Origin of the sequence: Flammeovirga aprica JL-4, from assembly GCF_012844305.1 — a bacterium.
GTDB lineage: Bacteria > Bacteroidota > Bacteroidia > Cytophagales > Flammeovirgaceae > Flammeovirga > Flammeovirga aprica.
Window position 1 is genome coordinate 1 of the sequence record NZ_JABANE010000008.1, and the last position, 115,343, is coordinate 115,343.

Below are 115,343 nucleotides of genomic sequence, written 5' to 3' on the forward strand. Positions count from 1 at the left end.
ATGAAGATTTTATTAAATTTAAATTATCGCTGACTTACTTTTTGTCTAATTTAATGTCGGTGAGTAGTTACCCTGGTTTAATTTTAGAGTTGTATGACACTAAAAATATTCATTCTTTTAAAATGACCAGCATTGATTATGATATTTCATTTGAATTGGTAGACAAGTGGATCAATAACGCTGAAAAATTTGGAGTAAAGACACCAAAGAAAATAGTAAAGGAAATAAAAAGAACTAGAAAGTTAGTAGAAGCAGGATATGATGTGGAGGACGATCAATTAATGAGATTTATTGGTCAATCAAAAGCGCCATATCCCTTGATAGAAGATTTTACACTAGAAAAAAGAAAAGAACTTTTACTAAAGTTTTCTATCTACGACAATCTCCTTTTCAAATTTTACGATCCTCAGAAAGACATTTAAAAGCTATCAAAACATAATAATTAACTTCTATGAAAACAATAAGCATAATAGTTTGGCTTTTAGTGTTACCTCTTTCTTTATTTGCTAAAGAGATTCAAAGAGAGAAATCAAAAATCAAATGTACCTACCGTCATACAACTAAGCCCTTTATTGGCGATACCTTAAAAGTAACAGAGGAGTTTGTTTTGATTTCGAGTGATAAAGTTTCCATGTATTTAAGTGCAAAGGCATTTAACATTTCTCAAAAAGCTAATGAATTGTTCTCTCAAAAGACATCGGAATTATTTATTTCTAGTTTCCAGAGCGGTGGACGGATTTTAAATCAAATGCCCAAAACCAAAATTAATAATTATAAGGTCTATAAATTCTCTGATTCAAGAAAGGTAATTACTCTAACCTCCGATTTTATAACTCCTTTTCAGCTAGAAGAGAGTATGGACGATTTTGATTGGATAATTACCAATGAGATGAAAGAGATTTTAGGGTATCAATGTATAAAAGCGACCTTAGGTTTTGGTGTTTATCATTTGGAAGTGTGGTTTGCTCCCGAAATTCCTATCTCAGATGGTCCTTTTGTATTTTGTGGTTTGCCGGGGTTGATACTAAAAATACAAGACACAGAAAAAAGACATTCTTTTGAATTGTTGACTATTGAAAAGGATGGAGATATTGAATTTACTATTGCTCACCCAGAAGATGTATTTAAGGGAAAAATTACAAAGGGCTGAGTAAGCTTCTTGTCAAAAAAAGGAAACTATTAGAAATGGGGCGTGATTTAAGAGGAGATTTTTTTTTTCAAAAAGATAGTGAACTTCCTTTTTTGGAAGATCAGTCCCCTGAAAATATCAAACAAATGAAGATCAAATATTCTCTTTACGATAATCTTCTTTTTAGATTTTACGAGCCAAAGGCGAAGATCTAAGTACTTGGACAATCTTTAATTTTTTTCACTTCATCTTTTTTTTATTCTCGATAGATAACGAACTAATTCGATTTATGAAAAACTATTGTACTTTACTTTTACTCTTTCTTTCCTTTCAAACTATTGCTCAAACGTCTTTAAAAGGGAAAGTAACAAACACCGAAGGTGAAGTAATCAATGGTGCCTCAGTGATTGCTTATCCTATCAATGAAGAGCGAATTCTAGGGTTTAACATCACTGATTCGAAGGGAAATTACATGATCACTTTAAAAGAAAAAAGGGATAGTGTGAGGATCACTGTGAGGTCACTTGGGTATGAAATTACGACTCAAAAAGTGGCTGTAGAAGAAGGAACGTTTGATTTTAAAATGAAGCATTCGGATCAATACCTCAAAGAATTACAGGTGAAAACAAAGCCTATTACAGAGGAGGGTGATACTTTAAATTATACTGTGGCTACTTTTTCCAAAGAGGGGGATGAATCTATAGAAGATGTTTTAAAACGATTGCCAGGAGTTGAGGTCAGTGAGGATGGTAAAATTCAGTATCAGGGAAAAGCCATCAATAAACTTTATGTGGAAGGGAAGGATTTGATGGGCTCTCAATATGCTGTTACGACCAAGAACCTTCCCAAAGGAGCGGTGGCCTCAGTAGAAATTTTGAAAAATCATCAGCCGGTAAAAATGTTGAAAGATGTGGTCAACTCTGTAGATCCTGCCATTAATATTGTATTGAAAGAAGGTGTGAATGTAACTGGAAGTGTAGAAATGGGAGGTGGAGTTCCGTATAGATGGCTGGCAAAAGCGACACCTATGGTTTTCAATAAAAAGCATCAGACTGTCAATGTATTTTCTTCTACTAATAGTGGCAGGGATGAATTGAGTGTTTTCAACGGCATTAATCTTTTTGATTATTTGGAGTTTGGATTGATTGAGAGTCAGCATTCTTTTTTACTTGGGAAACAGCCTTTAGAAAGTACACTTTTTGAAAAATCAGAATATAATGATCATCAAACGCATTCCGTCACGACCAACTATATTACAGGTTTCTGGAAAGGAGATATGAAGGTAAATATTGATGCTTATTTTGATGAACGAAAACAAGGTTTAGCATCCAATACGTTGTTTTTTTCTGGAAATGATACAATTGATATCCATAACCTTCAGCAGTCTACTTTTCATAAAAAGTACTTGAAGACCAAACTAACTTATGAGCATAATGACAAGAAAAATTACTTCAAAAACACTTTTCATTTTAAAGTGCTGCAGGATGATGAGAGCAGTGAAATCTATCAAAATGAAGTTTTAATTCCACAGCAATCCCACCGAACTTTTTATAGTATAGGTGACAAGTTAAGTAAGATTCAAAAAATCGGGAAAGCGTATTACAAACTCAATGCTTATTTTGAATATACAAATACGCCAGAGCAGTTGAGTTTTACAGGTGGTCCTTTGACCAATTTATCTTTTTTAGAAGCATCTCAAAAAGTACAGCAGGAAATTTCTCAAAATCATCTGAAGGCACATTTGGGAACTAATATTATCAGGAAATGGAAAAAAGTGACGTTCAACTCCAAACTTGGGGTGAATTACGAATGGAAATCGATGACTTCAGATCTTCCCACTATTCAAGAAACAACAGATGTTCAGTATCAGAATGATCTACAATATCATTCATTTATCCCTAAAATTACTCCTACAATTGAATTCCGACATAAGAAATTGTACCTCTCAGCAAGTCCAAAACTTTCTTTCCAATACCGGAAACTTTTAGATGATATACAGCAGAAGGAAGACCAAATTACGGCATTGGTTTTTGAGCCATCCGCTTTTTTAATGTACAATATAGAGGGAGTGAAATATCAAGGTAATTATTCCTACAACACAAATTTTATGGAGTTGCCCCAAATGTACAGCGGTTTGATTATTCATAATTACAGTGAAATCAAGCAACAGGATTTACCTATTTTAAAGACAGAAATACACCAATTTAGAAATGACCTTTCGTATGAGTTACCTGTCGCGTCTTTGAATTTTTATGCAAGTTATGAAATCAAAAGTAGCAACAAGGACTGGATTACTAAATACGAGATTAATGAGGAGGGAGTAACTTTGTTGCAGACAGATTATTTTGAAAACAATCATGGCCTCAGTCAGCAACTCAAGGGGAATTTCGACTGGTTTCTGCTTGCACTTCGGTCCACATTCAAGGGGAGTGTAGCAATAGGACAAAATGAAGAAAATATAATTTTGAATGATCAAGTCAATAGAAACAGAAACGAGTATTTACAATGGGAAGCGATGCTGGATTTTCCTATTATAAAAGGTTTGGTCGTTTCTGCTTTTTATACGGATTATCATTCAAAAAACACCTATCAGGAGATGAATCAGGTTGATTGGTCTCAAAGCACAATGGGAGCAAATGTGCAGTTTTCATATAAAAAGCATCTGCTGAAATGGAATAATAAATGGATTGATCACACCTTTGTTGATGACGATTTTCTCTATATGGATTTTTCTTACCGTTATCAATTTAATAAGAAAACAAGCCTCTCATTTGTTGCCCAAAACCTCTTGGATTATCAGTTTTATACACAAACGGATATGAATGCTTTTCAAAGTAATCAGTCCTATTTTTATCTCAGACCAAGACAGTTGATGATGCAAGTGAAATTCAAGTTCTAATTAAACTTCAGATTGCTCTAAATCTACTTTTCTACCCTCATGTTTCTTATACTGTTCTATCAAATCATTCAGTTCGTCCATAGAAACAGCCAAATAAGAAATATCTAGCCTTTCTTCATACCCTTGTGCAAATAAGTGAAGCATAGGGACAACTTTGCCATTTTTTCCATTACTGAATCGTGTTTCTTCCACAGAGATGCGTTTGATGTTTTTCCACAAGTGAAATCTATTTTTCCTGATTTGAATACCCTGCTCGTTGATTCTTAATTTGATGGAAGTGTCTAGAATATGCCATAAAGCTCTGATCAAATAGATAGCGGAAAGGAGAGCAATTATTGGTGTCAGATTTTTTACATAATCACTGATACTATCAAATTCTTTAGAGATACCTAAGTAAAGGAAAATGATAAACAGGACTACAGGAATAGTAAAAGCTAAAGTAGATTTTTCAAGGATTATACCTTTGTCGTTGTAAAAAATCGTTTCTTCAAAAGTAGTATTACTTTCCTGATCACTCAGCTTTCCTTCTTTGGCCTGAGCATAATACTTTTTGATGATTTCTTTTTCCTTCTTGCTTGCATACAGAAAGTTGCTATTGTAAGCATGGACAATTTTAGCATCAGTGGCTAACCGAAGTAATTCCCCTTTGTCATTTTCATTTTTGAAAGCCCATAAAAACCACTTGAGTTTGTGCAGGGGATAAATTACGAAAGCATAAAGGCTTATAAGCAATACGATGCTAGCTACAAAACCGTAAGGCCCTTTTAAAACAGAGGTATAGCTTAATTGTAGGAGGATGATGGCAAATGTAGACAGGATCATACCTGTAAGGATGAATCTATGCTGTCTTTTCCATTTTTTGATTTTGTCAATAGGCTGCATTTTTATAAGTAGTAGTTTAAATAAGCACAAATTCAAAATTATCTAATATTCTATTTATTGTTTTATGATTACTTCCTTGAAAAAACTTTTAGTTGAGCCACTATTAATACGTTTTTTAGCGTCGTATTCACAAAAAATAAATTAGAATTAACTATGATTTATTTTTGACTTAGTACTTGTGTGATAATTTTTTATAGTCTTAGTATTCATACCTAATATAAGCTAAAAGAATGAATATTACCTTATTAGGATGTAATTATTTTACTTTAAAATAGAAAAATATCAAGATTGAACTGTTGTTCCATTTACTGTAATAATAGAATGTGGAAGAAGAGTTTGCAGTTCAAAATCTTGTTGAAATAAAGTACAAGTTTATTGGGAACTATCATTTATAATTCATGAAAGTGAGCTACGCAATACATTATTTTATCAGAGTAATTGATAGCAAATACTACATTTTTTCGTTCGAGTGTTAAAAGCATTTCGTTTAAAAGGTAAATAAATGTAAATAATTATACTTTGTGTGTTTTTAAGTATTGATAATCAGTTTGATGTGAATTTATTTAAATGATATTTTCCTCGGCTATAAAATTTTAATGGTTTTTATTTCTAAAAAACTTCCACGTAAATTGAGGCATAGCTATGAACATTATTCAGATAAATACCAGCGAATTATAGGGTTAAATTAAAACTAAATCTATCTGTATTTTAAATAGAATAATAAATAAAAGAGAACCGGCGATCTATTCTTCACTAAAATGTCAACCTCATTTTAGTAAACAACAAAAATTAACTTGAAATGAAATACAACTCTCTTCTAAGACTATTTGCATTACTAATCTTTTGTGGTGCAAGCGAGTTTTCGTACGCTCGATCTTTTATAATCGGAGCTATAAACAAACACAATCCTAGTTCTCCAATGGAGGGTATACTTTGTGATACAGAACATCGGGCATTTCAGGGAAATATTCCCAATTTACCCGGAGTAGTGGAAGCTGAAAATTACAATGAAGGATGCCCTGGAATTCCTTTTTTTGATACAAATGCCATTAATGAAGGAGGCGTCTATAGAAATGATGCCGTAGATATTGAAGAATGTTCAGAAGGTGGATATAATCTAGGCTGGACGCAAAGTAGTGAATGGCTAAATTATCAAGTCAACGTCCAAAATACAGGGAATCACGACTTTAGTTTTAGAGTAGCCGCAATGAATGCTGGTGGACAATTTCACCTTGAACTGAACGGTCAAAACATCACTGGAAATATTGATATTCCATCAACGGGTGCTTGGCAGAATTGGGTAGATGTAGCAGTGTCAGGTGTTCAATTAACCGCAGGGATTCAACATTTAAAATTAGTAATTACAGGAGGAGGTTTTAATCTCAATAATTTCTCAGCGGTATATGCTCCAATAGTTTCCGCACCAGAAATTACACAGATTGTAGCAACCCCAAGTTCACCTTTGATCAATGAAACAATTGAAATTCAAGCGACAATTACTGATGATGGAACGGTCACAACTGCTGAAATAAATTGGGGGTATTCTTCTGATAATCTATTAAACATCGTTCAATTATCATCTAATAATTCAAACAGTTATACGGGTACGATTCCAGCTCAAATAGAGGAAGGGATAATTTACTATCAGATTACAGCGACTGACAACTCAGGTTTAATAGCCACAAGTCCTGTCAACAGTGTAACCGTTCAATCAGTAAATGAAAACCAACCGACTTTAGTTTGGTCTGATGAGTTTAATTACACCGGTTTGCCTGATCCATCAAAATGGGGGTATGACACAGGAAATGGTGGTTTTGGTAATAATGAACTTCAAAACTATACGGCTTCAAGATTAGAAAATGCTAGAGTGGAAAACGGAAGTTTAATTATTGAAGCGAGAAGAGACTGGCATGAAGGTATTGAATATTCTTCTGCAAGAATGGTAACAAGAAATAAGGGAGATTGGTTGTACGGAAGAATTGAAGTCAAAGCAAAATTACCTGGAGCGGGTAGAGGAACATGGCCGGCCATTTGGATGCTTCCTACGGATTGGGAATATGGCGGATGGCCGAATAGTGGTGAAATTGATATTATGGAAAATGTGGGTTATGATCCTAATGTAGTTCATGGAACAGTGCATACTGAGGCTTATAATCATATTTTAGGAACTCAATTGGCAGGGAAAGTAGAAAAATCAAACTATCATTCAGAGTTTCATATTTATGCAGTGAATTGGTATGAAGATAAGATTGATTTCTTTATTGATGACGAACTATATTTTACACATCATAAACACGGAGGAAGTGCTGAGTGGCCGTTTGATAAAAGATTTCACCTTATCTTAAATATTGCAGTTGGAGGTAATTGGGGCGGAGCTCAAGGCGTTGACTCAAGTATATGGCCAAAACAAATGGAAGTTGACTACGTTCGCGTTTATGGTCAACCTGCAACTCCTGATCCGGAAACCGTAGATTTGCCGGGTACAATTGAAGCTGAAAATTATGCTCAATCATCAGGTGTGCAAACTGAAACATGCGAGGAAGGAGGTTTGAATGTGGGACATATCGATGCAGGAGATTGGTTTAAATACAATGTCAATGTAACGCAAAGTGGTTTGTATACTGTGGAGTACAGAGTTGCGAGCAATGAAGCTGATGGAGCATTCAATTTAGAGCAAGATAAAGGTAATACAATCTTAGGTACTTTAAATGTTCCCAATACCGGAGGGTGGCAAAATTGGCAGACAATATCACATGAAGTCACTTTAAATAGTGGAGAACAGCAGTTGGCAATTGGAGTACCTTCTGGTGGGTTCAATATGAACTGGATTCGTTTTACACCAAAAGGTACACCTCCTGTTGAAGTTGATCCTATTCAAATTGAAGCTGAAAGTTATAAACTGATGGAAGGAATTCAAGTAGAAGCTTGTAGTGAAGGAGGCCAAAATATTGGCTGGACCACAAAAGACGATTGGTTAGTTTATGATGCAGATATCCCTGCGGGGAATTATACTTTGGAGTATAGAATAGCATCACAAAATGGAGGAGGTGAGCTTCAGATTGAAAAAGCTGGAGGCGGTAATAGTTTTGGAACAATTATGATCCCTTCTACATCGGGGTGGCAAAATTGGCGAACGGTTTCACATGATATTCAGATTACTGAAAACTTAAATGAAATTGCCATCAATATCAGAAATGGTGGATTTAATTTGAATTGGTTCTCTTTAACTCCAAAAATAGTCAATAATGGAAGACAAAAAACGTTAGCCCAATCCTTACAGATTTATCCGAACCCAGCTCATAATGTACTTAATATTAAAGGGGTGGGAGAGGTTGTCGATTTTCAGCTTTTTGGAATAGATGGAAGGAGTTATAATCTGAAACCTCAAAATGCTCAATTAGATATTTCTACTTTAAATCAGGGGATTTACTTTATGAAGATCACAGATCATTCAAATAGTATTCATTCTATTAAGTTTATCAAAGAGTAGAATTAAGAAAAAAAGAAAGGCATTCCTAAAAAAGGAATGCCTTGGAAGTTTATATGGTAACCTTGAATTGGTAAAATTAATATGTGCTCTTGATTGCAGCAACTTCATTAATACGTTGCTGGGCAATGTCGATTGCTACCTCTTGAGCATTTTTGCCCGTAGCTTCCGATTGCTCGAATACTTTTAAAGTCTGATCGTATACAAACTCACATTTGTTCCAAGACCATTCTTTAGAAGTTTTGATCACTTCAGCATACACGTTGATCACGCCACCTGAGTTGATCAAGAAATCCGGTGCATAAAGAATACCTTTTTGTTTGGCCAAATCACCGTGGATTTTTTCGTTAGCCAATTGATTGTTCGCACAACCTGCAATGATCGAACATTTCAAACGTTCCAATGTCTCATCATTGACAGTAGCACCCAATGCACAAGGAGAATAAATATCTACATCAAGGTCATAGATTTCATCTAATGCAACCCCTTTGATACCATACTTATTCACTACATCTTTCACACGGTCCTCATAGAAGTCAGATACATAAATTTCGCATCCTTCTTTTACAAGGTGTTGGATAATGTACTCTCCAACGTGTCCTGCTCCTTGGATAGAAACTTTCTTTCCAGCAAGGCTGTCAGAACCAAATTGTTTTTTAGCAGCTGCTTTCATACCCATATAAGTAGTATAAGCAGTAAAAGGAGAAGGATCACCTAAACCGCCACGCGTCTCAGGCATACCACTTACATAAGAAGTTTCTGCTGCAATATGCTCCATATCGCCGGCATTCATTCCCACGTCCTCTGCAGTAATATATTTTCCATTAAGGTTTTTCAAGAAACGGCCATAAGCTCTCAACATCGCTTCTGACTTGTGTTTTCTTGCATCACCAATGATTACGGCTTTACCTCCACCAAGATTTAGTCCAGCAATAGAATTTTTGAACGTCATACCTCTTGATAAACGTAAGGCATCATTCGTAGCTTGCGCTTCATTCTCGTACATCCACATTCTAGTACCACCTAGGGCAGGGCCTAAAACTGTATTGTGAATAGCAATAATAGCTTTCAAGCCAGTTGATTTCTCATGGCAATAAACTACCTGCTCATGTCCCATGCTAGAGACCTCTTCAAATATTGAGATATCTTCCATTACTATACTTTGTTGTTGCTTTGATTAATTCTTGATAAATAGCACTTCACATTTCGTGAAATAGTGCTTGGAAATTTAAATGTGATGGCAATTTACATTTTCAAAATAGTATTGCAAGTCGCATTAAAGCAAAGTAAATTATTAGAGTTTGCAAAATATTATACTTATAATTTGAATTTTTTCAATTTATATGAATTATTATAGAATAAATCCATTTATTTTTTAGAATAATCTATTGAATTTTAAATTCTCTCTTTTTTTTAGAAAAAAAGGCTTTAATTACGATTTCTAATGAATTGAATTATCATAATGAGATTAAAACTTCTGCACATTTGATGAATTAATAGGAAGTAATCTCAAAAAAATTAAAACATTCAATGCATTTTTGTATTTCAATAGAGTGGTTACCTTATCTTTATTGGATTAATAAGAATTCAACTCGAACGTAAGACATAAAGATTGCAATGATGGCGGAAACACATTGCAAACAATAACTCATTTATCAGTGGAAAAAGAACAAAAAACAGGACAAATATTTGATGGAAAGGTGTTGTCAAGGATGATGAAATTCTTGAATCCTTACATGAAATATTTTATTCTACTCGTTTTCTTAACAATATCGTTGGGTGTTTTGGCACCTACCAGACCCTACTTAATACAGTACACAATAGATAATTTTATTGTAGTCAATGATATGCCGGGGTTGCATCAGATGGTTGTTATACTCATCGCGGTACAGTTATTACAGGCGTTAGTACAGTTTTGTCATACCTATTTATCAGGCTGGCTAGGACAGCATGTAGTCAAAGATATGCGTGTGCAGTTGTATGATCACATTCTGAAATTGAAGCTGAAGTTTTATGATAACACACCTATCGGGCGCCTTGTTACGAGAGCGGTGTCAGACATTGAGACTTTATCAGAAGTATTCACAAATGGAGTGGCGGCAATGTTGGGAGATATCCTTCAGCTGTTCTTTATTTTTGTGGTGATGCTTTACACTGACTGGCGCTTAACACTCATTAGTTTATCAGTTTTGCCACTTCTTCTTTTCTCAACTTACGTTTTCAAAGAGAAAATAAAAGTCGCTTTTGGTGATGTTAGAAATGCAGTTTCCAACCTGAATACCTTCGTACAAGAGCATATTACAGGTATGAATGTAGTGCAGCTTTTCACTGCTGAAAAAAGAGAACAGGAAGAGTTCAAAAAGATCAACAAAGAACATAGAGATGCCAATATCAGTACGGTATTGTATTATTCTATTTACTATCCGGTGGCGGAAGTAATTGCCGCATCAGGTACAGGTTTATTGGTATGGTGGGGAGCTCATAGTGTATTAGACGGACATGCTACGATCGGTACTTTGATTGCCTTCATCATGTATATCAACCTTTTCTTCAGACCAATCCGTATGATTGCCGATAGATTCAATACACTGCAGATGGGTATTGTTTCTTCAGATAGAATCTTAAAGCTGTTGGATGACAAGAGCATGATTTCAAATGAAGGCACTTATACAACAGATCATATTGATGGTGATATTGAATTCAAAAACGTATGGTTTGCTTATAAAAATGAGGATTATGTGCTGAAAGACATTTCCTTTAAAGTAAATAATGGGCAAACAGTAGCCTTAGTCGGAGCCACAGGAGCAGGTAAATCTTCTATCATTAATTTGATTTCCCGTTTCTATGAAATCAATAAAGGAAGCATTTGCGTGAATAAACGTGATGTGAAATCATATGATCTTTACAACTTAAGAAAACACATTGGGGTTGTATTGCAAGACGTTTTCTTGTTCTCGAATTCAATCAGAGAAAATATAACATTAGGTGATACATCTATTACGGATGAGCAAATTCTCAAAGCAGCTGAGCTTGTTGGAGCAAAATCATTTATCGATAAATTGCCAGGAGGATTGGATTATGAAGTAATGGAAAGAGGAGCTACGCTTTCTGTAGGCCAACGTCAGTTGTTGTCTTTTGTAAGAACAATGGTGTACGATCCGAAGATTATCATTTTGGATGAAGCCACATCTTCAGTGGATTCAGAAACTGAGGTACTGATTCAAGATGCCATCAAATCCATGATGAAAGGAAGAACAAGTATTGCCATCGCTCATAGATTAGCCACAATACGAAATGCGGATAACATAATTGTATTGGATAAAGGTGAAATCAAAGAGAGTGGAAGTCATGAGGAGTTATTAAAAATGAAAGGTTTCTACTCTAGATTATATGAAATGCAATATAAAGAAGTAGAGGAGCTTTAGTTTTTATTACTCAAATAATACATTAAATATTAAGAAAGGCATAGTAAAGTTCAATTATCTATGCCTTTTTTCATGAGCTATTATTAAATTTGATACTGATAAAAACTAACATTCATAGACCAAAAGACTGATGAGTAATATATTTCTAATTATATTCTTTGGATTGCACTTTACTAATGGGGTAAAAAAAAATAAATCAGTTAATGCTAAAAAATATTTTTACACAGTTATTATAAGTACTGTTTTAATTGTAAACAAAACATTAGCGAATCCGTTTTCTATTTCTGATAATCTTGAGTTATATCTTATTACTATAAATCCAGGAAATAATATTGATGAAGCATGGGGGCATAGTGCAATTTATATCAAGGATATAGATTATAAATATGATTACGTTTTTGAATATGTATCAATAGAAACAAATAATTTTGTTTCAAATATAAAAACGCTCTTTGGGACTGATATATATAAACTGAGACTTACTTCTCATCACATATTTTTAAAAGAGGAGAATGACAGATGTATAACATATCAGGTAATAGATTTACCTTCTCAACAAATTCAAGTCCTATTTAATACTTTAATCTCTGAACTTGTATCAAAGCAAGAGTATAACTATAGTATTGCATATGTAAATTGTAGTACGCTATTGTATAATTATTTAACAGAATATTCATTACCTGATGTTGACAATTTAACAATAAGAGATAAATTGAGATATAGTTCTAATCTTTCAATACTGGAAGAGATGTTTTTTATTGATATAATGTTATCGTCAGCATCAGATAAATATTTAGAAAGCAATTTAGTATTCACACCAATTTATTTATTAAACAGTTTTTCTGAAAAAAAAAGTATTACATCAAGAAAAATAGAATTTAAATATTTATTTCTTTATTTGATAGCCGTTTAAGCCATAAATAGTTCTCGACTTTATATTTATATATTTCTATCCTTTACAGGAATAATAGGAAGTTTATTATTTATACTATTATTCAGTAAAGACCCAATGTTAAATGAGAACTATAATCTCTTATGGTTAAATCCATTAAATATTATTGTATGTGTTATTTGTAATTATAAAAAGGTGACCAATTACTTTATAATGCATAACTCATGTCATTTTATTTTAATTGTATATGCTATAATTAGCAACCATATTAACTATTCTTATTTATTTTTTACTATTTCTGTAATATCTATTAATTGGTTAATATTATATGACCAGATCTATAAAAATAAATCAACTATTTCAAAGCAAATTAAATAATCAAAGCAAATGAAACTTAGAAACTTCAAACTATTTTTTTTCGTCATAACTCTTTTCTTGGTAGTATCGTGTACTGAAAGAGAAAACCGAGTGAATAATTTTATTCCAGATAATCAGGTTATGGAATTTGATGAAAGTGGTTATAATCCTTATCTTCCAGAAAAGATGTAATTAGCATTTGATTCACTTAAATCAAAACTTTATCAAACTTATCCAAATGCCAGAGTTTCGACAGAAACAATTGATTTGGATTTTTCTCCAAATAATAAGTATGTGCGTTTTTTACCTTCAGATAGTTTACAGTATGATACTTTAGTGTCTTATGAAAACCTTGCTCTTTTTGATTATCCATTGGATTTGCCAATTAAGCAAGAAGGTACTTTTGATCCAGAGCCAGTTAATGAAGAAGGCTTCCATTGGTTATATGGTGTAGTTCCTATTGATTTTGAATTACCTCCTGTAGATCATGAGATTATCGGAGAAGTATTTCTTCCAGAATATCCAAAAAATAATCCAAATGAAGAGTTCTCTTCAGAGAGAGTATTATCTGACTCTTCAGAATATTATGGTATGATGATGGGTGTCGAGCTTTATTCGATGTATTTAGCAGGTCATTTAAGTGAAGAAGAAGCTAATGAATTTATTAATTTACTTGAAGGTGAATCTACTTCAAGTTCGAGGAAAGAACAATCAGTGTATGAGCAATTCTTTGAATCATTAAAGTCTGTACGAAATACTCTAGGCAGTATTTTTGTAACACCCGTTTATGCAAAAAAGGCAAATCCATTGAATTGGTGTTGGGGATGCATTTTTAGTAAAGGTTGGACTCCTAATGGAAGAGTTCAATTTCGATATAACAATGGTAATAATACAAGAACTGTTCCCGTTAAAGGTTTAAAAGTAGTTATTCATAGAGGTTTAAAATCTATTGTCGCTTACACTAATGAGAATGGTGATTTCTCTTCATATAGTAGATTTGCATCAAAAGTTACATACACAACTCATTTTAGAAATAGAAATCCTTCTTTTTGGGGATCAAGGTATTTTAGATTAGTTAAAGGAGGATTATTATTTACTCATAAGCATGATATGCTCTCTAGTACTCGAAGTGATAATATAATTCATACTTATGATCTTACTGACAATAATTTTAGAGTGAGTAATATTGATGAAATGGCAGCTGCTATATTTGTTTCAGCATATGAATTTTATCATGGTAATAGATTAGGTTTTCAAAAACCAAGAAATAATATGAGGATTAGAATTCATGATGAAAGTGGGAGAGGTACACATAATACAGGCCGATATTGGTTTTTAGCAAATCAGATAAAAATGTATATGAAACAAAATGATGGAAATCATAGAACTGCAGAGTCAATTATTAGTACTACATATCATGAGTTAGGTCATGCTAGTCATTATGCGTTAGATGGTCGTTGTTTTTGGAGTGATAATGCTTTTTGTAACGATAGAAGTGATTTACAAGATGAAATACTCAAAGAAAGCTGGGCCTTACTTATTGAACATCATTTGACTAGGCAATGGTTTCCGAATTTCAATGGAGATATTTCTCAAAATTTAACTTTTACTCAAATGAATAATTCATTTAATGTAGTAGGTGGTAGAGAAGGGAAATATACTTCTTTATTTTTTGACCTTGTTGATACAAATGATCAAAGTAACAATAATACGACACCTGATGTTCCTATAGATAGAGTGAATGGTTATACTATACCGCAAATGCAAAATGCATTAAGGAGTATTTCAACTTTACAAGGTTTAAGAGATAATTTATTTAATTTTTACTCTAACCCTTCCGAAGGAAATCTTCAAGATTTAATAGATTCTTATAATAATAACCTAGTACCAATAGACTAATGAAATTACTTTCAATAAGTATTCTAATGATTCTACTTTTTAATAAATGTAAAAGTGAATGTGATCATTGTAACGAAGGAACAGGAAGTATTTCCCAATATCAAATTGTCAATGGGATTGATAGTGAGTTGATTGTGGAGATTTATGGTCAAAGTTTAAAGACTTCTATTGAGTTAGAACCTAATGATACTTCTGATTTTTGGGTAAGAATTGCTTATCCAGCTGAGTTGGAATCAACCTTTTTTAGTTTAGATCGAAACAATAATGGTCAAAGTTTTCCTTATGATAGTGACTCTATTGCTATTTTGTTAAATGGTGAAGTTCAAAGGAAATATATTCAAAATATAAAGGATCAGGACCTTAACTGGGAAACATCTATTTACAATGAATTTTCAGCGTATGAGAGTATAAAAATAGAACCATCTTCTGAAAATGTGTACAGTTATTATTATATCATTGATTCAGCAAAATTAGGGTTATCTGATTAATCTAAAATGAAGCCTTAATTATTAAAGAATAAATATTCTATTAACATACGATATTGAAATTACATATTTTGAAAAATAAAAGATAGTTAATTCTAATAGCCCTTATTCTATTTTTAGAGTAAGGGCTATTTTTACATATACCTTATTCTTATCAAATAAGAAAATCTGACACTGATAAAATATTAGAATCTATGCTCGGTATAAAGAGAATGCATAGATAAGATATATTTACTTGCTTTTTGAAAAAAACACTGAAACACAAAGGGTTCTATTCTCGTTTATATGAAATGCAGTAGAAAGAAGTTGAAGAACTTTAATTGATATTTGAATATAGTTATCGTATCTTTGCAAAGTATACGTAACAAACAAAATAAATACGATCATGGAATTGATTTCAGTTTTATTATTCGGTATGCCAGGTGGTTTCGAGTGGGTAATCATCGGTTTGGTTATTCTGTTACTTTTTGGTGCTAAAAAGATCCCTGAGTTAGCTCGCGGTATTGGTGGTGGTATCAGAGAGTTCAAAGAAGCTAAGAACCAAATCTCAGATGAGATTGAAAAAGGCATTAAAGAAGAAGACAAGAAGGAAGAAAAATAACCAATTGTCATATATCTTGATATATTTTTAATGAAATCTATTTTTCGTTAAATATTTCGTAATAACCGAGAGAAGTTTATCTTTGTCATTAGAAAGGATAAACTTCTCTTTTTTTGTGAAGTTTTTCAGGGTAAACTAAAAGCTTTGGTGTATTCAAAAGCGATCTAATAAAACGAACACAAGCTTATGTATAAAGCATTTGATGATATAAAGAAAGCACTCAGCGAAGGAAAAACGACTTGTGTGGCTTTGGTAGAAGATTATTTAGCAAGAATTGAAGAGAAGAAACACCTTAACGTTTGGAATGAGGTGTATAATGAAGAAGCGCTTCAACAGGCGGCTAAAGTAGATCAGAAAATCAAAGACGGGAATGCAGGAAGATTGGCAGGTATGGTAGTTGGTCTGAAAGACGTAATTGCTTATAAAGATCACGGTCTTCAAGCCTCTTCTAATATGCTGGATGGTTACGTTTCTCCTTTTTCTGCAACTGCAACTGAGCGATTATTAGCAGAAGACGCTGTCATCATCGGTAGACAAAGCTGTGATGAGTTTGCAATGGGATCATCAAATGAAAACTCGGCGTTCGGTCCTGTAAAGAACAACATTGACGAAACAAGAGTACCGGGTGGATCTTCGGGAGCATCCGCTGTGGCCGTTTCTGATGATCACTGTTTGGTTTCTTTAGGGTCAGATACGGGTGGTTCAGTTCGTCAGCCTGCAGCATTTACAGGTACAGTTGGTTTAAAACCCACTTACTCACGTATTTCAAGATGGGGGCTTATTGCTTATGCTTCTTCTTTTGATACGATTGGTGTAATCGCTAACAATGTTCCTGATGCTTCATTGGTGTTAGAAATCATTGCAGGTGAAGACGATCAAGATGCTACGGTTTCACAAGAGCCTGTACCTTCATACAGCACTTCGGTAGAAGAAAAACCGACGAAGAAATTAAAAATTGCTTACATCAAAGAAACGGTAGAAAGTGAGCATTTAAATAAAGATATTTCTGAAAAAACTTTTGCGAAAATTGAAAAATTAAGAGCAGAAGGTCATGAAGTTGAAGCAATCGAATTTCCATTATTAGACTACCTTCTTCCAACGTATTATATCCTGACTACAGCCGAAGCAAGCACAAACTTAGAGCGTTTTGATGGCGTTCGTTACGGTTATAGAACAGAGGATAAAGTGGACCTGGAAGGTTTATATAAAAAATCACGCTCAGAAGGGTTCGGTGATGAGGTGAAGAGAAGAATCATGTTGGGTACGTTTGTGCTTTCTGCAAGTTACTATGATGCTTATTTCTCAAAAGCTCAAAAAGTAAGACGCTTGATCAAGGAAACAACGGAGAAAATCCTTTCAGAGTATGACTTTATCTTAATGCCAACAACATCCGCTCCATCATTTGAAATTGGCAAATACGGTGAAAACAACCTATTGGAATTGTATTTAGGAGATTTATATACAGTTCACGCCTCATTGGCAGGGTTGCCGGCGATTTCAATTCCAAATGGAGAAGATAAAGACGGTTTAACAATTGGTTTACAGGTAATGGCCAATCGTTTTGAAGAAGAAAAAATGCTTCAGTTCTCGCATTATTTGCAAGAGCTTTAATCAATAGAAAGTTACTTCGGTGACTAAATAAAAATCCAAACATGCTTTATTGAAAAGTGTGTTTGGATTTTTTTTATCAATACTTTAGTACGAAAAGTAATACCAAACTTGTGAATAAATGTAACATGTAAATGCTTCTTTATTTTCTTGTAGAGTAGATGTTTACTTGTAGGACGCCCCAAATGGCATTGAATGGAAAAGCGTTAAGAATTTTGTGTAATAAGCCGTTAAAAAATCTTCGTTTGTTTGAGCATTTCAAAACGCTGTAGTTTTGATCGAGTTTTGAAGATTTTAGGCTTATGGAATAAAATTTAGCTTTTGCGTTCACAGCCTAGATTTTTTTGCTTCGTTTTTTCATCAATGGAAAAAATGAAGAAGAGAGTAGCTTGAAATGATAAAGATGGGGTTATGAGACATTCTATTTTATAATTGGTATAAAACTCTTAATAGATTATTCTTTTGCCCCCTAATAGATTATATTTGTTCATCAGAAAATAGGGAAGATTCGTTTTAGTAACCTAGATAGTAAGTGAAGCTTATAATCATCTCATTTCATTATTAAATCCTAATACTTACGTAACAAAGTGATGCTTTTAAGACGCATTTTTAAATATACATTTGCATTCATATTTTCTTTATCATTTACAATTGCATCTGCACAAGATGAGGGCAATGTGTTGCCTACTTGGAAGGATAGTTTGTATACAGTGGCACTCCCTGAAGGATACTTGATGCCCTCTGATACATTAGAAATTGTGGAAGCAGCACCTTATGCACCATGGTTTGAAAACTTTGATGAATTTGATACTACTGAAGCCATTTTAGTGGATATCTCTGATCAAACTTATGACTATGTACCCAATGTTTCAGACAGTTTGGTGAGGGAGCGATTGAGTGAAATGCAAATGGAAATTCCTCTGACGTATCATGATAGAGTAAGGCTTTTTATTGATTATTTTTCTGTAAGGAGAAGAGATTATACACTTTCGATTATTCAGAGAAAGCAAATGTACTTCCCCATGTTCGAGCGTATTTTTGAAGAAGAAGGCGTTCCAACGGAATTAAAATATTTGGCGGTAATTGAATCCGCGTTAAAGCCGGTTGCATTATCTAGAGTAGGAGCAAAAGGACTTTGGCAGTTCATGCCTCGTACGGGTAGAGCTTATGGATTGAAACAGACTTATCAGATTGATGATAGAATGGATCCGGAAAAAGCGACAAGAGCAGCTGCAAAATATCTTAAATTCTTATACAATTATCATGGTGACTGGGAATTGGCAATTGCCGCTTATAACTGTGGTCCTGGTAATATTAGAAAAGCACAAAGAAGATCTGGAAAGAAGAAATTCTGGGATATTTATAGAAAACTGCCAAGAGAAACAAGATCGTATTTACCACAATACGTAGCAATGGCTTATGTATTGACTTACGCAGAAGAGCATAACTTGATTCAGGATTTACCGATGTACGAGATTCCTGCGGAAGATATTTTTGTCAGTCAGTCTATCGATCTGGGGAAATTGGCTGATGAATTGAACGTCTGCCGTGAAGATCTTCAGTTAATGAATGCATCTTTACGTTTTGGCTTCGCTCCAAATTATGTAAAGAACTTCAGAATCAGAATTCCAGAAGCTCGTTTTGAGTATTACTTAGAAAATCAAGAAGAGATTTTAGCCAATGTAAAATATACAGGTGAAGGAGCGAATATAGGTGATGGGTATTACTATCATTATGTAAGAAGAGGAGAATCGTTAGGGTTAATTGCGAGCCGTCATAGAGTGAAAACTTCAAATTTAAGAGCTTGGAATAACATAAGGGGAAATACGATTTACCCTGGGCAAAAACTAAAAATTTATGGTAATGCTTACAGTCCTGGTCCTTCGAAAAAATCTACATCATCCGCTAAAAAAACAACTACTTCTACACCAAAGAAAACAAGTGGAGCGAGTATTTATCATACTGTAAGGAGTGGTGAGACGTTGGGTGTGATTGCCAAAAAATATAGAGTATATGTAGCAGATATTCAAAAACTGAATAATCTGAAGGGAACAAGAATTAATGTAGGCCAGAAGTTATTAATCAAGCAAGGCAAATACGAAGCACCAGAAGCGTCAGCTCCATCTACAACTGCAGTAACCAAAACCGCTTCAAAGCCTGCTGTGACTTCATCGAATGGCACATTAGTTTATCACACAGTAAGAAGTGGTGAGACTTTGGGAGGTATTGCAGAAAAATACAATACTTCAGCATCAAAGTTAAGATCATGGAACGGCATGAGAGGTTCTACAATTTATAAAGGACAAAAGCTGAAGGTGTATACAACATCATCGACCACAACTTCCAACTCAACCGTAAAAAATACTTCTTCCTCAAAAAGCAACAATGGCTACGGTCCATCTGCTAATACAAGATACCATACTGTAAAAAGTGGTGACAGCCTTACTGAAATTGCAAAAAGTTACAGGGTTTACGTAAAAGATATCAAGAGGGTGAATAACATGTCAGGTTCGTCTATTAATGTAGGACAAAGATTGACGATTCCTCCATCGCCGGCCAGCGTTTTGAATGAAGGTAAAACAACCCAGACAACCTCATCTTCAGAAAGTGGTTATTACACTGTGAAAAATGGCGATACCTTATGGCAAATTGCACAGGATAATGGGGTTAGCGTATCAGAAATCAAGCGCTTAAACAACATGAAAAGCAACAAATTGAAGGTAGGACAGCGCTTAAAAATAAAATCTTAGGTAACATTAAATGGTCATTTGATCTTTTACTGTTAAATTGCGCATTCAAATTAGAAATACATTAGAAATGGCAGATATAAAAACAAACCTTATTGAAGAGTTGCAGTGGAGAGGAATGCTGCACGACATGATGCCAGGTACAGAAGATCAATTGAACAAAGAAATGACAACTGCTTACGTTGGTTTTGATCCGACAGCAGATTCATTGCATATTGGTCACATGGTATCTGTAATGTTATTAAGACATTTACAGAAAGCCGGTCACAAGCCGTTGGCGATTGTAGGTGGAGCAACAGGTATGATTGGCGACCCTTCATTTAAAGATGCTGAAAGATCACTTTTGGATGACGAAACGATCCAGAAGAACATCAATGGAATGAAAGCACAATTGGAAAAGTTCTTGGACTTTGATTGTGGTGAAAACTCAGCAGAGATCTTAAATAACTATGATTGGTTTAAGGATTTCAGTTTCATCGATTTCGCTCGTGAAGCAGGAAAGCACCTTACAGTAAATTATATGATGGCAAAAGATTCTGTAAAGAAGCGTTTGGCTTCAGGTACAGGTATCTCTTTTACTGAATTTACTTACCAATTATTACAAGGTTGGGATTTCTACCATTTATACAAAACAAAGAACTGTAAACTACAATTTGGTGGTTCAGATCAGTGGGGTAATATTGTGACGGGTACGGAACTAGTTCGTCGTAAGGCACAAGGTACTGCATATGCGGCAACTTGTCCTTTGATCACAAAAGCTGACGGTACTAAATTCGGTAAGACGGAAAGCGGTGCAGTTTGGTTAGATCCTGAGAAAACTTCTCCTTACCAATTCTACCAATTCTGGTTGAACGTAGCAGATGATGATGCGAAAAAGTACATCAAAATCTTTACATTCATCGGAAAAGAAGAAATTGATCAATTAATCGCTGATCATGATGAGGCACCTCATACACGTATTCTTCAGAAGCGTTTGGCAGAAGAAGTAACGCGTGCAGTGCACGGTCAAGACGAATTAGATACAGCAATTGCAGCTTCTAATATCTTATTCGGAAAGAACGTAACGGATCAGTTGAAATCTTTAGACGAACGTACTTTATTACAAGTATTCGAAGGCGTAATGCAGTCAGAGGTTTCTAAAGCGGATTTAGAGGGAATGGCTGAAATGGCTGATTTAGTATCAACTGGTACTGATAACCAATTATTCTCTTCTAAAGGTGAAGCAAAAAGAATGATTAAAGGTGGAGGTATTTCTATCAACAAAGCGAAACTACAAGGAAGTGAACTTCCAAAAGACGTAGAGTTGCTTCAAGGAAAATACATTTTAGCACAAAAAGGAAAGAAAAACTACTGCTTGATTAAAGTGGTTTAATTGATTTCCTTTAGATATAAAAAATACCCTTTCACTTAAAAAGCGGAAGGGTATTTTCATTTTAAAAACTAACTATTTTTATGACTAGCGCATTGCACTAATTAGGTTGTTGCTTTCTTCCAAGTAGAAATTAAAATATTCTACTCTAGGCGAATCCGTAATGATAGATGCCTTATACAGTGATAATTTTGCTTCATATAAGTCATTTGCTCTATAAGAAGCTACAGCTAAGTTATAGTACTGTAGTCCGGCAATATCTTTAATGCTTAACGTCTCCGTTAAATTCATTCCGTACCTGCTGTATAAAAGAGAAGTTTCTAATCTCTTCTCATATCCTTTGATACGTTTCTCAATATTTTGTTCTCCAATCACATAGCCATAAATATCTGTAGATTCAATTAGCGTTTTTCCTAAACGAGGGTCTTCTACGATAAGATAAACATGACTGTTGTTTTGATGGATTGAATATTCATAACCTAATTCTTGAAAAATATGTGCATACAATAAAGTAGCACTGAGACAATCATATTTCCCTTTCTCTAAAAGGTCTGAAAATGTGCTACATTCCTTGTAGCCTTTCAAGAATTTTTGGCGTGTTTTTGTAAATATTTTTTTGGTGATTGATTGGTTGTTTTTCTGCTCAAGGGCTTTCCATTTATTCACCCAGTTGTTCACTTCACTTTTTAAAGCGTTGAACTCCTCTCCAGAAATATTTTCCTGTGGTGAAAAATAAAGATAAAATGGATCTTTTTCCCATGCCTGCTCTGAATGATTTAAGGCATAATATTCAAGCATGGAATGTGATTGATGTTTTGATAATGTTAGGCTTTCCTCTTGAGCATATACGTTTACTGTCACCGAAACGATGATAGTAAATAGTAGGTGATATATGCTTTTGATGAATTTCATGGATTAGTAACATTTTTTTGTTACTACAATATACGTAATCTTGTAATATTAAGTTAACATTGAGTTCACATTAAGGGGTTTTCATGTAATATTTTATTAATATATCAAGAAAATGCAATTCAAAGAGTGGAAATTCTGCTTTTTGGGTAAAAGTTGGAGATAAAAAAGAGGAATGATTTTGAGTCATTCCTCGTTCAAATATTACTATTTTGATAAAATATTACATTGTGTTAGAGATGTTCCAAACATGCTCTTATCAATGGATTTAGAAGTCATAAAGTCTTTGACCAATATTCCATCTTACTGCCGCACTTAAGTAATTTTCGTTTTGAGTATACTTTGCGTCATCACTTGAAGTATTTCTAAATACACCTCTTAAATCGACAAAGATATTGTGGAAAGGAGAATAAGTAAGGGTTGCATCCACATACATAGTTCTTACTTTAGTACCTTGAAGTAATTTTACATCAAAAGCATCAGGAGCACCCGGAGCAGTATTGTAATCCAAAAAGATATTTGATCCATGATTAATTATATTTCCATCACCATCTACTTCGTTCATACCTTGCTCTCTATACATCCCTTTAATTACTGCTGAAATTTTAGGGAAGAAATGAGGTCTATATCTGATAATACCAATAAGTTCATAGAAGTTGGCTCCATTAGGGTGTGTCAACTCTTGGTAATAATGAGCGGTATTGGTATAAAGGTGTCCATTTCCATTCAATAAGGACGTTGAACCTGTAGTATTTTTATGAGAGTAAGTATAAGGATCAACGACATTGACTTCACCTTGAAGGTCTAGGTTTGATAATCCAAATGCATCAATGTATTTAGCCCCTAACTGATAAGCGAATTTATTACCATAGAATCCTTTTCCAAAGTTAGCTACACTCATATCATCAACTACCAATTGACCATATAATTGCACTTTGTTCCATAGGTTCCACTTCAAATCCATCCCCAATTGAATATTATCAACATCTCCTAAACCATGTTCCAATGAACGGTAGAAAATAATTGGATTCATATATGAAATATCAAAAGAGTTATTACCGATAGAATCTGCTCTACTGAAAATTACCTGTTCGAAAAGACCAATATTCAAGTTTTTTGTGATGTTCCATCCTAAGTGGTGCATTGCCATATACTTTTTAGGTAGTGAAGCACCAGAAGGATTGACATTGCTAGCGTTCATCTGAGCAAAAGTATTTGTATACTCTAAATGCCAAACTCTAGTATTCAATTTCAGATAAGTGTAATCATTGGCAAAATCTGATAAAATCAATGAACGGTAGCCATTACCTACAAAGTTTCTACCACGACCAAATTCAGTACCGATATAATCTTTTAATAATTGGAAAGTGATATATCCTTGAGCATTAAAATAGTCTCCAACATCTCCTTCACTTTTACTCCATTGCTGACCAGGGAAAGTACCATTATGCGATGCAGAATATTGCTGACCATAAAAAGGTAAACGTTCTTGATTGTCGGATGCTTGAAGGTAAAAACCAACTTTATTGGCAATTGAACCTCTAATTACCACACCTCTTTGGTTTACATAAGGACGGGAAGCATTAAGATTATCATCTCCTGCACTAACCAATAAAACAGGGTTGACATGCACATCAAAATCATTTTGATGGACGTTAAGTAAATCAATTTTACTTCTGTATAAATATTTTATGAAGGGCTTTTTTACGTCAGCAATAGTAGAGTCTGACATATGTTCCCAGTTGTCTAGTGCTAGATAGGCTAAATTATACTTATCAGCTTCAGATAACGTACCGTTGTATGTAGAATCAAAACCTTCAACAAAAGAAGCAATTTCTTGTCTGTTATATGGTTTTATCGCTGAGAAAATCTTTCCGAAATTCTTCTGTTTGATTTCATACCTATCGATAAGATGATAGTACTCGGGATCGTATGGAACATTAGAAGATTGAGCAAATACCTGTAGAGATTCTAGAAATAAGATGAAAAAAAACAGGTAGCTTAATGTAGTTTTTTTATTCATTGTAATGGAACTTGATGACCAATTTACGCTTCGTAAAAATAGATAAAAAATGTTAACAAATAAGGTTCGTTTATAATTTAATACTCCTTATATATGCTTTTTATTAACAAGATGAATGAAATTCATAAAGTATGCCAATAAATTAGTTCAAGTTCCAAAGGTTTTCTTTTGTAAACTAAATCATATGAAGTTGCTGAAAATAATTTATTATAAGAATTAAGCATGATGATTTTCCTGCGAAATAACTTCCACATCATCTACCTGTTTTTTGATAAAGTGTCTGATCGAAATAAAATATCTCAAGCCTCTTGCTTTAATTTTTTGCTGAAAATGAAGTCGGTTATAGTTTCTAAATTCTTTTTCATTATAAAAACCTGATTTTGAAAGGTAAAATTTATTAGGTGTTTCTTCCCATTTAGGAATAGTAAACAGATTATTCTGAATTGCCCTTTCAATATTCATAAAGGCAAAGCTTTTACGGTTGAAGTAATTGAAGATTCTACCTTGATTGAAAGAAATAATATTGTCCGCAGAAAGTTCCAGTTCCATATTTTCAAGGGCGATTTCCTCTTCACTTTCGGCAGTTATACTTCTATAAAAAGTCATATCACTATTGATACCTGATAAGGTAAATTGAACAGGATTGTTTTTAGTTAGCTGATGAATAAATTTATAGAGATTACCATATAGAAAATTTACGTTTCCAATACTCCAATATGTTCTTGTAGATGTAAACCATTCTAGGTCCTTCTTAATATAGTCTTCAAAGTCTTTTGGTTTTTCAATTGTATTGATTTCTATGTGAGGCAGGAATTGGTAGTGAGTAAGATTTAAATTGCTTAAAATTAGGATGTCAATATTTCTTTGGTAGGATAACTGATTCAAAAATAAATCAAAGTAAACAGGAATTGTGTCAAACAATGGAACAATAAGAGCCACTTTAGTCGTTTTCATAGTGTTTTATGTAGTAAATGTGTGAATAGCAGTGAAGTATGCCTTCTATGGTTGTATTATAAAATACGCATTAATTGTAACTTTAGTTATATGAAAAGAGATGTTTGAGGTTATTGTCAAATGCATTTCTTGATAAAATGCAAAAAGCCTTCACTCATTATGAGCAAAGGCTTTTCTAAGGAATGAAGGTGTCTGTATCTAACAAACATCTTCCATTTATAAAAAAGATTATTTCTTTCTTCTGATCATACCTGCTGCAACAGTGTTGTTTGTTGCTTCATCTACAAGAATCAATGAACCAGTAATTCTGTTGGATTTATAAGGGTCCCAAAGAATTGGCTTTGTCGTTCTAAGTTGTACTCTAGCGATATCATTCATGTGTAAAGATTTATCCCCTTCAATACGGCTTAAGGTATTGATGTTCATCTTGTACTTGATATCCTTGATCATACATCTTGCCTCATTGGTAGTATGTCTTAAGATATATTTTGCTCTCGGTCTTGGAGGTTGATCATCCATCCAGCAAAGCATCACATCTAAATCTTGTGTTTGCTCTGGCTGATTGTTTGGACGAACCAACATATCACCTCTTGAAATATCAATATCATCTTCTAAAGTGATGGTTACAGATTGAGGAGGGAAAGCCTCTTCTACCTCTTCCATTCCGTTGAAGATGTTCTTTACTTTTGAAGTGAAACCTGAAGGTAAAGCTACAATATCATCACCTTTTCTGAATACACCTGAGCTGATACGGCCTGCGTAACCTCTGAAATCATGGAATTTGTCAGAGTGAGGACGGATAATAGTTTGAACCGCAAAACGAGGATCAATGTAGTTATTATCACTGCTGATGTAGATGTTTTCTAAAGTATGCAATAAAGTTTCACCGCTATACCAAGGCGTTTGTTCCGATCTGTTTACAACGTTATCACCTTTCAATGCTGAAATTGGCACAAAACGAATATCCTTAAGGTTTAGTTTTGCCGCAAACTCTTTAAACTCTTCTTGAATTTTTTCAAAGATAGCCTCATCATAGTCCACAAGGTCCATTTTGTTCACACAAACAATCATGTGAGGAATTTGAAGAAGAGAAGCAATGATAGCGTGACGGTGTGTTTGCTCTACTAATCCTTTACGAGCATCAATCAAAATTAATGCAAGGTTGGCAGTAGAAGCACCCGTTACCATATTTCTTGTGTATTGAATATGACCAGGAGTATCAGCAATGATAAACTTACGCTTTGGTGTTGCAAAATACCTGTAAGCAACATCAATTGTAATGCCTTGCTCTCTTTCAGCTCTCAAACCATCCGTCAATAAAGAAAGGTCAACATGCTCTAAACCTTTTCTTTTAGATGTTTCAGAAACCTGATCTAATTGATCTTCAAAAATTGATTTTGAATCATATAATAAACGTCCAATTAACGTACTTTTTCCGTCATCAACTGAACCTGCTGTTGTAAATCTTAATATTTCCACTTTGATGTTTTGGCTTAATGTTTAGAAATAACCTTCTTTTTTACGGTCTTCCATTGAAGTTTCAGAACGCTTATCATCTGAACGGTTACCACGCTCAGTTTGACGCATAGCGGAAACTTCATCTACTACTTTCTCAATCGTGTCAGCGTCTGACTCAATACCACCCGTAATAGTGATGTCACCTAATGTTCTAAAGCGGATTTTTTTCTTCTCCACTTTTTCACCGTCACGTAATACGATGTGTTCTGACATTGGTAACCAAGTGTTATCTCTCCAAATTACATCTCTTTCATGAGCTAGGTATAAAGAAGGAATTTCAATATTCTCTCTCATGATATATTGCCAAACATCAAACTCTGTCCAGTTGGAAATAGGGAACGCTCTGAAGTGTTCACCTGGGTTGTATTTTCCATTGAATAAGTTCCATAATTCAGGACGTTGGTGTTTTGGATCCCATTGACCAAATTCATCACGATGAGAGAAGAAACGTTCTTTTGCTCTTGCTTTTTCTTCGTCACGACGACCACCACCAATTGCTACATCAAAGTTTTCGTCTTCGATTGTATCTAATAAAGCTGTAATCTGTAATTTATTTCTACTTGCGTTAGCACCAGTTTCTTCCATTACTCTACCGTCATCGATAGCGTCCTGTACAGAACCTACTGCTAAACGAACTCCTAAGTCTTCGATTAAGTCATCACGGAACTTGATCGTTTCAGGGAAGTTGTGCCCAGTATCAACGTGTAAAAAAGTAAAAGGAATTTTAGCAGGATAAAATGCTTTCTTTGCTAAGTGAGCAACAGTAATAGAGTCTTTACCGCCTGAAAAAAGCAATGCTGGATTTTGAAACTGCGAAAACACTTCACGTAATACGTAAATTGCTTCAGCTTCTAACTCATCCAAGTGTGAAAGTTGATAATTACTCATCGGATCTATGTATGTAATATATTTGTATCAAAGTTATAAAGATATAATGCAAGCAACAGTATATCTACGCACAAGCCCCAAAGATAAAATGTTATTATTTGGAAATGAAAAAATCAGGGTAAAAAGATGTTATAATGCACATAACCTTAGACTTTTATTGTAATACCAAGAATTTGTGCGATTTCACTTCTCTGTTGGTTCAGTAAGGAAAGTAACTGAAATGCTTCCATCAATTTTTCATCATTCGCCTCTTTTTCTGCTGTTAATAAACTCCCATTACATTGTTCTATTAAATCACCGATATAAGTGAGTTTGTAATGTAAAAGCGTAGAGTAGGCGAGCTTACCTATATTTTCATCCTTTTTAGGAATAACGATTCTATGCCTTTTGAACCACTCCTCACTAGGCGTTTTCTCATTTTCTACTTTTAGGATTTGTTGCAGTCTTTTTCTGTCCATGTCACTGCTGTATTTTTCAGTGAAGTAATGGAAAGAAGGAATTTCACCCATAGCCGTTTCATTTTTATAATCGACTAAGATTTGCTGGCAAAATTCATTTTCAAGCATCATTTCTCCTAATTCATCAAAGAGATATTCATAAATGTACCCTACATTTTCATCTACATATTCTGCTCCGAACAACACTAGAATTCTCACAAACTCTTCTTCATGAATACCAAGTTTTGCAAGTCTTTTTTCAGGAGTAGAAGTGGGTTGTGGTTCCTTTTCAACAGGAATTGGCTCACCTAGAGGAGGAAGTCCATTGATTTCTTCTATTGGAGGAGGGGCGTCATGAAAATTGGGATCATCTGTATAAAATTCTGGGGGGGGAGGAGGCAAATCATTTGGTGGAGCACTTACAAAACCACTGCCTACAGAACCTCCACTTGGATTTTCATAAGATCTTCTAGCTCTATTTTTTTCTTTCTCAATTCTCTCAATTTCTCTCTGCTTTAATGCATTGAGTTCCTTGATCAAACCGTCAATAGAAATATCAAAAACAGAAGCACACTCTTTGATAAAGATTTCTTGTTGAATAGTATCAGGAATTTTCACGATACTCTTCAACACCTCTCTTACTTTTTCTGCTTTATTTAGAGGGTCATTTTTGGCCTCTTCATTATATAATTTTGCTGCAAAAAGAATAAAATCAGTTTCTTCATCCTTTAAAAACTGAGCAAACTTATCACTACCTAATTTTGAACAATAGCTATCAGGATCTTCTCCTTCAGGCAGACGAACTACACGTACATTCAGGCCTTGTTCCAAAAGCATATCCACACCTCTAATCGCCGCTTTAAGTCCAGCTGCGTCACCATCAAAAAGTGCAGTAACGTTATTTGTAAAACGTTTGATCTGTTTGATCTGCCCTTCTGTTAACGCCGTACCAGAAGAAGCTACTACGTTTTCAATACCTGATTGATGTAGAGAAATCACATCTGTATACCCTTCTACTAGGTAACATCTGTCTTTGACTCTCAGTGCATCTTTAGCATAGTAAATACCATATAAAGCATCACTTTTATGGTAAATTTCTGTTTCAGGAGAGTTGAGGTATTTTGGTTTGCCGTCTTTTTTCAAGGTACGGGCACCAAAAGCGATTACCCTTCCCGAAAGGTCATGAATAGGAAACATGACTCTGCCTCTGAAACGGTCGTATTTTTTTCCTTTATCATTAGCAGAACGGAGACCGGCCAGTTCAAGGGCTTCTTCAGTATAGCCTTTTTCTAAGGCACTTTTTTCTAAAGCGTCCCAAGAATCTAAACTATACCCAAGATCAAACTTATTGATAGTATCTCCTGTAAAACCTCTATTTTTGAAATAGCCAAGACCTAAAGATTTTCCTTCATCAGAAGTTTGCATGACACGCATGTAAAACTCTTTTGCATAGTTCATAGTCAGGAAAATACTCTCCCTTCTTTTATGTTTTTCTTCTTCCTCGGGCGATCTCTTTTTCTCCTCTATTTTGATCCCATATTTGTTGGCAAGGTATTTTAAGGCTTCAACATAATTCAGCCCTTCTTTTTCTTGCACAAACTTAATAGCATCACCAGAAGCACCGCATGAAAAACATTTGTACAAGTTCATGCTAGGAGTCACGTACATAGAAGGCGTATTGTCAACGTGGAAAGGGCATAACCCAATCCAAGATTTACCCTTTTTCTTTAGGGTGACAAAGTCTTCCACAACCTCAACAATGTCTAAGGTTCTTTTTATTTCATCTACGGTTTCCTGAGGGATCATATATTTTGACTACTTTTCGATTAAAAAAAGTATTTTAGTATTTACTATTAAACCACAAAGTTAAGAGTTTAAGTTAACTTCGCTATCCATAATGAAGAGAAGATGATTGAACAGACAAAAGCATTAACATTAAGTAGCGTAAGATTTCAAGAATCTTCCCTTATTGTCCATATCTATACAGAGCGGTTTGGACGGAGGGATTATATTATCAAAGGAGCATTTAGTAAAAAAAGTAATAAGGCTTCTTTTTATCAGCCATTGAATCTTCTGGAATTGCAGGTGTACGAACAGCCGAATAAAAACCTTCAGATGATCAAAGAGGTGAGGGTAGATTATCCGTTATTGTCTTTCAGAATCCAACCGAAAAAGAGTATGATTCTTACTTTTCTGACTGAATTTTTAGAGAAAGTATTAAAGGATGATGAAATCGGAAACCCAGAACTTTTTCAGTTTCTAACTGAAAGTTTATTGAGCTTAGATGCCATGAATGAAAATTTTAATTGCTTTACGCTTCAGTTTATGATCAGAATGAGTCACTTCTTAGGAATAGGGATTCATGATGGAAAAATGCTTTTGGAAGAGACGGAAGTTACGGCACATGTGGATCCTGCATTAGTTCAAGTTATTGATCAGTTGATAGAAAAAGATTACCATGAAGCTCCTTCTTTTAATTTGCACACCCGACGAATAGTAATGGATAAGATTTTATCTTTTTATGAGCTTCAAATTCAGAGTTTTGGGAAAATGAAGACGTTGGAGGTATTAAGAAATGTTGGCAATCCCTTTAAAAAGCATTAACTAAAAGGAGCTGATTGTCATGGAGGTAACAACGTATTAATAACTAATAAAAAAAATATTAATACTATGAAAAAGCCCACAATCAAAGCCATCATTACTTTTGTAGTAATCAGCTTATCTACATTATCAATCAATGCATCGACATTAGACAAAGGAAAAAATGTTTATGTATTGGATAATGCACCAACAATGACTGAGGTGCCAAGTATGATTCAAAAATTGGAAGTGAATACGAATGTAAAATTCAGACTTTCATATTCAGATGACAATAAAGCAATTTATACTGCCGAGAAAACAGTAATTATAACTGAAAATAATGCAGAGGGAGTAGAAGTGAAAGTATTGTGCGGTTCTAAAAAGCCAAATAAAGAATACAAAAAAGTGGTGAACGCATTGCAGAATAATCCGGCATTAAGTACACCAATGGAAAATATAAAATAGAGCGAATAGCTCATAAAAAAAAGCACTTGTCAATTAATTTTGGCAAGTGCTTTTTTCGTTTTCATATCAAAAATATTAAACTACTTTGACATGAATCTTTTTATTTTCAATTAAAGGATTTCCATCAGCATCATTCTGATTGCTCATTAAGATTTCAATGGTATAATCACCTTTTTCAACTAACTGAGAGTTGATGATCTTTTTTAGATTAAGTATAACTGATTTTTTATGATCAATAGGAAAATATAAACCAATAAGACTGATATTCTCAGAAGTTTCACCGTCAAACGCGGCTCTTACTACTTTGTCATTACACTTTATATCTAAAACCTTAAGATAATCGTCACTTTGTACTCTAAGGTAAAGATTATCAAATTCTCCCTGAGCACCAATAACGGTCTCAGACAAGTTGATATTGACTCCTTGAAGCCTAGGTCGTGCCGCAATATCAACATAAGCGACATCATTTATAGAATTCTCAATCGGGTCTTGAAATTGACCAAGATCAGGATTCATAAATATGGAATTGTATGATAGAATTCCTGTAATAAAAGTAGTGGCAAGAAATGTTATTGACTTCATGTTCATTGAGAGTTAGAAGAAAACAAAATTTAATAGTTCTTGTATTGAAGCACTTGTGGATGCTTATCAGATCATTTGTGTTTTGAGTACAATTCGTAATAAAAGAATCAATTGTACTTTTTGTTGTTATTTAGTTGACCTGATATTTTTCAAAACGTGAAATATGATTTTGCAGCTGATCTTCTAACCTTCTTTTAAACTACTTTCACTAAATATATGTTATCCTTGGTTTTGTTTATTATTTTTTGAGAAATGAACTGCCCCAAAGTCCTGAAAATGTGAAGATACCATTCAATAATAATAGCTCGTAACCAAACTTGTAGCCATTGAATAATGCAACTGAATTGGCTTGTAGGAAATAACAGATCACAGGTGATATAATACAAATAAGCATGACAAATCTTGGCTTCTTTTCTCCTTTCATTAAAATTGCAAAAGCGAATAAACCTAATAGGGGTCCATAAGTGTATGAGGCCAATTTTAAGATGGTATCTAAAGCGTTTGTATTATTAATACTATTAAAAAGTACGACTAACAAGAATAGGATAAAGGCAAACGTTATATGTGTTATCTTTCTGATTTTAGATTTTTCTTCATCACTTTTTTCTGATTTTTCTATCTGTAAAAAGTCAATACAAAAACTTGTAGTCAGTGATGTGATGGCTGAATCGGCACTTGAAAAAGCAGCTGCAGTTACGCCTAATAAAAAGATGCAAGCTCCGAAAAGTCCTAATTTCTGCTGTGCTATAATAGGAAATAACTGATCCGATTTTTTAGGTAATTCTAGTGATAAGAAATCGGCATATTGATAGATGAAAACACCTAAAACTAAAAACAGGGCAATAGTGCCAAACAAGATAACACTAAAAAGTACCATGTTTTTCTGAGCAGCTTTTAGCGTTTTGATCGTTAGGTTTTTTTGCATCATATCCTGATCCAGCCCAGTCATTACAATCACAATAAATGCACCTGTGATAAACTGTTTCCAGAAGTAATTTGGTGCTTTTACATCCCAGAAAAACGCCTGTGTATAATTGGTTTCTTCTACTGCTTTTTGGTAGATATCAGGCAATGACATATTCATTTGATCTGCAATTAAATACAGCGTTAGAATTCCCGCTCCAATCATAAAAGTAGTTTGAAGAGTATCCGTCCATACTACTGTTTTAATACCGCCTTTTAGAGTGTAGAGTGTGATAATTAGTAGAAGGATAAAGGCATTGACGGTATATGGAATACCAAGAGGGCTATAAATAAAAGTTTGCAGTACAGTGGCCATAATAAATAGTTTACCTGCAGCTTGAAGTCCTCTTGATAGAATAAAGAAGGATGCACCTGTTTTGTAAGCGCCTGTACCTAAACGTTTGTCTAAAAAGCCATAGATAGAAATGAGATTGTTTTTATAGTAAATGGGCATTAGAATGTAAGCCACACCAATATAACCTAAAATATAACCCAAACTCATTTGCAGATAACTGAAAGAAGCTCCTTTGACCATGCCAGGCAGTGAAATAAATGTGATCCCTGACAAAGTAGTACCAATCATACCGTACATCACAGCGTACCATGGAGAGTTTTTATTTCCGTTGAAAAACGATAATGCCGAACTGTTTTTGCTGGTCCAATAGGAGATAGCAAACAGTAACAATATATAGGAAACAAAAATCAATAAACTCTGATTGGCTGAAATGCTCATATTAAAAAATGGATTGGCTTGTAATAAATGGCAGGCAAGGCATGCGTTTTAGATGTATGACTTCCTTTTTAAAAATTATCTCGAATGCGAAATAAGAAAAAATTATCAAAAAAAATAGCCTTTGCAATTCAATTGATTACAAAGGCTATTGTTATGATAAAGATTTACCGTGATTTAGAAGTTATGAGCTGCAGCATCAAAAGAAGCTAGTGTATAATAAGGTAACACAAGTTTTTCTCCTTTGCGGAATTGAGGAAGCTCTAGAGTTCTTTTTTCTTTACCGCCTTTGATATTTGTCAACTCAATATCTATTGTTTTTTGTCCTTCTTTCAGAGGTACTCTTGTATATAAAATATCTTTAGGAAGTGACTGCCAAGAGCGTGTGTCTGCAGATTCTGTAGCTGAACCCAAAATACTTAAAGCCGTACCCCACCCTTCATTTTCTTGTGAAACTCTTGCCGCAACACTTTGTTTTAAAGCTACACGCAATAACGTTTTACTAAATTCTAATAGCATTCTCTCCTCCAGTACTTTAAAAGAAATAGCATTGATATCTTGTGCAAATGAGAACGCATACTGACTACTTCCATCAGAAAGTGTTGCTTTAGTATAGAAACTCTTTCTTTCTACGTATTTAGGGAAAACAGCACGGATCCAGGTCACTGAAAGCTGATCATTTCCCGCATAATAAGGGAAGCTCAAACCATACTCTTTGTTTACGAATGTCACCCATCCATTGCTACCTTCAATAATGGCAAAATTAAGGCCCCATTCTGCTTTTACAGGCGACATACCATTGTTCCAAAGCAAAACAAGAGAAGCATAATCATCCTCTTTTTGTAATTCAATACCGAATTCAGAAGCATATTTTTTAGCATCATCCCACAGGCCTGTTTCTTGAGCAGTTCTTACAATATCATATTTCAATTGCTCTGGAACTTTCATTTTAAACAAGCGTGCATAATCGTTCTGATAAATTTCCAATGCATTTCTATAAGCAATAAACGCATTGTTCGGGTCTTTATTCGCTTCATAAATAATACCCATCATGACATGAATAAAAGCATCTCTTTTGTATTTCTTTTCAGAAGAGTACTTTTCACTGAGCCTGTTGAGTGCAAGGTTCATACGTTTACATTCAACAATGGCTTCATTGTATTTTTTTAATTCTAAATAGTTGAGCGCTTTGAAATAGTTTACCATCAACTTCTCATGATCTTCCCCTCCATAAGTTGAAAGGTTAGGATTGAGGAGTAATGCACCTCCTTCTTCCAGCACACTTTTTTTATGATCTTCAATGAAAATATCAGCTTTCTGGAACATTTGATTACTGTGATCAAACTTTTCCTGAAGTGAAGCCACCATTCCAGAGTTTACGTAATACAAGAATTCTAGTCTTCCAGTTGCCATTTTATCACTGGCTTCCATCATCACTGCCGCTTGATCATAATTGCCTTCTGCTAGTGCTTTGTTGAATTCATACGTTTTTTCGTAAAAAGTAGGAGCACAAGCATAAACAATAAAAACGAGTACAGTACAGAGGTATATTCGGTAATTCATACTTGAGAGTGAATTGAATATTATAGAGTAAGATGCGTAATTAATAAGCTAGTTTAAAACCTAGCATTGGGATTTATTTTTCACTTAAACTTTCGAACAATTAAAATTCAAAACTTACGATTTTAATTGTACAATAGTTGATATGCACTTTTTAAAGTGAGGCAATAAAATAAAAGAACCTCCCTAATGCATATTTATTAGGGAGGTAAATGAGTGCTACATCAAATTAGTTCTTGATGTATTTTTTGATTTCTTTGTCACCGATCCATACTTTTTCAGTGGATTCAAGGTCTGCCAATTCAAGGTTTACTTTGTAGTTTACTACTTTTTCTTTACCTAATTCATCAACAGTAGAATTGATCGTACCGAACATGATGAAGTCAGCACCTAATTCTTGAGCGATTTTCTTTTGAGTTTCCTCAGAAGCATTTGCTTGTTGAGATTGTTGTTCAGCACGGATTTGCTCACGGAACTGATCATTCTCAACCACTCTTACTTTACCAGAGTTAATGAATTCTCTTTCGATATCTTTGATGAAAGTTTCAGCTTCGATATGCTCATGAGATTTGTTGATTACTCCACCAACAATAACTACTGGCTTTTTGTTATTTGCATTTTCAAAGTTAGGCAACCAAGGACGGCTCATAACATCTGAAATCATATCTTTAGAAACTTGTCTAGAGTCTGTATCATTCCAACGTCCACTAATGTCAATAGTTTGGTTAGGATCAACACGAGTTACTGATCTTGAACATGCTCCAGCAAAAAGTAAAGAAAAGATTGCAATAGCGAATGTAAAATTTCTCGATAATTTCATTTTGAATTAATTGATATTATTATTTTTTGATAAGATTTCTATGTTATTGAAGGACAAACTTTCCTTTTGGTTTGTCGAGTTTTTTCAGTACAATTTTCGTCTCTGAGATACTTACTATTTTAAAACGCGAGGATGCAGTATCACTTGAGCCGTCACCTTTACCATGAGTAAGAAGCAATTCTTTTTTACTTCCCATAATCCATTTTCCCGCAAGGTACTCGTTTGTATTGTTTTTAAAACCGAACTTCTTGTCTATAGAGAAATGAAGGGTGTTTCCTTCATCTAAAGCATAAGTTTCTTGTTTACTTAGTTTTTCTCTTTTTACGTCAGTAATAGTCCAGTCTTTACTAATTAGGATTGATTTTCTTTTCTCTAGGTCTTGCGCCATTGATTCAGTGGACAATAGCATCATAAATCCAAGTGATAGCGAAAACAGACCTATGATCTTTTTAATTGTATTCATAATAATTATTGTGTGGTTATTATCAAGTTCTATCGAAAACGTTCTATGTCTTTGAATGGTTTCAATAGAAACATTAATTAACGTTTAAGGTTTATCTTTTTGAGTTTTGGTACCTGATCAAAAAAAATGAGTATTTATTCAGTATTCTGCTTAGGTACTTTATTATTTACTACTTCAAGTTATTCAAGAATATTTTATTCTCCTAAATTATTAAGGTAAGCTGTTTTTATTTCATTGTATAAAGAAAAAACATCATCGACATCTTCATGCATATTTGTGGTATCGTTTGTTTTTAATTTCTGTTCGGAATGTTTCGCCTTTTCAGACAGTTTAATAATACCGAGAGTGGCTGCAGTGCCTTTGAATGTGTGCATGATAGATTTTATATCATCGATTGAATTTTTACTTTTTGCTTCTACTAATTCATGGATCAATGCGTCACCTTCCATAAAGAAGTCTTCAAATGACAAGTGAATGATTTCCATGCCACCGTATTTTGCCAACTCAGCAGTTACAGCATAATCTACAATTATATGGCCATGTTCATCCAAAACCTGATCAGTTCTTGGAGCCTCTTCTTGTTCCTCCTCTATTGTTTCTTCCGTTACATCTTCAAAAGCATCTTCTGAAACATTTTCAGATCCCTCAATATCTTTTGTTTCTTCTACTATTTTAGAAACCGTCTCAACCTTTTCTTCTTTTGTGGTATTGAATGAGCCTCTCATAATCTCTTCCACTTTGTTGAGCAAGTCAAAAGCTTTGATAGGTTTTGGTAGGAAATCATCCATACCTGCTTTCAAAAATTCATTTTGTTCCTCTACTAAAGTAAAGGCAGTCATTGCAATGATTGGTGTTTTGAAATCAGGGAATTGCTGATGAATACGCTGAGTGGTTTCCATACCATTCATTTTCGGCATTTGTATATCCATAAAAATAATATCATAAACATTGCCGCTCTGCAATAGTTCAAGAGCTTTGAAACCGCTGTTGGCTGCAGAGGTTTTACAGCCCGCTTTTTTCAGAATACTTTCAGCCACCATGATGTTGACACTATTATCATCCACCACCAGCACATTTGGTTGGATACTACTGATTTTCTGAGAGAATAGCTCCTTACTTTCCAGGTTGTTATTTGTTGGAGGCAGATGGTTGACTTCCTTCACCTCAATCGTAAACCAGAAAGTACTACCTACCTGTAATTCAGATTCAACTCCTATGTCTCCGTCCATCATATTACAGAGTTCTTGAGAAATAGATAAGCCAAGTCCGGTACCACCCTTTGTTCGTTTATAAGAATCCTCCACCTGACTGAATTGTTTGAATAGCTGTGCTTGTCCATTTTTGGAAATACCACATCCTGTATCAATCACATCAAACATCAGAGTGTAAACACCATTGAACTTCTGAACGCCATTTACATTGATGGTCACAGTGCCATCTTCAGTAAACTTAATGGCATTTGAAGTAAGGTTGGAGAGAATTTGCAGCAGTCGAGTCTCATCGGCGAGGATGACTTGTGGAACAGTATTTCCTACATGAGAACTTAACTGAGTATTTTTATTTTTAGCATTTTGATGGAACAATGCAATCAACTTTGATATCGTAACTCTTATATCGATAGGAAGTGGTCGAAGTTCCATTTTTCCAGCTTCAATTTTCGATAAATCAAGAATATCATTTAAGATATTGAGCAGGATTTCTGACGAACGCTTGATGGTGGATACATATTTTCTTTGTTCCTGACTTAGTGATGTTGTGCTTAATAAGTCTACCATACCGATTACACCGTTCATAGGAGTACGGATCTCATGTGACATATTAGAAAGGAACTGTCTTTTGACTTCCAGAGATTTTTCAGCAAGGTCTTTTGCTTCTCTCAACTCGTGCTCAGACTGCTTGATTGGTGTGATATCTCTTGCAAGACCTTCCACTCCAGAAGGCTTCATATCTTTTCCATAAATCAATCTGAAGTTGGAAAGGATATAGCGTACCTCACCTTTTTTATTTCTGACGATGCTTTCGTGGTTTTTTACAGCTCCTTTTATTGCAAGAATCTTCATCAACCTTGAAAGATCTGATTCAGAAATATAATATTCAGTAACGTGCTTATCAATAATTTCACTTTGCTCAACGCCCAGCATATCGGTTACTGAAGGTGATATTAAAGTGAAATTACCATTGAGATCAGTTCTGAAATAAACATCCTGCAGCGTTTCGAAAATATTACGGAATAGTTCCTCACTGTCCGCAATATGAATTTCCATTTTCTTACGCTGCGTAATGTTCTGCGTCACGCCGGCAATCTCCTGAATGATTTCACCGTCGCCACTTTGCATTCTTACGGGGTTCAAAGAAATGGAGTGCCATTGTTCTGTGCCGAGGAAAGTATCGAATTTATATTCAAAACTCATGGTCTCACCGTCGAAAACTCTCCTCAGGATATCTCCCCACTTGATTACAAATTTAGGAGCAAAAGGAATAATATTTTTCATCATCATTCCTGGCATCAGCTCTATATTGGAGTACTGCTTGATGTATTCTGCAAACTGCTGATTGTATCTTGTTACCATTCCAGACTTGTTGAAAGTCCAGATGGCCTGCTCTCCACTTTCAAAAATGGCTTCCAGCTGTGCTCTCTGCGCCCGCACTTTGAGCTGACTTTGGTCTCTGATAATTGCGGCAGCAAGAATACCAGTAGCTAAGTCAAAAAGATTAAGGTCAGGTTTGCTGAATGCTTTTCTATCTGAAAAAGATTGTACGACAATCATCCCCATTTTCTGATTATTGGAGATCAATGGCAGTCCCATCCAAATTTCAGGAACATTGACCAGTTTCAGATGATATTGTTTGGCCAATTTCTCAATCACCTCTTTGTACATGAACATTGGTCTGTTCAGAACATTCGCCATTGTAAGGGCAAACTCACTTGCAGGCACTTCTTCTTTTTCTGAAAGATCTGATGTTTTAGTACTATAAAAAGGAATATACATACCGTTGCCAGACAGTTTGAGGCGCAGCAATAGGAAACTGTCCATATCTACCACCAGCTTCATGGCCAGGTATACCTTCTCGTAAAGTTCTTGAATTTTGAGGTTTTCCTGAAGGAGTTTCGCAAACGTAATACTCACTTCCTGCTCCAGTTCCTTTCTCTTTTTGTCTGTAATATCAAAAAGGTGTAGTCGGTAACAGTCTTTGGAATCTGCCTTGTATGAAATATGACAATCCGTAATTCTCTTTTGAGATTCACTTTCTATTGTCAATTCCATTTTATGTTCATCCTGTGATTCTTCCGCCATTTTAAGGCCGATCAGCAACCTTGTGCGGTGAGAATGCGGAATCAGATTAATAAAAGTAGTCCTCTTGATTTGAGGATCGGTCATGTTGACCAGGTTTTTGAAAGGCTCACTCGCAAAACTGATATTTCCTTTTCGGTTAAAAACAACCACCATTTCTCTGGAAGAACTGAAAAGCTCTTTCATCAGAATGTTATTTTTTACCAATTCTTGTACATGAACGGTTTCTTTGGTAATGTTTTGTACGGAAAGATAGACATGGTTGATACCATCAAAACTTACTGGGGTACCCGCCGTTCTGACTTGCAATTCATAACCGTTTCTGTCTTTCAGCTTGCCTGTGAGGTTTTGAAGAAGCCCTTCAATAGAAAAGGTGTCTTCATAATAAAATATTTCAATGAATTCAGAATAATGTTTCCCAACGGCCTCCTCTGGGTAATAATCAGTAAGGTTCAACATTGCATCATTCCAGAATACAATATTTCCTACTTCATCAAGTCCAAAAGTAGGAGCATCAGTAGCTTGATAGGCATCTTCAAAAATTTTGAAATGACTATGTTCAGGTGTTGATACTTTGGGTTTTTGGTCTGAATTATTCATTTTTTAATTTGTCTCAGTTGAGGTCGCCTCATCATTGGCTTCTTTGGCAATATGTATAGTTTGAGTAGGGAAGGCAAACTCAATGCCCATACTTTCAGCGATACGCAAAATCTTTATCATAAGATACTCACGTCCCTGAAGTTCCTCGCTCCAATCTTTACATTCAAAGAAAATATACAACAATATTTCCAAAGCACTAGCACCAAAGTTGTTTAATCGTACCTCATAGAAGTCTTTTCTTGTGGTAGGATGGTCCTCAACTGCTTTTTTTACAGCTTTAATAAAAAGTTCTATCTGATCGATAGGAGTTCCATATGGTATAGTCAGATAGGTTTTAAATCTGCGGTATTGTCTCTTTCCTAAGTTATCAATATCACTGTCCGACATAGAACCGTTTGGAATGTTTACCAATGAATTGGCAAATGTTCTAATGCGAGTCGTTCTGAAACCAATTTCCTCAACAATACCTTCTTGACCTTTTACGACAATCCAGTCGCCTACTTCAAATGGCTTATCTGTAAAAAGCATTACTGAACCAATAAAGTTCTTTATAGTGTCTTGGGCAGCAAAAGCTAAGGCAACACCACCAAACGAAATACCTGTTACCAGATGTGTGATGTCAAAACCATATAAATATAAGGAGGCTAAAATGCCAAGTGCAAGAGCAACAATTCTAAAAATCACTTTAAAAATAGGTACCAGATTGGCATCGAGTGCTTCTGACCTATTCGAAAAGGTATTTATTCTTATGACCGCTAAGTCAGCAATATGGACAAATAAAATTGTCATATAAAAGCAAAAAACACCTTTTACAACGAGCGTGAGTACATAAGCAAAATTGCTAGGCAATAATAAAAATGGAATGATATAATACCATAGCAGCATCAAAAGTGTGATCGAGATTGGTCGTCTCAATTTCGGCAGTACTATTTTTGCAAACTTTTCCTGTTTGAGTCTCAGAAATACTCTTTGGAGTATCTGTTTTGTGAACCAAGTGCTGAGAACGTAGAACAGATAACTGAATAACAGCACACCCAAAATTGTACTCCATTGCCATAGTTTTATACCTAAGAAACGCCCCTTGTTTTGCTGTAAGGAAGAGGTGTAAACCACCAAATTTCTAGTAATTGAAGGGTAGGTTTCTTGAAATAACTTATGAATTTGATTGGCCGAATAAACAGAATACTTCCATTGCCCATTTCTTTGTTTTTCAAGGTAAATGTTAGGCATTCTAGGGCTGATACTATATCGTTTTGTCTTGCTTTTGGGATCAATATAGTTTTTCTCCAAAGGAAGGTCTTGAGAATTAAGATATATTCCCTTTTGAGTATAAACCAGCTTTAACTCTATGGCTAACTTCTTTCTTTCTTTGAGTGAAAAGTGTTCTTGTGGAAAAGCCTGTGCTGCCACATTTTCATGATAATTATCGTCTTCAAGGTTTTCCAGGTGAGTATGCATGGTATGGTAAGGGGAACTCAATGAATATTCCACACCACTCAATTCTTTAAAATTATAGAAGATATGATCATCAGGATAGCTTGAAACTTCATCACTTTCCTGACCGATTGAAGAAATAATAGAGATTGTAAATAATACAAAGAATAAAAATACCTGTTTAGTCATTTATAAAAAGCAGTTTGTTGGTCTTTTATAATACAGCAAGCGCATTTTCCATTATGCTTGACGGTAAAATTATAAAACTTATGCTGATTTTCGACCGGCCACTTATTCTTTTTTCTCATTTAAATGAATAGTTTGAGTTGGAAAAGCAAATTGAACATTACTTGTGTCAGCTATTTCCATTATTGTAAACATCAGTTCTTCTCTGGATTGTAATTCGATATTATAATCGTCCGTCTCGAAAAATACATTAAGTAAAATGTCAATAGAACTTGGTGCAAATTGATAAAGCCTCACTTGGTATCCCTCTTTTCTGGTTGTGGGATGGTTGTCAATCGCTTTTCTTACCTCTTCAATAAACAATTTGAGATTTTTTCTATCTGTTCCATACTCTAAACTTAAGAGGGTGTTGAATCTTCTAAACTCTCTCTTACCCATATTGTCCACCTCATTATCTGCTGCAATATTGTTAGGCAAGCTCACAAGTGAATTGTTGAAGGTTCTGATCTTTGTCGTTCTGAAGCCAATTTCTTCCACTATGCCCGATTGCCCTTTGACCACTATGGAGTCTCCAACAGAAAAAGGTTTGTCAGTAAAAAGCATAATGGAACCAATGAAATTCTTAACAGTATCTTGTGCAGCAAATGCAATGATTAATCCTCCAAACGAAATACCTGTAACGATGTTGTTAATGTTGTATCCTAATATTTTCAAGAAGAATAAGAAGCCGATCATCAGAGCCACAATTCTTAATGAAGAACGTAAAACTGGCGTAAGGTGTGCATCAATATTCCATCTCTTCTTTTTTGTGCCTGTGGTCATGACTTGAAGCACTAGCAAATCTGCTGTTCTGAAAATAAACACAACCACCGTAAACCCGAATACAACTTTACAGAGTACTGTCAATCCAAACGCTATTGTACTGTCCAGCAATAAAAGTGGGATCAAAATATAGAACAGGAATACGAGTACGGCAATAGTGACAGGTCTTTTATATTTTAAAATTAAAGTACTGATGAAGTATTGGTTTCCTTCTTTGGAGAAAAACTGTTTGATGAAAAAAGCGAGCAAGCGGATGACAACAAAATAGACGATATACATCAATATACTGATGCCCAACAAGGCTCCCCATTGCCATACTTTGAGTCCTAAAACATAATTATTTCCTTTTTCTATTTTGGAGACAAATTTTATAATATCTCTTGAGTAAGGAGGGAACGTTTCTTTGAAAATTTTATTAATCTTCAAGGCTGAATAGCTAGAGTATCTCCACCTTTCACCTACTTTAATCAGGTAGATTTCAGGAAGCTTTTCATTGATAATAAAACGCTTTTTTCCTGTGTTTTTCTCCACATGATCTTTTTGTAAAGGAAGATCCAGCTGATTAAGATAAATACCTTTTCCGGCAAAAATCAATTTTAGTTCCTCTGCTAATTCAATACGTGTATCAAGATTGCCAACGCTTGTTGGGATTACTCTAGCGGCAGTTTTGGGGTGATAGTTTTGTTCATCCAGAAAATCAAGGTGTGTGTGCAAAGCATGGTAAGGAGTACTTTGAGAATACTCTACCGAATCATAGATGTAGAATTTATAAAAATCATGATCATTAGGATGACTTTCCAATAGAATTTCACCTTCCTCTTCCTGTGCAAAGAGTAAAGTGGCGGGGTGAATTGAAATTATTAATAATAAGGGTAATAATATTTTACTCATTTTTAAGAAACAGTAGTATATTGATTGAATTTTAAAACTGATTTTGTTTTAATTCAAACGAAAAATATATTTTTTAGTTTTCAGGACAATAACAAATGGAATACAAAGCAATAATTTTTGACCTTGGAGGTGTTATTCTCAACTTAAGATACGAAAATACTTTAGAAAAATTCGCCGAAATTTTAAATAAACCTGTTGAGCCTTTTTATACAAAAAAACAGCAGACTTCGTTGTTTGATGATTATGAAAAAGGAAATATTACATCTCAGGAGTTTCGTCTGGGAATCAGAGAATTATTGGATGAGCCCATTACAGATGAGCAGATCGATTTGGCTTGGAATGCCATGCTGTTAGACTTGCCTGTGGAGCGAGTGGAAATGCTGAAAGCCTTGAAAGATAAATATAGAATTTTCTTGCTTTCCAATACCAATGAAATTCATATTGAGGCTTTTAATAAGATTGTTAATGATACAATGGGAGAGGGTTTCGGTGATTTCAAACAACTTTTTGAGCAAGCTTATTACTCTTTCGAAATGGCAGACAGAAAGCCACATCCAAGCATTTTTGAGACGGTGGTAGCAAAAAACAATTTAGATAAAGCGACGACCCTTTTTATTGATGATTCCATTCAACATGTGGAAGGTGCAAAGCAAGCCGGATTACACGCTCATCATTTAGAAGACCTAAATATTATTGGATTTTTAAAGTCAGAAGGTATTTATTAATAATTAATGTTAAAAAATATAAAACTAGACCAATAATTGGTGAAATAAAGTCGGTTACTAAATCTTTTCATTCAATAAAAAAGATTTTACCCTAATTTCGCCAATTGGAAAACATAACGAAATGAACGAGTTTAAGAGAATTAATAATCTAGTGGGGTGGGCGCTCTTTTTAATATCGCTTGCTGTCTACACTATTACAATGGAAGAAACTGCCAGTTTTTGGGACTGTGGTGAATTCATTGCCGTATCCTACAAACTAATGGTTCCGCACCCTCCGGGAGCACCATTTTTCTTACTAATCAACAGACTTTTTTCTTTCCTAGCTTTTGGTGATGTACTCAAAGTAGCTTGGTGGATTAACTTCCAATCTGCATTTATGAGTGCGCTTACAATTATGTTCTTGTACTGGACAATTGTAATGCTGGGTATGAAAATCATCAAGCCTTCACAAGTAGAGGTTGAAGGAAAATACAAGAAGTCTAGTAAAAAAGATTATACATTAAGAGATAAGATCTTATTATTTGGCTCTGCAGCGGTAGGGGCATTAGCATACACTTTTTCAGATACTTTCTGGTTCTCAGCGGTAGAAGCTGAAGTATACGCAATGTCATCAGCGATTACAGCATTAGTATTCTGGGCCATCTTGAAATGGGAACTTATTGAAGATCATGCGGCATCAAATAGATGGCTGATCATGATTGCTTATATTATTGGTTTATCAATCGGTGTCCATCTGGAAAACTTACTTTGTTTACCAGCTTTGGCCATGATTTATTACTATAAAAAATACCCTAATACCATCTCAATTAAAGGTACTATTATCGCAATGGGCGTTGGTGGTGCTATTATTTTAGGGGTGATTATTATTGTGATTCCAGGTCTTCCTTCTATTGCCTTTGTATTTGATAAATTCTTTGTCAATGGAATGGGAATGTCATTTGGGTCAGGAGGTTTGTTCTTCTTCTTTGCCTTAGTAGCTTCTTTGGTTTACGGTATTGTTTATACTCATCATAGAGCCATGGTGACGTTGAACAATGTACTATTGGGTACCGCATTTATCCTTATCGGTTATATGAGTTACACGCTAGTATTAGTTCGTTCAAATCAGTTTACTCCAATCAACGAGAACGCTCCTGATGACCTATTAGGGTATGTATCTTACTTGAAGCGTGAACAGTATGGTGACCGTCCTCTTTTCTACGGACCAACATATGATGCACAGCATACAGGTACAAAAAAAGATGGAGATAAATACCGTGAAGCAAATGCCAACGGAAAAGATTATTACGAAGTTTATGATCACAAAACGAAGGCTGAATATGCATCAAAAGATATGATGTTGTTCCCTCGTTTGTACTCTAAAACGGGACATCACCCACAACTTTATCGAGAGTGGGCAGGGATTGAAGCCGGAAAGAAACCAACTTTTGCCAACAACCTTTATTACTTCTTCAGGTATCAGATTGGTCACATGTACTTACGTTATTTCATGTGGAACTTTGCAGGTAGAGAAAGTGATGAAAAAGATGCTGGCTATGCAAAGCCTTGGGATGATATGCAGGATCTTCCTGAGTTGGTAGAGAAAAATAAAGCAAGAACGAATTTCTATTTCTTGCCATTAATATTAGGTCTGTTAGGTGTATTCTATCATTATAAGAGAGACCAGAAAAACTTCTGGGTGGTAATGATTGTATTCCTGACACTAGGTGTAGCCCTTGTGGTTTACCTGAACTCACCTCCAGTAGAACCTAGAGAGCGTGATTATATTTATGCCGCCTCCTTCTATGCATTTGCCATTTGGATAGGCTTTGGTGCATTGGCATTGGCCGAATTCTTATCAGAGAAAGCGAATGCAAATGGTGCTATTGCAGGTATTGCATTGAGTATGGTTGTACCTGTATTAATGGGTGCGAATGGATGGAGCGGACATAACCGTTCGAATAGATTCCACTCAGTAGATCAAGCAAGAAACACGCTGGCAAGTTGTGCACCTAATGCTATTTTATTTACAGGTGGTGACAACGATACATTCCCATTGTGGTATGTACAGAATGTAGAAGAATTTAGAACTGACGTTCGTGTGGCTGTATTGAGTTACTTCAGTACAGGATGGTACTTGGATCAGATGAAACAAAAGCAATATGAGTCTGAACCACTGCCATTATCGATCAGCAGTCATAATTATAGAGAAGGTAAAAATGATTACGTGCCATTAGTCGAAGATGAAAGAGCGGCAAACGGTGTGAATCTTAAAGCTTACTTAGCATCTGTTGAAGCAAATAATCCTGTCACTCAAGTAGGTTTACAAGGTGGTCAGACTACTGCAAAACTACTTTCTAGAGTCTTTATTTTAGATGTTGACAGTGCTGCAGTTGTGAAAAGCGGTATTATTCCAAAAGGTATGGAAGGTAGAGTAAAACCTAAAATGGCTTGGAGATTAAAGAGTGATAAAACGTACATCTTCAAAAATGAATTGGCTTTATTAGACCTGATTGCAACAAACAACTGGGAACGTCCAATTTATTTCAACAACACGTCTGCTAATACAATCAATATGGATCTAAGAGGCTACTTGTTCTTAGAAGGTATGACGTATAGATTACTTCCTATCCAAGCTAATACTTTTGGTGAAGTAGGAGAGGTGAACACTGAAGTGATGTTGGAAAATATTGAGAAGTTTGCTTTCAGAGGTATGCAGGATGAAAGTGTTTATTATGATGATGAGTATAGAAAATTTGGTGCTAACACTCGTAATAACGTTTACAGACTTTCAGAGAAGCTTTATATTGATGGTTTAGTGAAGAACGATGAAGCGAAGTTGAAGTTATCAAAAGAGAAACTAGACTGGATCTTGGCGATGTTGCCGGATGCTACTATTCCTTACAGCTTCTACTCTCCAAAATACATGGAGCTTTATTACAAGCTTGGTGCTGTGGATGAGGCCAACGCTATCTATGATATCCTGATCAGAAGAAGCGAGGAAAATGTTAATTACTATGCTAAAACAGGAAAAGGTACAGAAAGCGTAGCTCGTAGAAGTTTGATTGTTTTACAACAATTGGCTCAGATTTTTGAGCAGAACTTGAAGCTTGTGAATGATACGCTAAGCGAGCGTGAGAACAGTGAAGTGGATCCGTTGACAGGAAAAGTAATCAACGAAGTACCTTCGTACTCAGAAAATATAACTGCAGACTTGTTCTACAGAAATCTTACTACAGAACAGTTGAAACAATTACAGCAGATTTTCAAAGACGATGCTACTCAATCAAGAGCAGTGTTCCAATCAGCTTACGAAAATATGATGGGATCGAGATAGTTTGATCTTGTTTTCCACACAAAATCCACACTTGTTTTTTACAGGTGTGGATTTTTATTTTGCCTGAAATTCAGCCTTTTTTGATAAATATTAAAAAATATTTAATAAAACTGTCACAAATGATTTACATGAACTGTTGTAGCTTTTGAGATAAGATAATTATTGACTTCAATATCTTTCATATGTATATCATTATCGCATTTTTTATATTTCATTGGTACAGTTCGCTGTTCTTCCAAACTTTTTTCCTGCATCGTTACGCGGCACATGCCATGTTTACGATGTCCAAAACAACAGAAAAAATATTCTTTGTTTTAACCTATATCTTTCAAGGATCTAATTACTTAAGCGCGTATGGATATGGTATTATGCACCGTATGCATCATGCTTTTGCAGACACCGAAGAAGATCCGCATTCTCCAAAGTACTCACCAACGTTGTTTGCTATGATGTGGCAGACAAAAAATATCTACACGGATATTTGCAAAGGTAAAGTGGTAGTAGACCCTAAATTCACAAAGAATGTTCCCGAGTGGCATTCATTTGATAAATTTGCAAGTAACTGGGTAAGTAGAATAGGATGGGGGTTATTTTATGTAGCAGTTTATGTTTACTGTTATACAACTTATGATTTATCACCGTTTATCTTTTTGCTACTACCTATTCACTTTTTGATGTCTCCAGTTCACGGAGCAATCATCAATTGGTTTGCACATATTTATGGTTATAGAAACTTTGAAGTAAATGATACTTCTACGAACTTCCTTCCTTTTGACTTCTTAATGATGGGAGAATCTTACCATAACAATCACCACGCGAGAGGTTCAAGAGCAAACTTTGGAGGTATTCGCTGGCACGAAATCGACCCGACTTATCTGATCATTGTAGTATTGGACAAAGTAGGTGTGATTAAATTGAAACAAAACTCAGACAAGAAAACTACTTCTGTTGGCAAGAAAACAGCAGTGGCAGGTTAATTAAAATCTGAATTGATATAAAAATGAAAGAGTCATTTTCTAAACAGAAGATGACTCTTTTTTTATATCCTCCTTAAGCTTAAAAGGAGGAGAAGCTAGAATTTAAAAGACTCGAAAGAGTTTTATACCTAATAAAATTGATATGAAAATAATCTTTACGTGATTATATTGCTTTACCTTTTTGTGATTTGCTACCCTACAAAAGTCCAACTTTAATTCCTCAAAGAATTACACAATTCGGTAAAACATTTGCATAAAATCGTCAAATTGAAAAATGATGCTAGGGAATAAGAGATTTTTTTTTGAAAATTTACACCTTTCCCGTTTATCATTTTATAATAAATAGAGCCAGATTTAACTGTTTTTGAAAATGAAGAAATACACAATCATATCTAATGAAGACGCCCCTCATGAGAGCTATGAGAGAATAGCAGAAGATTTTAATGGAACATGGGACGGAATAGAGATGTCTGTTGATAGTGATGATATGAAATTGAAAATTACTTCCTTTGAATATATGGAAGGAATGTATGTGGCTCATTTACAATTACACAGTAATACACAGCTTATCTATTCTAATGTTCCGAATAAGGATAGAAATTTTGTGATTCTTAGAATTGGGTATTCTGGTTCTTATTCAAAGAAAGATAAGTTTAGACGATTCAATCACGATGGTATATTTCTTTACAACGCCAATCAATTATTTAATATAGAATACCCTTTTCAGATCAGCTGTCAGTGGGTTACTATTCGCTTTCCACTAGAGGCGTTTGAGTTTTTTGATGAAGGAGGTGATTCTAAATTCAAGGAATTACTAAGTGAAAAAGGAGATTGGTTTCATTATTTTACGCTCACTCCTAAAATAGAGGGATACGTTAATGAATTAGTGAAAGCTAGTAGTAATAAGACCAAAAGGAAATTCTCCTACTTCTCTAGAGCCTTGGATATTTTGGGTGCACTAAAAGAGAAGATGGAAAAAGGAGAAATGACGAAATCCAATATTAAAATACACCCTGAAGACTTTAGTAGTATGGTTTTACTAAAAGATAAAATATTATCTGATTTTACAGAACCACCCAATCTTAATGATCTAAGCTTTGAGTTGGGAATGAGTATTTCTAAATTAAATAGAAACTTCAAGGCAGTTTATCAACTCCCTATTCTGCAATATTTCAATCAACACAGAACCGAAGAAACTTACCGACAAGTAAAGTACTCCGATAAAAGTCTCACTGAAATAGCTGACGATTTAGGCTACAGTCATGTAGGGCACCTGAGTAGAACTTTTAAAAAACACTTTGGCTATGCACCGTCCTCAATAAGAGGAACACTTCAATAGAGGTAAGAGGTAAGAGGGAAGAGGTATGAGGTAAGATAAGCACCACCTCTTCATTCTTAATTCTTCCCTCTTAATTCAAATGGGGTTTGCCGATATTTTGTATACGCTTGCTCTAATCTTGTAAATCTTTCAAAAAATAGTCCCTGATCTTTGTAATGTGATCGGAACGTAATATAAATGAATTATTATTCATCTATTCGTTTTGACTCAAAAATTACTGTTTACAAACTATTTCAATTTCTATAATGAATAAGATTACAAGTTTTATGAAGTGGAGGCGTCTGTCTCAATACTTTATCATTATCAATTGCTGTTTACTTTCTTTTCAAACCTTAGCACAAGAAAAGAAAGAAGATCTAGTGGGCGTCAAAGGGGCTATTACCCCTCAGCAGATGAATGCTAGACAATTAGTAGGACAAGAATTAATTGACGATGCTTTTCCTAATTCCATTCCCATTTTTGGTTCGAAGTCGAGAATCAAGTTTGGTGGTTATGTGAAGATGGATTACATCCAAGATTTCAATTATATCGGTTCAGCTTACGAATTTGAAAGTGCGACAATTCCAATTGCAGGAACTCCAGATTCTTATCTTAAAGGACAATCAATGTTTCATGCAAAAGAAACGAGGTTCAATGTCGATTTTAGAACTGTAGTAAAAGGACTAAGATCTGGTAAGGAAATGCCTTTACAAATTTTCATTGAATTTGACTTCTTTGAGGACAACCCCTCATTATTCCGTCAGCCACGTTTACGTCATGCCTATGGTGTATTTGGTAATATCCTTGCCGGTCAGACATGGTCAATTAATGCTGATTTGAGTGCATTGCCAGGTATTATTGACTTTGGAGGAGGTGATGGTACTTATGGTGACCGTGTGGTTCAAATTCGTTGGACAGATAATATTACAAAGAACTTAACCTATACAGTGGGTATGGAAGGTCCAAAAAGTGCAATCGATAATCCCTATGAATTGGATGGTATTGCACGATCAAATATGCCCACTTTTGCAGGTAATGTGAGATGGTCTATCAATAAGTTTTCCCACATGCAATTAGGTGCTGATTTCTTCCAACATCATTGGCAAGGTGGTCAATATGGCCCCACTAAAAAAGCGTATGGTTACGGTATCAACCTGACAGGTCGATTTGTATTGGATAAAAAAGAACGTAATGCATTAATGTTTGGAGCCTCAACAGGTAAGGGTGTAGGACATAGAATTCTATTCTTAGAATTTTCGCCAAGTGATGGTGTGATTTCAGACAATCAACTAGAATTACTCAATGCCCATCAAGCATATATCGGTTATAATCACTATTGGACAAAAAGCTTAAATACAACAGTAGCGGCTTATTACGCAAAGTTGAATACCGTAGATTATCAATTGGATGAAACTACTCAACATGGAGGAACTTTTCACGCCAATTTAGTTTGGATGCCTTATAAGAATGTATCATTTGGTATGGAATATATCCATGGTCTTCATGTTGTAAAAGATGGAAGATACGGTCAGGCGAATCGTCTTCAGTTTATGACAAGATTCAGAATTCCTTAAAGACAATAATTGATGCTAAAAATGAGTATTGAAAACGATTTCCGATTTCTTGTAACTAAAAGAAAATGAAAAATCAAACAAAACGTTTCTCAACAGCTAAAAAACAAATCATTAAATTTTCATCCATCTTATTGCCAATCAGCATGATGTTCAATACAAATTGTACTACTTCAAACGCTCAAGAAGAATATGAAGTAACTGTTCCAAAATCGGAAAAATATATTAGTAAAATTACAGAAGTTACTACTCCAATCTCTAAAGTAAAAGAAGGTTTTCCATTAGATTTTATCAGAGAAACACATAAAAACTTCAGTACTCCCAATTGGCAAGCGGCAGGTGATCAATCGGTGTATATCAATATGAATATCCCTGAGTTTATCAATGTAGATATTGCAATGCCTACACATGAAGAGCGTCATTTGGAACGTAATATTGATGCTGATTTAGGAAATACAAAATTCACTTTAGAAGACGGATCTGAAACTCCTACTTTAAATGAATACTTGAATGATGATTACAATAGAGTACAAGGGATCATCATGGCCCATAAAGGGAAAGTAACTTTTTGAAGCTTATCCCGGTATGAAACCAACAGATTATCATGTATGGATGTCCGCTTCAAAAACAACGGTAGGTACTTTGGCGATCTTGTTGGAAAGTGAAGGAAAATTGGATCTTGAAAAACCAATTACTTATTACGCAAAAGAATTAGCCGGAACAGCTTGGGATAAAGTATCTGTAAAAAATGCTTTGAACATGGCTTCAGGTTTGGACTTGGAAGAAACAACTGCGGCGTTCTCTGATCCTAATAGCTGGATTGAACAGTATTTTGCTTCTCTATTCGATATTGAAGGAACTGGTGACGGTTGGATTGAGGTGATGCGTAGAGTAAAACCAATTGAAGGTGAAGAGCCAGGTGATCGCTTCCGTTATTCTACAGCGATTACACAAGCTTTAGTATTGGCGATAGAAAGTGCGACTGGTCAAGCTTACAAAGATGTATTCAATGAAAAAATTTGGTCCCAAGTAGGTGTTCATAATCAGTTTATGGTGGGATTAGCTTCCGATTACCATGCAGTAGGTGGTGGATTAGTCAACACTACAATTGAAGATGCCTTGAAATACGCTATGATGTATACACCTAGTTGGAATGTGGTATCTGATAAAAGAGTAATCACTCCAGAGATTCTAGAAAGAATCAGAACTTTAGGTGATCCAAAAGCTTATCAAGGATGTGAGGAAGAAGCCTACAGTTTAGAGTGGACTGGAGAGAAAGGTGAGAGAAACTCTGCACAATGGGATCACGTTTGGGCTGACGGAGCGATGTTCAAACACGGTAACATGCACCAAGGTATTTATGTAGATGCTGACAGAGATTTCGTAGCGTTTGTATTTTCAAACACACCTAATGAAAGATCAGATAAAGCTCCAGGTTTTATGCGTGCAGTGGCGAAAAAAGCAGCTGATCAATAAGAAAAAAATAGATGTAGTAAATAGGATAGTAATTGGCTCATTAGGAGAGGTCTACGGACTGATTTTGATGGGCTTTTTTTGTATAATTCTAAATTCAATCTGCCGAAATCTTGTATACGCTTGCTTAGATCTTGTATATCATTCCTTCTAAAAACCATGACCTTTGTATCATAAGCTATTAAGCAAAGAAGTACACTAACACTTCTTTGAATTATCATACTATTAATATTCAATCAAAATGAAAAATCTAAAAAAAGTTACTGTTTTCACTGCTAAAAAAATTCGTACCATGGATCAAGGAAATCCAGAAGCGGAAGCAATAGCAGTCCTTGATGGAAAAATATTATCAATAGGTACATTAGAATTTATGAAGCCTTGGTTAGACAGGTATGATGTTACTTATAACGATACATTAAAAGATAAAATTATTCTTCCTGGTTTAATTGAACCACATTCTCACTGTTGGATGTCAGCAGGTTTTCTAGGATTAGATTATATTGGTCCCCTTCCTTGGCCAGGTTTGAATGGTATCAATCCACCTCATCCTCATTATGAAGATGTGATTGAATATTTAAAAGAGATTGATGCGAAGAAGGAAGATCCAAACGAACCTATTATTGCTTGGGGTTTTGATCCCGCCAATCAAGGTGGAAGTTTAGACCGTAAAGTTTTGGATGCTATATCTTCTACTCGTCCCATCTTTGTGATTGGTTTTGCTCCTCACTTTGCTTATTTAAATTCCCCTGCCATTGAGATGGCAAATATTCCAGAAGGCTTACAATCTCCCCATATTTTAAGAGAAGAAAATGGTGATTTGAAAGGCGTTTTCTTAGAATCTGATGGAGCTAAATTAGCCATCGCACCAATTATTGAGGTCATCTCAGAATTGGGAGGAGAAAAAGGTTTGAAGTTTATGAGTGGAATTGGTCACCGTGCAGGGATCACTACTATTGCCGATTTGATGTTTGGTGTTTTGAATTATGATGAAGAATTAAAGGACCATGTCAATGCGACTAATGATCCTGACTTTCCAATCCGTATGTTATTAACTCCACACGCAATGACGATGACCTTAACGCATGGAGATAAAGCCCCTGAGTTTGTAAAAGGCTTGAAGCAATATGAAACGGATAAATTATTTTTCAGAGGAGTAAAATTCTTGAGCGATGGATCTTTCCCGTTGATGGGATCTCAAGTCAATTTCCCAGGTTATTTAGATGGAGGAAATGGTGTAGATGGAGATGCTTCTTTCAAAGAAATGCTTCCTTATTGGAAAGCTGGTTTTCAAATTCACTGTCATGCAAACGGCGATTTGGCTTTAGATAATTCTCTAGATATGCTAGCTAAATTACAGGAAGTTCATCCGCGTTTTGATCATAGATTTACCATAGAACATTATGCGATTAGTAACCCAATGCAGGCAAGAAGATTGAAAGCATTAGGAGGCTTGGCAAGTGTCAATAACTACTTCTCACACTTTAGATCATTATTGCATTCTGAACATGCATACGGTCCTGATAGAGCACAAAGAGAAGCACGTCTTGGATCATTAGAAAGAGAAGGAGTTATCTTCGCTTTGCATTCAGATTATCCACAAGTAGTAGTACCAATGCATCCACTAACAGCAGTGTATGCTGCAGTCACAAGAATTGCTGAAGATGGAAAAACAGTAGTAGCAGAACACGAAAGAATTGGTGTAGAAAGAGCATTACGTGCCGTGACGATTGATGCTGCTTACATCTTAGGGTTGGAAGATAAAATTGGTAGCCTTGAACAAGGAAAAATGGCGGACTTTACGGTATTGGATCAAGATCCTATGGAAGTTGAACCTGAAGAAATCAAGGATATTCCAATCTGGGGTACAGTATTAGGTGGTAAAATCAATAAATGCTAGTAAGATGAATTCGATTAAAAAAACAACGATGAATCCATTGGATCAAGCTTTGGATGCAAGACAAACAATGTCGGGGTTAATATTTGCCGCTATGGCATTGAGAAATAAAAATACAATTCCTGTAAAAACAATTCCTCTTACCATTTTAGGAGGTTTTCTTGGAGCAGGAAAAACAACCATGCTAAATCATATCCTTCAAAATCCAGGAGGTAGAAAGATTACCGTTTTGGTCAATGACTTCGGAAAAATCAACATTGACGCTACAATGGTAGAATCGCAAACAGATGATATGATTAGCTTGACCAACGGTTGTGCATGTTGTGCGGTATCAAGCGATTTAACGAAAACATTAATCGACATTTCTGAAAAAGAAGAACAACCTGATGCCATTATTCTTGAATGTAGTGGTGTAGCAGAACCGGGTTCTATAGCACAAATCGTTTTGTCAAATAAAGCAATTCGATTGGATGGGATTATTACTTTGGTAGATGCGGAGACGTTTTTTGAACGTTTGGAAGATGAATCAAGTCAACAATTATTCATCAATCAACTAACTTCAGCAGATATCATTTCCATTGGTAAAACAGATTTAGTTTCTGAAGAGGAAAAACAAAAAATCAATCAATGGATCGCAAAGCATCAACCCAATAAAGCTGTTTTGGAAACAGTGGAAGGTGATGTGCCTACTGATGTGATATTGGGCGTTGAAGCAGATCATGATTTGGAAGATGAAAAAGCAAAAGCCATCAAAAAAACGAATCATAAACACACATTTGAGAGCGTTAGTTTTTCATTCGACCAACCCTTTAAGGAAGAAAAGATCAATGCGTTTATAAAGAATTTACCTGCTCATATCATCAGAGCAAAAGGAATTTTGCAAATAGATAGTGATTTGGATAAAAAAATGATCTATCAAAGAGTGAGTAAACGCTGGTCATTAAAAAGTGATGAACAGTGGGGAAATGAAAAGCCTATTTCCCAATTGGTATTTATTGCCAACAAAGGAACCTTGGACAAGGAGCAATTAGAAAAGAGTTTAAGAGCATGTTTGAAACATATTTTTTAGTGAAAATTCCCCCTTTCAGAACGTGAGTTTATTAATTTCATCAACAATAGAATCACTATTTTCTCTGAAATTAATTTCCTCACAACCTAAAATGGAAAATTTTCACTTCTAAAATATATATTCCAAATATGCTCTAAGAGAAGCAATAGTTTGATAATAGTAGTAATGAAAATGCTCATTAGATAGAGAGTTACTTTTTCATCTGATGGGCTTTTCTTTTACTCTCACTTTCCATCTCATTTAATCTATTTAAAATATGAATACCCTAAAAAAAGAATTTTATAGATACACAGACCAAATAGGCATTACAGGCTCATTTATATGTTTAATCCATTGTATTATCACTTCAGGCTTGATGATAGGTAGTACGATGATGTCAAATGCATCCCATCATCATGGACACGCACATCATCATACTTTAGATGTATGGGGAATGATCGATTTATCAATGGTGGTGGTTAGTGGCATTGCAGTATATTTTTCCACATTAAAATCTACTGATGAAGAATTTCAAAATAAGCTGATGTGGGCAACATATATAGTTTATAGTTTTTGTATGCTTTCAAAGTATATGGGTTTTGAACCTGTTGGTTTGACTTACCTTTCTTATCTCATGTCTTTCTCTCTGATAGGAATGCATACAGTGAATCTGAAAAAATGTGCTCATTAATAGTGGTGTATGTCCCTTTGGTTCATTTTGCCCAAATCATACAACCGCATGGAGATTTCTTGTAAATAGTTCGCTGAGAAACAAAGCATCTTTGTATATCAATCAATCTCATCAAGAAAATAAAACTATGAACAATTTAGATATTTACTATACACTTGGTATGCTCGGAACTGTTGCATTTGCAGTGACGGCAGTCTTGGCGGTTATTCCAAAACAAATTGATTTATTCGGTGCTATCGTAATGGGTATTGTCACTGCTGTTGGTGGAGGAACCATCAGAGATATGATTTTGGGAGTGCCTGTCTTTTGGGCATCAGACCTTAATTATATATGGGTGGCAATTGCCTCAAGTATAGTTGCTTTTTATGGTAATCAATTGATGTCTAGAAAAAATATATATGCCCTAATGCTCTATTTGGATGGCATCGGCATTGCCATGTTTGTGATTCAAGGAGCAGATAAAGCGTTGGATTTGGACTTTGCATTGCCAGTAGGACCAGTATTATTAGGTTTGATTACAGCGATTGGAGGCGGTATCACCAGAGATGTTTTGGCAGGGAATACAACACTATTATTAAAGAAAGAACTTTACGCACTGCCTTTGACCTTTGGAGTAATCCTTTACTTAATAATGATTCAGGTGTTTCCAGAGAAAGTGAAATTGCTTGGAACATTGTGTGCAACACTCACTTTCTTTATCCGTGCTGCGGCTATTCATTGGAAATTACACGTTCCAAAGTGGATGCTGACGCAAAAAAGAGGTATTTTCTCTAATTGATCAAAATGTGTCAATAGCTTATTCTTTTGTGTAAATAGTTTGATGTAAAACATGTGACATTTGTAACATAATCAGTGGGCATACAGCTCGCAACTCAGAGCATGATTGAAACACCTCTTTTAGTGAAAACCCACCCTTTTAGAACGTGAGTTTATTAATTTCATCAACTATAGAACCACTATTTTCTCAGAAATTAATTTCCTCACAACCTAAAATGGAAAATTTTCACTTTTAAAACAGGTATTCCAAACATACTCAATAAATCAAAATACTATTTATCAAAATGAAAAAGCTATTATTATCATCATTGTTAGCAGGCGCTACTTTATTACAAGTAAATGCCCAAGATGTAAAAGATCAAAACGCAGAAAACAAAATGACGCCCATTAAAGAGGTAGTCAGCGGTTTTCCAAAAGATTATGCAGAGCATGCTATTTCGACCTCATTTAATACCTGGCTTCAAGGTGGAGATGAATCACTTTACTTTCAAATGAAGACTTCAGAGTTTTTACCGACTTCAATCATCCCAAGGCGTATTCCAACAATGGAATTGGAAAAAAATATAAGACCTGAAATTGGTGCTATTGAAGCAGAAACAATCTTTTCAGGAAAAAAAACACTTGATGAATTCTTAGCGGACCCAGAATTTAGAGCACAAGGTTATATGGTTATCCACAAAGGAAAAATAGTTTATGAATCTTACCCTGGTATGCGACCATCAGATTCACATGCTTGGATGTCATGTGCGAAACCTACCGCAGCACTGTTAGTCGAGCTTCTAATTAACGAAGGTAAAATCGATGATTCACTTCCCATTTCGCATTATGTGAAAGAATTTCAAGGTACAGCATGGGAAAATGTAACTGTGAAGCAGATCATGCATATGGATTCAGGACTTGATATAGATGATACAGCAGAAACACGTCCACAGCCAGATGCTCATGCTCACCGTTTATATCTATCTGAATTTGGTCAACCTTATAATGGTAAAGTCGAAAAATTAATTGATGTTTTAGCAAGTGCTCAACCTGGTGAAGGAGCTGGGAAAAAGTTTGTTTACGCATCTGCTCATACTGAAGCATTAGTGTTTCTAGTAGAAGCAGTAACAGGAGAACGTTGGAGTGAAACATTTGATAAAAAAGTATGGTCGAAAATGGGGGTAGAAGGCCCAATGCAAGTCCAAACAACTCCTGATGGTGTAGCACTTTCACATGGTGTTATCGGTACAAGAATGAGTGATATGGCTCGTTTCGGAATGTTGTATACACCAAGTTGGGATAAAGTAGCTGAAGAACAAATTGTAACAGATGAAACATTAACTCGTATCCATGAAGATATGAGATCACATGAGTTCTTGATGGCCGGTGAAGATGGTCCAGTATTTTCTGATTGGCTAGAAAATAACAACCCTACATTTTTAGGCAACTCTCGTCAGTGGGACGTATTATGGCCTGACGGTGATATGTGGAAAGGAGGAATGCAGACGCAAGGTTTGTATGTTTCTCCATCAAAAGATCTTGTGATTGTATATATGTCAACAGCCGTTCAAGATCACTCTTTACACCGTTTTGTGCGTAAAGTAGCCAACTCTGGTTTATTTGAATAATTAAGAAAACGATTAATTATAAGTTAAACGTCTTGCCTTTCGGGGTGAGGCGTTTTTTCTATTCCGGTCATCATGACTTCAAATTGATCACATTGCTCAAATCTTGTAAACAGTAGAAAAGATCTTGTAAATAATTCAAGTGGCAACTAGTGATATTTGTAACATGATCATTGAGTGATCGCTCATTGAAAATCAATCAAATTACTATTTCAAAAAGGAAAATGAAAAAATTACTATTATCAACATTGTTAGCAGGATCCGTAATGTCACAAGTAAATGCACAAGGAACGAATGTTCATGAAGCAGAAGGAGATTACAGAACTCCGATAAAAGAATTTTCTAATGGATTTACACAACATCAAGTTCAAAAATTTAGAGATAATTACAGTTTACCTCATTTATTAAAAGGTGGAGATGATGCCGTTTGGTGGGGATTAAGAACTTCAGAATTATTCAATACGGCATTACTTGAGCCTAATCACAAAATGGAACTAGTTAAAAATATTAATCCAGCGGTGGGAGAGGTCAAAGCTCACACCAAACATTTTGGAGAGATTTCATTAAATGATTTTATGGTGCATCCACATAGTTATGCACAAGGTTTCTTAGTGGTTCATAAAGGTGAAATCGTCTTTGAAAACTATCAAGGAATGACAGAAAACGATCATCACGTTTGGATGTCAGCAGCGAAGATTATTCCTGGTCTTGCCGTAGACTTATTGATTTCAGACGGAAAAATAGATCAGGAAAAAACAATAGGGCATTACGTCCATGATTTTAAACATACAGGTTATGGAAATGTCAAAGTGAAAGATGTGATGGACATGACAACTGGCCTTAATTCAGAGGGAAATGATGAGACGCGTTCAGATCCAAACTCTATCACAACAAGAATGTTCTTAGCTGAGTTTGGTTTGCCTTACAATGGTAAAAATGAAAAAGTAAGAGATGTATTAAAAGAAGCAAAACAAACACATCCTGCAGGAGAGAAATTAGAATATGGCTCTCCGCACACACAGATGCTAGTTTTATTGGTTGAGGCAGTTTCAGGAAAACCATTTGCAGAATTTGTAGATCAAAGAATTTATTCAAAAATGGGTGCAGAATCTACCCTAAACATACACCTTTCGCCAAATGGTGTAGCAATAGGTCACGGTATTGTATCCAGTAGACTTCGTGATATGGCAAGAGTGGGCATGCTCTATACACCAAGTTGGAATAAAACGGCTACAGAGCAAGTGGTTTCTCCTGAAATCATCAGCCGTATTCAGAATGGAACAAGGTCAAAAGAATTTTATAGAAATGGTTTTGATGGTTCTGTGTTTGTAGATCGTATTGGAGATGACGATGTGATCTCCAATGCAAGACAGTGGGATGGCGTTTGGGAAGATGGGGATTTCTGGAAATCAGGTATCCAAAGCCAAGGGATCTATGTCTCTCCAAAAAAGGATTTAGTGATTGTATTCTTCTCTACTAATGTGCCAGATGATTCTATTCATAGATACGCACGTCAGATTGCCAATTCTGGTTTGTTTGAAGAGGTAGAATAAGTACTAGGACAAAAGATTGTGGTGATATGAATATTTCATTTTGATGAAAATTAAAATGGGTACTCATTAGAGGTTTTTATCTTGGTATTCGTACCAAGGTAGAGCCTCTTTTAAAACAACTTTCTTTGAAGGGTTTAATCTATCAGTATCAGCCGACAGTTGAAGAGAAGCAATTAACATTCTCATTTTTAAAGACTCAATTATATTATCATGAAAAAATTAATATTAATCACATTGTTATATTGTGTTGCCAATCATTATGTCTTCTCTCAAGAAGAGCAGACCGTATTAATTGAAAATGCAAATATTTTTGACGGTACAGCAGACACTCTTGCTATGGGTATGTCGGTGTTAGTCAAAGGAAATAAAATTGAAAAAATCGCCAAAAAAATAAAAGCTCCCAAAGGTGCACAAGTTATAAATGCGAATGGAAGAACGCTCAGCCCAGGTTTTATTGGTACACATGAGCACTTGATGTTTCAAATGTCAGCAGGCGAATTGTTGACCTCAGACACAAGGTACTTCGCTTATGTAGCCACCTCTACAGCAAAAAAATACTTGTATAGTGGTTGGACTTCCGTAAGAGATGCCGCTGGAAATACCTTTTCACTTAAAACAGCAATAGATAAAGGAATCGTGGAAGGTCCTCGTATTTATGCTTCAGGAGCCATGATTTCACAATCGGCAGGGCATGCAGACCATTGCCTTGGATCAAATCACTCTTCCATTATCAGTGAAGATCATGATATTTTAGTTGAGTATGGTGATATGGCTGTCGTAAATGGTGTGCCTAAAGTATTAGAAGCGGTGAGAGAACAACTTCGTTTTGGTGCCAATCAGATTAAAATCGCTGTTGGTGGTGGTACAGGTTCGTATGCAGATCCGTTAGATGTTGTGGAGTTTACACCTGAGGAAATCAAAGCAGCTGTTCAAGCAGCAGGTGACTACAATACGTATGTGATGGCCCATGTCTATAATAATGATGGGATCAGAAGAGCCATTGAATGTGGCGTGAAAAGTATCGAGCATGCCAATTTGGTAGATGAAGAAACGTTACAATTGATGAAAGATAATGATGTATGGCTATCTGCTCAAGTAGGTGTTTATACATTCATTCCTCATGGTTACACAGAGGATCAAGCCAACAAGCACAGACAAGCTTATGCAGGTATCGACAACATGTTTAAAGCGGCAAAGAAGATAGGTTTTGATAAAATTGGTTTTGGTACAGACATTATCACTGACCCTTCAAGAATAGATGCTTTAAATGACGAGTTTATCTTCAGACAAGACTGGTTTACCAACGCTGAAATTCTTCAACAAGCTACTTCTAAGTCAGGTGAGCTCTTAGGAATGTCTCACCGTTTCAGTCCAGGTAAAATAGGAGTAATTGAAGAAGGTGCAGTAGCAGACATTTTATTGATTGACGGTAATCCATTGGAAGACTTTAAAATCCTTCAAGACCCTGAAAATAACCTTCATTTGATCATGAAAGACGGAAAGATCTTTAAGAACTTAGTGAAATAAACGACCATAATTAGGACTAAAACCAACTGTATTAAGGTATTATCTTGTAATGAGGTAATACCTTTTTTGATATAGAATAAGTGTTGCCGATTTTATACAACTACTTGCCGATATCTTATAACTCAAACCTTTTTCAATTGGTTAATTTTGAAGTAACAAAAGAGTAGAGAGCATTCATATTCTTTTGAATTAAGTTAAGTTGAAGAAAGCCCAAAAATAAAACTATTGCTCCTTTTAGGCACCAGGTGAATTCATTACTAAACCTTAGTATTTGAATTGACCTTTTTGTGTCATTCATAAATAAGACCGTGTAAATCATTGGGTAGCAATCTTTCTAGTTTTGCAATATGATATTAAAAAGGAACAACATATCGTACACCATGGCTGAAGTCATGGGCTGGTGATACTGACTCCACCAACACTAAAGTGCTGTCTTCGTTTCCAACCTTCAAGACTTAAGTCTTGGATAGGTTGCAGTATCACTTGCCCATTGTTTTAACTATGGTGCACGAAACACAAGGAATGAAGAGAATGGATCGTATTGTGTTTTTTATGGTGGTCAGGCGGACGTTGCAATGTAATATCCCTACAACTGTATTCATCATAAATGATATTCCTCTTTAATATTCCAACAACTTGATTACAAAATTATTTTGAATGCTGTTTTATGAAAACTATACAACTATTCATCCTTGCGTTAGTATTGATGGCAGGGGATTTATTTGCACAAGGTTTTATTTCTGACCAAATCACCAAAAATAAAGACGGAATAGCCCTTGAAGATTCTACATTTATTGGGTCTTGGCCCATGTTTGGAAAAGGAAATGTAAGAATGAAAATCGGGGGTTATATGAAAAACGATTTTGTCTATGATGTCAATGGAACAAGAGACAAAACACAGTTTTTAATGTCCACCATTCCTGTACAAGGAGAGGCGGATTATGGAAGTACGGGTTATGTGAGCTTTTTCTCCAAGGAAACAAGAATTAACCTGGACGTCAGGAGCAAAGTCAATAATACGCCTGTACAGATGTTTTTTGAAGGCGATTTCTTCTCTTCAGTAGGAAATCAGTTTAGAATTAGACATGCTTATATCAAAGTAGGAGGATTCACATTTGGACAAACATGGACCAACCTTACTTTCTTAGAAACACTTCCCTTTATTATAGATTTTGCTGCTGGCGATGCCTTGTTTGGTGGTAGATCTAATCAGATCAGATATGAGACCAATATCAACAAAAATTGGCTTTTCGGTGCAAGTATTGAATACCTTGAAAACATGGGGATAGAAAATCCAAATACTTTAAATGGTGTGGCTCAAGCCCAACTTCCATTAGTCTCCATGAAATTTATTTATAGTAAAAACAATACAAAACTATTTTTCGGAGCAAGTGCAGCTCAACTGCATTGGACGGGAGGCCCTGAAGGTAAAAATGCTTCCACGCCACAATTGGATGTGATTTTTGGAGGTAGAAGACAGATTGATAAAAAGAATTCAGTGTCTTTCAATGTGAACTACGGTGTGGGTTCAGGTGAAAATATCTTAGCATTTATAGGAAGTAATGCCAATGCAGTACTTACACAAGAAGGAGAACTAGTGGCTATGAAATCATTTTCGGCCCTAGTAGGATATACACATCACTGGAATGAAAAATGGTCATCCAACTTCTCGTATGCTTACGGTTGGCTGATGGATATTCCAGATTCCAGAGATCCATTTGCTTTGAAAGCGGGAGGTATTTCTCATGTCAATTTAGTTTGGCAACCCTTAAAATATTTCTCAACAGGTATAGAATACATGAGAGGAGCCCAGAGAACAGCCAATAGTAGTTTTGGTGTAGCGAATAGAGTGCAGTTTATGACCAAGTTTGATTTTTAATATCAATCGACATTTGACAATAATATGCAAATGACTGACATTTTTTTATAAATGATTCATGAACAAAACCATGATCTTTGTAACATGCTCATTGCATATCACAGTAATAAATTTTCAATCTAATTATCTCATAAAAATGAAAAAGCTATTCTTCTCATTGCTAGTTTCTGTAAGTATTTTCAATATCAATGCACAAGATATTCTTCCTTCAAAAGAAAAGACTTTAGTCAAAGAAATTTCCTTAGAAACAAGTCATCATCATGTATCTAAATTGGTGAAAGATATTTGTTTTTCTAATTCAATTAATGGATTCGACCATAATGATTGGAGAAGTATGGAATCAATAGATTTATTAAAAAAAGATTTAATGGGATTAGAGCAATCAACAATTTCAGATGAGAAGGAGACAAAGGATATGAAACTTCTCAATGAATTACAATTAGGGCAGTCATTAGATCAAATTCATTTAAACATTAGAGATTACTTTGGTTCTGAAGCAAGCGTGCTTCATCTTGAAACCAATCAATTTATAAAATAAAAAACACAGTGTAAAGTAAGTTTTTTGCTATTTGTAGTTTTTAGAAATCAGGAGATTTCTGATGATTTGTAGGACACGAATGACGCTATCGCTTAACATTCGCGCCAGTCAACTTTCTAACATTTTATTTTAGTGGTACGATTCCCGGCCTTGAAGGGAAAAGCGTTAAGAATTTCATGTATTGAGCCGTTAAAAATGATTTTCTTGTTTGAGCTTTAGCGAGTTTAAAATCATTTAGGCGAAAGGAATGGAATTTAGCTTTTGACTTCTAAGCCTAGATTTTTTGCTTCGTTTTTCATCAATGGAAAAATGAAGAAGAAGGAAGCTTGAAAGTAGATGAAAACTTAGTTTACAGTGAAATGAGTTTTTGATAATAAAAAAGAGGTTGATACCGCACTGGTATCAACCTCTTTACATTTAGTCAAATCCTTAATTAAAACTCTTTGACTTTTATGATTTTCACAGGACAAGCCTCAGCCGCCTTAATATTTTCATCTAGTTCAATAGGACTCACCTTAGTAGTATAAAAGCCTTTTTTGTTGACTCCACCCACCAAAGTAGCTTTCCCATCTCTTTTTGACATCACCCATCTGTCAGGAGCAAACTCCACACAATAGTTACAGCCAATGCATTTATTTCGTTGATGCGTAATTGTAATTTTACTCATAATCGTTTTTGACGAATTAAGCTTCTACAGTTTCTGCATCCACTAATTTATACAATTTATCAGAAGGACGGATTTGCGTATCCAATTTGATACTGAACGTATCGCCTTTTACTGCCATCTCTTTCTTTCCTTCATCGTTGACGTGAAGTTCTTCCACTACAGTTTCTACCACACCAGTAGTAGGACCAGTGATTAGAAGTTTATCACCTACTTTTACTTTTTGTGTTTCTAATTGGAATTCCGCCACTTGAATATTTTTGAAATAACGACGACCGTTACCCAAGAATACCTTTCTCGTTTTGGCTTTAGAACCGTGCTGATCTGTCCATTTACCCATTTCTTGACCAAGGTAGTAACCACCCCAGAATCCACGGTTGTAAACTTCAGTCATACGCTCTTTCCACTGCTCACCTTTCTCTTTAGTGTAAGTACCTTCGAAGTAGCTGTCAATTGCTTCTCTGTAGCATTGAGCAACAGTCTTCACGTATTCAGGACCTTTACCACGACCTTCAATTTTCAATACTTTCACCCCAGTATCCAATAATTGATCTAGGAAGTCGATAGTACATAAATCTTCCGGCGACATGATGTACTCATTGTCGATCTCTAATTCGTGACCGTCTTCGATGTCAATTACCTTATACTTTCTACGGCAGTTTTGAACACAAGCACCTCTGTTTGCAGATGAGTTTTGCGTATGTAGTGATAAGTAACACTTACCAGAAACTGCCATACACAATGCACCGTGAGCAAATACTTCCACTTCTACCAATTCACCTGAAGGACCCGTGATGTTCTCGTTTTTGATCGTATCACAGATGGTCTTCATTTGAACCATAGAAAGTTCTCTTGAAAGTACCATTACGTCTGCAAATGTAGAGTAGAAACGTACTGTCTCCGCATTTGTAATGTTCACTTGCGTTGAGATATGTACTTCAACACCGATTCTGAATGCATAAGCAATAACAGCTTGGTCAGAAGCGATGATGGCAGTAATACCAGATTCCTTTACACGATCCACAACTCTACGCATAATTGATAAATCATGCTCATAGATAATTGTGTTAAGTGTTAAATAAGATCTTACGCCATTCTCATTACAGATGCGAGCCACTTCCTCAAGATCATCAAGAGTGAAGTTCATAGAGGCACGAGCTCTCATATTGAGCTGTTCTACCCCAAAATATATAGAGTCGGCTCCACCTTGGATGGCAGCCATCATTGAGTCAAATCCGCCTGCAGGCGCCATTAATTCTACTGGACGTTTTGTTGCAGGTTTTTTAAATTTATGCTCCACTTTATGTTTATTTTAAAATTCGGTTTGAAAAAATAGCATAATTCAAACCAACTGATAATCAATCTATTTTTCGACAATTCAAAACTGTGACACCTTTGGTACAGCTGATTGACCGGCAAAGATAAGGGATATTTACTTATCTTAAGAAACGTTTTTAAGAATATTAGTAACTATCTCTATTTCAGTAGTTTCTTTGCCTGTTGAATTGCCGTTAAGCTTTCCCAGAGTCGAGTTTATATTACTTAACAAAGTATCATGTAATAATAATTTCTCTTGTAGTAACCCCATTTGGCTTTTTACTTCCTCTTTGAACTTATCAAACTCTGATTTTGGAGGCTCTGGATCTAATTCTAAATTTTTTGCTCCTAGATTAAAGATGAACCAATTCATATTTAAGTTAGGAAAGTCCTCTTGAATTAATTCAAACATTTCTTTTGTTGGATATGAGGCTTTACAGTAGTTCCATATTGTACCTCTTGACTTGTTGATTCTTTCAGCAAGTTTATCAGCATCAGCATTCGTCTTGATACCGTAAAGCTCTCTGAAATTTTCTCCTGCTATTGCTTTCATGAGATAAAAATAATTATTCTAGTTAAAATATTTTGATTTAAAGCGAATCATTTATATTATTGCTTATCAATTAAAAATAATTGATCTAGTGCAATATAATTACTTTATACTGAAAAAGACAAAAATGTAAGTCTTTTACTGAAAAAGTATAATTAAAACTCAAAAAAGCTAATATAAAATGAAAGAATTAATGATTGATATAGAGACACTTGGGGTAAAGCGAGGTTGCTTGATTCTGAGTATTGGAGCAAAGTTTTTTGATAAAAACGGTCTCACAGATGCTTCATTTTATTCAGTATTAAATAGATCTATGTCTGAACTTCACAGTTGGGAAGTAGATGAAAAAACGCTGGAATGGTGGTATGATCAAGATCCTGACGTAAGAAATGAAGCATTCTCAGGTAAAACACATCCAGGGACAGCTATTGAAAATTTAGCGAGTTTCATTTTAAAGCATAAAGGAGATGAAGAAATCAAGGTTTGGGCTAACCCTCCTCAATTCGATTTGGAAATACTTAAAGCCTATTTTCACTTCTATGAAGTAAAATTGCCCTGGTCACATAGAGATGAGAGATGTTTAAGAACTTACGTCTATGAAAATGGCGGTAAAGAGTTGAAATATAAGTACCTCAATGCCTCAAATGAAAGACATAATGCACTTGTAGATTGTGATTTACAGATCAGGTACTTAACAGCTTTGAGAAGTGTTATGCAAGGTGTTGATCCTTCAATTTTTCATTTAAACCCATCAAAAAATGCCTAAGAAATACTACATGGGATTGAAAGGTGTAAAAAAGGAAATAGATAAAGACACCTATGATATGATTAAAGGTTTGAAAGAGATCATACTTTCTAAAAGAAGGAATGTTGAGATTGGAGTTAAGATTGATGCAAAATCAAAGGATGTGGGAGAAGTGACAGATTTAAAAATAGAATCAAAATGAATCTAACTAAAGAAGAAAAAAGCGCTATTGAATTATTAAAAGGTGTATTGAATAGCTGTTTAAATGGTGAAGATATTAGAATTTCTACAGCTGATCACAATAGTATTAAAAGCGTTTTGGGCTTTGATATTAAAGCTTCTACTCTCAAAAAGAAGGAAGTCAAAGAAATTAAAAGAGGTAAAAGTGATTTTAAAATAATCATCACAAATACAATGGGTAGTACTTACCCTGATACCTATGGTTTTTTCCCTTTCCAAATTAAAGAATTGAAAAGATGAATTTATCTAAAGTAAAACAGTTCGAAAATAAATCATTGGTTCTCCTGGGGATGCTCCAGAGAGCCAGTGGCTTTATGCTCATTGTCGGAATGATGGCAATAGCACAAAGTGCTTCTATTGCTATTTTCTTTGCGAATATTTTCAGCATGAAAATCACTTCTCAATTAGCCAATTTAATTAGCTCTTCAGACGCTTGGATTATACACCTTATTAGCGGTTGTTTTGGTATAATTGCAGGTTTGGTTATCGAGACAGGTTCCTTTTTCTTCGCTGTAAATGGAATGCGAAAGAGTAGCTATTTTTCAGCAACTGTATCAGGTATTTTATCGATTGCTAGCTATCACTCTATTTTCTACGGTAACGAAATCAACGTTTTGTTAGGTTTTGGAATCTTCACATTAGGCTTCTATCCTAGCTTATTTATAATGATCGCATCTCACCAATTGGCAGAAAGATTTAGTGACGATGCTCAGACGTTTACTAACGTTGCTCCAACGAATTACTACGATTCATCATCAATTCCCAACGAAGCATCAACGACCCAAACGGGCGGTGCTTCAGCGGAGTTTGAAGTGATGAAAAAACAATTAAGATCATAACCCATTAAGTCATGAAAACAGTAGACAAATTACTTAGTATAACGAATTTAATACGAGTGGGAATGTACACTATTTTAGTAGTGTTTTGTGCTAAAGTTGTAGCTAGAATAACCACTTTGGAGGTGAACGATACAGTACTTGTTGCTAACGTTTTATTTGCCTCTATCCTATCGATGATGATTGTGAAAGCATACCTTAAAAACAAGCTTAATGAGGTCGAAAAAGCCGAAAAACGTTGTCAATCGTTAGAGAATCAATTGTTAGAAGCAACGAATATCATAAAGAGTATGAAGCACGAAAATCAATCGTTAGAGAGTGATTTAGAAACGTCAAGATTCGATCTTCAAACGTTAAAGAAAAAGCACGATTCGCTAGATCGTTTATTCGAAGAAACTACTCATACTTTAGAGGAGCAAAGAAACGTCAACCTTTCGTTACGTGGCGAAGTGAAGTCGTTGAGAAACGTTGAGAAGTCGTTGAATGAGACAGTTGATAAACTTAATAATGAAGTACTTCAGCTGGAATCAAAAACCAATGAATTACAAATCGATTTACGTTCTGCAGATGAAACTTTAGCAGTGCAAAGAAATGAAATCGAATCGTTAGCAAACGTCAGCGAAGACTGGAAAAAGAAGTATAAATCAATCGTAGCAAGTGCGAGCCGTAAAGGAATTAAGCTTGCTGACTTACAAGTGGAAAAAGTAGGGTAATGGGAATTACTACAGCAATATATAAAACGTTCGACATCGAAGAAACAAAGCATAGAAGTGCTCTTTTGAACCAAGTGACTAAAACGGTAGGTTGGACACCTAGCCACCGTTTGGTCCTTTCCAAGATCATTAATTTTTCATGGAAAGAAGGTTCTTCAATGAGCAACTGTTTTTATGCTGAACAAGCTGGAGTTAGCGAGTCATCGGTGAACAACTGTATTTCAAAATTTAAGAAACTAGGCGTATTGATTGTTGAAAAAGCACAATCAGTATACAGACGAATTTCAATTGATTTCCAAAAGCTTTTAAAACTGGTATACATTCCGGATGAAGAAGCACTAAAAGAGGAAATCAGAAAAGAGCAAACAGAAAAGAAAGAAGCAGCACAAGACGAAAAAGTAAAAGCAATTCAAGATTTCGCTGTTCGTTGCCAGCAAAATGCTATCTGTCTAAACCTATTAAGTATTTATGAGCAAAGATTCATACTTCCAAATGTGAACGACAAACAACACTTAGAACGTAGAAAATCTAAGCTCTTCAAGATCATATATGATATTACTCTATCAGCAGTCAATAAAGGATATAAAGCTGATCCTGTTAATGTTGTTATCAGTGTTTTGACGAAATCGATAAAGGATAATGACTATCGTTTGAAGCACCATGAATTCTATTTATCCAACAAATCAAAAAGTGAGTAAAATGAGCGAACAAAAAAAAAGTAGTAAAGATCACAAAGATCACAACGAAAGTAGCAGACATCACAACTTGGGAAGACTAATAAATAAAAATGAGGCTATTGAAAAGTTATTAACTCAAACCAGTAAAGATGAAGTACTGCTAAGTATTCTTGAGACTACAAAGTATTTGGCGTTATCTGTAGCGTATGCTTATGAAAACAAAGATAAAATCGTAGGAATTGAACCTCCAGTAGACAGCGATAAAAGGTTACATCAAATGTTTGACCTTTACGAAGCAGTCTGGAATTATTAGATAATAAAAAAGCGGTGCACAGATTTGAGACCCTTTGCACCGCACATGTAAAACCCGTAAAAATTTTACTAATGCCAAAGTTAACACTTTTACAAAAACTTCAGCAACATCTTCCAGAGAAAAGGTTGTTGCAAAAGCTCCAGTCGAACAGGAGCAGAACAGTATTGGAAACAATACAGGAGAAAATGAATGTGAAACCCCTTAATAATGTTGCTTGATGAAAACTGGTGAAAATCTATTTAATCAATTGTCAGATCATGACTTCATTGCTGTAGAAAGTGAAATGAATGATATTGTTCATGCTGTTTATAAAGACAATACCGATCCTTCTATACAAGGTCAAAGTAGAGAAAAGGATGCTACCATAAAGATAGAATTGAAAGCTGAAAGCGGTTTTAAATCATCTGATGAAGCTAAGATCTCACCTTATCAATGGAGTATGATTAATAAGATTATCCATACTCAGGAGGAATACATTTTGGTTCAAAATTATTTTTAAAGCATGAAAAAGAAATATGAGTTACAATATGGTGTATTTGAAGCTTCTGCTACTTTCATCATAGACACATCGAAATTTACCAATGAATTAGCTCAAAGTGTTCTCGAATTCTTTACGTGGGATTATGATAAAGAAGCTGATCCAATTGACGAAGCTGTAAAAAAATACGCATTGAAAGCGATTGTCCTAGCATCTTTTGAACATTACGATTACTTACAAGGCGTTATCAATGAGTTTGAAGAGATAGAAGGTTTTGCTCCAGTTGATGGAAGCTATGGTATAACTCTATTGAAAGTAGATAGAATAGAGATAGAAGATTCTCAATTAAGCATAATCAGTAAACAGGATATTTAATAAAATGGGTGAAATAGAATTAGTAGAATACGATGAGTTCGTAAGAGGAGGAGTATCTGAGCAATCAGGTGTAGGATATATGGAAGGGTTTCATAAAGCCTATTACTTTAAAGATGAAGCTACAATGAATAAAGCTTGGAAAGCTTACTGTGAATTCTTTTATGATATTGCTAAGGATAATGAAGATGCTGATCCTTATGATTTATCAAAGGTAGCATTTGAGGAGGTAGAATCCTTTGCGTACAAATCGGAAGATCTTATTGAATAATCCTAAGGACATTAATGTCCTTACCATCAAAGCACAATCGTTAATTCGGTTGTGCTTTTTTTGTGGGTATTGGAAAGAGGTCTTGTCATATATCCAGTAAAACCAAAACTGCAATTGCGTTTCGCCAATGTGCGTGGCGTGTACCATATAGAGAGAAGAGTGTAGGGTTTGTTGAGAGGGTGTGTTGTTATTATGTTGATTTTCAGCTGCGTAAGTGTTTTTTCTAGTAGAGTACTATTATTTTGAATCAAATTGATTAATTTTAATCAAAATAATAGTACAAATGGGAGAGATTATAATTTTGCCAATACAGCGATGCGTGAAGAAATATGTGATAAATGACTTTGGTCCTGAGCCTATTATTTGTCGTCAGAATAACCCTCAAGGAAAAGCTGTTCTATCTATTTTAAATAAAAAAGGAAAAGAATCTGTTATCAATAAACAGCATGACACTATCATGGTGGAATTATCTGCAGACCTCATAGCTCATAAGACTACAATTCTCAAAAAAGCAAAGCACCTTACACTTTTCTATGATTACTTCAGATTGGCATTAAGGCACTCAGTAGAGTCTTCACAGCCTTTTTTTGGTTCCAGACGCTTAGCTATACTTTCTTTTTTAAGATATAATGATATTTCTGAGGATGATCTTAGTCTTGAAACATGTCAGCGTTTTTTTCATAGAAGAGGAGTGGAGCGACAAGTTTTTCTTAAAAGAAATAAAGGGCAGCAGCTAGCCAGTGCTATGCAGTATATTGATATTCTTGAAGAGAAAAATCAAAAGCTAGAACAGCAGATCAAAGAAATGTGTCTCCAGTCAAAAGAAAAATAGTTTTTTTTTGGTACGCTTTTGTCCGATGCGTATTTGTTAATACACCATGAAATAAGTACGCTTTTGTCCTAAAAAATTTGATTCAAAAGAATCATTTAGTTATATTTGAATCATGGAGTCGAGTCAATTGAACATAGGAGGAATTAGAAAAATAAACCTTGCAGAGTGGAGTGAGAACATTTCTTATACTGTGAATAGTTTCGGAGTGATTGACAGTATAAGCAATGCTACTTTTCTTGGTTTTGATAGTGTGATAGACTCGTCTAGTGTGAAAGTGGAAAAGAACTCAGGTAAGGATGGTAAAATCTACAGTGTTGATAGTATGACCAAAATTGCTAAGGTTACAGAAGAAAGTTTGTCATTTCTTGAGGGTTTAAATAGGGTTGTAGCTAATTTTCAAGATGAAAACGGACAAATTTGGGTTGCAGGTCTTGATTACCCATTACGCCTGAGTTCTACTACTGATTTCGGTAAAAATGCAACTTCACTAAATCATGTGTTGTTGAAGATTAAAGGAAAGACTTTATTAGGTATAAAAAAGAGCTTGTTGTTTGCATAGTTTAGTATATTAAAAGGTTAGGTTGCTTAACGATTCATTGGTAATCCGTCCTAACACGATGGATTTATAAAACCGTTCTTCGAAGTATGAAGAGCGGTTTTTTTATATATAATGAAATTTTACAAGGACGTTGGCTACTGACAGCCGATGCAGCAAGAGCTTACTCCCATTTGGTAGCAAGTGTTCTTAATGGAGATTTTTCAGAAAGTGAAGAAAAACAAGCTGAAAACTGTCTGCAGGTAATCAATGCTGAAGGTAATACTTATAGAACCTATGGCTTTACCCATGTGGAAGAAGAATGCCACGTTTCCATTGATTTATCAGGACCATTAACTTATCAAGACGGCTATTGTAATTATGGTATGAAGTCTTATGCTAAATGGATACAGGAAGCAGACAAAAAACCAAACATCAAAGGAATCATCCTCAATTTGAGTACTCCAGGAGGACAGGCGTTAGGTACAGAGTATTTAGTGAATGTAATTTCCAATATTTCCACTCCTAAAGTTGCATTTGTTGAACAAATGGCGTGCAGTGGGGGATACTGGATTGCTTCAGCTTGTGACCAGATTATTCTGTCTTCAGCTACTGCTCTTGTAGGATCGATAGGAACAATGGTTTCCTATACTGACTTTACAGAATACTATGCAAAACTGGGAATCAAAACAGTGATGTATCGTGCTACTAAATCGAAAGATAAAAACCTTCCTGCAGAAGAAATGTTAGGAGGGAAGCCAGATAAATATATTGAAACCCAATTAGATCCCCTTAACAATGGGTTTCATGCCTCAGTCAAATCAAACAGACCCCAAATTGATGATTCATGCCTTACAGGTGCTACCTACTTTGCCAGTGATGCAATTGAATTGGGTTTGGCTGACAAGATAGGTCTTTACGACGATGCGATTTCTGCTCTTTCAGACATTCAAAACAACATCAATTCAGCAGAAGAAATGGAATTCTTAAACAAAGTAAAAGCAGGTTTAGGGCTAGATGCCGAACCTCAAGCTATTGCTGATGCAATCGAAACTCAAGCTACTGAGCTAGAACAATCTGTTCAGGATGCTACAGCTAGAGCAGAGACAGCAGAGGCAAGAGTGACAGAACTGGAATCTGAATTAGCGACTGCTAATGCAAGAATTCAGGAACTAGAAGATGAACCGGCAACTACTCCAGCAGTAGCACAGGTTCAAGGTGATCAGTTTGCAGGTGCTTCACAAGACGAAGATTACATTGAAGACGAAACAGCTCAGATGGCTAAAAAGCAAGGCTTGAAGGTTGATTATAGCTTTAAGTACACTCCTCAAAACAACAACGTTCTTATTTAGAATACAATGGATATTTCTACTTTCGGAAGTGAGATGAAACGCTATTACACTCAAAATCAAGCAATGATTGATATTGAGTTGATGGGTATGGGTGATGCTCCTTCTGTACAACAATGCCGACCTATTGCAGGTGTGCAAGATCGTTATCTTGGGAAAGGTAAGCGATTGGAGAAAATTCTTCAACCAGGAATGAAGGGTTTTACCCCATTAGTGAACAAACTAGCGGTTCATCCACATGAGACAGTGGTGCGTGATGCGAAAATTGATTACAGTATTGATTATGATGACCTTCGACGTATTCAACAATCAATTATTGGTTATTTGACAGCAGGAAGGAGATCAAATGTGAATCAACAATCTGTACAATCAATTTACAATGAAACATTGTCATCTATCATTTCTGCAAAGGCCCGTGAAACAGAGATGGATATTTTTTGGCGTGGTCAATTTTTAGCACCTACCTATCCTACTCCTGGTGCAGCGGCAGATGTAGTTGATGGTGTAAAGAAAGTATTGACAGATGCGATTACTGCAGGAACATTAGCTCCATCTGTACAGGGTGCGTATGATAATACGACAACTCTTGATTATGCAGATACTTTTGCAGATTCATTGCCAGATAGTTTAGTACTGAGCTATCCAACGCTTCCTATTTATTGTTCTCCAACCTTCCATAAGGATGCATTTTACAATCGAAGAAGTAAGTATGGTGGCAACAATGACTATAACTCAAAAGAGATCATTACAGTAGGAGCATTAGGACGTTGTTACTTAGTGCCGTTGCTTTCTATGTCTTCAGAATCTCGACTGTGGACTACTTTACCAGGTAATTTAATTTGGTGTTCAAATTATACTGGAGAAGATAAGATGCTTACAGTTACCACTCATGAAGATGAGAGAGAGGTTCGCATAACAGGAGATTACAAGATTGCTCCAGGTTTCGAATTTATTGGTGTTCCTTCAGCAACAAATGATACTCAAATTGTCTGGGTGACAGATTGGGATAAACCTTAGACCTTTTAAAGGGTAATTAAAAAGAGAGAAATAGTTTGAATTTAAAAGGGGAAGGGGCTTTCTCTTCCCTTTTTTCTCACTAAAAAAAGAAATAAAATGTCAGCGTCAAAAAAAGATAAAGAGCTAGAATTACTTATTCAAGCTTTACAAGAACGTGTTGAAGTGTTGGAAAATATTGCTGGTCTTAAGAAATCAGGAAAAGAGGAAGTTCTAAAAGTGCCTGACTCTTTCGAACACAACAACAAAAAATATACTTTCTCAGTAGTGAAATTCTCAATGCGTGGAGAAAGTTATATCACTTCCAAGATTGCTGAAAATCCTAAACAGTATGAAGAGGTTTTAGGCACATTGGAGGAAATTGAGGCGAGTATTATTGAAGTTGTCAACCTTGCTTCTGATGCAGGAGCTGAAAACGAATAGTCAATATGGCAGACGTAACAATCCCTAACATATCAAGGTCAGACCTTGGTATTACATTAGATGGTAACATTGGAGGCTTGTCAAAAAACATCTTCTTGATTAGAGCTGATGCTTTAGCCTCTGAGCCTGCTATTACTGCACCTGCAGTAAAGGTAGACGCTGCAGAAGATTTTACTTTTGTAGATGATCTTACGGAGGTTTTCGCTACAATTTACCACACTAAAGACACTGGAGTTGCACGTTTTGAAAGTCAAGGAGAGTATGATTCAAAGTCATTCAAGCAGTTTCTTGAGTTTGCAATTCCAACTAACAACGAAAAAGCGTTACAGGTAGCCCGTAATTTCCTTAATGAGGACATTGTTTGCGTGGCAAAAGATAGAAATAAACAGCTGGTACAGATCGGAACGATCGATTCACCAGCAAACTGCGAAGAGGTCAGCGGTGGTACAGGAAAAACAGGTACTGAGGCTCGTAATGTTACGTTTGTACTTACAGCAGAAAATATCATACCTCTGATTATCCTTGAATCAGCACCTCAAACAGTAGTTACACCAGGACCTTAGCGTGTTCTTTGCAATTTTCTACAATCAACACGAAGCCGGTGAAATACCCGGCTTTTTTTGAATATAATCATGGCAGGATTAAGAGAGAATATACAAGTTCAAGTAGAAATCAATGGTAATAAAGCATTGAGTACTCTTGCAGATTTAGATGCTGAAGCAAAGGAGCTGAGAGGCCAGCTGAAAGGCATGGCAAAAGGAACGGATGAGTACATTGCTAAAACAAAAGAACTTGATGAGATAAAAGACAAACAAGAAAAGCTCCGTAAAGAAATAGGGTTGACAGCATTGCCTTTAAAAGACTTAGCGAAAAAATCTGCACAACTCAAAAACGAATTAAAACAGCTTACACCAGGAACAGATGAATTTATTCGTAAAAGCAAAGAACTGACAGCGGTTAATGACCGTATGAGAACGCTGAATAATGAAATAAGAAACACCAGAGATGAATCTAAGAAAATGACAAATGAATGGCAGTCATTTGTCCCTTTTTCAGGTGAAGTTTCTCAATTGGCTAATACATTTCAAGGACTGAAAGGTGTTGTAATGTCTGCTAAAACTTCATTCGGGTTACTAAGAGGTGCTATTATCTCTACTGGAATAGGTGCTTTGATCATTGCTCTTACAGCTGTTTATGGATGGTTTACTAGAACAAAGAAAGGAGTAGAACAGCTCAATATTATCATGGCAGCAATGGGAGCTTTCACTGATGCCATTTTTGAGTCAATGAATCAGCTTATTTCTTTTTTAGCATCCAAGGCTGTACCTACTTTCAACAGTATTTATAGTGTTTTCTCAGATATACTTTCATTTGACTGGGAGAGAATGAAGAAGGGAGCCAGCAAAGCACTTTCTGGTCTAAGTGATTTGTTTATGGACTTCATAAATGAATTTGTCACTATTTCTGTGGGGTTTGGAAAGATATTAGAAGGTGTATTCACGCTTAATTATGCCAAACTGAAAGAAGGGGTGTCTGAAATGGCATTAGATAAGGTTTTCAATTATGCTTCTGAAGCTGCTAAAAGTCTAGGTGACAATATTTCAGAAGATGTAAAGCTAGCAATGCAACTTGCTGAAAGAATGAATAGGCTTGTAGAAGCCGAAAATTTAGAGTCACTAGCGAATGCAAAAAGGAAAAAAGAAATACAGGAACTTATTTTCCTCACTAGAGATTCTACTAAATCATTTGAAGAAAGAGAAGCTGCACTTATCAAGGCAAATGAGATAGAACAGGAAGGACTGAAAAGACAATTAGCATTACAAAGAGAAAGAGCGGCTATTGCATGGGCAGATGATGCTAGAGCAGACAGTACAGAAGAAGATACTCAGAAAGCCAGAGAAGAATCCATCAAGTTGGTCAATCTTGAAACTCAATCATTAGCCAGACAAAGGGAGTTGCTGAACAGGTTGAATGAGCTCCGTAATAAAATGGCTGCTGAAGAGAAAAAAGCAGCACAAGAAAGAGCAAAAGAAGCCAAAGAAAGGCTTAAAATAGAGCAACAATTGGCAGATCTTGAAATTTCTCTTATTCAAGATCAGTTTGACCAAAAAGAAGCTCAGATAAAAGAATCCTATCAGCGACAAATAGAAGCAATTACAGAAGGTGAATATCTCGCTACCGAACGAAAAAAACTACTAGAAGAAGCAAGAGATAGGGAGCTTCAAGAGCTAAAATGGGCAAGAAGACAAGAGTTCTTAGGTGAAGAGGCCATATTTGAGGAAGAAGAAGCTCTTTTAGCTGAAGAGAAGTTTCAGAATGACCTCATAACACAACAGGAAAGGGATCAGCTACTTTATGAACTAAAAAGAGCTGCACTTGAGAGGCAATTGGCTTTGGTGCAAGAAATGCATGGCAGAGAGTCTGCAGAAGCTCAAAAGGTCAAGAACAGTATATTTAAAGTAGATCTGGATTATCAGAAAAAGACAAAAGAGAACCTATTGCGAGCTGAAGAAGCAAACAACAAATTGTATGATAACAATTTGTCTTCAGCGCAATCTACTTTTGAAAGCCTTTCTAATATTCTCTCTTCAGATGAAGAGATGCGAAAAAAGCACTTCCGGAAGATCCAAACAATGCAGGCTGCAGCTGCAATTATTGATGGTATAAAAGAAGTAACATCAATTTGGAAGAATTCAGCAGAATTTGGACCAATGGGATACATTTGGGGAGCAATTCAAACGGGTGTTGCAATTGGCAGAACAGCCATGAACGTTTCAAAAATCAACAATGCAAAATATGGAGATGGTGGTTTATTGCTCTCAGGTCCTTCTCATGCTTCTGGAGGAATGCCAATACTTAATCCATCCACCGGTCAAATAGTAGCTGAAGTGGAAGGGGGAGAGCCCATTTTATCAAAAGCCACTTATGCAAACAACAAACCTATCGTCGACCAGTTGTTATACAGTTCAATGTATAGAAATGGAGCAGCAGTTTTTGAAGACGGTGGTACATTACCTACAATGGAAAATCAAGGTTCTGATGGGGCTCCTCTCAGTAACCAGGAAGTCACTTCAAAAACAGATACACTTTTAGTTGAGTTAATCACTGAGGTAAGAAGAAATACAGAGGCTGTCATGACTCAGAAATCAATAATGAAAGCGTATGTCACTTATTCAGACATTGAAAGTGTTCAAGACAGAATAAATGAAGATAAATTAGAAGCACAGGTATGATAAATCAAATTGATCCTACAGGAATTTCTGAAGTTAAAAAAGGTATTGCTCAGAAAATCGTAAAAAAAGCAGATAATCAATCTTTTGAGAGGTTGGTTAATTTTTTCTTTCAGCTGGTGCTACTTGGGATATGTATGTTACTTTACTATGATTTGAAAGTTGAAAAGAATGACAAACAGGAGAATACGAAACAATTTATTTTGGTTGTCTCAGAATTCAATGAAATCAATCAAAAATCAAATATTATCCTCATGTCCTTGGTAAATAAGGTGGAAGAAATTGAAAATGGAAATGAGGATATACTTGATGAAATTGAAGATTTGAAAGAATTCTTAAGAAAGCAAAATCAAGATTAGAAACAGTTGATATGAAGGTATCCCATATGAGTTTTGTTTGTATTCATATCTTTATAACACACTTGATAATAATCTAACTCTTGAAATAATATATAAACTGATTGTCCTCTTAAAGCTAGACCTTCCTTAGGACTTACTTTACTAGGAGCTTTACGTAGTACAGCATTTTCTTTAACAATTTTTAATGGAGTAAAGTAAGTATCTTTTGAAGAGTTAAAAACATGTTTTTCAAAAGTTTTATGAAGATTGTCTATTTTAGAATTAGTTTTTGAAGCTTCTGATTTTACATTTTCTACTTTCTGTATAATTTCTATTGTATGTTCAGGTGTTTGCTGACTTAAATAGGTAGATAATAAAAACGAAAGATTAAATCCTTGTTCTAATAATACCCTAAATATTTCAGTAAAAACAGCAGCAGAGAATAATCCTGTAAACCATTTTACATTCGGAAAACTAATAGGGTTGGTTGTAGAACCTTCTTCAATAGCATTTACATTACCTTCAAATTCTTCAATCCTTCTTGCAACCTCTAATTCATCTTCTATACCTTCTATTTCCAACTCCTCAAAAGCATCAAAAACAGTAGCAAACTCATTTATTGTAGGCATTTTTGCCATAAATTCCTGCAACTTATTCATCTCTGATGAAAGGTTTGATAAGTAAGAAGGATTATTAATTGAATTAAATTTTGAAAAATGCTCATCAATTACGCTAATACCTTTTAAGTGATCTGTTAGGTTAGCGATAGAAGGTATTCCAAATGAAGAAAACTTAGCTAAGTCAGGTATTGATTGAGCAAAATTATTTTGGGGTAGAGCTATTGAGGTTATACTTTTAGCCATCTTTTCGTTCAAAGCGGAAATAGAATAATTGAAACTATTATTGAACTTATCTATGTGTTGTATCATTTTGGCAAAGCCATCAGGTTGCTGAACTACAGGAGGAACACCAATAACCGAAATAATACTGGGTGGGATATTAATTTTAGGGTATGCATTTAGAGCTGATAATGCAGAGAACTTTTGATCCAAAGCAAATCTACTCTTTGCTAAGTCAAGTGCAGTAATTTTTAGATGAGAATTATTTGGTTTTGCTGTTTTTATTAATTTTTTAAATTTGTCTTCGCTCATTATTAATCTAATTTTAGTTATAACACAATTTACAATTTAAAAATGTGAGTTACTTAAACTAGTCCTAAAAAAACGCAATTGCAGTGATGAAATTAGCCTTATCACGCAATTGCGTTTTTGTTTATGTTAGGAGTCAAAAAGAAAGTTACAAACGCTGTAGAAGCCATCAAGCTCTATGAAAGTGGTGAATTGAGATCACTTACAGCAAAGCAGGTTCAAATAATGGAACGTTGTCAAAAGGCGTATCATATGTTATTTGAGTCTAATTCTATTGCCCAAGTAGCTAGAAAAATTCAAGAAGAAGATCCTGACATCAATAGTATTTCAGGGGCCTTCAAAGCAGTCAATCAAGCACTTGAAATCTATGGTAATCCATTACAATCACGAAAACAAGCACTTCGGTTTCTTAATGCAGAACGTCAGTATAGACTTCTTGACCTACAAGAATCTGAAATAAAAAGAAAGAAAGAAGCAGGTAAAGATCTTGGTGAAGATATAGAAATAGCGTCAAGAATAAATGACCGTATATCGAAACTGCTCAAGCTGGATCAAGATGATCCTGATTTGCCGGACCCTTCTCTTTTCGAACGTACAACAGTAGCTATTCTAAATATTGGAGGTGACATTATCCAGGAATACCCTGATGTGATAGACATTCCAGTAGAGCGTATAGAGTTTAATGATTCACCGCAAGAAGAGGAGGAAGAATGAGGTACACAGGTAGAAAATATCTAAAAATGTACTACAACAAGCCTCAATTGGCAATAAAGTTTTGTAATCGAAAATTCAAAACATTTATAGCAGGCCGTGGTACAGGAAAAACAACAACAGAAGCAGACGAAGCAGAGAATAATATTTTCTCTATGCCCCGTTCTCGTGGTTTCATTGCAGGAGCCACTTATATGCAGATTTTCACGCTTGAATTACCCCCAATCAAAGCTCAGTGGGCACGCATGGGGTATCATGAAGATATACACTATTTCATAGGTAAAAAGCCACCTGCTCAGTGGCGAAAGAATTGGCCAAAGGCATACCACATGCCCTCAAAATTAGACAATGTAATCTGGTGGTTCAATGGAAGTATTATTTCACTTATCAGCTTTGATAGAAAAGACACTGGTTCCCGTGGTGCCTCATTTGACTGGGGTATTATTATTGAAGCTGCTTTATTCCCTAAATCACGTTTGGATCAGGAACTTATACCAGCGATGCGTCCAACTGATCCAAGTTTCAGATCAAATCCTAGACATGAATCTTTATTCTTTGCATCATCAATGCCTTGGACCGCTCATGGTGACTGGCTTTTTGAAGCTGAAGAAAAGCAAAAAGAAGAGGAGGAAGCCATTCTTGGAGCAACTTTATATCAAGAGTGGAAAAAGATTAAAAAAGAAAAATCGTTTCAAAGCAAAACAGCAAAGCGAATACTTCAAAAACTCAGACAGAACACCTCAAAAAGATCCACCCTTTATTTAGAGGCCAATGCTCTTGATAATCTTTACATACTTGGCGAAAATTGGATAGAGAAGCAAAGATCAATCATGCAGAAAGATGCTTTTGACATCGAAATCATGAATGTTCGCAAAAAGAAAACCTCTAATCTTTTTTATCCCAAATTCAACGATAAGAGGCATGTTTATATTGATTCATACGATTATTATCATTTTGACAGAGTTGGAGGTGATGTTGATTTATTAGTCAATGACTGCAGAGTGGATGGTGATATTGTGAATACTATTCCTTTACAAATCTCATTAGATTTCAATGCTAATATTTATTCTGCAGTAATTTTTCAAGAATTGAAATCACTGAATACTGTACGTTTTGTAAAGGAATTTGCTGTAGAAGAAGGTAAAGAATTAAGTGATTTAATACAGCTTATCACTGATTATTATACTTTTTTTCCTACTCAGCACATGAAAATATGGGGTGATAGAAATGGTAATTTCAAACGCAAAGGATCTATCATTTCCTATTACCAGGAAGTGATGGATGAATTACAGAAAGCAGGTTGGACTTTTGAGCTTTTGGCTCCAGAGCACAACATACCTCATACTGAACGATTCTTGAAAATCAATAAAATGCTATCTGGTAAAGATCCAAGGCTTCCTATTATTGAAATCAACGCCAACAACTGTAAAAACTTCATTATCTCCATTAAAAATGCTCCAACAAAAATTACTACTGGAGGAATAGAAAAAGATAAGAGCTCTGAAACTTCTGAAGAAATCAAACCAGTACACGCAACTCACTATTCAGATGTATTTGATTATGCACTATGGCAATTCTTTGGCAATATCATCAATGATGATGGCTTAGGTGAGTTGGAGTTTGGTATGACATAATTTTTCATCAAATCAATTTAATCATGAAAACAAAAGGTTCCGGATTTAAGCGTTTCAAAAACTTCTTTGTAAGAAATAAGGCAACATTCCTTGTTGGCTTTTCGATTATTGCCGGTGTAGTAGGCTTTAATCAGTTAGACATTGATTTGGGAGGCAATGTTATCGATAGAGTAATTCCTGATAAGGTTACTGCAGATACTGTAGTGATCGCAAAAGGTGATACTCTTATCTACAATGAAAAAGGGCAGGTAACTGAAAGACGTAAAAAATGAAGAAAGTAATTATTGTACGTCTTGAAGACTCAGGCAAACAAACCATTGGTCATTTATCGGTTTTTGATGGTAAAGAAAAACTGATGGAGGCGAAAACATTGGAATTGCCTGATAAAAACAACGCAAGGTCAATTTCTTGTATTCCAAGAGGTACTTATCTGTGTAAACCTTATTCTTCTAAAAACTATCCAAATCACTACGAAGTGAAAAATGTACCTAACAGAAGTCACATTCTTTTTCATGAAGGTAACTTCAATCACAATACGGAAGGGTGTATTCTGATGGGAAAAAGTTTTAAAGATCTCAATAGAGATGGAGAGTTGGATGTAACAAGCAGTGTTCCCACTTTTGAAAAGTTCAATGGTCATTTAGACCGTGAAACATTTTTACTCCAAATCATTTAAAAATGAATAAGGAAATACAGAAGTATCTCAACAAAGGCTACCCCCGTTACGACGAGGGGTTAGCCCTTTTGCAAAAATACGCTCCCCAACAGCTGGACTTTTTTAGAGGGAAAACAGCTCTTTCCGGAAGAGCATTTCTTCTAAAGGAATTACAGCAACTTTCAAAAGCTGTAAAGGATATAGAAACAGTATCTGGTAAAATTCTAAAGGTGACTCAAGCTAAACAAAAACAAGCTGTACAGTCATTTAAAAAAATACCTCTTCCTACTCCTAAAACAGATAAGCCAAAAGAATTACAAGAAGTAATTGCTTATAAAGATGAACGATACCATGAACTGCAGAGATTAAGAAACAGTTTACTTCAATGTGCTAACGATGAAAAAAGAGCTGAACAGGTTGATAGGATTTTAGCCTTGTATGAAGAAAATACTAAGCTATGGAAGCAAGTAGATTACTATGAAATACATGGTCATTTTATAGATCATAAGAGCCCATTAGAAAAGAAAAAAGAAAGCTCAGGTGAAAACTTATTAGAACTCCAGAAGAAATTAGTAAACAGAGTACGCCCAAGATGCACAAGAAAAAAAGCGAGTCTGGAAGCTATTTCTGCAAAGTGGGGAGAGGAGCACCCACGTTTTCTTAAAGCAGCTGAAGAATACGAAAAAATGCTCAGAGAAAAAGAAGAGCTTGAAATGATGCTTAAAATTCCGTCCTAAAAAAACGCAATTGCACTAAATATTTTTGAGTATGAGCGAGATGAGAGACATATCAAAATCAGATTTAAACCTGGTACAAGAAGGTAACATTGGTGGTTTGACAAAATCAATCCGTATTATCCTTATTGATGATATAGAGTTTTTCCCACAAGTGATTGATGGACATATTGAATTTGCTATCATTCCCAAAGAGGGGAAAAGATTAGCACGTTGGTATACCACAAAACACTCAGGCGAAGTACAATGTGAGCTTGTAGGTCCTGAAGGAGGAAAAGTCTTCAGAAACAGTCTCCAGTTTGAAGTACCCAAATCATCAACACTTATTACTGATATTCCATTACTACAGAACAACAGATTTATTGCCATTGGAAAAGATCAGAATGGCGTTAGCAGAATCATTGGCACAATGGAACGCCCTGCAAGAATCAAAAAAATAAGCTCATCTACTGGCCGTCAAGGTACAGATAAAAACAACTACTCATTTCAACTAGAAGCGTATAATGAATATGAAGCATTTACCTATGGTGACAAAGAATTTCCAGTACCCTTATTCGTCTTCAAAACTCAAAAAATCGGAAATGTCAATATCTCAGTTACGGGAGGCAGTGGATGGTACTTTACAACAGCAACAGGAGAAGAAATATCTAACACAAGCACCCTCAATTGGGTTCGCAACGAAGCTGATACCGACACCATCTATCTTTACAATTCAAATGGCCTAGGATTAAGTAGTATTACAGCTCTTACTGCAAATAATAATATCCATTTTGGTGATTATGACTTCAGTACATTCACAAACTTAAAGACATTCAATTGGGTCGGAAATGGGCAAGACTCTGTAGTGTTTGCAGATAATTCATTTAAGTTAGAAGGGGATACAATTGATGTCACAAACTCATTTTTTACAGGTGCTCAATTTGGAGCTTTATTGGCTGAAATTAGAAGAGTCTCAGATACTCAATCAGTAGTGAATAGAAGTTTGAAGGTAGGCACAATTGAAGACCCTGCTTTCATTGAAGTTGGTTCTATTTATTATGATGACTATGTGTACCTTCAATCAATTGGGTGGAGTATTAATGTTGTTAGTAACAAACTATTAACCGCTACAATTGGAGCAAGTGGTTTTATTTCTCCTGGTGGGGTAATTACTGGAGATGGGCAGTTGATGTATAGAGTGAATGGTGATATTGTTTCTAATGTGAATAGTGGTGGGGAGGTTGTTGAATTTGAAATAAAGACTAATGATTTATTAGAATGTTGGTACGCTAATACTACCAATGATCTTTTGGGATTGAGTATAATATTAATGAATAGTTGTTCTATAGAAAAATTTATACCCCAGCAACTATTACAAGAATCATCTATAACAATTGAATTAAATTTCAATCAAGTTATTTCTTCTCAAATTTTACAAGAAGTAACAACTGTAAGTGGAGGAATGACAATTGAAAAGTTTGACTTCTTTGAAGAGTTTAACGATACTAATTTTAACAACTGCATTCAACTTTACGAAGATTCGGGAATATCAATATTATTGCCTTATGCTGAAATTGAAAATGATGACGATTACAACGATAACAAATCAAATTATTATAGAGCATTCGGTAGAGTGCCATATCCTTATTTTATCAATGATTCTGATCAAATAATTAGATATAGTAATGACAATAAATCTACTGCTATATCTTCAAATAAGATTAGACTGCTAGTTAAAGATTATGACATTTTAAATACAGTAACGTGGGTGCAATTTGGTGTTTCAAATATACCTGTAAAAAATCTAAAAATAGTTCAATATCTTATTAATGCTTCTTCTGGAACAACTACTGTCTATTTATCTAGTAGAATGCAATCTGATAAACTATTACAACTTAATTCAGATGCAGTTTATTTATATTATAAACCCACCAACATTGTACTGCCAACATTACCCGACTTTAGCGGTAACAATTTTAATAAATTATATTTTTCGGGTGGAGATATTAATTTTTTACAAAATCATTTGCCTGTTAATATCGAAAGAGTGCAAAATGCATTAATGTGGGCATCTGGTAAACCTATGACATTGGGTACGACTTATAATAGTTTAAAATATCTGACACATAGTAATTTTACTATTAATAGAGGTAAGTTTTCTTCTGGATTGACTATTACAGCAGATCAACCTTCACTTGAAGAAATTGATGCGAATTTAGTTGTACAGCCGAATGTTAATCTATCCTCACTTAAATTATTCCCTAAGAATGCAGATAATTTAGCTTCATCATTAAGACTTGAACTGAGTAGTACTGATAACGGTAATGTAAATATTCAAAATTCAATATTAGAATATATGCATATCACATATAAAAGAAGCTTGGGGGTTAACTATGGTTTCAATTTACCTACAACTCTAAAAAACATAAGACTAAAAGAAGTGAGTAATCTATATGAGCATAATATTGAATTTTTAAAACATCCTAATATTGAATATGCATATTTTTCTAGTATCAATACAGGTGCATATAGTATGAACACACATGTTGATTTTATACAGAATGTAATTAATGACGCATCGCAGAATACCTCTCAAATTATTAAGAAGTTATATGTGTGGGATGGTAGCGACGGTTGGATAGGTGTTAGACAACCTGCTTCAAGTTTTCAGCCATATAACACTGATTTCAGTAGTTTGACAGCTAAAAATTGGGCGGTATATTTTGTGCCTAACGACACAGTTGATCCCTCAAACCTTGGTTTCGCTCCTTGGACTGTTTTAAACTATGTTCGAAGAGATCCGAGTGGTAGAGAGTTTTGGAAATATACAACTAGGTCGCTTAATACAACAATAGATGGTGTTTTAATTACAAAAATTTGGCGTGAAAAAGGTACTACTAATTTCACCGATGAAGAACCTGAAATAACAATATGATCATGAATAAATTAGAAGAAATAATCTCTTCAGAAGCTACTATAAACTCAGAAATAGAACGCATAAAAAAAGCAAAAGAAATCACTTGTATCAAAGAGTGTTTATCAAGAGCTCAAGTATTAACCATTGACAAAGATGTGAAGTCATACGGCATAGTAAAAGAGAAAAATAGAATCACAATGAATGTCTATTTCGAAGATGGAACAAAAGAGACAATCACTTCAGATCTGTTAGATCAAACGATCATCAATCAATGCATTCAAAATGATTTTGCTTTGATTGAAGCAGATATTGAAAACCAAATCGAAGCATTATGATCAACCTCCAGCAAGCCCTAAAGCACCTTCAAGTACCCGATGCTCAAGTGGAGCCAAAAGAGTTTTCCTTTTCTTTTATACCAATATCAGGAAAAAGGAAAGGGCAAGTACTGAAGGTGAATAGAGCAGTGATGAACAGGCTTTCAGCTGAAAAAGCAGAGAAGGTAATGAGTGGGAATAAGCCAAAACAGGTTTATGACCCAAAGTCACACAATTTGAATATCAGGGTAATTGAAAGCCCCCATTTTCCTAAAGGAGTAATCACTGTAAGAGATTGGACAATAGTTGCGATTGATGACATAGAAACGTTTATATAATTTAGTTATATATGGATGAGTTGAACGATATAGATTTTGGCAGTGTAGGCACTCAATCACTTACACCAGAGCAGAAAAAGAGTCTAACTACAAAGAAACCTAGAGTAAACACTCAGGGCAATAAGCCAAGTGCGAAAAAGAAAGTGAATGTTCCAAGCCATGTGAAATTTGGGGATGGTGATGACCTCCCAAATCAGATGATAGCAATGGTGGAAAGATCATCTATTATGCCGGGTTTGAGTGAATTTTGGGAAGGCGTTCTTTTTGGCGATGGTTTACGTTTGTATCAAAAAACTACAGTGAACGGTAAACGGAAAATTGTAGAGTTTGAAGATGCAGAGGTAGAAGAGTGGCTTGAGGATAGCAGAGCAGAAGAAGCATTGATAGAAGTACTTCCGGATTATTTTGCTACTGGCAATGGCTTCATACAGTTACTGTGGAATAAGGGAGGTAAAATATACCTCTTCAAGCACAATGAAGTAACGGAGTGTAGAGTGTCACCTTTTGATAATCAAGGTTTATCAAAGTACGTTGTAGTAGATCCTCATTTTTCACAGTATGTTACCTCTGACACAATTAACATTAGTGAAGAAGTACCAGCTGTGGAAAGAATAGAGGTTCCGAACCTTATTACCAATAAAGAAGCTGCAGAAAAAGAGAAGAGAGGGATCATTCATATCAAGCGAAAAAAAGCAGGGAAACGTTATTATGGGTTGCCGGTTTGGTGGTCTGAAGAAACGTTGAAAGCCTTAAATATTTCTTATGAGATTTTCACCTTTAAGGAAAAGAACCTGAAGAATTCGCTGAACATCAAATATCATATAAAGGTTTGGAAAAACTTTTTCAAAGATAAGTTTGGGCACCAAACAGATGAGGAGGAGTTGAAGAAAAAGAAAAGAGATTTTGTAAAACAGATTCATGAGAATTTGACAAAGCCCGAAAATGCAGGAAAGGCTTTTTGGAGTGAATTTGTTTACGATCAAAGTACTAAGCAACCTTTATCAGGAATTATCATTGACAAAATTGATAGTAACCTCAATGATGATGCTTATTCAAAATCTATTGACCAAATCACTGCAATATTGGCAATGGCCACAAACACTAATCCGGGGCTTGCTGACCTCATAGTTGCTGGTAAATTAGGTGGTGACACTGGTTCCGCTGTAAGAGAATCTTACAATGTCACAGGTAAAACAAAGACAAAAATTTCAAGAAAGCTATTGCTGGCACCTATCAACTGGGCCTTGAAATACAACTTTCCGGAATTAAAAAATGTATTTGTTGATTTTGCCAGCTTTGAGCTGACTACTACAGATCAAAGTAAAACAGGAGTAAAAGAGTCTAACCCAACCGTAAATCAAGATGCAACTGCTACTCAACAAGGATAATTACCTGGATTATATCGATGTCAATGCTGAAATACACTTTGACACTTTAGAGCGATTTGTAAAAAAAGCAACTCATGAGTTTCTGCTTGATTCCATTTTTGGAATTGGTAATGAATTATACAATGAACTCACTGCTCTTGTTACTCCAAGCGATAAGGAACAGGAACTGATAGACCTTATTTGTACAGCTCTTGGCGATTATACCATGATGTGTTTTATCACAAAACATTCTGTACAAGTAAGTGGAGCAGGAGTTGTAGTTGTGAAATCTGAGAATACAGCTCCAGCTTCAGACAAGAAAATTGAAAAGCTGGAGAAAGAATATTACCAGGGGGCTTTTACATTTCTGGAGAAAGTATTTGTATTTCTTGAAGAGAATAAGAGTGACTTTGATACTTGGGTAATGTCTGACTCTTATACTATCAGAAATGAGCTGTTTGTTTCTTCAGTACTGGAGTTCAAAAAGATTATTTCTGAAGTAAAAACAAGAGTGTATTATATGAAACTGAGAGCTTACTTAGCTCAAGCAGAAACTACATTATTACGCTCAGAATTGGGTACCGAACTCATAGTAACACTCAAAGACCAAGTCATAGCCAAAAATGTAGAGGAGAAATATCAGTACATCGTAGAACAGATCAAAGTCGCTACAGCAAATCATGCATTTGCTCACTATCTCAATATGCAAGGAGAGGAAATGGAGGCCGTAGTACTGCAATGTAAGCAAGTGGCAAAAGAAGCTATGATTGCAGTGACTGATACGTTTAAAAGTGATCCAGAACTATATCCTGATTATCCAAATCATAAAGAGGAATATAATCGATTGATAGGGAATAATGGGGAGCACGACTCTCAATTTTTGACATTTTAATGAAAGACATTAAGATCATATATAAGGTAGACGGGAAGGAATATAATATTCAGAAAAAGATTCCTCAGAGTTATGACGATTGTACATACAATCAGTTGGTGAAACTTGTCAAGCTTCGTCACAAATTTCCTGCAGTACGATGTAAACTTGAGGCTATCCGGTACCTGTTCGAATTAAAAAATGTGCAGTTTGCTTTTATTCCTGCAGAGCTTCTAAATCTGCTCACCAAGCAACTGAACTGGATCACAGATGAGCCTTATTTATATACTCAACAGCTTAAAAAAGTAAGAAATTATATTGGTCCTGAAGGTGTCTTGAGAGATGTTTCTTTTCTTCAATATGTATATGCGGATTCATTTGCTAATGAATTTACCAGGACAAAAAACACAGAAGAGCTTTATAAGCTAATAGCAACATTATGGATTGAAAAAGGAAAGCGTTTTGATTCAAAAGACATTAGTGTGAGAGCTAAAAAAATAGAGCTTACATGGAGACAGTATCAAGTAGATATTGCCATTATGTTTTTTATGTCCATGAAAAATGCGTTCGTCAATAAGCTTTATGCAACTGTATTTAAAGGTTCCGGAAATAATAGTACTGCAGAACCGGAGGAAGACCCTTGGTTTTCAGCAACTCGTATTTTGGCGAAAGATGGAAGTTTGGGAACAATAGATGACGTACAGCAGGAAAATGTTCATACAGTTTTAAAAACACTCCAGGAAATAATTAGAGAAGACAATAAAATGCGAAAAGCTCATGATAACACTAGAAGCGTTTAAATCATATTGGGATACGTACCTGACGCATCCAGACATAGAAAAAGTAGTTGTTGGTGACATTGACGATCTGATTGCTATAGCTGATAAACTCCAACCTACAGAAGCTCCAGTATTATTTGTTTCATTTCCTTTCAGAGATTCTACACCAGTAAATGAAGCTGAAGCCAGTTGGGAAGAGTTGAGTTTACTTGTAACGATCTATGACATTCCATCTACTTCTCCAAGGGTGAAAGAGGCAGATAAAAAAATACAATGTCTTTCCAAAATAGAACCTATCATTAAAGCTGTGTATACAAAGTTTTATTATGATTGCAATTATTCTGAAACCTATCCGTTTGGCATGGAAGCTTGGACGGACTGGAGAACAAAGGGACCAAACCCTTCCAATCCAATAACCACTAAAAAATTTCATGGCTGGAGCTTTGGGGTAGACTTAAAAATCAATGATGTAATTCCTTATGATGAATCATTATGGCAACAGTAACAAAGGATTATACGATACTGACTAAAAGTCGTGAAGGAACTATCACGATCGATACAGATCAAGATGAGGAAAAGGGATTCAGAATAGACCCTGATAAGGAGAATTGGGATACACCTAATTATAACGATGGAATTGTTTTCCAGAAAAAAGGGATAGGAGCTATGCAATTTTTTATTCCTGAAATTGGAGCTTCATTTGTTGAATCACCTACACCTCCAGCTTCTCAATATGAATTATCCCCTACGGCATTAGTGATGCCGGTTCAACCCTTCTATGGTAATGTAAATCACCCTCAAACTTTCTTCTTTGTCGTTAATGGAGGAGATAGAGAGAATTCTGTCAAAGACACAGATATTCAAGGTTTGTTAGAGCCAGACAACTACACAACGATAGCGAGTAAGTCTACACCTTTATGTCTTTCCTTTAAAAAAACGCAAAGTGCTGATATTACATTAACTGCAAAAGTATACTATAGCGATGGAAGTACTTCAACAAAAACACTATTTACAGTGTCGAGTGAAGCTAATGAGATCTATAATTTCCAATGTGGGTTTAATGAATTAGGCTTGTCAGATCCAAATAATTCAGCAGAGAAGTTTGAGTTATCAACAATTCACAATTCAGTTACTGTATTTTTAAAGACTGAATTTCAGCAAACTTTTTGTTTCCTGAATAAATTTGGAGGTTTCTCAAATTTAGTTTGTTGGGGGGAATATCAAGATGAGTTGAAAACAACAAAAGAGAAAGCGGTAATTGATGTTGAGTATAACCAGTTAATTGAAGTTTTTAATTCTCACACAAAAAAATACAGAACCATTTCTACAGGATATGGTGTAAACTGGGAAGTAGTTCAAGGGTTCCTTGAGTCAGAAGCTGTTTATACCTACATCAATAATGAATGGAAAAAAGTTATTATTGATGTAGATTCAGTAAAGTCGGAACAGCAATATACTCCAGGTGTTTTTACCTTTAAATATTCAGACGATGTACAAACTTGAAATACTTTATAATGGACAATACGAAGCATTAGACATTAATAGTGATAGCATAACGATTAAATTGCAATCTTCATTTTTGTCTTTGTCAACAATTGATACTACCAGGACACTTCCTTTCAGCTTGCCTTTTACAAAAAAAAATAAAAGGCTCTTTTCATTTTTTCATATTATCGATAATTACAATAAACCTGAAAGGCTGAAAGCGAGACTAACCTCAAACAATAAGACAGAAGAAGGAGAATTAAAAGTAAAGTATGATAACGGTATTTTTGATTGTACACTTTTTCTTGGACTAGGATCTATTTCTGTGCAACTAAAAAAAAGCATATCAGATTTAGATTTACCTTCATTTGATTTGGATCCAAATGATGAGAATAAGTATTATATCATGAAAAACTATTATGATGTAACCACTTTAGATTTTGGTACAAGAGTAAGGGAGTTTGTATTCTATTTTAAAACATGGAAAGGAGATAGTGAGCCCATTGAGACCGCAGCAAAAGTTATGTTCTCAATACAAGAATCTGCTCAAAACTCATATATCACTGTAGAAAATTTTGTCAATATCGTCAATGGCCAATTAGAGAACCTTGAAATAGGAGCTATATGTATAAAAATAAACGATTCAAATTTTGGGTTTGAAATCACAGACCTTTCAATCAAAGAAATTTTTCACGAAAGAAATTATCTTCCAATCACTGAGCAGAGAGAGCTAGAACATTCAACATTATTTTATAGACCATTTATAGAGACATTAGATGCTTCTTCACCACCTATTGAAAATTACTATGTAACTGATATGGAAGATATATTCTGTTTGCCAGTTGGTAAAACAGAAGAGCATTTAGATGATGCTGCACTAGGTGATAATGTCAATGTGAAACTATTAGGAGGAGATATTGATAGAGTTGTTCCTGGTTTATATTTCACAGCGGTAATAAAACTATTTGCAGAGGCATTAGGGTATAATTTGCAAGGTGATATTTATAACGAAGGAGTAAAGGATTTAATGTTTTGGGGCGATGATATAACACAGACATTAAAGTTTGATCTGGTAGATATGATTGAAGAAAATACAGTAGGTGATTTCTTAAAAAACTATGCAAGTATTTTCAACTTTCAATTTTACATTAATGGGAATGATTTAATTTTTACTCATAGAGAAAATGAAATGAGTAGAAATACTGATGTCATTAACTTAGATAGTTGTATTTCTTCAAATAACAATAGTTTCTTTTTAGAAAAAATTAAGTCTGAATTCAACCTTTCATTTAAAAACCAAACCAATTCAGCTATAATAAAACCATCTGGTGTTTACTACGAAGTTGAGTCTATTGAAATCAAGTTTGAGACAGTTCAATCAAAAACTTTTACAGTTTTTGAAAAAGGGAAAATAGGATTTGCTGCAAAGTTTTTAGATTCAACACCATATACACGTTTTTATACTCGATTAGGAGGTATAGTATTATCAATGAATGAAGAAGATACTGAGTCAGTATACAATAAATTTTATAAATCTTATATCACAAGATTATATATTGAGCAAGAACGTTACAAATTCAAAGGAAGGTTTAATGCTGTAGACTATAATCTTTTTGTCATTGATCAAAAGTTTATTCACAAAGGACATATTTTCTATCCAATTGAATGCACTTTAAATCAGGAGTTACTAACATTTGAAATTACAACAATAAAAGAAAGATGAGCGGTATAGCAGAATATCAGAGAAATGTCACCAATGATTGGGCCGACTATACAATCTATAAGATGGCTCAAGCATTGGCTCAAAGTGGTGTGGAAGTAAGCCGAAAAGATATAATCAATTTAAACTCAGCATTGATCACTGATATGAAAAGCAGTGAAGGAGGTTATATGATTGGTATTCAGTTTGCGGATGCAGGCCGTTATATAGATATGACTCGTATCAATTACCGAGGTTCAGGGCATAACTCACAACAATCTTTTTTAGATGTTCTGAAAGAGTGGGTTGAAAGAGTTGGTCCAGATAATTTTAAATATGTTCCTGGTTATAAAAATAATCCGGAAGGTGCTGCACTTCTGACCGATGACAAAAGGATAGAGCGTATTGCTTTGGGGATATTCAAACACAAAATGGATAATTCAACTCACCAGCGTAAAGCATGGTGGTCAGAGGAATTTTACGGATCACTTTCAAGTTTATTTGCAAAGCTCTCTTATGGCTATGGAGTGGAAACAGCAAAGACATTTCAACAAATTGCCGAGAAATAAAAAGCCTCCAAAAAGGAGGCTTATTCAATCATTTATCTTTTCTTGAGTTCAGTATTTTTTCTAACTTCTTTTTCAACTCATTGTTTTCATCGTTTTTCGAATCAATTTTCTCATACAGCTGGTTGAGCTTTTCTAATGAGTCATAATACTTATTTCTCCAGTATTCTGCCTCTTCTGAGGATGAAGCTGTATTTTCTTCAATCTCGAAAATTTCTTTATCCACTCCCAAGCCGTGACAAATTGTATCCATTTGTTTTTCTGTCCATGTTTCAGCACTTAAATACCTCTGAATAGAGGATCTATGCACGCCAATGATGTCTGCAGCTTCGTGTTGTGAGATGGATCTGTCATGTAAGTAAAGGCTGAGTCGCTTGCCTTGATGGTTGATTTTATTAAACATGAGGGATAATAGTTTTAAAATTTAATGAATCAAATTGATTCTTATGATTCTTTTTAGTACGTTTGAATTACATTATAATGATGTGAATTGCATCATAGTAATGTAAATGTATTAAAAAGAATCAAAAAAAGTAGGCTATCACATGAGGAAAGAAGGCAAAACCATATACTTAACTCCAGATTACTGGGGTAAACTTGATTCAATAGTGAGTCAAATGTTCGGTTTAGATAAGAAAGATGTAAGTCAGCATTTCAAGCGTGAATTTATCACATCAATGATTGATTTGGCAGAAACAATGCTCATTGCCAATAGTAATAAGTATGAATTGATCATAGAGATTAATAATCTGATGCAGAGCTATTTGAAAACCAATGGAAAATGTAATGAGACAAGAACAACAACTATCAACCCCGGAAGAGACAATCACAAGGTTAGTAGCTTTAGAGGATCTTCTACAACGCCTGAGACTCCAGAAAAGTACTTACAAGAAGAAGGGAGACAAGGAAGAGATGGAGAGAATTGCATTGAGAGCCAAGGAGGTACAGCAGGAGATTACAGAGATAAAGAAGGAAATACGGACTCTTCCAAGCTTCAAAATGTTATTGATGATCATCATCACTTTGGTACTGACCATCTCTATAGAACTGAAGCTCCTTCCGGAAGTAGAGGATTATGCAAGAGTAAGGCATGGTCAGGTTCACAAAGTACGGCAAAACCCGAATGCGAGAGCAAAAGGGAGAAGAAAAGAATCAATGAGTTAAATAATGAATCAAAAGTAACTGAATAATGATCGCTAATGAAACAATTGAAGCGGTCAAAAACATCCCTATTGAAGATATTGTTGGCCGCCATGTAGATTTAAAAAGAAAAGGGAAATACTACTTTGGTAAATCTCCCTTTACAGAAGAAAAGACAGCTTCATTTTCTGTCACACCATCCAGAGGCATATTCAAATGCTTTTCATCCGAGAAGTCAGGCGATGGTATTTCTTTTATACAGCAATTAAAAGGTTTCTCTTTTACAGATGCAATCAAAGACATTTGTCAGAGCCAAGGTATTCAACTGCAGTATATCCAAGGTGACATCTATTCTGCAGAAGAGAAAAAAAAGCGTGAGGAAGCCTACAAAAAGAAAGAAGCTATTCAAGCTTTATTGGACTTTGCTCTTACATTTTTTCAGTTGCAGGAATTTCCTGATAAGTTCAGAAAAGTAAGAAAGTTTACCCTTGAGGTATTGGACCAATATAAAATTGGTTATGCACCTCATGGAAATAAATTACTTGAAGCTCTCAGAAAAAACCAATACAGTATAGAATTGGCTATTGAAGCAGGTCTAATTGGTAGAAATGACGAAAAAGAAGAATATGACTATTTCAGAGGTAGAGTAATTTTTCCAATTTTTGACCGCTGGGGTAAAGTACTTGCTTTTACTGGGCGTACAGATGCGTATTACTTTAAAAGTGAAGAGGAAGATCTAAAGAAGAACAAAAAACATGTTCCTCAAAAATATTTCAATAGTCCTGATAGTGTCTGGGAAAAGGGGAAGAATCTTTACGCTCTCAACATTGCAAAGGATCATATCAATAAACTAGACTATGCAATTCTAGTAGAAGGCACCACTGATGTAATGCGGTTGGCAGAACATGAGTATTTTAATGCTGTAGCTCCATGTGGCACCGCTTTCACTGATGATCAGATTGCTTTGCTCAAAAAACATACTCTTAATGTCTGTATCATTGCAGATAATGACATATCCAAGAAAGCAGGCAAAAAGGGGAAAGGTGTAGAGTCGATGGAATCACATGCCATTCGATTGCTGCACGAAGGTTTCAGAAGAGTTGAGGTAATTATACCTCCAGTGGAAGGTCAAGATCCGGATGGCTACTTGAAAGTGAAAAGAAAAGATGAAGTAGACAAGTTCATTAATTCACGCATGAGCTTTCTTGATGAATACCTTTTGAATTACTGTACTGCTCAGGGAGCATTGGGGGCAGTTGAAAAAACGGAAGTAATAAGATGGGCTGGCGAAATTATAGAGAATATTCCAGATGATTTATTCAGACAAAGTGCTTATGAGAATCTTTGCAGACAATGGAAGCCATTCAATCAATACAAACTACCTAAGAAAGCCAAAGAAGTAGAACTCCCTAAGAACATAGGAAAGGAATCAATGGACGATTTCTTTGAGTTCGATTTTTACGAGAAAGACAACTGTTACTACACTTACGAGAAAAGAGGTGAAAGAAGGATCTGTGCTTTTACGATGCAGTACCTCTATTTTGTTGTGACTGATGACATTCCTTTATATGTGATCAAATTTCAAAATACATTTGGAAGATCTACAATCAAGGCATTTACAACAGATGAAACAATTGTAGCATCTGAGTTTAGAAAACAAGTATCAAGACTTTACGGGAGATTTTTATTTGAAGGAAGAGAAGAGGATCTTAATAGGATTAATTTAAAGTTGAGAAAAGGTGTAAAAAAAGCAGATGAACCTCAACAAATAGGCTATAACATCGAGCATGATTTCTATATCTGGGGCAATGGTATTCTTTACAACAATGAGCTTTTAAAGGCAAATGAATTTGGTGTAGTAGAAGTAAAGTTTCCTTTGAAAAGTGAAGAAGACTTTTTGAAAGTAGGAAATGATACAGTGATTGATTTAGCAGGGAAAGACTATTTGATAGAATCTCCAGAAGTAGCCAGAAATGATCTAGGAGATAAGTTGACCACACTTATAGAAAGTAACCAGGTTAATATCTTGAAATACTTCTTTTTGCCTTTTGCTGATACGAAAGGACTGGCAAATAATGTGGATGGATCTGCTCAAAAACTATTCACTCTTAATATGAATAACAAAATCAATTTTGAAAAATGGGCAGAACTGCTCAACAAAGTTCATGGAGAGCACGCAAAACTGATGATTGGTTATTATATGATGTCTCTTTTCAGAGATATTATCTACAAGCACAATAATAGCTATTGTCCTCTTTTGTCTCTTTTCGGACCTCCAGGAACCGGAAAAAGTACAGCTGGCCGTTCACTTGCCAGAATGTGGGGTTCAAATCACTGTGAAGAAGAAGGAATGAATATCAACAACGATACTACAAGAGGTATAGAATCACATGTTGATAAGTTTCAGAATGCAATAATTTGGATCAATGAGTTTTCCCGTAATATAGAAAAAGACAGAGTAGGGAAGTTGGAGCTTCTCAAAACCTTTGCAGGAGGCTCAGAAAGAAAAACCCGTTCAACGAAAAACTACAAAAGCAACAATGCTAAAAATCGTAATGGCACCATTATATCAGGGCAAGACTCTGTGAATTTTGATCCGGGCTTGCATGATAGATGTATACCGCTAAAGTTTGAGCCGGTAGAACATAATAAAGAGGCTTTTACTACTCTTAAGGGGTTTGAAGAAAATGGACTTTGCACCCAAGTTACTGCAGAACTTTTGAGGTACAGAAAGGTAGTGGAGAAGAAGTATACCGAAACAGCAAAAAAAGTAAGAGCTGAACTGGAGAGAAGATTAAAAATAGAATTGGACAAAGGACGAATGTCTTATTTTCCAGACGAGCGTATTATTCTGAATACAGAATCTGTAGTGGCTCCTATTGTTCTTTTTAGTGATCTGCTAAAATACCCATTTACGGTTGAACAGGTATATATAAATGCTATAGAAAATATCCGTTACAAGGTTTCTATCAAAAAATCGAACAATGAAGTGGCTACCTTTTTCTCAGTGGTTGCAGCTGCAGGTTTGGTTTATGGCAATCATTACAAGATTGAGAAAGAAAACGATGGAACGGGCCGAATGAAATTGTTCTTAAGATTACGCTTAATCATGCCTTTGTATCGATCGGCTTCACAGCGTCAAGGTATGTCACCTTTCAATGAGTCAGACATCAAAGATATGTTGCTCATGCACAAAGCAGCGGTTGAAACAGAGAAAGTGGAAGAAAAATACAAATTAGGTGACAGATCCAAAGGGGTCAACTTCCCAAGAATCAATAAAACCAACACTTCAGCACTGGTAATGGATTACGGTATTTTGGCTGAAGATGGTCTTGATGTATTAAACCAGGAAGTCAATGATTACGCAAAAGATCAGCAAACTACTTCTTCTTACAGTAAGAAAACAGAAACCACAAAATCAAAAACAAAAGAGATGCAAAAGACTATTGAAGGTACAGCTCACCCATTGGATGATTTTTTCAAAACAGACAAGATCAAGCTTACTCACTTTCTGAAATCTTACAAGTTGAAAAAAGGAGGTACAGATGCTGACGCAAAAAAATATCTTCAGCAATTGATTGATAAAGGTTATGCCAGTCAAGTTAGACATGATTGGGCTGAGCTTAATCAAAAAAAGGAAACTATCAAAGTATCACATGATACAATTTTAAAAATTTTAAAAGGCTAATAAGATGACCACTGCATTTTTAAACGACAAAGTTAGAGTAGAATTAGATGGAGGCTTTGAGCAAAGATTGAGAGAATATGAAGCAAGAGGAATAGCAGCTCTCCAATTCCAATTGCCAATGATTGGTTTTGTCGCATTATTTGATCATCCAAATGAAGGTGACAAAAAATCAAAATTTTGGAGAGCTCACAATGAACTGATTAATTATTTGGATCAGCTGGAGATAGCAGCACTCAAAAACCCTGAAGATTCAAAAGCCTCAAAGGAGCTTAAATATGATATGACTTTTATACAGGATGATGTAAAATACATCCTGGACCTATTGGAGCAGGTAGACCCAAGATCATTCAAGGCAATTCTAAAAGATGTACACAAATGTGTAAAACGATTTGATATAGATCCGTTTTTCTCTGATCAATCAAACTATGATGATGTTTGCTATCAAAAAGGTGAAATGTATAAGTACCAGACTTGTTTAGCGTTTTTGATTTCGGCTTATGATGTGCTGTACGAAGGAGTTATTGACCAGTACGGACAAAAGAGGCTTACAACTTATTATAACAGGAAAGCACATAATAAAGCAGTGGCCTGTATGAGGTATGCTTTTAAAGATACCAAAACAGATATAAATGGTACAGCTGTAGAGATTGTAAGGCTTTATGTACATGCAAGAGGGAATTAAAGAGGTTCAGTTTATTTGAAAGAGTTTAATCATCAAATCAAGATGATTCATGAAAAATATTATTAATTGGTTTTAGTCAAGTACGTTTCTTTTAGAAGGATGCTATCATATAGTATCCTTCTTTTTTTGCCTTAGAAAAGTACAATTTTAGTCTTCTTTATATATGAATATATGAACATATTTGTAAAAACGGGTATAAGTATCTTTTTTCATCTTTTTTTCACTCAGAGGGGTATATATGTTTTGAGTTTCCAAGAAAATAGAAGGTAGTGCAATTTTATTATATATATATCATTGATTTATAAGTATATATATAATATTAATATATGTATAGTTATATTTTAAGCTTGGAAATACTGGGAAACTCTTGGAAACTACCCCCCTTTTCTTGGAAACTCGGCTAAATTCTTGGAAACTCACCCCTATTTTTGGGAAACTCGTCTTTTTTTGTGGAAAATGAGTTTCCCCGATTTGGGGCATCTTTCCAAGTTTGGAAAGTGTTTGGAAAGTACTTCCCAAGGTGTTAATTATCTTTTTATCAGTGTTTTATGTTTCTATTTTTGGCGTTTTTGGAAACTGGGAAAGATTTTTCATATATACTCTCCAGAACAAAAGTTTTTTCGTAAAAAAAAAGAGTGTGATTTTTCTGTTTTATTGGGTTAGTTCAATCTTACCTTTGAAAAATTGTCAATTATCTATAATTTGCATCTAAAACAAACAAGCAATTGAACTCGAAATATGAGTTTTTCGTATATTATAAAAAGACCTATCCACTAACTATTGATTTCAAAACTATTTAAAATTACAACTATGTATAGCAGTATCGATATCGCCAATGTCTTTGTTCAGTTAGCCTATAAAGAGGAGAAGCTGATTAGACCTATGAAGCTTTTAAAGCTTACATATATTGCGTATGGATATTATTATGCTTTTTTTGATAAGCCTCTCTTTCATGGGAGAATTGAGGCGTGGAAATATGGACCTGTTATTCCTGAGCTTTATGATGCAATAAAGATGTTTGGAAAAAAACCAGTTGAGCCTTTTTATATGCAAACTATAAGTACTTCAAATGTGGATTCTAAAACGGTAGAGTTTTTAGCATCAATGTGGAAGTTTTATAAGAATTTTGATGGACTTCAATTGTCTTCAAGAACACATGAGGAAGGAACGCCTTGGCATAAAACATGGGATGGAACTAGAGATAAAGCAATTGAAGCAGATACTATAAAAGAGTATTACAGTGAACTAATAAGCAATAATGTCAAATAAAGATCTAAGCGAAGAAGAGAAACATAAAAAATCAGTAGAGTACTGGCAAACTTCCACAACTGGAGGAGAAATTCAGACAACTAAAACAGCAAGTAAAGAAAGTCTTGAAGAGAAGAAACTTTTTGAAGGCAGTTCAATGCACTCTCTTTTTAAAGGTGATCAGAGCGATATTGATGTTTTTTCAAAACTAAGAAAATCACAATTAGAGTTTGATGAATTTAAAATTAGATCTGCCAATGAAACATCTGAAAGAGAATTAAGAGAGAGAAATGCAACATTAGCTTTTATTTTCAGCTCAGTTTGGGGAGTTTTTATTATCTGTCTTATTACAAGTAAGGTGTTACTTTCTAGTCCATGTCCAGAAGGATCTACGTGTGTGGCTAGTGCTATTGTATTGGCTTTTGGTTTATCTTCAACTGAATTTATGTTTATCATTGGTACTATGACTACATCGATTTTTGGCTTTTATCTATTGGTATTAAAATATTTATTTGATAAAAAAGCACCTTCCTATTCAAAAAAATAAGAAGGTGCTTTTTTTAAAAGCCTTTTTTATATCACTCCCCCTCACTCAAACCACTAATAAACTTCTCATAGCTTTCATCATAAAACTGTTCATACCTCAATAGCTCCACACGCAGTACCTCCATTCCTGCAGGTGTGATCACAAATCTTTCAAAGCAATCATCTGTAGTGCCAATTACCCAATTGTTGTGCAATGTGCCTATGTCTGTAGGTTCCAGAGTAATCTTTTTCACATCTTCTCCAGGGTAACTTATAAAAACCATATTAGCACGAATGCAAGTGTTTACAATTTGCTGAACAGAAGTATTAAAATGATCTGCAGCTTCTTGTACCGTTTTATTTATTGATCTTGATTTTGCCATGTTCTTCTAATTCAGATTTTGAGTAAGACATACCTTTGTAGATTTCGTATTGGTCCACCGTAACGAAATCTTTCTTATCTCGAGAGAAATAGGTTTGAAGAGTATTGAGGCTTATGCCAGTGTAAAGTGCGACGGCGGCTACTGAGCTGACGAATTGGAATTCGTTTGTTTCAGTATTTTTAATGAAAATTGTTGCTCTCATAACGAAAATTGGGTTTTGCTTTTTTTTTAGCACAACCGCACTGCCCCGGAGTAAAGATACTAATAAAATACCACATATACAAAATAATGTCATAATATTGTATTTAGTTTACTCCTTAATTAGGGCGTGCGTTTTTACGATTTTCAAACTTTATTGATTATTGAGAATGTACCCCGAAGGGCGAAGAAGAAAAAAAGTTTTTTAGGCTTTCTTTCTTCTTCTTGAGAAGACCGCTTTTGATTCCTCAGATCCTTTTGCTTGCGTGCCATGAAGAAGAAGAGCGAACTTTTCAACTTTTGAATCATAAGCGAGAGAATCATCTGAATCAATCGGAATTCCCATTTCTTGAGCTTCTGAGGAGTATTTTACTACCACCGCTTCTCTGAGCTTATACTCATCAATTAAGTGATCGTAACGGCCTCCTCTCGAAGCGGTCAACACTAAGTTATCAGGGATTGAATCAAGACTTTCAATCCAGTAGTTTATGCTTTTGGTGTAAGCATAAAACAAAATGTCTTGATTTTGTCTTGCGATCTCTATCCATGCTTGGAAGTAATTTCTATTAAAGAAATCACCCGAAGCGTGGATTCTGAAGAGTTTTTCACGCCTTCTCAGGTCTCCGATAACGTCCTCAGTGATCTTTTCAACCATTTGATCTTTGCTGAGCTTCACAAGCTGTAGAAAGTTGTTATTTCTTGAAGTCCTAACATTTTTTCTTAAGCTCTCAATAGAAGCAGCAAAACACCTAAACTTTCCTTTTTGCTGAAGTTTTCCAGTTTCTTTATTCACTTTGGCTAAGCAATCTAAAGCCCCTGGGCAACTGTGGCCGGCTGGAAGGTTAAAATTAGGAGTATCTCCTAATTTTGTGTTTGACCTCGAAACAGTCAATCTCATCATGTCAATTTTAAGTTTGGTTAAACTCTAAATGAAGGCGTTTCCCTCATTGTTCTATACAAATATACGGCATTATATTGTATAAAACAAATTTTAAATACAATAATATGACACTATATTGTATTTATTTTTATTTAATACAATATAGTGTCAATAATTTGTATTAAAAGAAAATTATTCGTAACTTAAGGACGGGGGAGTGCGGTCGTTTAAAAAAAACTCACTTTTAAAATGAATCAATTGATTCATTTTAAATAAGTCATTATATTAGAGTTCGCACACTTAGTCTTATGATGACTTATTTTAAATAGTATTAAAGAGAGCTGTTCAGAAACGGGAATAGTTCTCTTTTTTTTGCATAATTTCCACTTCTTAAATTTGAAGAAGTAAACACACCTAACGAATTGTGTTAGTATATTAGTAACTATTTCCACTTCTTAAATTTGAAGAAGTTACTTCTTAAAAAATCAGAGCTCATATAAGTTATTATTAGTTACTCTTTTTATATTTATATAATTATATCTTTTAAGGCTGAGTATTTATTTCGTAAACTATTAAACTATAAACTGATGAGTAATATCTTTGAGCAAGCTATTCGTAGAATTGCAGTTAGGGAAACTGTAAGAGCTATTGATTCGGTGGGCCGTAATCTTTCTGAAGCAGGCCAAGAAGTTAGAATGCCCTCTATGTGGACTAAACTTCTCTATATACCATTTAATGCTATAATCATTTATTTTATTAGTCGGTTAATTGGAGCCTTTATAGTTGGTATTTATCCTGATATTATAGAAAAAGGGTTTGGAGGTATATTCGTTTTTATAGCTGGAGCTTTGTTTGTTTTGTATTGTGCTTTGAGTAAGCAGTATGTATATGGTACAAAACGAAAAGAAATCCATAAAAGTGATAAAAGGTATAAAGTTGGATATAGGTTAGAATATAAAATTGTAAAGGATAAATCTGTAAAAATAGAGCTTCCTTTAAAGTATAAGTACATGTCTATATTTGGGGCTTGTTGTGCTTTTATTCTTGCTGCAAGTTTTGGTATGCCTAAAGAATACATGACGGAGGAGGAAAAACAACTGGCATTGATTGCTGAAACGGAAAAAGAGGAAGCAGCATATATTGAGAGAATGAATAAAGATGTTTATCTAGTTTTCCATAAAACAGGCATTAGTGGTGTTGACAGTGTAGTGATTTTTGGCAGTTCGTCTTATAATGCTTCCAGTGGTGTTTATGGAGAGTTGGTTAGTCACGCTGTACCTCATATTGAAAAAGAAAAGGGTTTTGTTTCTCAAGAATATCGCTATTCTCCTCATAAAAAATATCATGTACCCCTTGGTGGAGCTGTAGCAGGTAAAAAATATTTTGATGATTCAAGTGTTTTATTAGAAGCAAGGTTTTATGGTCATGGTTTTACTCCTAATCAGATTAAAAACAAGCTTAATTCTTTTGTTGATAAGAAGAAGCTAAACCATGAAATAATGAGAAAGCTTGGAAAAGTAGTGCTAAAAAAAGACGATGATGTAATGAATCAAGAAATATAAATAAAAAACCCTCAAACCCGTAAAATACGAGCAGAGGGTTTAATTAACGATTCTGATATAATAATAACACATTGACACTTATTCACAAAAAGTGCAGTGTGTTATTTTTTTAATTAAAATTGATTGCTTCGAATTCTCTAAATATTCTTTCTTCTAGTACCAGTGCATAATACTTCTGAGTTGTAATTACAGATGAGTGCCCCATCATTTTTGATACAGATTCCACGCTCATTCCTTGCATAAGCATTATACAACCAAATGTCTTTCGACCGATTTTATGAGTAAGGTTATAGTCTAGTTTCATACATTGACCGATCATTCTTAAAAAGTGATTGATATGTGCTCCAGTCTTAAAATCATCTTTATGAGAACCATCAAAATGATTGAGCATCTCCAGAGCTTGAGGAATAAGAGGGATGATACAAGGTTTATTATTCTTTTTCTCCGTTTTTGATCGGAAAATTTCTACATACTTGTTTCTGTTTCTCATTTTTATGTGAATTTTTGGATCAAATCTTTTTATTTCATTGAAATGCATACCAGTATAAGCACCAAAGAGTAACCATTTTTTGGCTAGTTCATAAGCTGGAATATTTTTAAGGTATGTATCTTTATGTTTTTCAATATTGAAAACTTTCAATAATTCGATCTGATCTTGATTGAGATACAGGATTCTACTTGGTTTTCTACCGTCCATTTCAATTTTCCCAAAGCGTATGTTGGGTACACTGTTAAGTTCTGCATAATAGTTGAATGCATTTCTTAACATTGAAAAGTCTTGTCGAATAGTGTTGTGAGAACGCCCAAAGTCTAATTGTTTATAGTAGACTTCTTCAAGTTTAAATGTAGTCACCTGATTTGCGTGTGTAATTTTACTGTCAGCAAGTATTCTGACGATTCTTTTTTGCATGATTTCTAGTTGTTTAAGTCTGTTGATTGATACACTTTTTTTTCTTTTGCTTACATAGACTGAAAAAATATGACCTATTTCAAGGTTTATTCCATTACCACGGGCATGTTTGATAATGTCATCGACTGTAATATTTTTGTTTGTCTGAAGTAAAGTGTTTGCAATTTGTCTGATATGTGTTTCCCATAAGAAAAGCGTTTCGTTGAGGATATTTGCATTTTTACATCCTTCCACTCGATTACTTTTCCAATTTTCCCGATTACATTTTACACTGGTACTTATACCTGAGTTAGCTCTTTGTCCGTTAAATGTGACTCTTGCACAAATGGACCCGATTCCAGTTTTTGCAGTGGTTCTTAGCTTTCGGAAATAGAATGAAACATGAAGGTTCATTTGTTGTGTTTTTAGTTGTAACATGTGAGGTTTTAGATTAGAATTTGAAACATCACATATTACTGTGTGACACCTCACATGATATAGTTGAAAAAAATTACCCTATTCAATTGATATTGAATAGGGTAATTGTGATGTATGTTATTATGTCCAAAAGCTGTATTTTTGATAATATGCGTTTGCATTTAGTTTGGAAGCAAAAAGTAGATAGATTAATTCGCGGTTTGCAAAAATACGACGAAAATCATCGTTAATCAATTTTTTTCGTAAAATAGCTTACCTTTAACCTATGATAATCAACGTAATAGTATGTAAAACTATTCGTAAATCAATAATTATTCACAAATGAAGGACCTATTGACCCTAAGAATCAAAAACATGGTTTGCCCAAGATGTGTGCAAGCTGTTTGGAATATTTTGGATAAAAATGATGTTATGGTTGACCGTGTTGAGTTAGGTGTCGCCTATTTACAACTTCCTTTACAACCAGATCAGCGGGAAAATGTTACAAAAGAATTAGAAAATTTGGGTTTTGAAATATTAGATGATAAACAGACCATCATTGTAGAGAAAGTGAAAAACTTGATTCATGATAAATTTCAAAATCTGGAAGAGCAACAGTGGAACAGGACTTTTTCTTCAGAATTAGAAGAACATTTAAATAAGGAATACTCTACAATCAGTCATCTTTTTTCTTCAACAGAAGGAGTGACAATTGAAAAATATTTGAATCAGCAAAAAATAGAAAAGGTAAAGGAGTTTTTGATTTATGATGAATTAAGCGTGAAGGAAATTGCTGATTTACTTGGTTTTAATAGTACACAATATCTGTCTAGTAAATTCAAGCAAGCAACAGGAATGACTCCAAATTCTTTTAAGAAAATGAACCCAACACACCTTAGAAATTGTTTAAGTAATAATACCTAAGTAACTGAAAAGCAGTGGTACTCAGGCTAGACCATTTCAGTTTTATCAAGAAGTAAAAAAAATTAAACATTTGTTAATTATCGAAATGTAATGTACCTTATGAATTGTACTGAATCATTTGTAACTAATACCTGACGAATAACATTGCTTTAAGGTTAGTTTTTTTCTACTCCAATGACAAAGAAGGATCAATTTTATCATAACCTATTACGTATACAACGCTCATTATCCTCCGATACTATTAAAAGCTGTATGGAATCTCTTTTGTATTTCGCTCAAGAATACTTAGAGTCATCTTACTGTGTAATTTGTAAAGTGGGAGAATATGGAGATGTGTATCATTGTGTTTCACGATATGACCAAGGCAAAAAAGTGACAATGCCTTCGCTAGAACAGATCATCACAAAAACGATCGAGACGAAAGAAATGGTGATTGCTCAGGAAGATACACACGAGATTATTTGTCTTCCCATTAAAAATATTCAACTGAATAAAGTAATGGGAGTCCTCTCTTTTGTACAGCAGAAAGATACAGAATATGATTTTTTTGCCATGGAGCAAGTTGCTATAATTGGTGAAAATCTAATGGATGTTCTTCATCAAAAGAACACTACAAAAGTTCAATTGCCAGTCAATAATTCCTTCAATTTATCTTTCAAACCCTTTTTTACTGATTCTTATAACCTTTGTTGTATCACAGATTCAGATTCCGGTGATTATTTGTTTATGAATCAATCATGGGAGAGAACCTTGGGGTATTCCATTGAAGAATTAAAAGCGTATAATTTTTCCAACTGGGTGCATCCTGATGATATCAATGAAACCATAAAGGTTTTCCAAGATGTTTGTGACGGAAAAGTAATCAGATCCTTTATTAATAGATACAGAACAAAATGGGGCGATTATAAATACCTGGAATGGGATGCGACTTTAGATGAAGATCGAAGAGTGATTTATGCTGTAGCGAGAGATATCACAAGTCAGCATGAAAACCATGAAAAACTATTTTTCCAATCAACGATTCTAAAAGCGGTTCAAGACAGTATTCTAGTAATCGATTTGGAGGGGAAAATATCTTATATCAATGATGCCGTTATCTCCTTAACGGGGTATCCTAAAAATTACTTGATGGGCAGACCATTGGATGTGATTTTGAAAGGAGTGGACAGGAGCAAGACGATCAATGTGGAAGTGAGCGATTTCTTGAAGGATGATAACTACATAGAGTTTCAGATTGAGAGAAGAGATGGAGAACACATTTGGATAGAAGTCAGAACAAGTGTTCTTGAGGATGTGTATGGTGATGCTATTGGATTCTTGGGGATTATCAAAGATATAACACACCGTAAGAAGTATGAAGATACGCTTATGAAAAGAAATGAGGAGCTGAGCAAAGCCAATAAAGAATTGGATAATTTTGTTTACAGAGTTTCTCATGATTTAAGAGCTCCAATCACATCTGCATTAGGTCTGATAGAGTTGTGTATGGAAGCATCTTTGGAAGAAGTAAAAGAATACCTCAAATTACAGCAGCGATCTCTTGTGAAGTTAGATGACTTTATTCGTGATATCTTGAATTACTCAAGAAATAACAGAATGGAGTTGAAGCCAAACAGAGTAGAGATAAAAGATCTGATAGATGTAACTCTTGAACAGTATAAGTTTATCAGTAATTATAAATTAGTAAAAATCACCAAAGAAATTAATATTGAGAATCACTTGTATTGTGATGAATCAAGACTTGCAGTAATTCTTAATAATTTAATTTCAAACGCCTATAAATTTACAACTTTGGTTCCTAATCCAGAGATTAAAGTGGAAGTCAATGTCTCGCCAAATGATTTGGTTTTAGTCATAGAAGACAATGGTATAGGCATTAAAAATGATCATATCAGTAAGATTTTTGATATGTTTTACAGAGCCACTGACGTCAATAATGGATCGGGCTTAGGACTGTATATTGTGAGAGAAGCAGTGAAGCGTTTGGGTGGAGAAATTTCTGTGGAATCCATTTTGAACGAAGGCACCAAATTCAAAATTACCATCCCAAACCTGTGGAGTATTTTCCCTAAAGAAATAAAAGAAAAAGCTACAAACTAGATCCGTAGATCAGTTTGTAGCTTGAAAGTAGTATAAAAAAGGGTGTATATGATTATATAGTGAAAAAGGTTATGCCTTTTTACGACTATAGAAGATACTAAAGAATACCGGGAATACGATCAGCGTTAAGACTGTTGCAGTAAGAATACCCCAAACAATCACGACCGCTAAAGGCTTCTGAGATTCCGAACCAATTCCCGTTGACATTGAAGCCGGTAATAAACCTACAAAGTCAGTCACTGCGGTCATCAATACTGGACGAATTCTTGATTTTACGCCATTGTGAACGGCATCATCCAATCCCATTCCTTCTTGTAAATTACTCTTGAACTTGGAGACGAGTAGTACACCATTCTGTACACAAATACCAAACAAGGCAATAAAACCTACACCGGCAGAGATACCGAAGTTCATCGTAAAGAACGTCAAACCAAGAATACCACCAATTAAGGCGAATGGTACGTTCATCATCACGATACTAGCGTCTTTTACGTTATTGAACGTTGTCAATAATACCAAGAAGATCATGACCATCACGACTGGAACGACTTGCATCAAACGGTTTTGAGCACGTTCCATGTTTTCAAATTCACCATCCCATGAGAAGTGCATTCCTTTACTGATATTCAAAGTGCCTTCTACTTTTTCTTGAGCTTCAGCCACTGCACTACCAAGGTCTCTCCCTCTTACGGAGAAGGTAATGGCAACAAATCTTTCACCACCACTTCTGTAAACAAAGGCAGGGCCTGTTTGAGTAGTGATATCAGCGATTTCGCCCAACTGTACCATTCCACCATCTAATGTTGGAACTTTGATATGACCAATCATATCAGAATCTTGTCTGAACTCCTCTTGGTAACGAACACGGATATCAAACCTTCTCTCGTCTTCATACAATTGAGTGGCCGCTTTACCACCAATTGCCATTTCGATTACGGATTGAGCATCAGCTGTAGCCACTCCATAAAGCGCCATTTTTTCCTGATTCAGATCAATACGTAATTCAGGTTGACCGATTAGTTTGATGACGTTAAGGTCAGTGATACCGTCAATGCCTTCCATGATGTTTTTAGCCTCATTGGCTAAATCTTCCAATTGGAATAAATCATTACCATAGATTTTTAAGGCTAAAGCACCTTTCACACCAGTTACAGCTTCTTCCACATTATCCATAATAGGCTGTGAGAAGTTGAAAGAAACACCTTGGTAATCGTTTAATTTATCTTCGAGTTCAGTGATGATTTCTTGTTTTGATAGTCCTCTTTCCCATTCATCTTGAGGGTAAAGGTCTACGTGGAATTCAATATTGAAGAATCCCGTAGGGTCAGTACCATCATTAGGTCTACCTGTTTGAGATAATACGCCTCTTACTTCAGGAGTTTCACGAATCGTTTTTCTGAGTTTTTGCGTCATATCATACGACTCACTCAAGCTAGAACTGATCGGCATAAAGGCTCTGATATAAATCGCCCCTTCATTTAGCTGAGGTAAGAATTCAGTACCCAATCTTGATCCAAAGAATAAACCAACTGATAATACAGCACCTGATAATAGCACTGTTAATCTTTTACGCTTGTAAGCCCAAGAGAATGCACCGTAGAACATTTTTTGCATGAAACGAGTGAAGAAATTCTCTTTCTCTTTTACATTTTTCTTTAAAAGAACACTTACCAAAACAGGCACCAATGTCAGGGACATAATCAAGGCACCTAGTAATGCAAATCCAAAAGTATAGGCTAATGGTGAGAACATTTTTCCTTCCACTTTCTGGAATGCGAAAATTGGTACTAAGGCAAGAATAGTAATTAACTGAGACGAGAATAAGTTAGCTCCCAATTTAGAACCTGCAGACTTGATCAAACCTAATTTCGATAGCTTGTTGAATTTCTCCATTCCAAGTTCTCTCGCTCGTTTATCAAGTACTACAAAGAGTCCTTCCACCATTACAACGGCACCATCGATGATAATACCAAAGTCAATTGCTCCTAATGAAAGAAGATTGGCAGACATGCCTTTCATCCTCATACAAACTAATGCAAACAGGAGTGAAAGCGGGATAATGATGGAGACAATAAAAGTCGTTCTCCAATCTGCCATAAAGAGTAATACAAAAATGACTACAAAGAAAATACCTTCTGCTAAGTTCTTCATTACGGTGTCAGTAGTGTACTCAATCAGCTCGGCTCTATCATAGAAAGGTTCGATTTGTGTTCCTTCAGGAAGTACTCTTTCGTTCAAGTCTTGAATTTTCACTTGAAGTCTTTCGATTACTTCACTAGGATTTTCACCACGACGCATCACTACAATACCTTGCACCAAATCAGGATCATCATTCAAACCAACAATACCCAATTTAGGAGCAAACGTTTCTTGTACTTTCGCTACATTTTTGACCAAAACAGTTGTATTGCCATTTCGCTCAATGATCACATTTTCGATCTCCTCTTTATTGTTCAAAAGTCCAATACCTCTTACAACATAGGCTTGGTTTCTTTTCTCAATTACATCACCGCCCACATTGACATTACTTCTTTCTAAAGCTTCATAAAGCTCCAATGCAGTAATATCATATTGTGACATCAAATGCGGATCAGCACTTACTTCAAAGATTTTTACCTCACCACCAAAACTTACCACATCTGCAATACCCGGTACAGCTCTCAACTGTCTTTCAATCGTCCAATCTTGAAGCGTTTTTAATTCCCTTACGGATTGATGATCTGATTTTAATGTATATCTAAAAATCTCACCGGTAGGTCCAGAAGAAGGTTCCATTTCAGAATCAACGCCATCAGGAAGATCCACATTCATGATTCTGTTCGCTACCAATTGACGGGCTTTAAATTCATCCACATCATCACCAAAAGCGATAGTAACTACGGACAAACCGAACAATGAAATCGAACGAACTTCAGTTTTACCAGGGGTTGAATTAACCTCTACCTCAATCGGCAGGGTTACAAATTTTTCCAACTCTTCTGCACTCTTACCAGGCCATTGTGAGATAATTCTTACTCTTGGGTTGGTAACGTCAGGAAATGCCTCGATGGGTGTATTTTGATAGCTAATTACTCCGGAAACGATCAGGATTAGTGTCATAAAGAACACAAAGAATCGGTTTCTCAGAGAGAAGCTAATGATATTTTGAACAAAGTTTTTCATTTCTTCTACAAATTTTTAGCAGGTGACGGATTAGTTTTTAGCAAGTTGTTGTTCCATTAACTCATTGAATAATAATAGAGCTTTCTCAGATACAACGTGATCATTACTTTTCAAATCACCCGAAATGAATACTTTACCATCATTGTTCCCTTTTACTTGTACAGGAACAACTTTAAATTCTTGACCTACTTTCTTTACAACATAGTCTTTGTTGTTGTGGAATACGATGGCATTATCTGGCACTTCTAATACTTCTTCATCAAAGTTTTGGTAAACCACTACGTTCATCGCCATGTTAGGAAGTAACTTTTTATCCTCATTGCTCATCGCCACTCTAGCACTTAAAACCTTCGTTTCAGGATCAATCATTTTGCTCATTTTTTCGATCTTCCCTGTGAAAGTTTCATTAGGATACGCCATTGCTTTCGCTTCTACTTTAGCACCTAACTGTACTTTACTTAAGTCAGATTCGAATACATTGATTTTCACCCAAACATCACTCAAGTTGACAATTGTGAACATTGACTCTTCAAAATCATCACGCAATAACATATTTGCAGTAATGTTCTTTTCAATGATTGTTCCGCTCATAGGTGCTCTTACAATGTGAGTCGCATTGCTTGATTCACCCATTAATTTCAATGTTTGATTTACTTTTTCCAACTGAGCTTTTGCCGCTTCCAACTCACTTTTCGCTTGTTGTAATTCCAAAGCAGAACTTAAACCAGCATCAAATAATGAATTCGCTACTTCAAATTCCTTTTCCTCACGGTCAACATTGGCTTTTGCCTCGATCCATTCTTGTTTTACTTCCGCCATATCAGCAGAGTAAATTTTAGCTAAAACCTGTCCTTTTTTGACCTCATCACCGATAGCCACCATCACGTTGGTTACTCTACCAGAAACGATAGCTGGAATACGGATTTGTTTGTTAGGTAATGCCTCAACAGTACCTGTCAATCTGATTTTATTGGAAAGTGTAGAAGAGGTAACTGCTTCAGTAGCTACAATTTTTTTCATACTTGAGCTTAGCTCAGTAGTAGTTTCTTTTTTGTTTTCAGTTTTAGCTGTTGATGTAGAGCATGAATGAAAAGAAAGACTGATTGTTCCAGCGAATACTAGACCTGCAACGAATTTATATAAAGATTTCATGTGATTTCGAATTAAGATTAAGCTGTTGTGTATTTAAAATCGGAATAAGTTGGATTGTTATTTTTTTGACTAATCAAGGCAGAATAGAAGAGCATAGTCGTAACTACGTGATGATATTCTAACGCCGAGTAGGCTAAAAAAGTAAATCCAAAACTTTCGATATTAATTATACAATAGCTGATGATTAAATAGGATAGATGTCTTTGCCAACCGTGTAGTTGACATTTTCTTGTGCTTGGAATAGGGACATTTCAGTGTCGTACCATTGTCCAAGGTTGTCACGGTAGCTTTCAAAGAAGTCAATGAACTCCAAAAGACTCAACTGCTTGTGTTGGTAGCTTTTGGTTACAGCACCCATTACTTCTTCCATTTCCGCAGACAATTCAGGATCTAACTGCTCATAAAGCGATCTTACTTGATTCAACTTTTGAGCAGCAGTGTAGATATCAATCTGAAGATTTTTCTCTGCTTCATTTAAGCGAACTTGTTGTTGTTCCTGCTGAATTTTAGCCGCTTGAATTCCCCCTTTGTTTCTATCCCAAACTGGTAAATCAAAAGCAATTTGAATCGCCCAATAATCTGCTTGGTGAGCACCTCTACGGTCATACATTGTTCCTAAATGTAGATCCGGTACCGCCTCAGCTTTGGCTAACGCAAGACTCTCCGCAGATTGTTTCATACGAATATTTTCGATTTTAAAATCGAACCTATGATCTTGTGCTAGTGTGGCCCAAAGCGTCGGATCGGGTAAAGATTCACTTGGCTTGAATTCAGGAATCGTGATAGAAAGACTCACATTGGCCTGCACATTTAAGAGCATTTTAATGTTCGCTTCAATATCAGCGGCTTCTTGAACCAAGTCTAGCCAACCTTTTCTGGCATCCAACAGAAGTGCTTTCAAACGCACCACTTCTGATTTAGATACATTTCCCTTTTGTGATTGTTCTTTGTAAACAGCGACTAACTTTTCAACGGGCTCAATGGCCACTAAATAGCTACTCGCTTTCTCTTGTGCATAATGTAACTCAACTAACTCTGAGCGAAGTTCCGTACGAAGTTCTCTCAATGTATTGTAGAATTCATACTCTGAAATTTCAGCCTCAATCTTAGCAACATTGGTTCTCTTTTTTCTTTTACCCGCAGTCTCAATCATTTGTGAGATCTCGAAAACTCTTTGGGCTTCTCTATCTGTTCTAAACCAAATATTATCCTCATTGTCATACATAGCGATCTCTATTCCAACCTCAGGATTAGGCCATGCTTTTGCTTGAATAATTTCAGCTTTTGAAATCTCGATATTTTGCTTTTCAGCGATTAGAGTTAAGTTCTTTTGAAGGAAGATTTCCTCCGCTTGTGGTATAGTTAACTGCATTTTTAAGGCTTCTTCTTCCGCTTTTTGAGCAGAGGCAGTAAGGCTTATAATGCATAACATTAAACCAATAAAATACTTGTACATAGTATTATACCTAAATAATAATAATGAATAAGGTATCATGACTTACCCACAAAA

At 35.1% G+C, this 115,343-nt stretch carries 100 protein-coding genes; 72 read left to right on the top strand and 28 right to left on the bottom strand.

The genetic code is table 11. The features are described 5' to 3' along the window. The 3 genes from HHU12_RS04060 to HHU12_RS04070 all read left to right on the top strand — a co-directional run. Positions 1 to 422: hypothetical protein (locus HHU12_RS04060; RefSeq protein WP_169655259.1), on the top strand; the 422-nt coding region annotated here is incomplete at its 5' end. A gap of 29 nt (positions 423 to 451) precedes the next feature. Beyond that, positions 452 to 1,150: a GLPGLI family protein gene (locus tag HHU12_RS04065; protein WP_169655261.1), complete on the top strand. Its 699-nt coding sequence runs from the start codon at positions 452 to 454 to the stop codon at positions 1,148 to 1,150. A 268-nt stretch (positions 1,151 to 1,418) separates the two neighbouring features. Beyond that, a complete protein-coding gene (locus HHU12_RS04070) occupies positions 1,419 to 4,028 on the top strand; it encodes a carboxypeptidase-like regulatory domain-containing protein (RefSeq protein ID WP_169655263.1) in 2,610 nt (869 codons plus the stop codon). On the opposite strand, the gene HHU12_RS04075 is transcribed toward HHU12_RS04070, so the two are convergent. After that, positions 4,029 to 4,910, bottom strand: coding sequence for a hypothetical protein (locus HHU12_RS04075; protein ID WP_169655265.1), 882 nt, complete (start codon positions 4,908 to 4,910; stop codon positions 4,029 to 4,031). Positions 4,911 to 5,709: 799 nt separating this feature from the next. On the opposite strand from HHU12_RS04075, the gene HHU12_RS35785 reads away from it, so the two are divergent. Beyond that, positions 5,710 to 8,400 carry a carbohydrate-binding protein gene (locus HHU12_RS35785; RefSeq protein WP_169655267.1) on the top strand — a complete coding sequence of 897 codons (2,691 nt, stop codon included), beginning with the start codon at positions 5,710 to 5,712 and terminating at the stop codon, positions 8,398 to 8,400. 76 nt (positions 8,401 to 8,476) lie between these two features. Here the strand turns inward: HHU12_RS35785 and HHU12_RS04085 are convergent, their stop codons facing one another. Beyond that, positions 8,477 to 9,550: a Glu/Leu/Phe/Val family dehydrogenase gene (locus HHU12_RS04085; protein ID WP_169655269.1), complete on the bottom strand. Its 1,074-nt coding sequence runs from the start codon at positions 9,548 to 9,550 to the stop codon at positions 8,477 to 8,479. A 505-nt stretch (positions 9,551 to 10,055) separates the two neighbouring features. Here HHU12_RS04085 and HHU12_RS04090 point away from each other — a divergent pair. The 9 genes from HHU12_RS04090 to tyrS all read left to right on the top strand — a co-directional run bounded on the left by HHU12_RS04090 (position 10,056) and on the right by tyrS (position 21,783). Next, entirely contained in the window at positions 10,056 to 11,822 is a 1,767-nt protein-coding gene (locus tag HHU12_RS04090; protein ID WP_317170447.1) for an ABC transporter ATP-binding protein, read from the top strand. 130 nt (positions 11,823 to 11,952) lie between these two features. Next, on the top strand, positions 11,953 to 12,735 hold the full coding sequence (locus tag HHU12_RS04095) for a lipoprotein N-acyltransferase Lnb domain-containing protein (RefSeq protein WP_169655271.1): 783 nt from the start codon (positions 11,953 to 11,955) through the stop codon (positions 12,733 to 12,735). Between the two features lie 24 nt (positions 12,736 to 12,759). Then, positions 12,760 to 13,092, top strand: a complete 333-nt coding sequence (locus tag HHU12_RS36095; protein ID WP_449401694.1) for a hypothetical protein — start codon at positions 12,760 to 12,762, stop codon at positions 13,090 to 13,092. A gap of 273 nt (positions 13,093 to 13,365) precedes the next feature. After that, positions 13,366 to 14,970 carry a hypothetical protein gene (locus tag HHU12_RS04100; protein ID WP_169655273.1) on the top strand — a complete coding sequence of 535 codons (1,605 nt, stop codon included), beginning with the start codon at positions 13,366 to 13,368 and terminating at the stop codon, positions 14,968 to 14,970. A gap of 26 nt (positions 14,971 to 14,996) precedes the next feature. Then, a complete protein-coding gene (locus tag HHU12_RS04105) occupies positions 14,997 to 15,458 on the top strand; it encodes a hypothetical protein (RefSeq protein WP_169655275.1) in 462 nt (153 codons plus the stop codon). Positions 15,459 to 15,840: 382 nt separating this feature from the next. Continuing rightward, a complete protein-coding gene (locus HHU12_RS04110) occupies positions 15,841 to 16,056 on the top strand; it encodes a Sec-independent protein translocase subunit TatA/TatB (RefSeq protein WP_169655277.1) in 216 nt (71 codons plus the stop codon). A 186-nt stretch (positions 16,057 to 16,242) separates the two neighbouring features. Beyond that, on the top strand, positions 16,243 to 17,667 hold the full coding sequence (gene gatA / locus HHU12_RS04115) for an Asp-tRNA(Asn)/Glu-tRNA(Gln) amidotransferase subunit GatA (protein WP_169655279.1): 1,425 nt from the start codon (positions 16,243 to 16,245) through the stop codon (positions 17,665 to 17,667). A gap of 587 nt (positions 17,668 to 18,254) precedes the next feature. Beyond that, positions 18,255 to 20,414: a LysM peptidoglycan-binding domain-containing protein gene (locus tag HHU12_RS04120; RefSeq protein WP_169655281.1), complete on the top strand. Its 2,160-nt coding sequence runs from the start codon at positions 18,255 to 18,257 to the stop codon at positions 20,412 to 20,414. A gap of 67 nt (positions 20,415 to 20,481) precedes the next feature. After that, a complete protein-coding gene (tyrS, locus tag HHU12_RS04125; protein WP_169655283.1) occupies positions 20,482 to 21,783 on the top strand; it encodes a tyrosine--tRNA ligase in 1,302 nt (433 codons plus the stop codon). An 84-nt stretch (positions 21,784 to 21,867) separates the two neighbouring features. Here tyrS and HHU12_RS04130 read toward each other — a convergent pair whose 3' ends face one another. The 6 genes from HHU12_RS04130 to dnaG form a co-directional block, all read right to left on the bottom strand. Continuing rightward, positions 21,868 to 22,692 carry a hypothetical protein gene (locus tag HHU12_RS04130; RefSeq protein ID WP_169655285.1) on the bottom strand — a complete coding sequence of 275 codons (825 nt, stop codon included), beginning with the start codon at positions 22,690 to 22,692 and terminating at the stop codon, positions 21,868 to 21,870. A 265-nt stretch (positions 22,693 to 22,957) separates the two neighbouring features. Continuing rightward, positions 22,958 to 24,712 (bottom strand): hypothetical protein, encoded by a 1,755-nt coding sequence (locus HHU12_RS04135; protein ID WP_169655287.1) that lies wholly within the window; start codon positions 24,710 to 24,712, stop codon positions 22,958 to 22,960. Positions 24,713 to 24,928: 216 nt separating this feature from the next. Continuing rightward, a complete protein-coding gene (locus HHU12_RS04140; protein WP_169655288.1) occupies positions 24,929 to 25,666 on the bottom strand; it encodes a hypothetical protein in 738 nt (245 codons plus the stop codon). Between the two features lie 228 nt (positions 25,667 to 25,894). Then, positions 25,895 to 27,145, bottom strand: a complete 1,251-nt coding sequence (gene cysN, locus HHU12_RS04145; RefSeq protein WP_317170448.1) for a sulfate adenylyltransferase subunit CysN — start codon at positions 27,143 to 27,145, stop codon at positions 25,895 to 25,897. A 21-nt stretch (positions 27,146 to 27,166) separates the two neighbouring features. Beyond that, positions 27,167 to 28,072, bottom strand: a complete 906-nt coding sequence (gene cysD / locus HHU12_RS04150; protein WP_169655290.1) for a sulfate adenylyltransferase subunit CysD — start codon at positions 28,070 to 28,072, stop codon at positions 27,167 to 27,169. 146 nt (positions 28,073 to 28,218) lie between these two features. Continuing rightward, positions 28,219 to 30,315 (bottom strand): DNA primase, encoded by a 2,097-nt coding sequence (gene dnaG, locus HHU12_RS04155; protein ID WP_169655292.1) that lies wholly within the window; start codon positions 30,313 to 30,315, stop codon positions 28,219 to 28,221. Positions 30,316 to 30,417: 102 nt separating this feature from the next. Between dnaG and recO the strand changes: the two genes are divergently transcribed. Further along, positions 30,418 to 31,113, top strand: coding sequence for a DNA repair protein RecO (gene recO, locus HHU12_RS04160; RefSeq protein ID WP_169655294.1), 696 nt, complete (start codon positions 30,418 to 30,420; stop codon positions 31,111 to 31,113). Positions 31,114 to 31,179: 66 nt separating this feature from the next. Next, positions 31,180 to 31,554, top strand: coding sequence for a hypothetical protein (locus HHU12_RS04165; protein WP_169655296.1), 375 nt, complete (start codon positions 31,180 to 31,182; stop codon positions 31,552 to 31,554). 75 nt (positions 31,555 to 31,629) lie between these two features. Here the strand turns inward: HHU12_RS04165 and HHU12_RS04170 are convergent, their stop codons facing one another. From HHU12_RS04170 to HHU12_RS04205, 8 genes are all read right to left on the bottom strand, one after another. After that, positions 31,630 to 32,136, bottom strand: a complete 507-nt coding sequence (locus HHU12_RS04170) for a hypothetical protein (RefSeq protein ID WP_169655298.1) — start codon at positions 32,134 to 32,136, stop codon at positions 31,630 to 31,632. A 238-nt stretch (positions 32,137 to 32,374) separates the two neighbouring features. Further along, positions 32,375 to 33,832, bottom strand: coding sequence for a sodium:solute symporter (locus HHU12_RS04175; RefSeq protein WP_169655300.1), 1,458 nt, complete (start codon positions 33,830 to 33,832; stop codon positions 32,375 to 32,377). Between the two features lie 174 nt (positions 33,833 to 34,006). Beyond that, positions 34,007 to 35,392 (bottom strand): COG3014 family protein, encoded by a 1,386-nt coding sequence (locus HHU12_RS04180; RefSeq protein ID WP_169655302.1) that lies wholly within the window; start codon positions 35,390 to 35,392, stop codon positions 34,007 to 34,009. 226 nt (positions 35,393 to 35,618) lie between these two features. Next, positions 35,619 to 36,209, bottom strand: coding sequence for a penicillin-binding protein activator LpoB (locus HHU12_RS04185; RefSeq protein ID WP_169655304.1), 591 nt, complete (start codon positions 36,207 to 36,209; stop codon positions 35,619 to 35,621). A 43-nt stretch (positions 36,210 to 36,252) separates the two neighbouring features. Then, positions 36,253 to 36,672, bottom strand: coding sequence for a hypothetical protein (locus tag HHU12_RS04190; RefSeq protein ID WP_169655305.1), 420 nt, complete (start codon positions 36,670 to 36,672; stop codon positions 36,253 to 36,255). Between the two features lie 194 nt (positions 36,673 to 36,866). Then, positions 36,867 to 40,565: a PAS domain-containing hybrid sensor histidine kinase/response regulator gene (locus tag HHU12_RS04195; RefSeq protein ID WP_169655306.1), complete on the bottom strand. Its 3,699-nt coding sequence runs from the start codon at positions 40,563 to 40,565 to the stop codon at positions 36,867 to 36,869. A 3-nt stretch (positions 40,566 to 40,568) separates the two neighbouring features. Beyond that, positions 40,569 to 42,188, bottom strand: coding sequence for a mechanosensitive ion channel family protein (locus tag HHU12_RS04200; RefSeq protein WP_169655307.1), 1,620 nt, complete (start codon positions 42,186 to 42,188; stop codon positions 40,569 to 40,571). A gap of 102 nt (positions 42,189 to 42,290) precedes the next feature. Beyond that, positions 42,291 to 43,898, bottom strand: a complete 1,608-nt coding sequence (locus tag HHU12_RS04205; protein WP_169655308.1) for a mechanosensitive ion channel family protein — start codon at positions 43,896 to 43,898, stop codon at positions 42,291 to 42,293. A gap of 95 nt (positions 43,899 to 43,993) precedes the next feature. Here HHU12_RS04205 and HHU12_RS04210 point away from each other — a divergent pair, with 95 nt between their 5' ends. The 16 genes from HHU12_RS04210 to HHU12_RS04285 all read left to right on the top strand — a co-directional run bounded on the left by HHU12_RS04210 (position 43,994) and on the right by HHU12_RS04285 (position 64,789). Further along, entirely contained in the window at positions 43,994 to 44,623 is a 630-nt protein-coding gene (locus HHU12_RS04210) for an HAD family hydrolase (RefSeq protein WP_169655309.1), read from the top strand. A 121-nt stretch (positions 44,624 to 44,744) separates the two neighbouring features. After that, positions 44,745 to 47,939 carry a glycosyltransferase family 117 protein gene (locus tag HHU12_RS04215; RefSeq protein WP_169655310.1) on the top strand — a complete coding sequence of 1,065 codons (3,195 nt, stop codon included), beginning with the start codon at positions 44,745 to 44,747 and terminating at the stop codon, positions 47,937 to 47,939. A gap of 182 nt (positions 47,940 to 48,121) precedes the next feature. Then, complete coding sequence (locus HHU12_RS04220) at positions 48,122 to 48,916, top strand: acyl-CoA desaturase (protein WP_169655312.1); 795 nt, start codon at positions 48,122 to 48,124, stop codon at positions 48,914 to 48,916. A 370-nt stretch (positions 48,917 to 49,286) separates the two neighbouring features. After that, positions 49,287 to 50,255 carry a helix-turn-helix domain-containing protein gene (locus tag HHU12_RS04225; RefSeq protein WP_169655314.1) on the top strand — a complete coding sequence of 323 codons (969 nt, stop codon included), beginning with the start codon at positions 49,287 to 49,289 and terminating at the stop codon, positions 50,253 to 50,255. A 245-nt stretch (positions 50,256 to 50,500) separates the two neighbouring features. Further along, a complete protein-coding gene (locus HHU12_RS04230; RefSeq protein ID WP_169655317.1) occupies positions 50,501 to 51,808 on the top strand; it encodes a DcaP family trimeric outer membrane transporter in 1,308 nt (435 codons plus the stop codon). A 65-nt stretch (positions 51,809 to 51,873) separates the two neighbouring features. Further along, positions 51,874 to 52,377, top strand: coding sequence for a hypothetical protein (locus tag HHU12_RS04235; RefSeq protein ID WP_169655319.1), 504 nt, complete (start codon positions 51,874 to 51,876; stop codon positions 52,375 to 52,377). Positions 52,378 to 52,390: 13 nt separating this feature from the next. After that, entirely contained in the window at positions 52,391 to 53,281 is an 891-nt protein-coding gene (locus HHU12_RS04240; protein WP_169655321.1) for a serine hydrolase domain-containing protein, read from the top strand. A 238-nt stretch (positions 53,282 to 53,519) separates the two neighbouring features. Next, on the top strand, positions 53,520 to 55,175 hold the full coding sequence (locus HHU12_RS04245; RefSeq protein ID WP_169655323.1) for an amidohydrolase: 1,656 nt from the start codon (positions 53,520 to 53,522) through the stop codon (positions 55,173 to 55,175). Positions 55,176 to 55,179: 4 nt separating this feature from the next. Next, complete coding sequence (locus tag HHU12_RS04250) at positions 55,180 to 56,241, top strand: CobW family GTP-binding protein (RefSeq protein ID WP_169655325.1); 1,062 nt, start codon at positions 55,180 to 55,182, stop codon at positions 56,239 to 56,241. 256 nt (positions 56,242 to 56,497) lie between these two features. Further along, positions 56,498 to 56,911, top strand: a complete 414-nt coding sequence (locus tag HHU12_RS04255; RefSeq protein WP_169655327.1) for a MerC domain-containing protein — start codon at positions 56,498 to 56,500, stop codon at positions 56,909 to 56,911. A 127-nt stretch (positions 56,912 to 57,038) separates the two neighbouring features. Continuing rightward, the gene (locus HHU12_RS04260; protein ID WP_169655329.1) at positions 57,039 to 57,689 is read left to right on the top strand and encodes a trimeric intracellular cation channel family protein; all 651 of its coding nucleotides are present in this window, start codon (positions 57,039 to 57,041) and stop codon (positions 57,687 to 57,689) included. A 283-nt stretch (positions 57,690 to 57,972) separates the two neighbouring features. Next, positions 57,973 to 59,295, top strand: coding sequence for a serine hydrolase domain-containing protein (locus tag HHU12_RS04265; RefSeq protein ID WP_169655331.1), 1,323 nt, complete (start codon positions 57,973 to 57,975; stop codon positions 59,293 to 59,295). Positions 59,296 to 59,516: 221 nt separating this feature from the next. After that, a complete protein-coding gene (locus HHU12_RS04270; RefSeq protein ID WP_169655333.1) occupies positions 59,517 to 60,845 on the top strand; it encodes a serine hydrolase domain-containing protein in 1,329 nt (442 codons plus the stop codon). Positions 60,846 to 61,055: 210 nt separating this feature from the next. Then, positions 61,056 to 62,372: a metal-dependent hydrolase family protein gene (locus HHU12_RS04275; RefSeq protein ID WP_205959775.1), complete on the top strand. Its 1,317-nt coding sequence runs from the start codon at positions 61,056 to 61,058 to the stop codon at positions 62,370 to 62,372. Between the two features lie 667 nt (positions 62,373 to 63,039). After that, on the top strand, positions 63,040 to 64,251 hold the full coding sequence (locus HHU12_RS04280) for a DcaP family trimeric outer membrane transporter (RefSeq protein ID WP_169655335.1): 1,212 nt from the start codon (positions 63,040 to 63,042) through the stop codon (positions 64,249 to 64,251). Between the two features lie 136 nt (positions 64,252 to 64,387). Beyond that, the gene (locus HHU12_RS04285; protein ID WP_169655337.1) at positions 64,388 to 64,789 is read left to right on the top strand and encodes a hypothetical protein; all 402 of its coding nucleotides are present in this window, start codon (positions 64,388 to 64,390) and stop codon (positions 64,787 to 64,789) included. Positions 64,790 to 65,222: 433 nt separating this feature from the next. Here the strand turns inward: HHU12_RS04285 and HHU12_RS04290 are convergent, their stop codons facing one another. The 3 genes from HHU12_RS04290 to HHU12_RS04300 all read right to left on the bottom strand — a co-directional run bounded on the left by HHU12_RS04290 (position 65,223) and on the right by HHU12_RS04300 (position 67,323). Continuing rightward, on the bottom strand, positions 65,223 to 65,456 hold the full coding sequence (locus tag HHU12_RS04290; protein WP_062620355.1) for a ferredoxin: 234 nt from the start codon (positions 65,454 to 65,456) through the stop codon (positions 65,223 to 65,225). Positions 65,457 to 65,472: 16 nt separating this feature from the next. After that, positions 65,473 to 66,753 carry a peptidase U32 family protein gene (locus HHU12_RS04295; protein WP_253273962.1) on the bottom strand — a complete coding sequence of 427 codons (1,281 nt, stop codon included), beginning with the start codon at positions 66,751 to 66,753 and terminating at the stop codon, positions 65,473 to 65,475. A 141-nt stretch (positions 66,754 to 66,894) separates the two neighbouring features. Further along, a complete protein-coding gene (locus HHU12_RS04300; protein ID WP_169655339.1) occupies positions 66,895 to 67,323 on the bottom strand; it encodes a hypothetical protein in 429 nt (142 codons plus the stop codon). A gap of 178 nt (positions 67,324 to 67,501) precedes the next feature. Here HHU12_RS04300 and HHU12_RS04305 point away from each other — a divergent pair, with 178 nt between their 5' ends. The 18 genes from HHU12_RS04305 (at position 67,502) to HHU12_RS04390 (ending at position 79,707) form a co-directional block, all read left to right on the top strand. Further along, positions 67,502 to 68,086: a 3'-5' exonuclease gene (locus tag HHU12_RS04305; RefSeq protein WP_169655341.1), complete on the top strand. Its 585-nt coding sequence runs from the start codon at positions 67,502 to 67,504 to the stop codon at positions 68,084 to 68,086. Further along, complete coding sequence (locus HHU12_RS04310) at positions 68,079 to 68,267, top strand: hypothetical protein (RefSeq protein ID WP_169655343.1); 189 nt, start codon at positions 68,079 to 68,081, stop codon at positions 68,265 to 68,267. Before HHU12_RS04305 ends, HHU12_RS04310 begins: the two co-directional genes overlap by 8 nt. Further along, positions 68,264 to 68,545, top strand: a complete 282-nt coding sequence (locus HHU12_RS04315; protein WP_169655345.1) for a hypothetical protein — start codon at positions 68,264 to 68,266, stop codon at positions 68,543 to 68,545. Before HHU12_RS04310 ends, HHU12_RS04315 begins: the two co-directional genes overlap by 4 nt. After that, a complete protein-coding gene (locus HHU12_RS04320) occupies positions 68,542 to 69,144 on the top strand; it encodes a hypothetical protein (RefSeq protein ID WP_169655347.1) in 603 nt (200 codons plus the stop codon). The genes HHU12_RS04315 and HHU12_RS04320 overlap by 4 nt, the downstream gene beginning before the upstream one ends. Positions 69,145 to 69,206: 62 nt before the next feature. After that, positions 69,207 to 69,854, top strand: a complete 648-nt coding sequence (locus tag HHU12_RS04325; protein ID WP_169655349.1) for a hypothetical protein — start codon at positions 69,207 to 69,209, stop codon at positions 69,852 to 69,854. Then, the gene (locus HHU12_RS04330) at positions 69,854 to 70,552 is read left to right on the top strand and encodes a hypothetical protein (protein WP_169655351.1); all 699 of its coding nucleotides are present in this window, start codon (positions 69,854 to 69,856) and stop codon (positions 70,550 to 70,552) included. Before HHU12_RS04325 ends, HHU12_RS04330 begins: the two co-directional genes overlap by 1 nt. 1 nt (position 70,553) lies before the next feature. Then, complete coding sequence (locus HHU12_RS04335) at positions 70,554 to 70,844, top strand: hypothetical protein (protein WP_169655353.1); 291 nt, start codon at positions 70,554 to 70,556, stop codon at positions 70,842 to 70,844. Positions 70,845 to 71,061: 217 nt separating this feature from the next. Beyond that, on the top strand, positions 71,062 to 71,343 hold the full coding sequence (locus HHU12_RS04340; RefSeq protein ID WP_169655355.1) for a hypothetical protein: 282 nt from the start codon (positions 71,062 to 71,064) through the stop codon (positions 71,341 to 71,343). A 3-nt stretch (positions 71,344 to 71,346) separates the two neighbouring features. Then, positions 71,347 to 71,697 (top strand): DUF2528 family protein, encoded by a 351-nt coding sequence (locus HHU12_RS04345; protein ID WP_169655356.1) that lies wholly within the window; start codon positions 71,347 to 71,349, stop codon positions 71,695 to 71,697. Positions 71,698 to 71,701: 4 nt separating this feature from the next. Further along, positions 71,702 to 71,965 (top strand): hypothetical protein, encoded by a 264-nt coding sequence (locus HHU12_RS04350; protein WP_169655358.1) that lies wholly within the window; start codon positions 71,702 to 71,704, stop codon positions 71,963 to 71,965. 283 nt (positions 71,966 to 72,248) lie between these two features. After that, the gene (locus HHU12_RS04355; RefSeq protein ID WP_169655360.1) at positions 72,249 to 72,797 is read left to right on the top strand and encodes a basic helix-loop-helix domain-containing protein; all 549 of its coding nucleotides are present in this window, start codon (positions 72,249 to 72,251) and stop codon (positions 72,795 to 72,797) included. 112 nt (positions 72,798 to 72,909) lie between these two features. Next, positions 72,910 to 73,356: a hypothetical protein gene (locus HHU12_RS04360; RefSeq protein ID WP_169655362.1), complete on the top strand. Its 447-nt coding sequence runs from the start codon at positions 72,910 to 72,912 to the stop codon at positions 73,354 to 73,356. Positions 73,357 to 73,442: 86 nt separating this feature from the next. After that, positions 73,443 to 74,684, top strand: coding sequence for a S49 family peptidase (locus HHU12_RS04365; protein WP_169655364.1), 1,242 nt, complete (start codon positions 73,443 to 73,445; stop codon positions 74,682 to 74,684). A 6-nt stretch (positions 74,685 to 74,690) separates the two neighbouring features. Beyond that, positions 74,691 to 75,698, top strand: coding sequence for a hypothetical protein (locus HHU12_RS04370; RefSeq protein WP_169655365.1), 1,008 nt, complete (start codon positions 74,691 to 74,693; stop codon positions 75,696 to 75,698). Between the two features lie 96 nt (positions 75,699 to 75,794). Further along, entirely contained in the window at positions 75,795 to 76,118 is a 324-nt protein-coding gene (locus tag HHU12_RS04375) for a hypothetical protein (RefSeq protein ID WP_169655367.1), read from the top strand. Between the two features lie 5 nt (positions 76,119 to 76,123). Next, positions 76,124 to 76,681 carry a hypothetical protein gene (locus HHU12_RS04380; RefSeq protein ID WP_169655369.1) on the top strand — a complete coding sequence of 186 codons (558 nt, stop codon included), beginning with the start codon at positions 76,124 to 76,126 and terminating at the stop codon, positions 76,679 to 76,681. Positions 76,682 to 76,750: 69 nt separating this feature from the next. Then, positions 76,751 to 79,351 (top strand): sbcc family protein, encoded by a 2,601-nt coding sequence (locus HHU12_RS04385; protein ID WP_169655371.1) that lies wholly within the window; start codon positions 76,751 to 76,753, stop codon positions 79,349 to 79,351. After that, positions 79,348 to 79,707 carry a hypothetical protein gene (locus HHU12_RS04390; protein WP_169655373.1) on the top strand — a complete coding sequence of 120 codons (360 nt, stop codon included), beginning with the start codon at positions 79,348 to 79,350 and terminating at the stop codon, positions 79,705 to 79,707. The genes HHU12_RS04385 and HHU12_RS04390 overlap by 4 nt, the downstream gene beginning before the upstream one ends. On the opposite strand, the gene HHU12_RS04395 is transcribed toward HHU12_RS04390, so the two are convergent. Continuing rightward, positions 79,704 to 80,837, bottom strand: a complete 1,134-nt coding sequence (locus tag HHU12_RS04395) for a hypothetical protein (protein WP_169655375.1) — start codon at positions 80,835 to 80,837, stop codon at positions 79,704 to 79,706. The two genes, HHU12_RS04390 and HHU12_RS04395, sit on opposite strands and share 4 nt — an antisense overlap. Positions 80,838 to 80,960: 123 nt before the next feature. Between HHU12_RS04395 and HHU12_RS04400 the strand changes: the two genes are divergently transcribed. Genes HHU12_RS04400 through HHU12_RS04470 form a run of 15 tightly spaced genes read left to right on the top strand, consistent with a single transcriptional unit; the run spans position 80,961 to position 94,886 of the window. Then, positions 80,961 to 81,548 carry a hypothetical protein gene (locus HHU12_RS04400; RefSeq protein ID WP_169655377.1) on the top strand — a complete coding sequence of 196 codons (588 nt, stop codon included), beginning with the start codon at positions 80,961 to 80,963 and terminating at the stop codon, positions 81,546 to 81,548. A gap of 26 nt (positions 81,549 to 81,574) precedes the next feature. Continuing rightward, the gene (locus tag HHU12_RS04405; RefSeq protein WP_169655379.1) at positions 81,575 to 83,179 is read left to right on the top strand and encodes a hypothetical protein; all 1,605 of its coding nucleotides are present in this window, start codon (positions 81,575 to 81,577) and stop codon (positions 83,177 to 83,179) included. Between the two features lie 23 nt (positions 83,180 to 83,202). Then, positions 83,203 to 83,451: a hypothetical protein gene (locus HHU12_RS04410; RefSeq protein ID WP_169655381.1), complete on the top strand. Its 249-nt coding sequence runs from the start codon at positions 83,203 to 83,205 to the stop codon at positions 83,449 to 83,451. After that, the gene (locus HHU12_RS04415) at positions 83,448 to 83,855 is read left to right on the top strand and encodes a DUF5675 family protein (RefSeq protein WP_169655383.1); all 408 of its coding nucleotides are present in this window, start codon (positions 83,448 to 83,450) and stop codon (positions 83,853 to 83,855) included. The genes HHU12_RS04410 and HHU12_RS04415 overlap by 4 nt, the downstream gene beginning before the upstream one ends. Positions 83,856 to 83,857: 2 nt before the next feature. Beyond that, entirely contained in the window at positions 83,858 to 84,571 is a 714-nt protein-coding gene (locus HHU12_RS04420) for a hypothetical protein (RefSeq protein WP_169655385.1), read from the top strand. A gap of 31 nt (positions 84,572 to 84,602) precedes the next feature. Then, positions 84,603 to 87,482 carry a hypothetical protein gene (locus tag HHU12_RS04425; RefSeq protein WP_169655387.1) on the top strand — a complete coding sequence of 960 codons (2,880 nt, stop codon included), beginning with the start codon at positions 84,603 to 84,605 and terminating at the stop codon, positions 87,480 to 87,482. Positions 87,483 to 87,484: 2 nt separating this feature from the next. Continuing rightward, positions 87,485 to 87,799, top strand: a complete 315-nt coding sequence (locus HHU12_RS04430; protein WP_169655388.1) for a hypothetical protein — start codon at positions 87,485 to 87,487, stop codon at positions 87,797 to 87,799. Then, positions 87,796 to 88,116, top strand: a complete 321-nt coding sequence (locus tag HHU12_RS04435; protein ID WP_169655390.1) for a hypothetical protein — start codon at positions 87,796 to 87,798, stop codon at positions 88,114 to 88,116. The genes HHU12_RS04430 and HHU12_RS04435 overlap by 4 nt, the downstream gene beginning before the upstream one ends. Before the next feature lie 11 nt (positions 88,117 to 88,127). Next, the gene (locus HHU12_RS04440) at positions 88,128 to 89,504 is read left to right on the top strand and encodes a hypothetical protein (RefSeq protein ID WP_169655391.1); all 1,377 of its coding nucleotides are present in this window, start codon (positions 88,128 to 88,130) and stop codon (positions 89,502 to 89,504) included. Further along, complete coding sequence (locus tag HHU12_RS04445; protein WP_169655393.1) at positions 89,479 to 90,375, top strand: DUF6712 family protein; 897 nt, start codon at positions 89,479 to 89,481, stop codon at positions 90,373 to 90,375. Before HHU12_RS04440 ends, HHU12_RS04445 begins: the two co-directional genes overlap by 26 nt. Then, on the top strand, positions 90,375 to 91,154 hold the full coding sequence (locus HHU12_RS04450; protein WP_169655395.1) for a hypothetical protein: 780 nt from the start codon (positions 90,375 to 90,377) through the stop codon (positions 91,152 to 91,154). The genes HHU12_RS04445 and HHU12_RS04450 overlap by 1 nt, the downstream gene beginning before the upstream one ends. Beyond that, positions 91,132 to 91,638, top strand: coding sequence for a hypothetical protein (locus tag HHU12_RS04455; RefSeq protein WP_169655397.1), 507 nt, complete (start codon positions 91,132 to 91,134; stop codon positions 91,636 to 91,638). Before HHU12_RS04450 ends, HHU12_RS04455 begins: the two co-directional genes overlap by 23 nt. Next, positions 91,626 to 92,636, top strand: coding sequence for a hypothetical protein (locus tag HHU12_RS04460; RefSeq protein ID WP_169655399.1), 1,011 nt, complete (start codon positions 91,626 to 91,628; stop codon positions 92,634 to 92,636). The genes HHU12_RS04455 and HHU12_RS04460 overlap by 13 nt, the downstream gene beginning before the upstream one ends. Beyond that, positions 92,623 to 94,341, top strand: a complete 1,719-nt coding sequence (locus tag HHU12_RS04465) for a hypothetical protein (RefSeq protein ID WP_169655401.1) — start codon at positions 92,623 to 92,625, stop codon at positions 94,339 to 94,341. The genes HHU12_RS04460 and HHU12_RS04465 overlap by 14 nt, the downstream gene beginning before the upstream one ends. Further along, on the top strand, positions 94,338 to 94,886 hold the full coding sequence (locus tag HHU12_RS04470; RefSeq protein ID WP_169655403.1) for a hypothetical protein: 549 nt from the start codon (positions 94,338 to 94,340) through the stop codon (positions 94,884 to 94,886). Before HHU12_RS04465 ends, HHU12_RS04470 begins: the two co-directional genes overlap by 4 nt. Positions 94,887 to 94,914: 28 nt before the next feature. Here the strand turns inward: HHU12_RS04470 and HHU12_RS04475 are convergent, their stop codons facing one another. Then, a complete protein-coding gene (locus HHU12_RS04475) occupies positions 94,915 to 95,286 on the bottom strand; it encodes a helix-turn-helix domain-containing protein (RefSeq protein WP_169655405.1) in 372 nt (123 codons plus the stop codon). Between the two features lie 142 nt (positions 95,287 to 95,428). On the opposite strand from HHU12_RS04475, the gene HHU12_RS04480 reads away from it, so the two are divergent. From HHU12_RS04480 to HHU12_RS04500, 5 genes are all read left to right on the top strand, one after another. After that, positions 95,429 to 96,073, top strand: coding sequence for a hypothetical protein (locus HHU12_RS04480; RefSeq protein WP_169655407.1), 645 nt, complete (start codon positions 95,429 to 95,431; stop codon positions 96,071 to 96,073). Continuing rightward, positions 96,073 to 99,711 carry a CHC2 zinc finger domain-containing protein gene (locus tag HHU12_RS04485; protein ID WP_169655409.1) on the top strand — a complete coding sequence of 1,213 codons (3,639 nt, stop codon included), beginning with the start codon at positions 96,073 to 96,075 and terminating at the stop codon, positions 99,709 to 99,711. The genes HHU12_RS04480 and HHU12_RS04485 overlap by 1 nt, the downstream gene beginning before the upstream one ends. Positions 99,712 to 99,715: 4 nt before the next feature. Further along, positions 99,716 to 100,393, top strand: coding sequence for a hypothetical protein (locus tag HHU12_RS04490; RefSeq protein ID WP_169655411.1), 678 nt, complete (start codon positions 99,716 to 99,718; stop codon positions 100,391 to 100,393). Positions 100,394 to 101,203: 810 nt separating this feature from the next. Further along, complete coding sequence (locus HHU12_RS04495; RefSeq protein WP_169655413.1) at positions 101,204 to 101,662, top strand: Panacea domain-containing protein; 459 nt, start codon at positions 101,204 to 101,206, stop codon at positions 101,660 to 101,662. After that, complete coding sequence (locus HHU12_RS04500; protein ID WP_169655415.1) at positions 101,652 to 102,188, top strand: hypothetical protein; 537 nt, start codon at positions 101,652 to 101,654, stop codon at positions 102,186 to 102,188. Before HHU12_RS04495 ends, HHU12_RS04500 begins: the two co-directional genes overlap by 11 nt. 31 nt (positions 102,189 to 102,219) lie before the next feature. Here HHU12_RS04500 and HHU12_RS04505 read toward each other — a convergent pair whose 3' ends face one another. The 3 genes from HHU12_RS04505 to HHU12_RS04515 form a co-directional block, all read right to left on the bottom strand. After that, positions 102,220 to 102,549 (bottom strand): hypothetical protein, encoded by a 330-nt coding sequence (locus tag HHU12_RS04505; protein ID WP_169655417.1) that lies wholly within the window; start codon positions 102,547 to 102,549, stop codon positions 102,220 to 102,222. After that, positions 102,524 to 102,751, bottom strand: coding sequence for a hypothetical protein (locus HHU12_RS04510; RefSeq protein ID WP_169655419.1), 228 nt, complete (start codon positions 102,749 to 102,751; stop codon positions 102,524 to 102,526). The genes HHU12_RS04505 and HHU12_RS04510 overlap by 26 nt, the downstream gene beginning before the upstream one ends. 201 nt (positions 102,752 to 102,952) lie before the next feature. After that, positions 102,953 to 103,648, bottom strand: a complete 696-nt coding sequence (locus tag HHU12_RS04515) for a GP88 family protein (protein ID WP_169655421.1) — start codon at positions 103,646 to 103,648, stop codon at positions 102,953 to 102,955. Between the two features lie 566 nt (positions 103,649 to 104,214). Between HHU12_RS04515 and HHU12_RS04520 the strand changes: the two genes are divergently transcribed. Next, entirely contained in the window at positions 104,215 to 105,189 is a 975-nt protein-coding gene (locus tag HHU12_RS04520) for a hypothetical protein (RefSeq protein WP_169655423.1), read from the top strand. A gap of 109 nt (positions 105,190 to 105,298) precedes the next feature. On the opposite strand, the gene HHU12_RS04525 is transcribed toward HHU12_RS04520, so the two are convergent. Continuing rightward, positions 105,299 to 106,516 carry a tyrosine-type recombinase/integrase gene (locus tag HHU12_RS04525; RefSeq protein WP_169655425.1) on the bottom strand — a complete coding sequence of 406 codons (1,218 nt, stop codon included), beginning with the start codon at positions 106,514 to 106,516 and terminating at the stop codon, positions 105,299 to 105,301. A gap of 321 nt (positions 106,517 to 106,837) precedes the next feature. On the opposite strand from HHU12_RS04525, the gene HHU12_RS04530 reads away from it, so the two are divergent. Both HHU12_RS04530 and HHU12_RS04535 read left to right on the top strand, forming a co-directional pair. Further along, positions 106,838 to 107,419, top strand: coding sequence for a helix-turn-helix domain-containing protein (locus HHU12_RS04530; protein ID WP_169655427.1), 582 nt, complete (start codon positions 106,838 to 106,840; stop codon positions 107,417 to 107,419). 174 nt (positions 107,420 to 107,593) lie between these two features. After that, positions 107,594 to 109,519, top strand: a complete 1,926-nt coding sequence (locus HHU12_RS04535) for a PAS domain-containing sensor histidine kinase (RefSeq protein WP_205959776.1) — start codon at positions 107,594 to 107,596, stop codon at positions 109,517 to 109,519. Positions 109,520 to 109,588: 69 nt separating this feature from the next. Here the strand turns inward: HHU12_RS04535 and HHU12_RS04540 are convergent, their stop codons facing one another. The 3 genes from HHU12_RS04540 to HHU12_RS04550 all read right to left on the bottom strand — a co-directional run bounded on the left by HHU12_RS04540 (position 109,589) and on the right by HHU12_RS04550 (position 115,289). Beyond that, positions 109,589 to 112,681, bottom strand: coding sequence for an efflux RND transporter permease subunit (locus HHU12_RS04540; protein ID WP_169655431.1), 3,093 nt, complete (start codon positions 112,679 to 112,681; stop codon positions 109,589 to 109,591). Between the two features lie 30 nt (positions 112,682 to 112,711). Next, positions 112,712 to 113,833 (bottom strand): efflux RND transporter periplasmic adaptor subunit, encoded by a 1,122-nt coding sequence (locus tag HHU12_RS04545; protein ID WP_169655433.1) that lies wholly within the window; start codon positions 113,831 to 113,833, stop codon positions 112,712 to 112,714. A gap of 184 nt (positions 113,834 to 114,017) precedes the next feature. Further along, a complete protein-coding gene (locus tag HHU12_RS04550; protein WP_169655435.1) occupies positions 114,018 to 115,289 on the bottom strand; it encodes a TolC family protein in 1,272 nt (423 codons plus the stop codon). Positions 115,290 to 115,343: the final 54 nt, after the last annotated feature.

Bases quoted from the DNA above. Each gene is read 5' to 3' on its own strand.
- HHU12_RS04065 (WP_169655261.1), top strand. From the start codon at position 452: ATGAAAACAATAAGCATAATAGTTTGGCTTTTAGTGTTACCTCTTTCT.
- HHU12_RS04070 (WP_169655263.1), top strand. From the start codon at position 1,419: ATGAAAAACTATTGTACTTTACTTTTACTCTTTCTTTCCTTTCAAACT.
- HHU12_RS04075 (WP_169655265.1), bottom strand. From the start codon at position 4,910: ATGCAGCCTATTGACAAAATCAAAAAATGGAAAAGACAGCATAGATTC.
- HHU12_RS35785 (WP_169655267.1), top strand. From the start codon at position 5,710: ATGAAATACAACTCTCTTCTAAGACTATTTGCATTACTAATCTTTTGT.
- HHU12_RS04085 (WP_169655269.1), bottom strand. From the start codon at position 9,550: ATGGAAGATATCTCAATATTTGAAGAGGTCTCTAGCATGGGACATGAG.
- HHU12_RS04095 (WP_169655271.1), top strand. From the start codon at position 11,953: ATGAGTAATATATTTCTAATTATATTCTTTGGATTGCACTTTACTAAT.
- HHU12_RS04105 (WP_169655275.1), top strand. From the start codon at position 14,997: ATGATTCTACTTTTTAATAAATGTAAAAGTGAATGTGATCATTGTAAC.
- HHU12_RS04110 (WP_169655277.1), top strand. From the start codon at position 15,841: ATGGAATTGATTTCAGTTTTATTATTCGGTATGCCAGGTGGTTTCGAG.
- gatA (WP_169655279.1), top strand. From the start codon at position 16,243: ATGTATAAAGCATTTGATGATATAAAGAAAGCACTCAGCGAAGGAAAA.
- HHU12_RS04120 (WP_169655281.1), top strand. From the start codon at position 18,255: ATGCTTTTAAGACGCATTTTTAAATATACATTTGCATTCATATTTTCT.
- tyrS (WP_169655283.1), top strand. From the start codon at position 20,482: ATGGCAGATATAAAAACAAACCTTATTGAAGAGTTGCAGTGGAGAGGA.
- HHU12_RS04130 (WP_169655285.1), bottom strand. From the start codon at position 22,692: ATGAAATTCATCAAAAGCATATATCACCTACTATTTACTATCATCGTT.
- HHU12_RS04135 (WP_169655287.1), bottom strand. From the start codon at position 24,712: ATGAATAAAAAAACTACATTAAGCTACCTGTTTTTTTTCATCTTATTT.
- HHU12_RS04140 (WP_169655288.1), bottom strand. From the start codon at position 25,666: ATGAAAACGACTAAAGTGGCTCTTATTGTTCCATTGTTTGACACAATT.
- cysD (WP_169655290.1), bottom strand. From the start codon at position 28,072: ATGAGTAATTATCAACTTTCACACTTGGATGAGTTAGAAGCTGAAGCA.
- dnaG (WP_169655292.1), bottom strand. From the start codon at position 30,315: ATGATCCCTCAGGAAACCGTAGATGAAATAAAAAGAACCTTAGACATT.
- recO (WP_169655294.1), top strand. From the start codon at position 30,418: ATGATTGAACAGACAAAAGCATTAACATTAAGTAGCGTAAGATTTCAA.
- HHU12_RS04165 (WP_169655296.1), top strand. From the start codon at position 31,180: ATGAAAAAGCCCACAATCAAAGCCATCATTACTTTTGTAGTAATCAGC.
- HHU12_RS04170 (WP_169655298.1), bottom strand. From the start codon at position 32,136: ATGAAGTCAATAACATTTCTTGCCACTACTTTTATTACAGGAATTCTA.
- HHU12_RS04175 (WP_169655300.1), bottom strand. From the start codon at position 33,832: ATGAGCATTTCAGCCAATCAGAGTTTATTGATTTTTGTTTCCTATATA.
- HHU12_RS04180 (WP_169655302.1), bottom strand. From the start codon at position 35,392: ATGAATTACCGAATATACCTCTGTACTGTACTCGTTTTTATTGTTTAT.
- HHU12_RS04185 (WP_169655304.1), bottom strand. From the start codon at position 36,209: ATGAAATTATCGAGAAATTTTACATTCGCTATTGCAATCTTTTCTTTA.
- HHU12_RS04190 (WP_169655305.1), bottom strand. From the start codon at position 36,672: ATGAATACAATTAAAAAGATCATAGGTCTGTTTTCGCTATCACTTGGA.
- HHU12_RS04195 (WP_169655306.1), bottom strand. From the start codon at position 40,565: ATGAATAATTCAGACCAAAAACCCAAAGTATCAACACCTGAACATAGT.
- HHU12_RS04200 (WP_169655307.1), bottom strand. From the start codon at position 42,188: ATGACTAAACAGGTATTTTTATTCTTTGTATTATTTACAATCTCTATT.
- HHU12_RS04205 (WP_169655308.1), bottom strand. From the start codon at position 43,898: ATGAGTAAAATATTATTACCCTTATTATTAATAATTTCAATTCACCCC.
- HHU12_RS04210 (WP_169655309.1), top strand. From the start codon at position 43,994: ATGGAATACAAAGCAATAATTTTTGACCTTGGAGGTGTTATTCTCAAC.
- HHU12_RS04215 (WP_169655310.1), top strand. From the start codon at position 44,745: ATGAACGAGTTTAAGAGAATTAATAATCTAGTGGGGTGGGCGCTCTTT.
- HHU12_RS04220 (WP_169655312.1), top strand. From the start codon at position 48,122: ATGTATATCATTATCGCATTTTTTATATTTCATTGGTACAGTTCGCTG.
- HHU12_RS04225 (WP_169655314.1), top strand. From the start codon at position 49,287: ATGAAGAAATACACAATCATATCTAATGAAGACGCCCCTCATGAGAGC.
- HHU12_RS04230 (WP_169655317.1), top strand. From the start codon at position 50,501: ATGAATAAGATTACAAGTTTTATGAAGTGGAGGCGTCTGTCTCAATAC.
- HHU12_RS04235 (WP_169655319.1), top strand. From the start codon at position 51,874: ATGAAAAATCAAACAAAACGTTTCTCAACAGCTAAAAAACAAATCATT.
- HHU12_RS04240 (WP_169655321.1), top strand. From the start codon at position 52,391: ATGAAACCAACAGATTATCATGTATGGATGTCCGCTTCAAAAACAACG.
- HHU12_RS04245 (WP_169655323.1), top strand. From the start codon at position 53,520: ATGAAAAATCTAAAAAAAGTTACTGTTTTCACTGCTAAAAAAATTCGT.
- HHU12_RS04250 (WP_169655325.1), top strand. From the start codon at position 55,180: ATGAATTCGATTAAAAAAACAACGATGAATCCATTGGATCAAGCTTTG.
- HHU12_RS04255 (WP_169655327.1), top strand. From the start codon at position 56,498: ATGAATACCCTAAAAAAAGAATTTTATAGATACACAGACCAAATAGGC.
- HHU12_RS04260 (WP_169655329.1), top strand. From the start codon at position 57,039: ATGAACAATTTAGATATTTACTATACACTTGGTATGCTCGGAACTGTT.
- HHU12_RS04265 (WP_169655331.1), top strand. From the start codon at position 57,973: ATGAAAAAGCTATTATTATCATCATTGTTAGCAGGCGCTACTTTATTA.
- HHU12_RS04270 (WP_169655333.1), top strand. From the start codon at position 59,517: ATGAAAAAATTACTATTATCAACATTGTTAGCAGGATCCGTAATGTCA.
- HHU12_RS04275 (WP_205959775.1), top strand. From the start codon at position 61,056: ATGAAAAAATTAATATTAATCACATTGTTATATTGTGTTGCCAATCAT.
- HHU12_RS04280 (WP_169655335.1), top strand. From the start codon at position 63,040: ATGAAAACTATACAACTATTCATCCTTGCGTTAGTATTGATGGCAGGG.
- HHU12_RS04285 (WP_169655337.1), top strand. From the start codon at position 64,388: ATGAAAAAGCTATTCTTCTCATTGCTAGTTTCTGTAAGTATTTTCAAT.
- HHU12_RS04290 (WP_062620355.1), bottom strand. From the start codon at position 65,456: ATGAGTAAAATTACAATTACGCATCAACGAAATAAATGCATTGGCTGT.
- HHU12_RS04300 (WP_169655339.1), bottom strand. From the start codon at position 67,323: ATGAAAGCAATAGCAGGAGAAAATTTCAGAGAGCTTTACGGTATCAAG.
- HHU12_RS04305 (WP_169655341.1), top strand. From the start codon at position 67,502: ATGAAAGAATTAATGATTGATATAGAGACACTTGGGGTAAAGCGAGGT.
- HHU12_RS04310 (WP_169655343.1), top strand. From the start codon at position 68,079: ATGCCTAAGAAATACTACATGGGATTGAAAGGTGTAAAAAAGGAAATA.
- HHU12_RS04315 (WP_169655345.1), top strand. From the start codon at position 68,264: ATGAATCTAACTAAAGAAGAAAAAAGCGCTATTGAATTATTAAAAGGT.
- HHU12_RS04320 (WP_169655347.1), top strand. From the start codon at position 68,542: ATGAATTTATCTAAAGTAAAACAGTTCGAAAATAAATCATTGGTTCTC.
- HHU12_RS04325 (WP_169655349.1), top strand. From the start codon at position 69,207: ATGTACACTATTTTAGTAGTGTTTTGTGCTAAAGTTGTAGCTAGAATA.
- HHU12_RS04330 (WP_169655351.1), top strand. From the start codon at position 69,854: ATGGGAATTACTACAGCAATATATAAAACGTTCGACATCGAAGAAACA.
- HHU12_RS04335 (WP_169655353.1), top strand. From the start codon at position 70,554: ATGAGCGAACAAAAAAAAAGTAGTAAAGATCACAAAGATCACAACGAA.
- HHU12_RS04340 (WP_169655355.1), top strand. From the start codon at position 71,062: ATGAAAACTGGTGAAAATCTATTTAATCAATTGTCAGATCATGACTTC.
- HHU12_RS04345 (WP_169655356.1), top strand. From the start codon at position 71,347: ATGAAAAAGAAATATGAGTTACAATATGGTGTATTTGAAGCTTCTGCT.
- HHU12_RS04350 (WP_169655358.1), top strand. From the start codon at position 71,702: ATGGGTGAAATAGAATTAGTAGAATACGATGAGTTCGTAAGAGGAGGA.
- HHU12_RS04355 (WP_169655360.1), top strand. From the start codon at position 72,249: ATGGGAGAGATTATAATTTTGCCAATACAGCGATGCGTGAAGAAATAT.
- HHU12_RS04360 (WP_169655362.1), top strand. From the start codon at position 72,910: ATGGAGTCGAGTCAATTGAACATAGGAGGAATTAGAAAAATAAACCTT.
- HHU12_RS04365 (WP_169655364.1), top strand. From the start codon at position 73,443: ATGAAGAGCGGTTTTTTTATATATAATGAAATTTTACAAGGACGTTGG.
- HHU12_RS04370 (WP_169655365.1), top strand. From the start codon at position 74,691: ATGGATATTTCTACTTTCGGAAGTGAGATGAAACGCTATTACACTCAA.
- HHU12_RS04375 (WP_169655367.1), top strand. From the start codon at position 75,795: ATGTCAGCGTCAAAAAAAGATAAAGAGCTAGAATTACTTATTCAAGCT.
- HHU12_RS04380 (WP_169655369.1), top strand. From the start codon at position 76,124: ATGGCAGACGTAACAATCCCTAACATATCAAGGTCAGACCTTGGTATT.
- HHU12_RS04385 (WP_169655371.1), top strand. From the start codon at position 76,751: ATGGCAGGATTAAGAGAGAATATACAAGTTCAAGTAGAAATCAATGGT.
- HHU12_RS04390 (WP_169655373.1), top strand. From the start codon at position 79,348: ATGATAAATCAAATTGATCCTACAGGAATTTCTGAAGTTAAAAAAGGT.
- HHU12_RS04395 (WP_169655375.1), bottom strand. From the start codon at position 80,837: ATGAGCGAAGACAAATTTAAAAAATTAATAAAAACAGCAAAACCAAAT.
- HHU12_RS04400 (WP_169655377.1), top strand. From the start codon at position 80,961: ATGTTAGGAGTCAAAAAGAAAGTTACAAACGCTGTAGAAGCCATCAAG.
- HHU12_RS04405 (WP_169655379.1), top strand. From the start codon at position 81,575: ATGTACTACAACAAGCCTCAATTGGCAATAAAGTTTTGTAATCGAAAA.
- HHU12_RS04410 (WP_169655381.1), top strand. From the start codon at position 83,203: ATGAAAACAAAAGGTTCCGGATTTAAGCGTTTCAAAAACTTCTTTGTA.
- HHU12_RS04415 (WP_169655383.1), top strand. From the start codon at position 83,448: ATGAAGAAAGTAATTATTGTACGTCTTGAAGACTCAGGCAAACAAACC.
- HHU12_RS04420 (WP_169655385.1), top strand. From the start codon at position 83,858: ATGAATAAGGAAATACAGAAGTATCTCAACAAAGGCTACCCCCGTTAC.
- HHU12_RS04425 (WP_169655387.1), top strand. From the start codon at position 84,603: ATGAGCGAGATGAGAGACATATCAAAATCAGATTTAAACCTGGTACAA.
- HHU12_RS04430 (WP_169655388.1), top strand. From the start codon at position 87,485: ATGAATAAATTAGAAGAAATAATCTCTTCAGAAGCTACTATAAACTCA.
- HHU12_RS04435 (WP_169655390.1), top strand. From the start codon at position 87,796: ATGATCAACCTCCAGCAAGCCCTAAAGCACCTTCAAGTACCCGATGCT.
- HHU12_RS04440 (WP_169655391.1), top strand. From the start codon at position 88,128: ATGGATGAGTTGAACGATATAGATTTTGGCAGTGTAGGCACTCAATCA.
- HHU12_RS04445 (WP_169655393.1), top strand. From the start codon at position 89,479: ATGCAACTGCTACTCAACAAGGATAATTACCTGGATTATATCGATGTC.
- HHU12_RS04450 (WP_169655395.1), top strand. From the start codon at position 90,375: ATGAAAGACATTAAGATCATATATAAGGTAGACGGGAAGGAATATAAT.
- HHU12_RS04455 (WP_169655397.1), top strand. From the start codon at position 91,132: ATGATAACACTAGAAGCGTTTAAATCATATTGGGATACGTACCTGACG.
- HHU12_RS04460 (WP_169655399.1), top strand. From the start codon at position 91,626: ATGGCAACAGTAACAAAGGATTATACGATACTGACTAAAAGTCGTGAA.
- HHU12_RS04465 (WP_169655401.1), top strand. From the start codon at position 92,623: ATGTACAAACTTGAAATACTTTATAATGGACAATACGAAGCATTAGAC.
- HHU12_RS04470 (WP_169655403.1), top strand. From the start codon at position 94,338: ATGAGCGGTATAGCAGAATATCAGAGAAATGTCACCAATGATTGGGCC.
- HHU12_RS04475 (WP_169655405.1), bottom strand. From the start codon at position 95,286: ATGTTTAATAAAATCAACCATCAAGGCAAGCGACTCAGCCTTTACTTA.
- HHU12_RS04480 (WP_169655407.1), top strand. From the start codon at position 95,429: ATGAGGAAAGAAGGCAAAACCATATACTTAACTCCAGATTACTGGGGT.
- HHU12_RS04485 (WP_169655409.1), top strand. From the start codon at position 96,073: ATGATCGCTAATGAAACAATTGAAGCGGTCAAAAACATCCCTATTGAA.
- HHU12_RS04490 (WP_169655411.1), top strand. From the start codon at position 99,716: ATGACCACTGCATTTTTAAACGACAAAGTTAGAGTAGAATTAGATGGA.
- HHU12_RS04495 (WP_169655413.1), top strand. From the start codon at position 101,204: ATGTATAGCAGTATCGATATCGCCAATGTCTTTGTTCAGTTAGCCTAT.
- HHU12_RS04500 (WP_169655415.1), top strand. From the start codon at position 101,652: ATGTCAAATAAAGATCTAAGCGAAGAAGAGAAACATAAAAAATCAGTA.
- HHU12_RS04505 (WP_169655417.1), bottom strand. From the start codon at position 102,549: ATGGCAAAATCAAGATCAATAAATAAAACGGTACAAGAAGCTGCAGAT.
- HHU12_RS04510 (WP_169655419.1), bottom strand. From the start codon at position 102,751: ATGAGAGCAACAATTTTCATTAAAAATACTGAAACAAACGAATTCCAA.
- HHU12_RS04515 (WP_169655421.1), bottom strand. From the start codon at position 103,648: ATGATGAGATTGACTGTTTCGAGGTCAAACACAAAATTAGGAGATACT.
- HHU12_RS04520 (WP_169655423.1), top strand. From the start codon at position 104,215: ATGAGTAATATCTTTGAGCAAGCTATTCGTAGAATTGCAGTTAGGGAA.
- HHU12_RS04525 (WP_169655425.1), bottom strand. From the start codon at position 106,516: ATGTTACAACTAAAAACACAACAAATGAACCTTCATGTTTCATTCTAT.
- HHU12_RS04530 (WP_169655427.1), top strand. From the start codon at position 106,838: ATGAAGGACCTATTGACCCTAAGAATCAAAAACATGGTTTGCCCAAGA.
- HHU12_RS04535 (WP_205959776.1), top strand. From the start codon at position 107,594: ATGACAAAGAAGGATCAATTTTATCATAACCTATTACGTATACAACGC.
- HHU12_RS04540 (WP_169655431.1), bottom strand. From the start codon at position 112,681: ATGAAAAACTTTGTTCAAAATATCATTAGCTTCTCTCTGAGAAACCGA.
- HHU12_RS04545 (WP_169655433.1), bottom strand. From the start codon at position 113,833: ATGAAATCTTTATATAAATTCGTTGCAGGTCTAGTATTCGCTGGAACA.
- HHU12_RS04550 (WP_169655435.1), bottom strand. From the start codon at position 115,289: ATGTACAAGTATTTTATTGGTTTAATGTTATGCATTATAAGCCTTACT.